Annotated in this window: 98 protein-coding genes and 1 pseudogene (2 of these 99 cut by a window edge); 56 read left to right on the forward strand and 43 right to left on the reverse strand. The window is 69.4% G+C overall.

What is annotated here, in order from left to right:
* Positions 1 to 195 carry the final stretch of a M24 family metallopeptidase gene (locus KRR26_RS13755; protein ID WP_120210878.1) on the forward strand. Its footprint begins 1,242 nt before the window's first position, so the window shows 195 of its 1,437 coding nt (coding positions 1,243-1,437); its start codon lies beyond the left edge, outside the window; it ends in the stop codon at positions 193 to 195.
* A gap of 10 nt (positions 196 to 205) precedes the next feature.
* Here KRR26_RS13755 and KRR26_RS13760 read toward each other — a convergent pair whose 3' ends face one another.
* Positions 206 to 1,393 (reverse strand): cytochrome-c peroxidase, encoded by a 1,188-nt coding sequence (locus KRR26_RS13760; RefSeq protein WP_120210877.1) that lies wholly within the window; start codon positions 1,391 to 1,393, stop codon positions 206 to 208.
* Between the two features lie 182 nt (positions 1,394 to 1,575).
* Positions 1,576 to 1,986, reverse strand: coding sequence for a hypothetical protein (locus KRR26_RS13765; protein ID WP_120210876.1), 411 nt, complete (start codon positions 1,984 to 1,986; stop codon positions 1,576 to 1,578).
* Positions 1,987 to 2,338: 352 nt separating this feature from the next.
* Here KRR26_RS13765 and KRR26_RS13770 point away from each other — a divergent pair, with 352 nt between their 5' ends.
* Complete coding sequence (locus tag KRR26_RS13770; RefSeq protein ID WP_321202815.1) at positions 2,339 to 2,890, forward strand: DUF2267 domain-containing protein; 552 nt, start codon at positions 2,339 to 2,341, stop codon at positions 2,888 to 2,890.
* Between the two features lie 53 nt (positions 2,891 to 2,943).
* Here KRR26_RS13770 and KRR26_RS13775 read toward each other — a convergent pair whose 3' ends face one another.
* Together KRR26_RS13775 and KRR26_RS37630 are read right to left on the reverse strand one after the other, a co-directional pair.
* On the reverse strand, positions 2,944 to 3,612 hold the full coding sequence (locus KRR26_RS13775) for an outer membrane protein (RefSeq protein ID WP_120210926.1): 669 nt from the start codon (positions 3,610 to 3,612) through the stop codon (positions 2,944 to 2,946).
* Positions 3,613 to 3,775: 163 nt separating this feature from the next.
* A complete protein-coding gene (locus KRR26_RS37630) occupies positions 3,776 to 5,542 on the reverse strand; it encodes a S8 family serine peptidase (RefSeq protein ID WP_120210875.1) in 1,767 nt (588 codons plus the stop codon).
* A gap of 474 nt (positions 5,543 to 6,016) precedes the next feature.
* Here KRR26_RS37630 and KRR26_RS13785 point away from each other — a divergent pair, with 474 nt between their 5' ends.
* Positions 6,017 to 8,416, forward strand: a complete 2,400-nt coding sequence (locus KRR26_RS13785; protein ID WP_217080024.1) for a serine/threonine protein kinase — start codon at positions 6,017 to 6,019, stop codon at positions 8,414 to 8,416.
* 51 nt (positions 8,417 to 8,467) lie between these two features.
* Here the strand turns inward: KRR26_RS13785 and KRR26_RS13790 are convergent, their stop codons facing one another.
* The gene (locus KRR26_RS13790; RefSeq protein ID WP_120210873.1) at positions 8,468 to 9,139 is read right to left on the reverse strand and encodes an RDD family protein; all 672 of its coding nucleotides are present in this window, start codon (positions 9,137 to 9,139) and stop codon (positions 8,468 to 8,470) included.
* Positions 9,140 to 9,331: 192 nt separating this feature from the next.
* Here KRR26_RS13790 and KRR26_RS13795 point away from each other — a divergent pair, with 192 nt between their 5' ends.
* Together KRR26_RS13795 and KRR26_RS13800 are read left to right on the forward strand one after the other, a co-directional pair.
* A complete protein-coding gene (locus tag KRR26_RS13795; protein ID WP_120210872.1) occupies positions 9,332 to 9,775 on the forward strand; it encodes a hypothetical protein in 444 nt (147 codons plus the stop codon).
* 332 nt (positions 9,776 to 10,107) lie between these two features.
* A complete protein-coding gene (locus KRR26_RS13800; protein WP_217080025.1) occupies positions 10,108 to 13,764 on the forward strand; it encodes a two-component regulator propeller domain-containing protein in 3,657 nt (1,218 codons plus the stop codon).
* A 12-nt stretch (positions 13,765 to 13,776) separates the two neighbouring features.
* Here KRR26_RS13800 and KRR26_RS13805 read toward each other — a convergent pair whose 3' ends face one another.
* The gene (locus tag KRR26_RS13805) at positions 13,777 to 14,751 is read right to left on the reverse strand and encodes a PDR/VanB family oxidoreductase (protein ID WP_120210870.1); all 975 of its coding nucleotides are present in this window, start codon (positions 14,749 to 14,751) and stop codon (positions 13,777 to 13,779) included.
* Between the two features lie 256 nt (positions 14,752 to 15,007).
* Here KRR26_RS13805 and KRR26_RS37410 point away from each other — a divergent pair, with 256 nt between their 5' ends.
* Complete coding sequence (locus KRR26_RS37410) at positions 15,008 to 15,673, forward strand: hemerythrin domain-containing protein (RefSeq protein ID WP_217080026.1); 666 nt, start codon at positions 15,008 to 15,010, stop codon at positions 15,671 to 15,673.
* Positions 15,674 to 15,803: 130 nt separating this feature from the next.
* Positions 15,804 to 16,559, forward strand: a complete 756-nt coding sequence (locus tag KRR26_RS13815) for an SIMPL domain-containing protein (protein WP_233577545.1) — start codon at positions 15,804 to 15,806, stop codon at positions 16,557 to 16,559.
* A gap of 17 nt (positions 16,560 to 16,576) precedes the next feature.
* Here the strand turns inward: KRR26_RS13815 and KRR26_RS13820 are convergent.
* Positions 16,577 to 17,644: pseudogene (locus KRR26_RS13820) on the reverse strand (tyrosine-type recombinase/integrase); the annotation flags it as partial.
* A 333-nt stretch (positions 17,645 to 17,977) separates the two neighbouring features.
* On the opposite strand from KRR26_RS13820, the gene KRR26_RS13825 reads away from it, so the two are divergent.
* The 8 genes from KRR26_RS13825 to KRR26_RS13860 all read left to right on the forward strand — a co-directional run bounded on the left by KRR26_RS13825 (position 17,978) and on the right by KRR26_RS13860 (position 27,302).
* Entirely contained in the window at positions 17,978 to 18,832 is an 855-nt protein-coding gene (locus KRR26_RS13825; RefSeq protein ID WP_217080027.1) for a DUF2381 family protein, read from the forward strand.
* 11 nt (positions 18,833 to 18,843) lie between these two features.
* Complete coding sequence (locus KRR26_RS13830; RefSeq protein ID WP_233577544.1) at positions 18,844 to 20,670, forward strand: serine/threonine protein kinase; 1,827 nt, start codon at positions 18,844 to 18,846, stop codon at positions 20,668 to 20,670.
* A 190-nt stretch (positions 20,671 to 20,860) separates the two neighbouring features.
* Positions 20,861 to 22,087, forward strand: a complete 1,227-nt coding sequence (locus KRR26_RS13835) for a serine/threonine protein kinase (RefSeq protein WP_217080028.1) — start codon at positions 20,861 to 20,863, stop codon at positions 22,085 to 22,087.
* Between the two features lie 184 nt (positions 22,088 to 22,271).
* Positions 22,272 to 23,615 (forward strand): hypothetical protein, encoded by a 1,344-nt coding sequence (locus KRR26_RS13840; RefSeq protein ID WP_217080029.1) that lies wholly within the window; start codon positions 22,272 to 22,274, stop codon positions 23,613 to 23,615.
* A 319-nt stretch (positions 23,616 to 23,934) separates the two neighbouring features.
* Positions 23,935 to 25,125 carry a DUF2380 domain-containing protein gene (locus KRR26_RS13845; protein ID WP_328707124.1) on the forward strand — a complete coding sequence of 397 codons (1,191 nt, stop codon included), beginning with the start codon at positions 23,935 to 23,937 and terminating at the stop codon, positions 25,123 to 25,125.
* Positions 25,122 to 25,592: an NUDIX hydrolase gene (locus KRR26_RS36795; RefSeq protein ID WP_236068586.1), complete on the forward strand. Its 471-nt coding sequence runs from the start codon at positions 25,122 to 25,124 to the stop codon at positions 25,590 to 25,592. Before KRR26_RS13845 ends, KRR26_RS36795 begins: the two co-directional genes overlap by 4 nt.
* Positions 25,593 to 25,629: 37 nt before the next feature.
* On the forward strand, positions 25,630 to 26,388 hold the full coding sequence (locus tag KRR26_RS37635; RefSeq protein WP_217080031.1) for an immunity 52 family protein: 759 nt from the start codon (positions 25,630 to 25,632) through the stop codon (positions 26,386 to 26,388).
* A gap of 404 nt (positions 26,389 to 26,792) precedes the next feature.
* Positions 26,793 to 27,302, forward strand: coding sequence for a hypothetical protein (locus KRR26_RS13860; protein WP_120206442.1), 510 nt, complete (start codon positions 26,793 to 26,795; stop codon positions 27,300 to 27,302).
* A 13-nt stretch (positions 27,303 to 27,315) separates the two neighbouring features.
* On the opposite strand, the gene KRR26_RS13865 is transcribed toward KRR26_RS13860, so the two are convergent.
* The 4 genes from KRR26_RS13865 to KRR26_RS13880 all read right to left on the reverse strand — a co-directional run bounded on the left by KRR26_RS13865 (position 27,316) and on the right by KRR26_RS13880 (position 37,431).
* Complete coding sequence (locus KRR26_RS13865; protein WP_217080032.1) at positions 27,316 to 30,891, reverse strand: putative Ig domain-containing protein; 3,576 nt, start codon at positions 30,889 to 30,891, stop codon at positions 27,316 to 27,318.
* A gap of 180 nt (positions 30,892 to 31,071) precedes the next feature.
* Positions 31,072 to 34,395, reverse strand: a complete 3,324-nt coding sequence (locus KRR26_RS13870; protein ID WP_217080033.1) for an Ig-like domain-containing protein — start codon at positions 34,393 to 34,395, stop codon at positions 31,072 to 31,074.
* Positions 34,396 to 34,514: 119 nt separating this feature from the next.
* Positions 34,515 to 35,933, reverse strand: a complete 1,419-nt coding sequence (locus KRR26_RS13875) for an IgA Peptidase M64 (protein WP_120206439.1) — start codon at positions 35,931 to 35,933, stop codon at positions 34,515 to 34,517.
* A gap of 49 nt (positions 35,934 to 35,982) precedes the next feature.
* Positions 35,983 to 37,431 carry a PEGA domain-containing protein gene (locus KRR26_RS13880; protein WP_233576941.1) on the reverse strand — a complete coding sequence of 483 codons (1,449 nt, stop codon included), beginning with the start codon at positions 37,429 to 37,431 and terminating at the stop codon, positions 35,983 to 35,985.
* Between the two features lie 598 nt (positions 37,432 to 38,029).
* Between KRR26_RS13880 and KRR26_RS13885 the strand changes: the two genes are divergently transcribed.
* The 9 genes from KRR26_RS13885 to KRR26_RS13925 all read left to right on the forward strand — a co-directional run bounded on the left by KRR26_RS13885 (position 38,030) and on the right by KRR26_RS13925 (position 47,498).
* On the forward strand, positions 38,030 to 39,034 hold the full coding sequence (locus tag KRR26_RS13885; RefSeq protein WP_120206437.1) for a diacylglycerol/lipid kinase family protein: 1,005 nt from the start codon (positions 38,030 to 38,032) through the stop codon (positions 39,032 to 39,034).
* An 83-nt stretch (positions 39,035 to 39,117) separates the two neighbouring features.
* A complete protein-coding gene (locus tag KRR26_RS13890) occupies positions 39,118 to 39,807 on the forward strand; it encodes an NUDIX hydrolase (protein WP_120206473.1) in 690 nt (229 codons plus the stop codon).
* Between the two features lie 266 nt (positions 39,808 to 40,073).
* A complete protein-coding gene (locus tag KRR26_RS13895) occupies positions 40,074 to 40,877 on the forward strand; it encodes a protein phosphatase 2C domain-containing protein (RefSeq protein WP_120206436.1) in 804 nt (267 codons plus the stop codon).
* A 4-nt stretch (positions 40,878 to 40,881) separates the two neighbouring features.
* Positions 40,882 to 42,750 carry a hypothetical protein gene (locus KRR26_RS13900; RefSeq protein WP_217080034.1) on the forward strand — a complete coding sequence of 623 codons (1,869 nt, stop codon included), beginning with the start codon at positions 40,882 to 40,884 and terminating at the stop codon, positions 42,748 to 42,750.
* 56 nt (positions 42,751 to 42,806) lie between these two features.
* Positions 42,807 to 43,871, forward strand: a complete 1,065-nt coding sequence (locus KRR26_RS13905; protein ID WP_120206434.1) for a cysteine hydrolase family protein — start codon at positions 42,807 to 42,809, stop codon at positions 43,869 to 43,871.
* Between the two features lie 19 nt (positions 43,872 to 43,890).
* Positions 43,891 to 44,673 (forward strand): hypothetical protein, encoded by a 783-nt coding sequence (locus KRR26_RS13910; protein WP_217080035.1) that lies wholly within the window; start codon positions 43,891 to 43,893, stop codon positions 44,671 to 44,673.
* 85 nt (positions 44,674 to 44,758) lie between these two features.
* Positions 44,759 to 45,811: a LysR family transcriptional regulator gene (locus tag KRR26_RS13915; protein ID WP_217080036.1), complete on the forward strand. Its 1,053-nt coding sequence runs from the start codon at positions 44,759 to 44,761 to the stop codon at positions 45,809 to 45,811.
* A gap of 62 nt (positions 45,812 to 45,873) precedes the next feature.
* Positions 45,874 to 46,689 (forward strand): SDR family NAD(P)-dependent oxidoreductase, encoded by an 816-nt coding sequence (locus tag KRR26_RS13920; RefSeq protein ID WP_217080037.1) that lies wholly within the window; start codon positions 45,874 to 45,876, stop codon positions 46,687 to 46,689.
* Positions 46,690 to 46,754: 65 nt separating this feature from the next.
* The gene (locus KRR26_RS13925) at positions 46,755 to 47,498 is read left to right on the forward strand and encodes a hypothetical protein (protein ID WP_217080038.1); all 744 of its coding nucleotides are present in this window, start codon (positions 46,755 to 46,757) and stop codon (positions 47,496 to 47,498) included.
* Here KRR26_RS13925 and KRR26_RS13930 read toward each other — a convergent pair.
* Positions 47,455 to 48,162, reverse strand: a complete 708-nt coding sequence (locus KRR26_RS13930; RefSeq protein ID WP_217080039.1) for a TetR/AcrR family transcriptional regulator — start codon at positions 48,160 to 48,162, stop codon at positions 47,455 to 47,457. The genes KRR26_RS13925 and KRR26_RS13930 overlap by 44 nt on opposite strands.
* A gap of 70 nt (positions 48,163 to 48,232) precedes the next feature.
* Here KRR26_RS13930 and KRR26_RS13935 point away from each other — a divergent pair, with 70 nt between their 5' ends.
* Positions 48,233 to 49,108: an SDR family NAD(P)-dependent oxidoreductase gene (locus KRR26_RS13935; RefSeq protein ID WP_217080040.1), complete on the forward strand. Its 876-nt coding sequence runs from the start codon at positions 48,233 to 48,235 to the stop codon at positions 49,106 to 49,108.
* Positions 49,109 to 49,124: 16 nt separating this feature from the next.
* Here the strand turns inward: KRR26_RS13935 and KRR26_RS13940 are convergent, their stop codons facing one another.
* The 9 genes from KRR26_RS13940 to KRR26_RS13980 all read right to left on the reverse strand — a co-directional run bounded on the left by KRR26_RS13940 (position 49,125) and on the right by KRR26_RS13980 (position 58,908).
* Complete coding sequence (locus KRR26_RS13940; protein WP_328707125.1) at positions 49,125 to 49,946, reverse strand: DUF5953 family protein; 822 nt, start codon at positions 49,944 to 49,946, stop codon at positions 49,125 to 49,127.
* Positions 49,903 to 50,511, reverse strand: coding sequence for a DUF6310 domain-containing protein (locus KRR26_RS13945; RefSeq protein WP_328707126.1), 609 nt, complete (start codon positions 50,509 to 50,511; stop codon positions 49,903 to 49,905). Before KRR26_RS13945 ends, KRR26_RS13940 begins: the two co-directional genes overlap by 44 nt.
* Positions 50,512 to 50,903: 392 nt before the next feature.
* Positions 50,904 to 51,674 (reverse strand): alpha/beta hydrolase, encoded by a 771-nt coding sequence (locus KRR26_RS13950; RefSeq protein WP_120206425.1) that lies wholly within the window; start codon positions 51,672 to 51,674, stop codon positions 50,904 to 50,906.
* Positions 51,675 to 51,784: 110 nt separating this feature from the next.
* Positions 51,785 to 53,170 carry an ATP-dependent RNA helicase DbpA gene (gene dbpA / locus KRR26_RS13955; protein ID WP_120206424.1) on the reverse strand — a complete coding sequence of 462 codons (1,386 nt, stop codon included), beginning with the start codon at positions 53,168 to 53,170 and terminating at the stop codon, positions 51,785 to 51,787.
* A gap of 82 nt (positions 53,171 to 53,252) precedes the next feature.
* Positions 53,253 to 54,827 carry an SDR family NAD(P)-dependent oxidoreductase gene (locus KRR26_RS13960; protein ID WP_120206423.1) on the reverse strand — a complete coding sequence of 525 codons (1,575 nt, stop codon included), beginning with the start codon at positions 54,825 to 54,827 and terminating at the stop codon, positions 53,253 to 53,255.
* A gap of 156 nt (positions 54,828 to 54,983) precedes the next feature.
* Positions 54,984 to 55,799 carry an SDR family NAD(P)-dependent oxidoreductase gene (locus KRR26_RS13965; RefSeq protein WP_217080043.1) on the reverse strand — a complete coding sequence of 272 codons (816 nt, stop codon included), beginning with the start codon at positions 55,797 to 55,799 and terminating at the stop codon, positions 54,984 to 54,986.
* Between the two features lie 185 nt (positions 55,800 to 55,984).
* A complete protein-coding gene (locus tag KRR26_RS13970; protein ID WP_217080044.1) occupies positions 55,985 to 56,806 on the reverse strand; it encodes a mechanosensitive ion channel family protein in 822 nt (273 codons plus the stop codon).
* Positions 56,807 to 57,000: 194 nt separating this feature from the next.
* Positions 57,001 to 57,984, reverse strand: coding sequence for a cyclase family protein (locus KRR26_RS13975; protein WP_120206420.1), 984 nt, complete (start codon positions 57,982 to 57,984; stop codon positions 57,001 to 57,003).
* Positions 57,985 to 58,158: 174 nt separating this feature from the next.
* Entirely contained in the window at positions 58,159 to 58,908 is a 750-nt protein-coding gene (locus KRR26_RS13980) for a hypothetical protein (protein ID WP_147422968.1), read from the reverse strand.
* A gap of 303 nt (positions 58,909 to 59,211) precedes the next feature.
* On the opposite strand from KRR26_RS13980, the gene KRR26_RS13985 reads away from it, so the two are divergent.
* A complete protein-coding gene (locus KRR26_RS13985) occupies positions 59,212 to 59,994 on the forward strand; it encodes a LolA family protein (RefSeq protein ID WP_120206418.1) in 783 nt (260 codons plus the stop codon).
* Between the two features lie 14 nt (positions 59,995 to 60,008).
* Here KRR26_RS13985 and KRR26_RS13990 read toward each other — a convergent pair whose 3' ends face one another.
* Both KRR26_RS13990 and KRR26_RS13995 read right to left on the reverse strand, forming a co-directional pair.
* The gene (locus KRR26_RS13990) at positions 60,009 to 61,124 is read right to left on the reverse strand and encodes a DsbA family protein (RefSeq protein ID WP_217080045.1); all 1,116 of its coding nucleotides are present in this window, start codon (positions 61,122 to 61,124) and stop codon (positions 60,009 to 60,011) included.
* A gap of 59 nt (positions 61,125 to 61,183) precedes the next feature.
* Positions 61,184 to 61,912 carry a DUF2238 domain-containing protein gene (locus KRR26_RS13995; protein ID WP_120206416.1) on the reverse strand — a complete coding sequence of 243 codons (729 nt, stop codon included), beginning with the start codon at positions 61,910 to 61,912 and terminating at the stop codon, positions 61,184 to 61,186.
* A gap of 100 nt (positions 61,913 to 62,012) precedes the next feature.
* Here KRR26_RS13995 and KRR26_RS14000 point away from each other — a divergent pair, with 100 nt between their 5' ends.
* Positions 62,013 to 63,206, forward strand: coding sequence for a glycosyltransferase (locus KRR26_RS14000; RefSeq protein ID WP_217080046.1), 1,194 nt, complete (start codon positions 62,013 to 62,015; stop codon positions 63,204 to 63,206).
* Here KRR26_RS14000 and KRR26_RS37640 read toward each other — a convergent pair.
* Positions 63,137 to 64,363: a glycosyltransferase family 4 protein gene (locus KRR26_RS37640; protein ID WP_217080047.1), complete on the reverse strand. Its 1,227-nt coding sequence runs from the start codon at positions 64,361 to 64,363 to the stop codon at positions 63,137 to 63,139. The two genes, KRR26_RS14000 and KRR26_RS37640, sit on opposite strands and share 70 nt — an antisense overlap.
* Positions 64,364 to 64,481: 118 nt before the next feature.
* Between KRR26_RS37640 and KRR26_RS14010 the strand changes: the two genes are divergently transcribed.
* The 4 genes from KRR26_RS14010 to KRR26_RS14025 are packed head-to-tail and all read left to right on the forward strand — an operon-like array spanning position 64,482 to position 67,425.
* Positions 64,482 to 65,369 carry a hypothetical protein gene (locus KRR26_RS14010; RefSeq protein ID WP_217080048.1) on the forward strand — a complete coding sequence of 296 codons (888 nt, stop codon included), beginning with the start codon at positions 64,482 to 64,484 and terminating at the stop codon, positions 65,367 to 65,369.
* Entirely contained in the window at positions 65,369 to 66,043 is a 675-nt protein-coding gene (locus KRR26_RS14015; RefSeq protein WP_236068587.1) for a hypothetical protein, read from the forward strand. Before KRR26_RS14010 ends, KRR26_RS14015 begins: the two co-directional genes overlap by 1 nt.
* An 8-nt stretch (positions 66,044 to 66,051) precedes the next feature.
* A complete protein-coding gene (locus KRR26_RS14020; protein WP_120206412.1) occupies positions 66,052 to 66,417 on the forward strand; it encodes a hypothetical protein in 366 nt (121 codons plus the stop codon).
* Between the two features lie 3 nt (positions 66,418 to 66,420).
* The gene (locus KRR26_RS14025) at positions 66,421 to 67,425 is read left to right on the forward strand and encodes a hypothetical protein (protein WP_217080049.1); all 1,005 of its coding nucleotides are present in this window, start codon (positions 66,421 to 66,423) and stop codon (positions 67,423 to 67,425) included.
* On the opposite strand, the gene KRR26_RS14030 is transcribed toward KRR26_RS14025, so the two are convergent.
* Positions 67,415 to 67,798, reverse strand: a complete 384-nt coding sequence (locus KRR26_RS14030) for a serine/threonine protein kinase (RefSeq protein WP_120206471.1) — start codon at positions 67,796 to 67,798, stop codon at positions 67,415 to 67,417. The two genes, KRR26_RS14025 and KRR26_RS14030, sit on opposite strands and share 11 nt — an antisense overlap.
* Positions 67,799 to 68,058: 260 nt before the next feature.
* On the opposite strand from KRR26_RS14030, the gene KRR26_RS14035 reads away from it, so the two are divergent.
* Complete coding sequence (locus KRR26_RS14035) at positions 68,059 to 69,528, forward strand: sensor histidine kinase (RefSeq protein WP_120206410.1); 1,470 nt, start codon at positions 68,059 to 68,061, stop codon at positions 69,526 to 69,528.
* 102 nt (positions 69,529 to 69,630) lie between these two features.
* The gene (locus tag KRR26_RS14040; protein WP_236068588.1) at positions 69,631 to 70,227 is read left to right on the forward strand and encodes a hypothetical protein; all 597 of its coding nucleotides are present in this window, start codon (positions 69,631 to 69,633) and stop codon (positions 70,225 to 70,227) included.
* On the opposite strand, the gene KRR26_RS14045 is transcribed toward KRR26_RS14040, so the two are convergent.
* Entirely contained in the window at positions 70,175 to 70,693 is a 519-nt protein-coding gene (locus KRR26_RS14045; RefSeq protein ID WP_217080050.1) for a LamG domain-containing protein, read from the reverse strand. The two genes, KRR26_RS14040 and KRR26_RS14045, sit on opposite strands and share 53 nt — an antisense overlap.
* Positions 70,694 to 71,542: 849 nt before the next feature.
* On the opposite strand from KRR26_RS14045, the gene KRR26_RS14050 reads away from it, so the two are divergent.
* Both KRR26_RS14050 and KRR26_RS14055 read left to right on the forward strand, forming a co-directional pair.
* Entirely contained in the window at positions 71,543 to 72,814 is a 1,272-nt protein-coding gene (locus tag KRR26_RS14050; RefSeq protein WP_236068589.1) for a GDSL-type esterase/lipase family protein, read from the forward strand.
* Positions 72,811 to 74,988, forward strand: coding sequence for a serine hydrolase domain-containing protein (locus KRR26_RS14055; protein ID WP_217080052.1), 2,178 nt, complete (start codon positions 72,811 to 72,813; stop codon positions 74,986 to 74,988). The genes KRR26_RS14050 and KRR26_RS14055 overlap by 4 nt, the downstream gene beginning before the upstream one ends.
* Positions 74,989 to 75,033: 45 nt before the next feature.
* Here the strand turns inward: KRR26_RS14055 and KRR26_RS14060 are convergent, their stop codons facing one another.
* Both KRR26_RS14060 and KRR26_RS14065 read right to left on the reverse strand, forming a co-directional pair.
* A complete protein-coding gene (locus KRR26_RS14060; RefSeq protein WP_217080053.1) occupies positions 75,034 to 77,271 on the reverse strand; it encodes a S41 family peptidase in 2,238 nt (745 codons plus the stop codon).
* A 378-nt stretch (positions 77,272 to 77,649) separates the two neighbouring features.
* Complete coding sequence (locus KRR26_RS14065) at positions 77,650 to 79,029, reverse strand: hypothetical protein (RefSeq protein WP_217080054.1); 1,380 nt, start codon at positions 79,027 to 79,029, stop codon at positions 77,650 to 77,652.
* A 242-nt stretch (positions 79,030 to 79,271) separates the two neighbouring features.
* Between KRR26_RS14065 and KRR26_RS14070 the strand changes: the two genes are divergently transcribed.
* Positions 79,272 to 80,102 carry a YIP1 family protein gene (locus KRR26_RS14070; protein ID WP_233576936.1) on the forward strand — a complete coding sequence of 277 codons (831 nt, stop codon included), beginning with the start codon at positions 79,272 to 79,274 and terminating at the stop codon, positions 80,100 to 80,102.
* 12 nt (positions 80,103 to 80,114) lie between these two features.
* On the opposite strand, the gene KRR26_RS36805 is transcribed toward KRR26_RS14070, so the two are convergent.
* Positions 80,115 to 80,300, reverse strand: a complete 186-nt coding sequence (locus KRR26_RS36805; protein ID WP_236068590.1) for a hypothetical protein — start codon at positions 80,298 to 80,300, stop codon at positions 80,115 to 80,117.
* On the opposite strand from KRR26_RS36805, the gene KRR26_RS36810 reads away from it, so the two are divergent.
* The 11 genes from KRR26_RS36810 (at position 80,295) to KRR26_RS14125 (ending at position 89,294) form a co-directional block, all read left to right on the forward strand.
* Positions 80,295 to 80,402: a zinc-binding dehydrogenase gene (locus tag KRR26_RS36810; protein WP_328707127.1), complete on the forward strand. Its 108-nt coding sequence runs from the start codon at positions 80,295 to 80,297 to the stop codon at positions 80,400 to 80,402. The two genes, KRR26_RS36805 and KRR26_RS36810, sit on opposite strands and share 6 nt — an antisense overlap.
* Positions 80,403 to 80,499: 97 nt before the next feature.
* On the forward strand, positions 80,500 to 81,069 hold the full coding sequence (locus KRR26_RS14080) for a PH domain-containing protein (protein WP_217080056.1): 570 nt from the start codon (positions 80,500 to 80,502) through the stop codon (positions 81,067 to 81,069).
* The gene (locus tag KRR26_RS14085) at positions 81,062 to 81,823 is read left to right on the forward strand and encodes a PH domain-containing protein (protein WP_120206402.1); all 762 of its coding nucleotides are present in this window, start codon (positions 81,062 to 81,064) and stop codon (positions 81,821 to 81,823) included. The genes KRR26_RS14080 and KRR26_RS14085 overlap by 8 nt, the downstream gene beginning before the upstream one ends.
* 63 nt (positions 81,824 to 81,886) lie before the next feature.
* A complete protein-coding gene (locus KRR26_RS14090) occupies positions 81,887 to 82,381 on the forward strand; it encodes a hypothetical protein (protein ID WP_236068591.1) in 495 nt (164 codons plus the stop codon).
* 117 nt (positions 82,382 to 82,498) lie between these two features.
* Entirely contained in the window at positions 82,499 to 83,320 is an 822-nt protein-coding gene (locus KRR26_RS14095) for a hypothetical protein (RefSeq protein WP_120206401.1), read from the forward strand.
* Positions 83,321 to 83,331: 11 nt separating this feature from the next.
* Positions 83,332 to 83,787, forward strand: coding sequence for a hypothetical protein (locus tag KRR26_RS14100; RefSeq protein WP_217080057.1), 456 nt, complete (start codon positions 83,332 to 83,334; stop codon positions 83,785 to 83,787).
* 31 nt (positions 83,788 to 83,818) lie between these two features.
* A complete protein-coding gene (locus tag KRR26_RS14105; RefSeq protein ID WP_158611476.1) occupies positions 83,819 to 84,067 on the forward strand; it encodes a hypothetical protein in 249 nt (82 codons plus the stop codon).
* Positions 84,068 to 84,099: 32 nt separating this feature from the next.
* Positions 84,100 to 84,267: a hypothetical protein gene (locus tag KRR26_RS14110; protein ID WP_158611475.1), complete on the forward strand. Its 168-nt coding sequence runs from the start codon at positions 84,100 to 84,102 to the stop codon at positions 84,265 to 84,267.
* A gap of 430 nt (positions 84,268 to 84,697) precedes the next feature.
* Positions 84,698 to 85,600 carry a LysR family transcriptional regulator gene (locus tag KRR26_RS14115; protein WP_217080058.1) on the forward strand — a complete coding sequence of 301 codons (903 nt, stop codon included), beginning with the start codon at positions 84,698 to 84,700 and terminating at the stop codon, positions 85,598 to 85,600.
* Positions 85,601 to 85,728: 128 nt separating this feature from the next.
* Positions 85,729 to 86,163, forward strand: coding sequence for a DoxX family protein (locus KRR26_RS14120; RefSeq protein ID WP_217080059.1), 435 nt, complete (start codon positions 85,729 to 85,731; stop codon positions 86,161 to 86,163).
* A 389-nt stretch (positions 86,164 to 86,552) separates the two neighbouring features.
* The gene (locus KRR26_RS14125; protein ID WP_236068593.1) at positions 86,553 to 89,294 is read left to right on the forward strand and encodes an SBBP repeat-containing protein; all 2,742 of its coding nucleotides are present in this window, start codon (positions 86,553 to 86,555) and stop codon (positions 89,292 to 89,294) included.
* 242 nt (positions 89,295 to 89,536) lie between these two features.
* Here KRR26_RS14125 and KRR26_RS14130 read toward each other — a convergent pair whose 3' ends face one another.
* The 3 genes from KRR26_RS14130 to KRR26_RS14140 are packed head-to-tail and all read right to left on the reverse strand — an operon-like array spanning position 89,537 to position 92,054.
* Complete coding sequence (locus KRR26_RS14130; protein WP_217080060.1) at positions 89,537 to 90,202, reverse strand: phosphoribosyltransferase; 666 nt, start codon at positions 90,200 to 90,202, stop codon at positions 89,537 to 89,539.
* Between the two features lie 51 nt (positions 90,203 to 90,253).
* On the reverse strand, positions 90,254 to 91,594 hold the full coding sequence (locus KRR26_RS14135) for a nicotinate phosphoribosyltransferase (protein ID WP_120206396.1): 1,341 nt from the start codon (positions 91,592 to 91,594) through the stop codon (positions 90,254 to 90,256).
* Positions 91,595 to 91,604: 10 nt separating this feature from the next.
* Entirely contained in the window at positions 91,605 to 92,054 is a 450-nt protein-coding gene (locus KRR26_RS14140; RefSeq protein WP_199723785.1) for a thioredoxin family protein, read from the reverse strand.
* A 244-nt stretch (positions 92,055 to 92,298) separates the two neighbouring features.
* On the opposite strand from KRR26_RS14140, the gene KRR26_RS14145 reads away from it, so the two are divergent.
* A complete protein-coding gene (locus KRR26_RS14145) occupies positions 92,299 to 93,327 on the forward strand; it encodes a 2-hydroxyacid dehydrogenase (RefSeq protein ID WP_217080061.1) in 1,029 nt (342 codons plus the stop codon).
* Positions 93,328 to 93,383: 56 nt separating this feature from the next.
* A complete protein-coding gene (locus tag KRR26_RS14150; protein ID WP_217080062.1) occupies positions 93,384 to 94,682 on the forward strand; it encodes a universal stress protein in 1,299 nt (432 codons plus the stop codon).
* 2 nt (positions 94,683 to 94,684) lie between these two features.
* On the opposite strand, the gene KRR26_RS14155 is transcribed toward KRR26_RS14150, so the two are convergent.
* The 4 genes from KRR26_RS14155 to KRR26_RS14170 form a co-directional block, all read right to left on the reverse strand.
* Entirely contained in the window at positions 94,685 to 95,332 is a 648-nt protein-coding gene (locus KRR26_RS14155; protein ID WP_120206393.1) for an SMI1/KNR4 family protein, read from the reverse strand.
* A gap of 2 nt (positions 95,333 to 95,334) precedes the next feature.
* A complete protein-coding gene (locus KRR26_RS14160; protein WP_120206392.1) occupies positions 95,335 to 95,997 on the reverse strand; it encodes a metallophosphoesterase in 663 nt (220 codons plus the stop codon).
* A gap of 71 nt (positions 95,998 to 96,068) precedes the next feature.
* Positions 96,069 to 99,032: a tetratricopeptide repeat protein gene (locus tag KRR26_RS14165; RefSeq protein WP_233576931.1), complete on the reverse strand. Its 2,964-nt coding sequence runs from the start codon at positions 99,030 to 99,032 to the stop codon at positions 96,069 to 96,071.
* 42 nt (positions 99,033 to 99,074) lie between these two features.
* A complete protein-coding gene (locus tag KRR26_RS14170; RefSeq protein ID WP_328707129.1) occupies positions 99,075 to 99,971 on the reverse strand; it encodes a transcriptional regulator in 897 nt (298 codons plus the stop codon).
* A gap of 184 nt (positions 99,972 to 100,155) precedes the next feature.
* Between KRR26_RS14170 and alr the strand changes: the two genes are divergently transcribed.
* Positions 100,156 to 101,376: an alanine racemase gene (alr, locus tag KRR26_RS14175; protein WP_120206465.1), complete on the forward strand. Its 1,221-nt coding sequence runs from the start codon at positions 100,156 to 100,158 to the stop codon at positions 101,374 to 101,376.
* Positions 101,377 to 101,383: 7 nt separating this feature from the next.
* On the opposite strand, the gene KRR26_RS14180 is transcribed toward alr, so the two are convergent.
* Entirely contained in the window at positions 101,384 to 102,397 is a 1,014-nt protein-coding gene (locus tag KRR26_RS14180) for a lysophospholipid acyltransferase family protein (RefSeq protein ID WP_407931719.1), read from the reverse strand.
* 96 nt (positions 102,398 to 102,493) lie between these two features.
* Here KRR26_RS14180 and KRR26_RS14185 point away from each other — a divergent pair, with 96 nt between their 5' ends.
* Positions 102,494 to 105,247 (forward strand): M1 family metallopeptidase, encoded by a 2,754-nt coding sequence (locus KRR26_RS14185; protein WP_120206388.1) that lies wholly within the window; start codon positions 102,494 to 102,496, stop codon positions 105,245 to 105,247.
* A 62-nt stretch (positions 105,248 to 105,309) separates the two neighbouring features.
* Here the strand turns inward: KRR26_RS14185 and KRR26_RS14190 are convergent, their stop codons facing one another.
* The gene (locus KRR26_RS14190; protein ID WP_120206387.1) at positions 105,310 to 106,062 is read right to left on the reverse strand and encodes an enoyl-CoA hydratase; all 753 of its coding nucleotides are present in this window, start codon (positions 106,060 to 106,062) and stop codon (positions 105,310 to 105,312) included.
* Positions 106,063 to 106,146: 84 nt separating this feature from the next.
* Between KRR26_RS14190 and KRR26_RS14195 the strand changes: the two genes are divergently transcribed.
* Positions 106,147 to 106,851 carry a pentapeptide repeat-containing protein gene (locus tag KRR26_RS14195; protein WP_233576929.1) on the forward strand — a complete coding sequence of 235 codons (705 nt, stop codon included), beginning with the start codon at positions 106,147 to 106,149 and terminating at the stop codon, positions 106,849 to 106,851.
* Between the two features lie 13 nt (positions 106,852 to 106,864).
* Here KRR26_RS14195 and KRR26_RS14200 read toward each other — a convergent pair whose 3' ends face one another.
* The 4 genes from KRR26_RS14200 to KRR26_RS14215 all read right to left on the reverse strand — a co-directional run bounded on the left by KRR26_RS14200 (position 106,865) and on the right by KRR26_RS14215 (position 110,097).
* The gene (locus tag KRR26_RS14200; protein WP_217080064.1) at positions 106,865 to 107,053 is read right to left on the reverse strand and encodes a hypothetical protein; all 189 of its coding nucleotides are present in this window, start codon (positions 107,051 to 107,053) and stop codon (positions 106,865 to 106,867) included.
* Positions 107,054 to 107,252: 199 nt separating this feature from the next.
* Complete coding sequence (locus tag KRR26_RS14205; protein WP_217080065.1) at positions 107,253 to 107,627, reverse strand: hypothetical protein; 375 nt, start codon at positions 107,625 to 107,627, stop codon at positions 107,253 to 107,255.
* Positions 107,628 to 107,683: 56 nt separating this feature from the next.
* A complete protein-coding gene (locus tag KRR26_RS14210; protein ID WP_217080066.1) occupies positions 107,684 to 109,003 on the reverse strand; it encodes a deaminase in 1,320 nt (439 codons plus the stop codon).
* Entirely contained in the window at positions 109,000 to 110,097 is a 1,098-nt protein-coding gene (locus KRR26_RS14215; protein WP_217080067.1) for a transglutaminase-like domain-containing protein, read from the reverse strand. Before KRR26_RS14215 ends, KRR26_RS14210 begins: the two co-directional genes overlap by 4 nt.
* A gap of 432 nt (positions 110,098 to 110,529) precedes the next feature.
* Here KRR26_RS14215 and KRR26_RS14220 point away from each other — a divergent pair, with 432 nt between their 5' ends.
* Positions 110,530 to 111,516 carry a TolB-like translocation protein gene (locus KRR26_RS14220; protein WP_217080068.1) on the forward strand — a complete coding sequence of 329 codons (987 nt, stop codon included), beginning with the start codon at positions 110,530 to 110,532 and terminating at the stop codon, positions 111,514 to 111,516.
* On the opposite strand, the gene KRR26_RS14225 is transcribed toward KRR26_RS14220, so the two are convergent.
* A complete protein-coding gene (locus KRR26_RS14225; protein WP_120206382.1) occupies positions 111,410 to 112,309 on the reverse strand; it encodes a ribose-phosphate diphosphokinase in 900 nt (299 codons plus the stop codon). The genes KRR26_RS14220 and KRR26_RS14225 overlap by 107 nt on opposite strands.
* A gap of 151 nt (positions 112,310 to 112,460) precedes the next feature.
* Between KRR26_RS14225 and KRR26_RS14230 the strand changes: the two genes are divergently transcribed.
* The 3 genes in view from KRR26_RS14230 to KRR26_RS14240 are tightly spaced (at most 54 nt apart) and all read left to right on the forward strand, a layout consistent with a single transcriptional unit that may run on beyond the window.
* Complete coding sequence (locus KRR26_RS14230) at positions 112,461 to 113,144, forward strand: phosphoribosyltransferase (RefSeq protein WP_120206381.1); 684 nt, start codon at positions 112,461 to 112,463, stop codon at positions 113,142 to 113,144.
* 9 nt (positions 113,145 to 113,153) lie between these two features.
* Positions 113,154 to 113,603 carry an archease gene (locus tag KRR26_RS14235; protein WP_120206380.1) on the forward strand — a complete coding sequence of 150 codons (450 nt, stop codon included), beginning with the start codon at positions 113,154 to 113,156 and terminating at the stop codon, positions 113,601 to 113,603.
* A 54-nt stretch (positions 113,604 to 113,657) separates the two neighbouring features.
* Positions 113,658 to 113,684 carry the 5' end (the start) of a bifunctional alpha/beta hydrolase/OsmC family protein gene (locus KRR26_RS14240; RefSeq protein WP_217080069.1) on the forward strand. 1,179 nt of this gene lie beyond the right edge of the window, so only the first 27 of its 1,206 coding nucleotides appear in the window; the start codon lies at positions 113,658 to 113,660; its stop codon lies beyond the right edge, outside the window.

Consider the following 113,684-nt stretch of genomic DNA (forward strand, 5'->3'; position numbering starts at 1 on the left):
GGGGTGCCCGGCAACGGCGACCACACCGTCATCCCCAACCAGTGGTTCTCCATCGAGTTGCAGGCCACCAGCCCCGTGCCGGAGTGGGGCGGGCAGCAGGTGCGCTCGGCGCAGGAGGAGGACGTCACCGTGGATGCGTCCGGCACCCTGCGCTGGGCGTGGCAGCGCCAGACGCGCTTCCACCTGGTGCGCTAACCGCCGCGCCTTACTGCGGAGGCGCCGCGCCCGTGAGTGACCGGAGCAGGCCCACCAGGGCCTGCTTCTCCTCCGAGTCCAGCCCCAGCTTCTTGATGGACTCGGAGCGCTTCCCCGGGAAGGTGCCCTCGGGGTCGCCGCCCTTGTCGTAGAAGTCCACGACGTCCTCCAGCGTGCGCAGCGAGCCGTTGTGCATGTACGGCGCCGTCAGCGCCACGTTGCGCAGCGTCGGTGTGCGGAAGGCGCCCTCCAGCTCCTCGCGCTTCGTCACCAGGTCCGTGCGCAGCCGCTGGAGCCGCTTGGCGTCTTCGCCATCGGGGGCGTCGCTGTAGGGGCCCGCGGCGTTGAAGGTCCAGTCCAGCAGCCCGTCCGCCACCGCGCCGCGCCCGCGCTGGCTCTCCGCCGCGTCGTCGCGCAGGCCCAGGTTGTGGAACGCGCCGTTGTCGCTGAGCGTGGCGCCCTTGTGACACAGGATGCACTGGCCCTTGCGGAGGAACGTCTTGAGGCCCAGGTACGCGGGGTCCTTCGTCTGGGTGCCGGCCTCCACCGCCGCGAGGAAGCGCTTCACGTCCTCGTCGAAGGGCGCCGCCGTGCGGTTCACCCCGGCCTCGTAGGCGGCCAGCATCTTGCCCACGTTGGCCAGCAGGCGGTTGCCGTCGGACTCGTCCGCCGGCGCTCGGTTGAAGAACTTCTGGTAGCTCTGCCGGTAGTCCGCGTCGCCATCCAGGTGCGTGCGCACGATGTCGGCGTTGGAGTTCATCTCCACCGGGTTCGTCAGCGGGAGCACGGCCTGGGACCACAGCTCGTCCGCGCGGCCGTCCCACATGTACCAGGTGTTGAAGCCCGCGTTGATGATGGTGGGCGGGTTGCGCACCGTCCGCTGACCGTCGCAGCCCTCGGCGGTGGGCGTGTCCACGGTGCGGCCCTCGCCATCGTGACAGCTCTGGCACGACACCGTCTTGCAGCGCGACAGCCCGGGGTCATGGAACAGCCGGTTGCCCACCCGGAAGGCCTCGGGGTTGCCCTCTATCCGGTTGGTGGCATCGCGCGGCAGCGGGGTGCTGCCCAGCGGCGACAGGTTCCGCAGGTCGTCGAGCTCGTCCTCGGAAGGGAAGGGGGCTTCGGACTCGCACGCCACGCCCAACAGCCCCGTCAGGGCCAAGGCGAGGGCCTTGCTACGCACAGAGAATGCTCTCATCGCCGGGGGTTCCTTCGTCCATGGCCCCCCGTGCCGGCCGCTGCGCCCCGGGAACGAGCCACCGAGCGAGCTTGCCGCCCCCACCCCAGTGATGCAATCCGGAATTCCCCGCCGACCCCACCCGCGCCAACCCGAAGACAGGCGGCGCGAGGGTGGGGACTACGGGCCCGCCACGCGCCGAATCAGGACGCGCAGGTGAGCTGGAAGTCGCGAAGCGCCGTCTGGTACTTCTGCATCTTCAGCGGGGCCTCGCCCGGGGTGGCGGTGGGGGCCGTGCCGTTGGTGCACTTGACGTCCGCGCCCACGACCAGGTCGATCTTCAGGTCCGTCTCGTGCGGCAGGCCCGACACGGTGTACTGGCAGCGGTCACCGCGTTGGGTCAGCTTGATCATCCCGTTGCCCAGGGCCGCGCCCGGAGCCGCGTCGGAGGAGACGACCACGCGAACGCTGTCGCACGGGTTGCCCTGCAGGCCGCCCTTCGGCAGCGAGACCACGCCGCTGACCGTGGACGTGCCGCCCGGCCCGCCAACGCTCCCCGTGGTGGCGCAACCCGTGGCGGCCAGAATCAGTGCGGCAACAGCAATGCGAGACATGGAGTCCTTCTTTCAGAAGAAGAGAAAAGTGAGTGGTGGCGGCGGGCTGCCGTCCAGGCAACCTACGTCGCGCGCCACATACAATTGCTTCGGGAATTCATTCCACGTTGGTGATGCGCCCCGGAATGGGGAACTGGCAGGGAATCCCGGGCGAGACCGCACTCCGCGTCGGGACAGAGAGGGACCGGAGGTCTCGGGGATGAGCGCGGTTGATGCGTCGAATCAATGACAGACATACCCACTCTCGGGACAAATCCATCCATTCCCAAAGATGAACATTCGTCCCGCCTCTGGGAATGCCTGTCAGGTCGCGCGACAGGGGTGGCTTGAGAGGGCGAGCCCGATCGCCCGCGTGCCCCGACATGCGACCGTGACGCTGCTCGCCTGCCTGCTGCCGTCGGCTGCGCCCGCGCCCACGGTGAAGGGGCAGGGAGAGGAGACGCTCATGTCGATGCAGAGGCAGGACGAGACGCTGTCGTGGTCGGGGCTGGGCGTGGGGACGGACCGCCCATCCTTCCTGGCGAAGGTGCGCGAGCAGCTCCCGGACTACGAGCCGGAGCAGGCCTCGGAGGCGGTGTGCTGCGGGCTGTCGGCGTTGTTGCCAGAGGGGCTGGTGGCGCAGATCCGCCAGCAGCTCCCCGAGGATTCCCGCTCGTTGATGGAGGGCTGCGAGCGCCAGCCGGGCGCGGACGCGGGCCGGATGGACCGGGATGACTTCTACCTGCACGTGGCCAACCACCTGAACGCCGAGCCGGAGAACGTGCGGCTCGTGCTCCACGGCGTCTTCGCCGCGCTCCAGACGCAAATCACGGAGGCGGAGGCCCGGAAGATTGAAGGGCAGCTGCCGCGCTGGCTGGCGGGGACGTGGGCGGCGGCGCGGCTGGGGATTGACCGGCCGTCGTAAGCGGACGCGGCGCCTCGGGGCTCGCGTTGGGGCCCCGGGCGCCGCTCGAGCCGTCAGTACGTGCCGCCCAGGGACAGCGTGGCCTGGTAGCGCCCGCTGCCGGCGTCGTTGCCCGGGGTGGGCGCGAAGTCCTGGCCCAGGAGGAAGTCGTAGTTCACGCGCGCGTCCGCGGTGAACACCTTGCCCATCTGGTAGCGCAGGCCCACGCCCACCGGCGCGTACGCGCTCGTGTCGTCCTTGAAGCCCAGCTGCGCGCCCTGGACGTCGTTGCGGATGTTGAAGTGCTCGAAGCCGATGCCGCCCAGCACGTAGGGCTGGAGCCGCGTGTCGGTGAGGTCCGCCACCAGCGCCGCCTGCCCGCCGTTGCGCACGATGTCCGGCCCGTCCGTGATGCCGCCGTGCGTGCGGCCCCGGGTGTCGATGTCCGAGAGGCCGCCGCTGTAGCCCAGCTCCAGCCCGAGCATGGGCACCGGCCGGTAGCCCACCACCGCTCCATATGAGGCGCCGGGTTGCAGCTCGGGCGCGAGCTTGCCCGTGTAGCCCTCCATGCCGCCGCCGATGAGGGCATAGAGGCCCGTGCTCGCCTGCTTGCTCTCGCGTTTGACGGTGACCGTCTCGGTGGAGGTGTACGTCTGGCGCGTCGACCGGTAGTCGTCCTCGGCCAGCGCCACGCTCGCTCCCAGCGCCGCCGCGCATGCGCCCACGCGAATGATGGTCCTCATGATGTCCCGGACTCCTTTCGTTCGTTCGAAGCGCAACGTGGAGTGCACGCGACTCAAGGGCAACGGGATGGGCCGGAAGGGCCTTCCTCGTTCACCCGGTGGGCACGCGCTGGGCGCACCGGGTGAACGCCGCTCCCCACCCTGGGCGGGGTGGGGACACGCCTCAGGGCAGCCGAGCCAGCGCGGCCCTGGCCTGCACCAGCCCGTGGCCATAGCCGGAGTCCCGGCCCGGCGGGCCCAGGTCGCGGGCGGAGGACTCCAGCGCCTCGCGGACCTGCAGCGGCGTCAGCTCGGGATGGGCGCTCCACACCAGCGCGGCCACCCCGCTGACATAGGGCGTGGCCATGGACGTGCCGGACGAGTAGGCGTAGTCGACCGGCCGCAGCGAGAGGTGCACGTCGTGGCCCACCATGCGCCGCAGCAGCACGGTGCTGGACGCCTGGCTGATGGTGACCGCGGGCGCCCAGTGCCCCTCGCGAGGCAGCGCGGCGATGTCCACCGTCCCCCCTGCCCGCGAGTCATCCGGCCCGAACACGACGGCGCGCGCGCCCTGCCGCATCACCGTGGCCGTGGCGTCATCGACGGACACCAGTCCCGGCCGCACGTACGCGATGAAGCCGTCGCACGTGCTGCCCAGGCAGGAGCCGAGCGAGTCCCCCTCGCCGCAATCCACCAACTGCCCCACCGCGTCGCCCGCCGGCGCGTACATCAACGAACGCGACACCGGGTGCATGCCCTCCACCTCCAACTCGGAGAAGGCGCCCAGCCCCCGCGGAAAGGTGGACAGCACGTCCACGCCCGGCGCCACCAGGCTCAGCTCCGGCCCGCCGGACGAGAACGAGGCGCGGCGCGCCTGCGAGTCCACCGCGCCCACCGCGAGCACGGACGGATCCGCCGCCGGGTACAGCACGGGGCCGCCCCCCTGGTTCCCCGCCGCGGCCACCACGAGCATCCCGTGGTCCAGCGCGGCCTTGAACGCCTCCTCCGACAGCCGCGTGCCCGAGCCGCCGCCCAGCGACAGCGACGCGACGCGCGCGCCCTGCTGCTCGCACCACTCGAGCGCCTCGAAGACGTAGCTCATCTGCGTGCGCCCGTGCGTGTCGAGCACGCGGGCGATGAGCAGCTCCGCCTCGGGCGCCACGCCCACCACGCCATCCGGTCCCAGCACCGGCGCGCCCTGGCCCCCTTGTCCGTGCCGCGCCGCGAGGATGCCCGCCACGTGCGTGCCGTGGCCCTCGCCCCACACGCCGCCCTCGCTGTCGCTCGGGTCGTCATCGCCGTAGAGGAAGTCCTTGCTGGCGACGATGGCGCCCCGGAACTCCGGGTGCTGCACGTCCAGCCCGCTGTCGATGACGCACACGCGCACGCCTCGGCCCGTGGGCGCGCCCGGGTCCAACTGGCCATCGCCGTCCGCGTCCCACACGTCCGAGGCCTGCACCATCCTCAGGCCCTCCATCTGCTCGGACGGCCAGGCGCCCAGCGCGGTCGCCGTGGCGGCCCCCAGCGCGGCGGCGTGGGGCAGCGCCTGGCTGAGCCACACCTGATCCGTCTCGATGCTGTCCACGCGAGGGTCCGCCGCCAGCCGCGCCCGCTCCTCCGGACTGACCCGCGCCGCCACGGCCGGGATGTTCCGGTAGACGATGTTCACCTTCTCGCCCGCCACCGCCGCGGCGCTCACGTGGCGCCGCTCGCGGTAGCGGATGAGCACCGGCTCCCGTCCATCCTCGTCCACCTGCCCCGGCTCGATGACCGGCGCTGACCGCAGCCCCTGCCGCGCCTGACCCGGACGCGGGAGCACCTGGGTCGTCTGGCCTGGACGCATGCCCGCGATGACACCTGGGCACACCTGGCCCTGGGCCTGGGTGGAGGTCGACACATCCAACGCACACGCCGAAATCGTCAGGAGTCCGATGAGTCCCCATCGCCGCATGACCCGCTCCTTCTCTTCACGTCGCCGGTGGACTGCGGGGGTTCACGGCCGAAACGATTCCGGCCACACCGGGCTCGCGTGCTCTTGAGGAAGTGCATCGCGCTCCGGCCCGGCAACGGCTCGGGGGGCCGTCTGGCCCTGGGGGTGTGCCGGTTCACATGGCATGTGTTGCCGTGATGACCTGCTTTCCGCGTTATCGGCGGGGCTTGGCGGTCCCCGCGCAACCCGCTGAAAAGTGGACCGCGTGGAGGTGGGCACACCTCCGCCGTTCGGAGGCGGTCCGCGACCTTCGTGCAACGCCGCATTCGGCTCTGCGTATTGGTCCGTTGCACGGACAGTTGTGCCTGGAGGGTCTGACATGGCCCCCCAGGGTCGGGCCTGTCACTTCCGAGCGACCGCGGTGTTTGAGCGGGGGAGCGTCCTCGGGGCGGCTTGATTCCGCATGTGCCCCGTGGTGCGCTCGGGACCGAAGCCATGAGCACCGCACCGACAGAGTCGCCCCGATTTCTGGGGCGTTACGAGCTCGTCCACCTCTTGGGGCAGGGAGGGATGGGCGAGGTGTACCTCGCGAAGCTCTCGGGGGCGGCCGGCTTCGAGAAGCCCTGCATCGTCAAGACCATCCTCCCGGCGTTGCTGAAGGACCGGCAGTTCCTGGACCGGTTCCACCACGAGGCCAAGGTGCTGGTGCACCTGGTCCACTCCTCCATTGCCCAGGTGTACGACATGGGGGAGGCGGACGGGACGTACTTCATGGCGTTGGAGTACGTGGCCGGGGTGGACCTGGCGTACCTGCTGGAGCAGGCGCGCGCCCAGGGCCGGGCGGTGCCGCTGCCGGTGGCCCTCTATGTGGGCCAGAAGATGGCCGAGGGCCTGGGCTACGCGCACCGCAAGGTGGGCCCGGACGGCGAGGCCCTGGGAATCGTCCACCGCGACGTGTCCCCGCACAACGCGATGGTGTCGTACGAGGGCGAGGTGAAGGTCATCGACTTCGGCCTCGCCAAGTCCGCGGCGCGCAGCAAGTACACGCTGCCGTCCACGGTGATGGGGAAGCTGGGGTACATGTCCCCGGAGCAGGTGCGCGCCGAGCCCCTGGACCACCGCAGCGACATCTACTCGTGCGCGGTGGTGCTCTGGGAGATGCTCGCCGGCCGCACGCTCATCCCCCACGGCACCGTGGGCGAGATGATGGCGGCCATGTCCCAGCCGGTGGTGCCCTCGCTGCAAGGGCTGCGGCCGGACGTGGACGCCGGGCTGGATGCGGTGGTGCGGCGCGCCCTGACGGCCTCTCCCGCGGACCGCTATGCGCGCGCGGATGACTTCGCCCGAGCCCTGAACGCGGAGCTGCTGCGCGTGGGCACGCCCCTGGGCGCCGAGGAGGTGGGCCAGTTCGTCCGCGCCCTGTGCCCGGACGCCTTCGCCGCGCAGCGGAAGCTGATCGCCAAGGTGTCGAGCAATCCCGGCGGGGTGGCGCGCACGCCTCCGCCCGGCGCGGGCGCCTACGGGACGGGCCTCTACGGCGTGAGCCCCGCGCCCGGCATGACCGACGTCTCCGGCACGGGGCCCACGGTGGTGCGTCCTCGCGATGCGTCCGCGCCCGGTGCGAGCCCGGGCTCGGGTGGCGTGGCCCGCGAGGGAGAGCAGGTGGACGCCGCGGCGCTGGGCGCCACCACGGTGCGTCCGCCCAGCGGGCCCACCGCGCCGCTGCCCTCCGCCAACGCCGTGACGCCGGCTCCGCTCGCGGCGCCCGTCGCCGCGATGCCCACGGTGGCCGAGCCGCCGCGGCGTCGCGCTCGGGGGCTTGGGGTGGCGCTGGCCGCGCTGCTGCTCGTGGGCTCCACCGCCGCCACCACCGCGTACTTCATGAAGGAGCGACTCCAGCCGAGCGAGGCGGGCGGGCCCGTGGCCCTGGCCGAGCCCGGGCCTCGACCTCCGCCGCCTGGACCTCCTCCGCATTCCCGTCCGCCTCCGCCGCGTCCGGGTGAGGCCGGTCCTCCTCCGCCGGGCGAGGAGCCTCGCGAGCCACCCCCCGTGGACGAGCAGGGCCGGCCCATCTTCGGCCGACCGGAGCCGGTTGCGCCGGGCGCCGAGGTGGCCGAGGCCGCTGCCCCGAGCGCGTCCTCCGACGCGGGCGCGGCGGTGCCCCACGCCGCGGAGCCGGCGAGCGCGGAGGCGATGCCCGCCGTGGGGACGGGCCCGACGGCGGTGCCCGAGGTGAAGCCCGCGTCGGTGACGCGTCCCCGCAAGGCCGGGGTCTACGTCGCGGCGAAGTCCGTGGCGGAGGTGAAGGCCGTCCGAGGCGAGTTCGTCATCCCGGGCGCGGAGGGCCCCGGGCTCGACGCGAGCACGTCGCTCCAGGTGGTGGGGCTTCCTGTGAAGGCGAAGGGCGGCAAGCGGCGCCTGCTGGGCTGGGCCACGGTGGAGCGGTTCCGGCCGAGGCTCGGCATGGTGCAGCTGCGCTTGGATGACGACGCGTTCGCGGCGGAGGAGCCCCGCTTCGTGGTGCTGCCCGACCAGGTCGCGCCGGCGCCCGTCGCGGAGGCCCCCGCGGCCGTGACGCCTCCTCCCTCTGCCGAGCCCCAGAAGCCCGTGGGCATCAAGCTGGAGGGCCGCGTGGTGGTGCAGAGCCTGGGCGGACTGGGCCTCCTCAACCGCCGCTACGTGGTGCACAACGCGAGCAGCGTGCCGTGGACGGACTGCAAGATCATGCGCGCCGCGCAGGAGAGCGCCCGCATCCCCCGCGTGTTGCCCGGCCGCCCCATGTCCGTCGCGTTCGGCGACTTCAAGTGGGACGACGACGTACCCTACTTCCAGCAGGAGAACCGGCTGGTCATCCAGTGCCTGGAAGGCTCGGGCGAGTTCTACGTGAGCCGCTGACGCAGGGCCGCCCGGGATGGGCGGCCCTCGCGCCCCGAAGCACGTCGCGAATCACTTCGGGAGTCGCTCCGAGGCCACGGGGCACGCGGCGACCACCTGGCTGACCTCCGGGTCACCTCGGCGTGCATCGCGCACCGCGCGCGACAGCGACGTCTTGCACTCCCACGTCACGTCCCGCGTCCCGTGACAGCAGTGCCAGCCCGTCAGCGTGCGGCCCAGGTACTTCACCAGCTCCTGCTTCGTGGGCATGACGATGAACCACGCCGCGGCGGCCAGCAGGGCCACCCAGGGGAGCTGGGGCAGCAGCGCCTTCAGCCACGCCACGACGCCGGGCCGCAGCGTCTCTGCGTGCACACCCTGCGCCTCGTCCAAGGGCCGGCGCTGAAGCACCGGTTGCATGGGCAGCTCCAGCGGCGCGGTGAACGCGCGCGCCAGTCCGCGCCCCAAGCCGGGAGGTTGACCGTCGCGCACCAGCCGGATGCCCAAGAGCTGCCGTCCCAGCGTGCGCCCCGTCAGCCCGCCCACCGCGCACACGAGCAGCCAGGCGAGGCCGATGGCCACCGCGAGCGCCGCGTGCGTGCGGTCATGCTCCAGGGCGCGCAGGGCACCCCACCCCCAGAGCCCGGCGGACACGAGGTCCAGCAGGTCCGCCACCCACACGCGCCACTGGAGGCGAGCCGCCTCCGACACCGTATCCGTCGAGAACAACGTCCCGTGAGTCATCTGCCTCTCTCGCGGCGCCACCATAGTCCGTCGCGCGCCGAAGGGCCCGGACGTTCGCCGGGGGACTCGGTCCGCCTCGTGACACTCGTCCTTTCCAGTGCTGAGCGCTGGCCCGGCCGGATGACGGCCGGGGAACACCGTGCGTGGCGGACAGTCCTCGGTGTCGGACAGGGCCTGTAGCCTTCAGCGGGCGTGATTTCGCTGGATGACAGCCTGTGGCCCCTGCTCATCGCCCGCTTCGAGGGGCCACACTCGCCCGATGAGTTCGAGGCCTACCTCGACCGGGCCGCTGGCTACTTCCGCCGCCGCGAACCCATGGTGATGCTGGTGGACGCCCGGGACGCGGTGGGCATGCCGCCCGCGCAGCGCCAGCGGCAGGCGGAGTGGCAGCGCCAGCACGAGTCCGTGCTGCGGCACTTCAACCAGGGCACCGCGTTCGTCATCACCTCGCCGGCCGTGCGGTTGTCCCTGAACGTCATCCTCGCGCTGCGCCCGCTGGTGGCGCCGCACGTCGTGGTGCCCACGCTGCGGCAGGCGATTGGCTGGGCGGCGGACCGCTTCGAGGAGACGGGACATCGTTTCCCCGCGCTCCGGCTGCGCACGGCGCTGTTGGGCTCCCGGCGGGGCAGCGGCTAGCGCGGGCCCGCGCGTCCCGGGGCACCCGGCGGCGGCCCGAGGCGCGGAGGTTGGTCGGTCACGACCGGGGGGCGTGGCGGCTGTCCGTTTCCGGCAGTGGCGCGCCGTGCCACGGGCTCCCATCTTCCCTCCAGCGCGGTGCGGCGAGCCCGTGGCGGGCCTCGGTGCGCGCGCGAAGGCCATGACCCCGGAAGCGGGGGGATGGTGGGCGGAGGCGGCAGCGGCGGGGGGATGTCGGGGAGCGGCGGGGAGGTCGCGGGTCCCTCGCCGCTGTCGCCAAGGTCTCGCCTCCCTCTTGGAGCGGGCGAGGTTCTGCCGGACACTGCGCCCCCATGCACTCGCGGGTCGGGCGCCAGGCGGGATGGCGCCACCTCATCCACTGCTGCTTCCTCGTGGTCCTCCTCCTGGGGGCGCCCGGACTGACGCTCGATGCGCACCGGCGCGTCACGCAGTACGTCCACGACGTGTGGCAGAGCGAGGATGGGCTCCCGCAGAACACCATCTTCTCCATGGCCCAGACGCGGGATGGCTACGTCTGGCTGGGCACCTTCGAGGGGCTGGTGCGCTTCGACGGCGCGCGCTTCACCGTCTTCGACCGGCGCAACACGCCCGAACTGCGCAGCCACGCGGTCTCGGCGCTCCTCGAGGACGCGTCGGGCACGCTCTGGGTGGGCACCGAGCGCGGGCTGCTCGCGTACGGGCACGGCGGCTTCGTGCGAGCCCATGGCGCGGCGAGCCCGCTGGCTGACGTGAAGGTGACGGTGCTCGCCCTCAGCGACGGCGTGCTGTGGGTGGGCACGCGCGAGGGGCTATGGCAGGTGCCGCTCACGGAGGGCGCCACGGCGCAGCGGTACACCGAGGCGCAGGGCCTGCCCTCCAACATCATCCACGCGCTGGCGTCCGACGCGGCGGGCGGCCTGTGGGTGGGCACCGACGCGGGCCTGGCGCGCCTGGTGGGCGGACGCGTGGAGCCGGCGCCCTTCCCCTTCCCGGGCCAGGAGGCCGCGCCCCCGTCCATCTCGGCACTGCGCGAGGACGCGGCGGGCGTGCTCTGGATGGGCACCGCCGTGGGCCTCTTCTCCTGGGCGGAGGGCCGGGTCACCCGCTACACCGAGGCCGAGGGGCTCCCGGCGGGCCCCATCGGCGCGCTGCTGACGGACCGGCACGGCAACCTGTGGGTGGGCACGCGGCGCGGGGGGCTGGTGCGCTACGGCGCGGGCACCTTCGAGCGCCAGGGGACCGGCGAGGCCCTGGCCAGCGTCTCCGTGCTGTCCTTGCTGGAGGACAGCGAGGGCAGCCTGTGGGTGGGGACCTTCGCGGGCCTGCACCGCCTGCGCGATGGCGCCTTCGCGACCTTCGGCCGGCCCGAGGGGCTGGGGCACGAGACCGCGAGCGCGGTGCTGGAGTCCCGCGACGGCGTGCTGTGGCTGGGCACCATGGGCGGCGGCCTGTTCCGCCTGGAGGAGGGGCACATCCTCCCCGTGACGGTCGCGGACGGCATGCCCGAGGAGACGGTGCTCGCGCTGGCGGAGACCCCGGACGGCGCGCTGTGGGTGGGGACGATGGGCGGCGTGTACCGCTCGGATGGTCGTCACCACTTCACGCGCGTGTTGTCGCGGGCGCAGGGCTTGCCGGATGACACGGTGACGGCGCTGCTGCCCGTGTCCGGCGGAGACCTGTGGGTGGGCATGCAGCACGGGCTGGCGCGCGTGCACGGCGGCGCGGTGACGGTGTACGGGGCGAAGCAGGGCGTGCCCACGGACGCGGTGGCCGTGATGCTGGAGGACCCGCTGGGCGGCGTGTGGTTCGGCTCGGACGCGGGGCTCATGCGCTGGGATGGCAAGGGCTTCACGCGCTACACCATGAAGGACGGCCTGCCCGGCGACGCGGTGCTCGCGCTGCTGGCGGATCCGGACGGCACGCTGTGGGTGGGCACGGAGACGGGGCTCGCGCGGCGCAAGGATGGCCGCTGGACGCGCTACACCACGGATCAGGGACTCTACGACGACGCGGTCTTCAGCCTGGTGCCGGACGGCGAAGGCTTCCTGTGGATGAGCAGCAACAAGGGCGTCTCCCGCGTGTCCCGCCGCGACCTGGAGGAGGTGGCCGAGGGGCTGCACCGGCGCGTGGAGGCGGTGGGCTTCGACGCGCGCGACGGCATGCGCAGCGGCGAGTGCAATGGCAACACGCAGCCCTCGGGCTTCCGGGGCCGGGACGGCCGGCTGTGGTTCACCACCATCCGCGGCATGGTGGCGGTGGACCCCGCGCGCGTGCGGCCCGGCCTGCGCCCTCCGGACGTGCGCATGGAGGAGATTCGGGTGCAGGGGCAGCCGGTGCCGCTGGAGTCGCGGCTGGAGCTGCCTCCGGGCACCACGCGGCTGGAGCTGCGCTTCACCGCCTTCGCGCCGGGGGACACCTCGCGCCTGCCGTTCCGGTATCGGCTGGCGGGCCATGACGAGGGCTGGGTGGACGCGGACGGGCGGCGGACCGCCACGTACACGAACCTGCGCCCGGGGCGATATCGCTTCGAGGTGACGGCCCGAGGGCGCGACGGCGCGTGGTCCGAGCCCGCGTCCCTGGAGGTCGTGCTGGTGCCCCGGCCGTGGCAGCGCACCGGCTTCTGGGCGCTGTTCGTGCTGGGCGTGGGCCTGTTGGGCACGGCGGTGTACCTGCTGCGCGTGGGGCGGCTGAAGGCGCGTGAGCGCTGGCTGGAGGCGCGCGTGCAGGAGCGCACCGCCGAGCTGGAGCTGGCCAACCGCGAGTTGGAGGACAACATGCGCGCGCTGCGGGACACGCAGGCGCAGCTGCTCCAGGCGGGGAAGATGGCGGCGGTGGGGACGCTCGCGGCCGGCGTGGGACACGAAATCAACAACCCGCTGGCGTACATCGTGTCCAACCTGGAGCACGCGTGCACGGAGGCGGAGTCGCTCGCCACGCTGCCGGCGGACGCGGGGCCTCGGCTGCGGGACCTGAGCCAGGCGCTGCGCGAGGCGCTGCACGGCGCGGACCGGGTGCGCCGCATCGTCCGGGACCTGAAGACGTTCTCGCGCCGCGACGACGAGGCGCTGGGGCCGGTGGACCTGACGTCCGTGCTGGAGTCCGCGGCGAAGATGGCGTCGAGCGAGCTGCGCCACCGCGCGCGGGTGATTCGCGAGTACGGCGAGGTCCCCAAGGTGGAGGGCAACGAGGCGCGGCTGGTGCAGGTGTTCCTCAACCTGCTCATCAACGCCGCGCAGGCGCTGCCCGAGGGCCGGGCCGAGGTGAACTCGGTGCGGCTGGTGATTCGCACGGGCGCGGTGGGCGAGGTCGTGGCCGAGGTGCGCGACACGGGCTCGGGCATGGCGCCGGAGATGGTGGGGCGCATCTTCGACCCGTTCTTCACCACCAAGCCGGTGGGCGTGGGCACGGGGCTGGGGCTGTCGCTGTGCCATGCGTACGTGACGGGCATGGGCGGACAGATCTCCGTGGAGAGCGAGCTGGGCAAGGGCTCGGTGTTCCGCGTGACGCTGCGCGCGGCCCGTGCGCCGGGCGAGGGGCCGGTGGCGGCCCGCGAGGACGCGGCGAGCCGGGTGGCCGAGGTGGCCGCGCCCGTGCGAGGCAAGGTGCTGGTGGTGGACGACGAGCCCATGGTGAGCGGCGCCATCCGCCGCACGCTCGCGCGCGAGCATGACGTGGAGGTGATGGTGAGCTCGCGGCAGGCGCTGGAGCGGCTGCGCGCGCCCGACGCGAGCTTCGACGTCATCCTCTGCGACCTGATGATGCCGGAGCTGACCGGCATGGAGCTGCACGACGCGCTGGAGGAGAGCACGCCGCAGCTGGCGGCCCGCATGGTGTTCATCACGGGCGGCGCGTTCACCTCGGCGGCGCGCACGTTCCTGGAGCGCGTGCGCAACCCGCGCGTGGAGAAGCCCTTCGAGCCGGAGGAGCTGCGCGAGGTGGTGCGCTCCGGCGTGGCGCGGGCGCGCGGGACCTCCAGCCGCGCGGCCTGAGCGCCGACGGCCTTACAGGTCCAGCACCAACCGCCGCGAGCGCGCGCGCGACACGCACACGAGCATGCGCGAGTCATCCGCGGACATGCCCCCGAAGAAGGTGTCGCGGTGCTCGGGGGTGCCCTCGCAGACGCGGGTGAGGCAGGTGCCGCACGAGCCGGCTTCGCAGTCGCTGGGCACCGTGAGTCCATGCGCGCGCAGCACGTTGAGCACGCTCTGCCCCGCGGGCACGCGCACGACCTGGCCCGTGCTGCGGATGACCACCTCGAAGTCCTGCTCCTCGTGGCCGCTCGCGGCGCCGATGCCCTCGGCGGTGAAGGACTCGAAGTGGACCTTCTCCCACGGCCACTTGTGCAGGGTGGCCGCCTCGCGCGCGGCCTTCATCAACCCCACGGGACCGCAGCAGTACAGCCGCGTGCCCGGGCCGCGCGTGGCCAGCACGTCGCACACCGGCAGGCCCTGGCTGGGGTCACCGCCGTCGTGGTGCACGTGCACGTTGCCGGCGAACGACGGAGAGGACAGCAGCTCGAGGAACGCGGTGCGCTCGGGCGAGCGCGTGCAGTAGTGCATCAGCCACTGCGCGCCGGTGCGCTGGAGCGCGCGCGCCATGGAGAGCAGCGGCGTGACGCCGATGCCGCCCGCGATGAGCACGTAGCTCTTGGCGAAGAGCAGCGGGAAGTCGTTGCGCGGCTCGCTCACCTCGAGCGTGTCGCCTTCGTGCACGCGCTCGTGCATCGCCCGCGAGCCGCCGCGCCCGACGTCGTCGCGCTGCACGGCGATGACGTAGCGATGGGTCTCCGCGGGGTCGTTGCACAGCGAGTAGGGCCGCAGCGCTGCCTCCATGCCTGGCACCGTGACGTCCACGTGCGCTCCCGCTTCGAAGGCGGGCAGGGCGCCCCCGTCCGCCGCGACGAGCTCGTAGGATTGGATGCCCTCCGCTTCACGGGTGATACGCGCGACGCGGACTCGCAAGGTGATTCCCGTCATGGCTTCCCCCCTCTTTCCGGAGCGCTCCCCACCTGTCACGGCGGGAGGTCCCGGTGCGTGGGGTTGACAGTGCTCAGTCCCTGGCGTGCCGGTGAGTACCTTGGGGGGCAGGCGGGCTGATGGCGAGTGGACGCTCGTCCGAATGTTTGTCCTGCACGCAGCCGAGGGGCCTTCGGCGGGGTCGGCAGGCATCCGCCATCCGCCATCCCCACCATTCCGAGCGGGTTGTCTCGTGCCCCGGAGGGAGGCGTTGCTCATGGATGCCCTGGCGTTGCTGAAAGCGGACCACAAGACGGTGGAGCAGCTCTTCCGCAAGTTCGAGAAAGCGGGAGACCACGCGCGCACGCAGAAGCGCAAGCTGGTGGACGAGCTGGTGCGCGCGCTGTCCATCCACGCCGCCATCGAGGAGCAGGTGTTCTATCCGGCGGTGCGCGCGCGGGGGGACATGCTCGTCAGCGACGTGCTGCGCTCGCTGGAGGAGCACCACGTCCTGAAGCTGCTCCTGGCGGAGTTGGACGGCATGTCACCGGAGGCCGAGCGCTTCGACGCGAAGGTCCAGGTGCTGATGGAGGCCACGCGGGCGCACGTCGTGGAGGAGGAGCAGTACCTCTTCCCCGAGGTGCGCAAGCTCTTCCGCCCGCAGGAGCTGCGGAGCCTGGGGATGCAACTGGAGCAGGCGAAGGGCTCGGCGCCCACGCATCCGCACCCGAGCGCGCCGGACACGCCCCCCGCCAACCTGGTGGCGGGCGCGGTGACGGCGGTGATGGACCTGGGCCGGGATGCGTTGCGCGCCGCGCGCCGCAAGGCGGGCCTCAAGGTGCGCGAGGCCCGGGACGCCACGTTGTCCCGCCAGCGGACCGCGCGCCAGCGCGAGACGGCCCGGGCCTCGTTCGAGGTGGACCAGGGCCCGGCGCTTCACTAAGGGGGCGGGGAACTTCCACCGGCGCGCTCGAGGCGCGCGGGGGCGTTGAATGCCCCGCGCGCCGCGCCGTCCGAGCTTCGCAAGAGGGCGCCGCGATGTCCGCGGCGCTGGAACCCCGTGAGGAGACACCTTGAAGTCCTTCCGACCTGTCCTGATGGCGGCGGTGATGTCCCTGAGCCTGTCCGCGATGGCGCAGCCCCAGCCGATGAGCGCTCCCCCTCCTCCTCCGCACGCGGACATCTCGGTCCGCACGATTCGCGTGGAGGGCACCGGCGAGGTGAAGGCGCAGCCGGATGAGGCGTACCTCGACCTGGCGGTGGAGACCGAGGGCGCCAACGTGAAGGCGGCGAGCGAGGAGAACGCGCGGCGGATGGAGAAGGTGCTCGCCGCGTTGAGCAGCGCGGGCCTGACGAAGCGCGACCTCCAGACGCGCAACTACAACGTGTACCCCACCTACACCCCGCCCACGCCCGATGGCGCCGAGCCGAAGGTGAAGGGGTACCGGGTCAGCAACATGGTGACCGCGCATGTCACGGACCTGTCGAAGGTGGGGAGCCTGCTCGACAAGGCGCTGACGGCGGGGGCGAACCGGGTGGACTCGGTGCGCTTCGGGCTGACGCGGGAGGAGGCGGCGCAGGGCGAGGCGCTTCGGCAGGCGGTGGCGCGGGCGCGGCAGTCGGCGCAGGTGCTCGCGGCGGCGCTGAACGTGAAGCTGGGCGCCGTGCTGGATGCGAGCACGGTGACGGAGCCGCCGCGCTTCTTCCCCATGAACCGCGCGTACGAGATGGCGGCGGACTCGCGCGCCGCGGCGACGCCCATCGTCCCCGAGGAGCAGACGCTCCAGGCGAAGGTGACGCTGGTGTTCGCCATCGAGTCCGGGCGGTAGTCAGCAGCCCAGTTGTTTCAGAGGCTTACTGGGGTGCTCCATGTCCGTGATGCGGGCATGTGCCCCCAGTGTGCCCCTTCGGTGAAGTGACCCGAAGCGGCCGGTTGGATGGGACTGGGGCGGTCGAGCTGCTGCACCGCGCTCTCTCGGGTCTCCGGGGAGAGATGGGCATACCGCATCGTCATTTCGATGTTGGCATGACCCATCCGCTCCTGGATGACCTTCAACGGGACTCCTCGCATGGCGAGGTGGCTACCGTAGGTGTGGCGCAGATCGTGCCAGCTAATGTGCCCCTGCTCTCGGTGGATAGTTGCCAAGCGCAAGCAGCGCTCCAGCGGGCGCCGGATCAAGCCCGAGGTGAGTGGCTTCCCGTCCTCCTGGCAGAACACGTAGGGCCCGCGAAGGTGGCGGAGCCCCTTGAGGGCTTCGATTGCTGACTGGGGGATGTCCACAGTCCGCTCGCGTCCGCCTTTAGGTAGGCCCGCAATCCCCTTCCAGAGACTCCGCTGGACTTGGATTTTGCCCCGGCGCAAGTCCAGGTCGCTCCACTGGAGCCCCATCAGCTCTCCCTGTCGAAGCCCCGCTTTGAGAGCGACGAGGAGAATCGTCCTCCACTCTGGCTCAGCCTCTGCGACGAGCCGCTCGGCCTCCTCGAAGGTGAGGAAGTCGTAGGCGGTCCTCCCCAGCTTGAAGAGCTTCACACGGGGGACGTGGGCGATGACGCCCTGTTCCTGTGCCATCGCGAGCACCTTGTGAAGCACGCTCAGCGTGTTGTTGATGTACCTGAAGCTCATGAGCGGCGGACCGGATCCCTTGCGCATGCGAAGGGCTGCTGGCGAGGCCGAGTCCTTCCGAGCACGAGCGCCTGAGCGTTTCTTGCGCATGCTCGCCTTGAAGTTCTCGATCTGCTCAAGACCGATGGCAGCCAGAGGCATGCGCCCGAAGAAAGGGAGGATGTGACGGGCCAGGACGTTGCGCTTGCTCGCGATGGTGGAGCCTTTGTTGTTGTTCTCGCTGTAGGTGACGAAGCGCGGGACGAAGTCCTCGAACGTGAGGTTGCGCTTCTCAGGTGTCTTCTCCTTTCCGTCCGACGCGGCCCCCCTCGGGATGGTGCTCGGAGGTCATGACCGCTGAGAAAACCCCAAGAAAATCGTAGGGCCTCCGAGCGGTGAAGTGTTCGGCGTGGGCACTTGGTTTTGAGCACTTGAAGCCAGAGTCCGCACCCCGAGCGCGGGAGTTTTGATGGGCGCGAGGGCATAGGGAGATCGCGATTGCTCTCTTCGGGAGAACCAGAGAGCGGAGGGAAGTCATGTGCTTCCTGGTACGGTGCCGCCATGTCCCTTGGAGGTTGCCTGCGCGTGGCCCCTTCGTTTGCCCGGCTTGCCTTGCCCCTTGCTCTGCTGGTGGGACTTACGGCCATGGCGCAGCCGCAGGAGGGCCTACGCGGGCGGGAGCTGAAGCGTCGTCGTGTGGCTCTCACAGGGAGCACGACCGACAAGCCTGTAGAGCTGCATGTCGCGCCTGACTACCTCACGACGCTGGAGTTTGACTCCCCAGTGAAGCGTGACGCGGTGGTGCTCAGTGCTCCTGCGGATCGACTCGCGCTGTTCGAGATCACCTCGCGGGCCATCGTGCTCAAGCCTTCGATGGACCTGGGGGCCGGTCGTAGCGTGGAGTTGACCGTTCCGTTCGCGGACGGCGCAGCCCCCACTCGCGTCGTGTTCTCGCTCGTCACGCACCCATCTGAGGTGGACGCTCAAGTGATGGTGTCGCGTCTGCCGCGTACCGCAGAGGCGATTCAGGCCGAGTTGGAGGAGCTTCGTGCGAGCTGTGCCGCCAAGGATGCTGAGTTGGAAGCGCTCCGGGCGCGCAGCGTGGCGAGCGGCCCGGCTGGAATGATTCTCGCCGGTCTTCTGGGGACAGGGGGCGTCCGGGTGGGCAAGGTTGATGCTCTTGGTTCTGGTGAAGGACTCAAGCCTCAAGAGGCTGTGACGTACTCTGCGAGGGGCTGGGCGGCTATTGCCGTGGAGGTGCGCAACACCGGCTCTCAACTCTGGACCCCAACGGATGCGCGGCTCTCCATCGTCGCAAGTGGAGAGCGAATCAACGTGCTCGCGGTGCGGATGAAGGAGCAGCAGATTCGCCCGGGAGGGACCGAGTTGGTGGTGGTGGAGACGGGTGCTCCCAACTGGTCGGAAGGGGCGCTACTTCGGCTGGAGCTGCGCGACAGTGAGGGCACCCGTCGGCTTCTCATTCCGCGATTCACGTTCTAGAGCCGCGCCCCATGTTGATCGGGATGAGCCCGTCACACCTGCAAGCCGGGCAAACGGTGGACGGCTGGCGCGTGGTGAAGCCCCTGGGGGCTGGGACCTTCGGGGCCGTCTATCTCGTGGAGAAGGAAGGCCAGCGCTTCGCGATGAAGCTGGCCATGCACCGCGCCAGCAGTGGGGATGCGGAGCAGGCCGACGCGCGATTGGTGCGAGAGCTGGTGTGCCTTGTCCAAGTCAGCGGGCACCCCAACGTTGTGCGGGTCCACGCGCATGGACGCTGGCCCGATGCGACGCGAGGTTGGCTCTACGTCGTCCTCGACTATGTGGAGGGCTACACCCTGGGCGAGTGGGTGGAGAGAACGCACCCCACGGCGCATGAAGTGGCTCGGGTATTCGGCAAGCTCGCAGGGGCGTTGGCCCACCTGCATTCGCGCGGCGTCTTTCACCGAGACTTGAAGCTCGGAAACATCCTGGTGAGGGCCTCGGATGGCGCGCCCTTCATCCTGGATTTCAGTGCGGGGGACTACACGAACGCCCCGGAGTTGACGGACGCGCCGCTGCCACCTGGGACGCGCCGTTACCGTTCCCCCGAGGCATCGCGATTCCTCCGCGAGCACGGGGACGAGCACGACGCGCGCTACGAGTTCAAAGCGACCGATGATGTCTACGCGCTGGGCGTCTGCCTCTATGACGTTCTGACGAATCCAAAGCCCGCGAGCGAGGCGCCGCGAGTCCTGGTGGGTGCCCAGTGGCCTCCCCCCGCAGCGCATGCGTTGAACCCCCGTGTACCCGGCTCGCTGAGTGCCGCGGCCATGCACTGCATTGACCGTCAGCCCGAGAAGCGCGCTCCGACGGCGGAAGTCATGAAGAGGGAGCTGGAGGCCCTGCTGATGGAAGAGGGCGAAGCCTGGACTGTGCCTCTGCATGTCCCCACTCCACACCTTCAGGTCGCATCGGAGGCGCCGCAGACTGCTGTGCCGCAGGACGAAGCGCCGAATCCGTTCCAGCGCCGCCGCTGGATGGGGGCTGGAGTCGCTGTGGCCCTCACGGCGACCTTGCTGGCGGGCTTCGTGCTGCTACGCCCCGCTTCCCCCATGCCGCGCACAGAGCGGGCCGTAGCTCCTGTCGCTGCTGCTGTCCGGGATGCTGCCCCTTCGGCCTCTGGTGCCGTTGGTGTTCCACCAGCGCCCGTCACGTTGTCCCCTGGGGTAGCGTTGCCCCCTCCCGCTCCCGTCGAGAAGGAAAGTCCGCCCGTGAAGCGCGCACCCGTCCCAATGCTCAACCCCGCTGAGTCCACCTCCAGGACGCCGAAGGCTCTGGCCTCTCGTCCGAGCTGGCCCCCATCTCAGTGGGCCGGGTTCCTCAAGACGTGTGTGGGCGCAAGCGCTACCGCAGCGATTGCCCTGGGGTGCCCTGGTGCGCAGGTCCGCCCCGAGCCTTCCGATTGCCCCTCTGCGGCTCGCGACGCGATGTTCAGTCGGACGAGCAAGAATGGCCTGCACATGCAGCCGGGCGAGTCGGTGATCCTCACGTTGGACATCCGTCAACCCGGGTACATGGGCGACGGAGGATTCTATTCCGACGGCCCCGTCACGGGCGCGGTGCAAATTAGCCACGAGCCCGGACTTCCCGTTGGGACACTGCTGTCAGGCTACCTCTGGACGGGTGGGGAGGTTGCAGTGGGGCGCTACACGGAAGCCAAGCTTCCAGATGGACGAATTGTTCCGGTGTGTATGGTGCTTGGTCAGCGGGGCTATCTCGAAAAAGGGCCTAACTCCAAGCCGGGGGCGGCTGAGCTGAACATGTCGGCCAATGCGTTCCTTGTAGATCGATGGCCCTAGTTATCTCGCGGAGTTACGCGGGCGAATGTAACAAAACGATACGTTCCAGGGCTTCGAGGTCGCACTCGGAGTGAATGGTATTTCGAGGTTTTTGTACCTATCACGTCGTTCCGCTTGGACTGGGCTGCCGGTACCTTGAGCTTGCCGTTGCGCGAATCCCTCTCGCGCAGGCCCGTGGAGTTCCCTGCCCATGTCCAATTCGTCTGACTCTCGGCCTGCCGGGAGGGTTGTCCTATTCACGAATGGCGACACCTCCTACGAGTTCTTCCGCGACTTGGGAGAGGGGCGCGTCGGTGAGCGCATTCTCCTGGCCCAGACGCGCACGCCGAAGGGCCTCGGTGACTGCGTGGTGCTCAAGTGCCTGCCTTTGCCGAAGGAGGCGGACACGACGGAGAAGCATCAGCGCGCCCGTGCCCGGCTGGAGGAAGAAGTCAGGTTGGCGCAGTACCTCCAGCACCCGAGCATTGCCCGCGTGTATGGCCTCTTCGCGCTGGAGAATGGCCTGTGCGTGGCGATGGAGAGCGTGGAAGGGCTGTCGCTCAACACGCTGCTGGCTGTCGCCCAGGCGCGGGGGCGCTACTTCTCCGAGGCGTTCATCCTGTACGTGGGCGCGGAGGCCGCTGCGGCCCTCTCCTACGTGCATACGTGCACGGACGACGCGGGCCTCCCGCTGGGTATCGTCAACCGCGACATCAACCCCACGCGCATTCGCCTGGGGCCTCACGGAGAGGTGCGGCTGACGGACTTCGGAGTGGCCCTCTCGCGCCTCTCGGGGCGACTGGCCACCTCCCTGCCTCGCCCCCAAGGCGAAGTCCTCTACTCCGCTCCCGAGGTGCTGCTGGGCGAGGGGGTGGACGCTCGTGCGGACTTGTTCTCCCTGGGCCTCACGCTGCTGGAGTTCGCGACGGGACGCCACCTCTACGACCCGAGCCACCTTCGAATCGAGGAAGTGGAAGCGCGCCTCTCGACAGAGGAGCGAGAGCGCGTGCTCGCGGCCTCGGTGGCGTCACTGGTGACGGAGCTGCCTCCGTTTGCGGAAGACGCCATCTGGTGTGCCATGGCCTATCGCTCAGGGGACATCGAGCACTCCGCGCGCGGACTCGCGGTTCCGCTCCGGGACATTCTTCACACGCTCCTGTGCCGAGACCCCTCCGAAAGATTCGGCACGGCGAGGGAGTTGGAACTCGTCATGCGCGCGAGGCTGTCTGCGCTGGGGCCATACACGGGGGCGGATGCGCTGAAGGAAGTGCAGACTGCCCTCGGGGATGTCGGTGACGGGTTGTGGGACTTCGAGTTGCCGAGCGATGAAGGAGGAATCACTCCACCCGTGTCCGAAGCGAATGGGGCCGATGCGGTCTCCACCGCATCCGGCACCCCGAGCGCGGGCGGGCGGGCGGCGGTCGAAGCTGTCGGATGACACGCCGACGGAGCCCGGTGTCCCCCCGCGCAATCGCAGACTGACGAAGCAGCCGACCGCGTAGCGACGGCACCTCTTTCCCCTCACCACCGCTGATTCACCACCGGAGCGGCGCGAGCTGCCGAGCCGACCGGGAGACGTGCGTTTCGTGTGCCTCATGTCGGGGCACGCACAGGAGGCGTGTATGCAGAGAGTGCGAAGCCGGCTGTCCACGTTGCTGCTGTTGCTGTTGCCCCTGTCGGGAAGGGCCTCGGAACTTCCCGCGCCCGAGGAGTCGCCCATTCCCTCGGACTCACCTGCAAGCCCGTGGGCGTACCTCGCACGCGTCGAGGCGGCGACATGGACACTCCTGCCGCGCGCCGGCTCGGGAGTGGAAGAGGGCTTCGCGCAGGTGGAGCCCACCTTCATTCTCGACGGTGGGCCGGAGTTCGGCGTCAACGTGGGCGCTCCCGTGCGCTTTCGCATGTGGGGCGGCGGTGAGGGGACGGGCCTCGTGCGCCGTGAGGATTGGGACACGCTGTCGGATTGGGGGCAGGTGATTCGCGGCCTCAAGTTCGGCTCGGACAACGCGCCGCTGGGCGTGTGGTTCGGTGCCTTGGAGAGTTACAGCCTTCTGTCCGCGCATCTGGTGCGCCGCTACTCCAACCGGATGAATCCGGACTACCACCCGGCAGGCGGCTTCCTCACCGGCACACTGGGGCCGCTCTACACGGAAGCCTTCGTGTCGGATGTGCTGGGCGCTCGGTTGATGGGGGCGGAGTTCTCGCTGGACGTGGAGCACCTCCTCTTCGGCAAGCCGGAGAATCGAGGTTGCTACACGCTGGCGCTCTCCGCGGTGCACGACTGGGGACGGGCAGGAGGACGCGCGCCCTCGGTGACGCTGGCGCACCTGGACGCCACGGCGATTGCGGTGGTGCGGCCGGGCTTCGAGGCCCTCGTGATTGCCGGGTGGGGTGGCAGGCCCGGAGAGGGCGGCGCCTGGGGCGCGGTGCTGGGCGTGGGCGTCGACGCGGTGACGCCGACGCTGGACATGACATTGCGGCTGGAGGTGCGCAGGCAGCACGGCGGCTTCCGTCAGGGCTTCTTCGGCCCGGACTATGAGCTGGCGCGATTCCGTGTGGAGGGTCCTGACGGCGTGCCGCTCGCGGAGTCTCCTTTCCCGAGCGGCTACTCACTCTATGGCGAGGCGGTGGTGGGCTGGGATGCCGTCCACTACGGCGGCCTCTCCAAGCACCTGAAGCTGACGGTGGGCGCGGAAGCCTTTACCTGGGGCCGCTTCGACGTGGATGGGCGCGTAGCGGTGCAGCTCTTCGAGCGCAGCTTGGAAGTGGCGCTGAAGGGCCTGGGCGTGGGCATGGGCCAGTCCGGAGCGCGCTATCTGGGCGGGGCCGAAGTGCGCTGGCGCTTCCTCAACGGGAAGCTCTACGCGATGGGCACAGCGGGCACGTTGCTGTTCCCCACGGCGGAAGGCTCGCTGCGACCGGGGGCCTTCGCCTCGGTGGGCCTGGGGGTGGACAGTGCGCGCTGACGCTTCGTGGTGGGGCATTGCCCTGGTGGTGACGAGCTTCGTGGCCGTGACGCCAGCGCACGCACGAGGGCGGAACCTGAACTCCTTGCCGCGCGCTGCCGAAGTGCCCGCGTTGGTTCCTCAATCAGACAGCGAGAGTCCTCGCGACTTCGCGCCTCGACTGCCGGTGTTTGCTGAGCCCGACGCGAAGGAGAGGCTGACGCGCCGCCGTGAGACCCGAGAGAACCAAACGGAAGCAAGCGCTGTGGGGGGTGGCCTCACGAGTGCCAATCGGACGCGGCAAGCCGTTCTCGGCGCCATCGACGAAGTGAAGGGCTCGATGGGCACCATCTCCCTCGCGCTCTCCAAGCTTGCGGCTCGCCAGGAGGGCATCGGCGGGGCCAACGGTGTGTTCACCCGCTACGTCGACTATGGCACCCAGCAACTGCCGTGGCTCAACGGAGCCCTGGCGGGCTCCACTTCGCTGACAGATGCCGCAGCGGAGGTCGCAGACGATGACATGGAGCTGGGCATCCTCCGGATGACGGGCCCGAGGGTTCAGGCCGCGATGTTCGGCGCCATGCTGCTGGCGTCGTGGACCGACTTCCTTCGTCTCGCGGACCTCTCGCTCCAGCAGTTCCCGAGCTACAGCACCGAGCGACTCTTCATGGACATGGACCGCGTGCAGCGACTGCTGGCGCCCACCATGACCGCGCTCGCATCTGGGGACCCGGAACAAGTCGAGGCGGCGGCGACCGCGATGCCCGAGTTGATGGGCAAACTGACGCGCGAGTTCGACGCCATCCGCGAAGGGATGCGCAAGTCGGCGGAGCGCTATGGGCAGGTCATGGCGGTGGTGCAGGTCATCGACTTGGTGACGATGCTCTCGACGCTGAAGATGTCGCTTCCGCGCCTCCCTCCGCCACCCGCTGCACCTGTCACGCTCGGCGTGGCCCTCGTGATGGGAGCCAACGGGGTGATGACGGGCTCACAGATTGTGGTCTCCGCCGAGTGGGTGGAGATGATTCGGCGGCTCGTGCAGGCGGGCGTCATCTCCATCCCGGCCGTGAGTGCGGCGGTCCGCATTCACGCGGGCCAAGTGATGATGGCGCAGGGGAACGGAGAGCTGCCGCAGGGCGTGCGTGACGCGCTGGGGGACAGCCCCGAAGTTCGCGGGATGCGCGTGACGGGCAAGGCAGGGGCGGGCATGTCCGAGGCTCCGAAGCACCACGTCCTACCCAACGAACACCGCGAGTGGTTCGAGCAGCGCGGCTTCAAGGGCGCCATGGACATCGACCAGTTCTGCGTGAAGCTGGAGCAGGCCCATCACGAGGCGATTCACGGTGGCGGCAACTGGCGCTTGGGCCGCACGTGGCCCGGCGAGTGGAACCGGATGATCATGGATGTCTTGCACGAAGCTGAGAGCGCGGCTGGACGGCCATTGGCGAGGAATACGATCCTACGGCTCGTCGCAAAGGAGATGACGCGCTATAGCATCCCCGCGAACTTCACTTCCTGGAGTGGGGGATGAACGAGGGACGATCTTGGCGTGGCAATTGGCCGGCTCGGCTCTATGAGCGGGTCCGCGACTTTGGCTACGACTCCCTTACTGCCTTCGCTGAGGCACGCCCTACTGCATCGTTGGTGGAGCTGGCCGAAATGTTGGGCAAGGAGGATGTCGCAGGGGTTCAAGTATTTCGAGGGCTGGTTGAGGAGGCAGAACGGGCCCATCAAGTCACTCGGCTAGTGCGCAGCCAGTTCGTTCGTGAGCTGTCCGAGGGGCTTCCCAGCGGCTGGCCGGCAGTTCTGGACGATGAATCCCGTATAGAGGTCGCCATGGTCCTTGGGTCCTGGTTTGGCTTCACGCCCATTACCCACCAAGAGCGCGTTCGCCAGGTCAATGCGACGCTGCTCGCCCATCCACCTCCACCTGGTTGGCGACCTCTCGGACCCGACGACGAGCTTCTCCAAACGCTCCTTCCCGATGAGGAAGTCTGAACGGAAGGGTACTCCTGGAAGTTGAGGGTGGTTGCCAGTGACAGCTACTTCCGCACCAGAGACCTATCCCGAGACCTACTATGCAGGGGCCTATTGGGGTGCTCGGAGGGAGTCACCCGAGGATTGTGCCCAACGTACTGCGCACTTTCTCGGGCTCCTGGCCGCCTGCGACCCATTCCTCGCTCATTGGCATAAGCCTGCGAAGACCCGTAAGGACGCGCGACAGCTCGCTCTGATGCCGCCCGATGTGCTCACCCTTGCCGAATTGTTCCGGCACGGGGTGACCCGCGAGCCTGGAGGGCCAGCCCTCGAAGAGTTGGGCTTCCGTTGCTCATTCGATAACGGTGGGGCGTCGGGAGATTGCGCAACGATGCGCATCAACGGCGGTGTGTACTCGGACGCGGTCCCCAACCACTGTGTTCTGTCCGTGCCTTGGCGTGGGCCAAATGCGGACAGGCTTCTCACGGTCTCGGTGCTCCTGAACGTCGTGCGTGCCACGGTGCTGTCGTGGGACCCCGATTGGGCGGTTGCCATGTCGACTGCTTACGAGAGGCGTTTTCGCGAGCCCCACTCAGCACCGTTCGCGCTGGGGTGGATCACGTACCTTTCGAATCGATTGGGGCGTGTGCCACCGCTTCCGGCCCCCGTACACATCGAGCCCGTGGAGGACAGGGGGACACTCATCGTCCTTACATCTCAGCGCTTCACGGCGGCAAACCCTGAGCATGTGGCGCTGGCGCGCCGTGTTCGCGAACTGATGACCGGGGCCGGACTCATGCCGCCCATTGCCCCCTGACAGGCCCGCCAGCCCGAGCACGAGAGCATGCAGCCATGTGCCCCCAGTGTGCCCCTCCAGCGTGGAGCAAGGGTGCACACAAGGGGCTGAGCTGGGACGACATGGGATGGCGCTTCCGAGTGAAGCCAGGGCGACAGGTGGGTAACCGCGCGTCCTGCGTGAGGTTTCCTGTCGCCCTGGCGAAGGTGACGCTGGTGTTCGCCATCGAGTCCGGGCGCTGATGCCTCCGGCTCGCTGCCTCGAGCCAGGGTAGGCGGGGGAGCGAGCCCGTGAGCGAGTTTCCTGGCGCGAACAGCCCGGTTTGCGGCTGCCCGCGCCAGTCGCATGTTTCCTCGGAAGGGTGCGCGTGGCCCAGGGCAAGCCCGGGGCCAGGGGCTCCCTCTCCAACGCGGGAGACGGATGACATGCGACGCACGCGCGCGTGGGCGGCCTGGATGCTCGCCCTCGCGGGGCTCGGGCTGGGCTGCGGGCGAGGTCCCGAGGGCCCCTCGGCGAGGGACCGCGAGGGCCGCTCCAGGGTTCTCAACAACTTCCTCGCCGCCCGGCAGAAGGTGGACGCGGATGCGCTGCGGGCCGCGGGCCCCGCGCTGATGGGCCAGGACGCCGGCTCGTGCGAGGCCGAGGACTCGCCCGCTCCCTCGGAAGAGCTGCACGGCCGGGTGACGTGGGTGGGGGACGACGAGCTGCTCTTCCGCGACGCGACCGGGGTCGAGCACGAGGTGCTCGTGGAGCCGCGCACGCGCATCCACCGGCGCAACCGGCCCGTGCTGCTGCGCGAACTCTCGGAGGGGCAGGAGGTCCGCGTCGCCTTCCACGTCACGTCCGGTGGCTGGATGGCGCGCGAGGTGGAGATTGTTCCCGCGAGCCTGCCTCCCGCCTCCGGTGAGCCGGAGCCCCCGATATCCCGGCCCTGAAGCTCCAGCCGCGTCAGAACACGCCGCCGTCCGCGCGCAGCCCCGCGGATGAGGTGCGCCCAGGCGACAGCAGGTTGTGGCGGATGAAGCCGCCGTCCGGATTCGCGTCGGGGGAGCGGTTGACGGACACGTTGTCCACGGTGCTCGTGTAGCTCATCTCATCTTCGATGCCGGAATCGGGCCGCTTCAGCCGCACGCTGTCACTGCTGTTGTTGAGGGCCAGCGTGCCGGTGGAGGCCGCGACGGTGTTCGGCGTCCCCGCAGGGAACGCGGAGGCGCCGCCGTAGATGACGAAGGCGCGCCCGGGCGCCACGGTGGTGCCAGGGGCGAAGACATGGCGCGCGCTGAGGCTGTCCCAGAGCGTCCAGCCGGACAGGTCGGCGCTGACGGAGCCCGCGTTCACCAGCTCGACGAACTCGTAGGCCGTGTCTCCCGCGCCGCCATCGAACGAGGGTTCGTCGGCGAGGACCTCGTTGATGAACACATGGGGGAGATCCCGGGTGAGCACCAGGGGCGAGTCATGGGAGGCGGCGTTGGACACGTTGCTGGTGTCCACCACGCGGACGCGCACGGTGTTGCTCACCGAGTCCGGCAGGGTCCACGCGTAGGCTCCGAGCGCCGCGCTGACCGTGGGCGCAATCAGCTGCCAGTGCTCGCCGTTGTCGAGCGAGAACTCCAACCGCAGCGTGGCGATGCCCGTGGCTCGCCAGGAGATGGAGAGCGTGCTGCCCGCCAGGTACGTGCCCCCCTGCGGCGACAGCAGGCGCAGCGTGGGGCCGCCGGTGCTGCGGAAGTCATAGCGGCTCTGAACGGGATAGTGGTCGCTGACAGTGTTGCCGTAGTCGGGCAGCCACGCGTCGGGCCGCAGGACCTGGACCGAGCCGGGCACGTAGTCCGCGGCGACTTCGTCCGTGACCATCGTGTGGTCGATGACGTCGCGGTAGTTCACCGTGGTTCGCTCTCCCGCGAGCGACAGGGCCTGCGTGATGAAGATGTAGTGGGCCGTGTCCTCGACGAACGGCAGATAGGGTGAGGGCAGGTTGGTGCCCGCGTCGTCCTTGCTGATGGACTGATCCACGTCGTCGTTCCAGTCGCCCATGACGAGCACGCGCTCGGTGGGCAGCTCCGTGTCCAGATACGCCTTCAGCGCCGCGCCCGCGCGCTGCCGCTGCCCGTAGGACACCAGGTCATCGAAGGCCTTCATGTGGACGACGATGACGACCAGGTTGGCGGTGCCGCCGTGCAGGGCCGTGGTGAAGTTCACGCGCAAGGGCGGGCGGCCGCCGAAGTCCGCGGCCTTGGCGGTGAGGATGACCTGGGCGCTCTGGAAGGTGACCGAGTCGTCGTAGAGGATGCCGGGCTTCTGCTGGCCCACCGAGTAGGACGAAGCGCCGCTGGAGACGAAGGCCGTGTTGTTGGCGAGGAAGCCGCGGTAGCCCGGGAGCTGGGCCTTGAGGGTGTCGAAGTCAGCGGTGTCGACCATCTCGACGAGCCCCCACACGTTGACGCCCGCGTCGCGGATGACGTCGCGCGCGTAGGCAATCTGGAGATCATCCGTCAGGCCGCCATCCGAGGTGGAGTGCGGCGGGCCCTGGTTGGGCGCGCCGAACCATTCCAGGTTCCAGTGCGCCACGGTGAAGGGCACCGCGGGAGTCTTCACCGCGAGGGACAGCGTGCGCGAGTCACTGAGGTTGTTCGCGTCGCGCACGATGACCAGGAACGATGCCTGCCCTTGCACGGAGGGCGTGCCGGAGAGGACCCCGTCCGGTGACAGCGACAGCCCGACGGGCAGCGCGCCGCTGAAGCTCCACGTCCGCGGGAGGCGTCCGCCCGAGGCCGCGAGCGTGACGCTGTAGGGCTGGCCCACCGTCGCATCCGCGAGCGTGGTGGTCGTCACCGAGAGCGGGCTCGTCAGCGTCAGCGTCAGCGCCCGCGAAGCCGTGTGGCCGTTCGCATCGGTCACGGTGAACGTCGCGGAGAAGGTCGCGGCGTCACTGGTGGGCGTACCGCTGAGGACGCCGGAGGAGGACAGCGAGAGGCCCACCGGCAAACCGCCCGATGTCACCGCCCACGAGAGCCCGGTCTTGCCGCCCGACGCGGTGAGGGTGGCGGAGTACGGCTGGCCCAGGACGGCGATGGGCAGCGACGCCGAGGTGACAGTGGGAGCCGTGTAGATGGACAGGGCCACCGTGCGCGAGGCGGTGCGGCCGTTCGCATCCGTGACGGTGAGGGCCACGCTGAGTCCTGTGCCCGAGGTGGAGGGCACACCGGACAAGGAGCCCTCACTCGACAAGCTCAACCCGGAGGGGAGCGCGCCCGTGACCGTGAAGGTCCGAGGGGCCTTGCCATCCACGGCGGTGACGACGTGCGTGTAGGGCTCAAAGAGGTACGCATCCGGCAGCGGCGTGGCGCTGGTGATGGCGGGGGGGCGATACAGCGAGACGGACACCGCGCGCGCATCCGAGAACCCGTCCGCATCGGTGACGCGCAGGACGAACGAAGCCGTGCCTGCCGCGGTGGGCGCCCCTTCGAGTGAGCCCGTATCCACGAGGCTCAGCCCCGCGGGCAGCGCGCCACTGCTCAGCCCCCAGTGATAGGGACCGCGACCTCCCGCGGCGGAGAGCGGCTGACGGTAGGTGGTGTCGGTGTAGCCATCGGGCAGCACGGTGGAGGTGAGGGTGATGACGCCACGCACGTCGAGGCCGAACGATGCCGTGGCGGTGTGCCCGTTGGCGTCGGAGACCTCGAGCGTGAAGGTCGCGCTGGTCGTGGTGGCGGGCGTCCCGACGAGCGTGGCGCCTTCCAGTCGGAGCCCGTCGGGCAGTGCGCCCGAGACCAGGCGATACGACAGCGGGCCCTTGCCGCCCGTGCCGGGCACCGACGCCGAGTAGGCCGTACCGACCACCGCGGGCGGCAGGTTGGACGCGGTGAACGCCGGCGGCGCGTAGACCGTGAGGAGGAACGGATGCGCGGCGGACCTCCCCTCCGCGTCTCGCACGCCCGCGCTGAAGGCCCAGGGCCCCACCGCGATGGCGGTGCCCGTGAGCTGACCGTCGGCGGACAGCGTGAGGCCCGTCGGCAGTGCGCCCTGCGCGAGCGCCCACGTGAGGGGCGCGACGCCGCCCGTCGCGTCGAGCCGCAGCGCGTAGGTCTCTCCGAGATAGGCATCGGCGAGCACGGCGTCTGGGATGGCCAGCCCCGCGCGAACTTCGAGCGAGAGCTCCGCGCGCGTCGTCGTCCCGTGCGCGTCCTGGACCTCCACGGTGAAGCGCGTGGTGCCGGCGGCGCTCGGCGTCCCGCTCACCTCGCCCTGGGCCGAGAGAGACAGGCCCGCGGGCAGCGCGCCCGCGCTGAGGCGCCAGGCATGCGGGGCGACGCCTCCGGATGCGGTGAGCCGCGCGCTGTAGGCCACCTCGACCGTGGCGGGGAGAAGCCCCGGGGTGGTGATGGCCAAAGGCTCATCATGTCCGCCATCCGTGACGTGTGAGCCGCCATCCGTCTTTGGTGGCTCTGGATCCAAGGGCTTGTTGCCGGGACAAGCGGTCAGCAGCAGGACGAGCAGCGGCACGAGGGCGCGGTGAGACGACATGACCCACTCCGAGCCGAGGAGACACGCGGCTCACGAGAAGAAAGGCTTCACTCTAGTGGGTGATGGTGTATCGCGCCTCCGAGTCGCCTCGGACCCGAGAAACAGCAAGGGCCGCGACTCCGTGAGAGGAATCGCGGCCCTTGGATGTTTCAACCGTGAGCCGGAAGGCTCAGCGGTGCATTACGGGTTCGCGGCGCCGAAGCTCGGCGCGCCGGACACCCAGTCCGAGGCCTGGTGCGTGTTGGCCTTGCGCTGGATGCTGGTGCCCGCCTGGGTGCTGCCAGCGGCCTTCCAGTCCGCGGAGACCGTGACGGCATTGGCTCCGGCCGTGTCGTAGACACACGCGGCGCCGCCGCAATCCGCCGGGAGCCAGAGCCCCTCGGCCTGGAGCGCGGTCAGCTTGGCCGGGTAGCCACCCGGACGACCATTGGCCGCCAGGTCGCTCTTCACGAAGGCCACCGCGTCCATCGTGGACCCCGAGGCGCTCTTGAGACGCACCACCTGGTTGGAGAACGTCAGGTTGGTCGCGCCGGCGACGAAGTCCCACGCGGTGGGGAAGTTCGTCGTGGCGGTGTTCTCGTTCTTGCTCACCGTCTCGGACGTCGTGGCGTCACCCTGGGCCGCGGTCGGCGTCAGGTGGAGCACGATGTAGTCGCCCGTCGCCACGGCCACATCCGGCAGCGTCGCCAGGGTGGTCACGGCCGTGGACTCCTGGACGAGCGTGATGCCGTCCGTCGTGCCGCCGCTCACCACGATGAACTCGATGAGGTCACGCGCGCTGCCCACGTTCGGGTTGAGCTCGTTGATCATCAGCACGGCCGGCACGCGGTAGCCCTTGAACGTCGCCGTTCCAGGAGCCGCGGTGGCGCCGCCCAGCACGTCCTTCACCGAGCTGGCGACCGTCACCGTGTAGCTGGTGCCGCCCACCTGCGTGCCCGTCTTCACCGTGACGTCCTTGCCGGACACCGTGGCGCTGATGGCCTGGAGGCCGTTGTTGAAGGTGAACTGGGTCGCCGCGTTGGTGATGCTCGCCGCGTCGATGGGTCGCTCGAACGTCACCTTCACCTCCGTGGTGGAGACCGCGCTGGCGCTGACCACCTTCGAGGCCGGGCAGGTGATGTCCGTCAGCTCCGAGCGGAAGTAGGCGGACGGCTGCACCGTGGTCGTCGTGACCGGAGGCGTGCCCGTCGTGCTGCTGAACTTCCACAGCGGGCCGGAGGTCAGGGTGACCGTGCAGCCATCGGCGAAGCCGATGTTCGACGCCACGGTGTCCGCGACGCGCAGCTTCAGCAGGGCGTTGTTGTTGATGCCAGCCGTCGTGAGGGTGAACGCCACGTGACCGCCGCCGCTGGCGGCCGTCGCGCCGCTCTCGGTGCCCTTCAGGCGAACCAGCGTGCCGAAGTAGGTGCCCACCTTGTCCAGCAGCTCGGTCGTCGGGTTGGCGGAGCGATCCACCGTGAGGCCCGCCGGAGCCGCCGTGTTGAGGTTGCGCACCGGGTGACCCTGGCTGACGACGGTCAGGCCCGTGATGGTGGCGCCGGCCTTGATGTCACCACTGAGGACGTTCACGCCGCCCACCTTGAGGTTGATGCGGTCGCCCACCGCCAGCGTGCCCGGATCCGCCGCGACGAAGATCGCGGGGCCCGTGGCCTCGGCCTGGAGGAAGTAGCCCGTCACATCCGAGCCGAGCGCCGGCTTGATGTACGAGACGTAGGCGCCATCGATGGACATCGGCTGCGCGAACGCCGCGCTCGCCGTGGCGTCCTTCGTCGCATCCTTGAACGCCTGGATCTGCGCGCTGGTCGAGGCCGCCGCCGGGCCCGACGCGACGCAAGCCTTCGTGGTGCCATCGCACGTCAGGCCCACGGCGCAGTCCGCGTTGTCGCGGCACACGCACGCCTTGTTGTCACACACCGGCCTGTTCGGGTCCGTGCACTGCGTGTTGCTGAGGCAGACCTCGCACTGGCCACGACCGTTGTTCGCGGTGGTGTCGCAGGTGCGGCGAGCGCTGCCCGCCGCGTTGCACTGGCTGTCGTCGGCGCAGCCGCAGAGGTTGTTGTTGCACGCGGGCTTGCTCGCGTCGCACTTGACGGTGTCCGCCGTGGTGCACTCGACGCACTGCGAAGGCGTCGCGCCCGTGTTGCAGACCGGGGTGTTGGGGTTGTTCGCGGCGCACGAGGCGTTGTCGACACAGCCCTCGCACGCGGTACCGGCCGCGTTGCACGTCTGGGGCTGCGTGCAGCCCTCGGCGCCAAGGCACACCTTGCACACGCCAAAGCCGTCGTTCGCGGCCGTGTCGCAGATGGCGGACGGGGAGACGCAGCCCAGATCCTGACCCGTGGCCGACGTATCCATGCAGACCTTGCACATCCCGAGACCGTTGTTGGCCGCCGCGTCGCACACCGCGGCCGAGTTCGAGCAACCGATGGACGGGCTGCTCGCGGAGTCGAAGCACACCTTGCACACGCCCGCGCCACCGTTGGCGTTCGTGTCGCAGATCGGCGCGTCCACGCCGCAGCCCTGGTCCTGGCCGTTGCCCGCGGCGGAGTCGACGCACGCCTTGCACACGCCCGCGCCGCCGTTGCCCGTCACGTCGCACATCGGCGCCGCCGCGCTGCAGCCGTTGTCCTGGCCCGTGCCCGTGGCGGAGTCCACGCACGCCTTGCACACGCCCGCGCCGCCGTTGGCCGTCGTGTCACAGACCGGCGCCTGAACGCCACAGCCCGTGTCCTGGCCATTGCCCGTGGCGGAGTCCACGCACGCCTTGCACGCGCCCACGCCGTTCTTGGCGGTCGGGTCGCACACCGGAGCGGCCGCCGTGCAGCCCATGTCCTGGGCGTTACCCGAGGCGGAGTCCTGGCACGCCTTGCAGGCGCCCACGCCGTTGTTGGCCGTCGCGTCGCAGATGGGCGCGGTCGCCGAGCAGCCCGTGTCCTGGGCGTTGCCCGAGGCGGAGTCCTGGCACGCCTTGCAGGCGCCCACGCCGCCGTTGGCCGCGGGGTCGCACACCGGAGCGGCCGCGGAGCAGCCCGTGTCCTGGCCGTTGCCCGTCGCCGAGTCCTGGCACGCCGTGCAGACACCCTTGCCGCTGCCACCCGTCACGTTGCAGATGGGGGCCGTCGCGCTGCAGCCGTTGTCCTGGCCGTTGCCCGTGGCGGAGTCCGTGCAGGTCTTGCACACGCCGTGGCCGGAGCTGATGTCGCAGACCTCGCCCGTGGCGCAGGCCGGCGAGCACGTCACGCCCGCGTCGGTGCCGGCATCCGTGCCCGCGTCAGGCTTCGTTCCAGCATCCACGCCCGCGTCAGTGCCCGCGTCCTCCTCGGGAGGAGTCGTGGAAATAGCCTTCGCTTCGCACTTGTTCTCGACGCAAGTCCAAACCTTGTTCGCGCCAGGGGAGCCCTTGTCGCGACAGTCGAACTCATCCACGCACTCGTTTCCACAGCCCGTAACCACCGTGACAAACACGGCGGTCAAGAGAGCCGGAAACAGACTCCGTCTCAGCATGTAATCCCCTCCCGGGATAGCGGTAGCGGCTCCCCTTACACCCAATCCCAAAGGGGCGTCCAATCGCCAGCGGACATGGCACGGCCATGTCACGCGGGCTTGAGTGGAAGACGGGTTATTCAGGGGGATTGGCGCGCTGCTTGCGGAGCGGGGCGCGAATAGAGGTCGATGACCTCCGAGATGCCTCGCTGACACACCGCGCAGAACGGAACGCGGTCCCGCGTGAACATCACGCAGTCGAGCTGGGGTCGGTAATACCCACGTGATTCATACATCGCGCCCTCGAAGGCACCGACCTTGCCGGAGAACTTCTGAGAAGAGAGGAATTTCTCCTCCCAATCGCGCTGCGCGAGGAACAGCGCGTCCATCTCGCTCTCGGGGCGCTGGTCGGCCCGAATCTTCCGGCGCTGCTGCTGGACCTGGTTGGCGTGGCTGTCATACGCCTCTTTGTTCCAGGGGGTCGGCGTGGCCGTTCCTGCGCTCACGAGGTCTTTCCACTTCAGCTTCGCGGGGTCCTTCAGCGCGGTGACGTTCTTCTCCCAGGGCTCCAGCCGGTCCCCGTCCGCGGGGCCGTAGACGGACTCGGAGGTGTAGTACTCGTCGGCCAGTCCGGCGAAGTGGTGGCCGAACTCGTGGACGAAGACATAGGGTGACCACAGGCTGTCGGCGGCCACGGTGCTGTAGAGGTTGTGGATGCCGCCTCCGCCGTAGGTGTTTCCGTTGACGAGGATTTCCACGAACTCGTAGGGGGCGAAGGCCGCCGTGTCGCGGAAGGCCTGATTGTCGAAGGTGAGGACGTAGCGCTCGCTGCCGAAGGCGTCATACGTGGCGCCCACGGGGGAGCGCTTGTGGATGCCCGTGGAGGGCCGGGAGATTCCGGACTGCGCCGCGGCGGGCATCAACCCCCACACGTTGAAGTCCGTCTTGCGCTCCTTGAAGGGCGAGTAGGTGAAGAGGATGTCCATCAGCCGGCGCGCGTCCTTCTCGAACTTGCCGCGCTCCGCCTCGGTGTAGCCGTCCCCCAGGATGAGGAAGTCCACCTTGCTCGCCGAGGGCCCGTTCTCCATCAGCTTCAGCAGCGGGCCCGGCGCGGGAGGCGCCGAGGGGTCGACGAACATGCTCTTCGGATCCACGTCGAGCGACCACACCTCGCGGAACGCGTTGCGTGCGTCGCGCTTCTTCAGGATGACCTGCACGGGGCGCTCCGGCGTGGGGAAGCGCAAGGACTCGCCGAAGGTGCGGTGGAGCTGGTGCGCCTCGGGGGTGCTCTCCCACTCCCCGAAGATGGAGGCGAAGCCGCGCGAGTACAGCAGGCGGTTCGTGTCCCGGTCCCTCACCTCGAAGAGGTACTTGCCGAGGTTCGACTCATCGATGGGCTGCTCCGGGTTGCCGGGCCAGGGTAGCGGCTCGATGACGAGCCGGTCGAGGCTGAAGCGCTCCTCGGTGGCGTTGCCCGTGTGGAAGTAGTCGACGCGGAAGGTGCGGGGCGCCGCCGCCGCGGTGCTCGCGGCCAGCAGCAAGACAATGAATGCGCGCATGCGGCCACTCTACGCGGCGGCCCGTGTCCTCGCTGGCGGGAATGTCATGTCAGAACGCGCCTGACATTGTTGCCCACCCCCCAGTGTCATCCGCGCCCAGGCTCACGGTGAGCGGCGGTGGAGCACCCGGAGTGGGAGCGAGCAGGAACAGGGCCGCGCCCGCCGCGGCCGTGACGCCACCGCCGATGAGCAACCCGGTGAGAAGCTGGTTCTTCTTCACCAATCCCTCGCGCAGTCGCACCGCCTCGGCGTCATCCGAGGTCAGCACGCCACCGTTCTGGCGCTGGCGCTCCTTCAGCGCATTCAGGTCCTTCTGCGCCATCCAGCGCACGACGCCCGCGCCTCCCAGCGCTGCCACGCCCACGCCCAGCGTCGCGTAGGACGCGCCCCGCATCCTGGAGGCGGTGGGGGACGGCGTGGTCCGCGACAGGCCCTCGGTGGCGGGGGCCACGGGCGCATCCGGGGTCAGGGTCGCCGAGGGGGCGGCGGGCTGCTCCCAGGGCGCCTTGCCGCTGGCGTTCATCACCACGAGGTTGGAGGGCGAGCGTCCCGTGGTGACGAAGTCCACCAGCGCGGACAGGGCCTCGGCCGGAGCGTCCAGCCCCTGGGTCTTGAAGCCCCCCTCGCGCAGCCGCTGTCCTCCCTCCACGTGGAGCACCGTGGCGGCGAACCACTTGGGGCCGCTGCTCGGGTGCTCCAGGCGCGCGAGGATGACCTCCTCCACGCCCAGCGCTCCGCCCAGTCGGACCGCGTGGGCCAGGGTCCGCTCATCGCTCGGGTCCGATGATGCGAGGCATGGGAAAGGGCTGCCGGACACGGCGCCCTCGAACGCGAGGTCCACGAGGAGCGGCAGGTCCGTGCCCTGCACCTGCACCTGCCGGGAGAAGCTGTGCGCCCCGGCCTTCACGAGGGCCAGGTCGTAGGTGCCCGCGGGGAGGTCGAGCTGCAGGGGCGTCTGCCCCACACGGAGCCCGTCCAGATACACCTCGGAGGCGGGGAGGGTGGACTTCACCGCCACCTTCACCTTGCGCGTCCGCGCCAGCTCTCGCCGCACCTTGTCGAACGCCTGACGCACCGAGGGCGCATAGAGGTCAGGGTCGAGCGGGTATTGTGGCTGGAGCCTCAGCACCTGGAGGAACGCGGCATCGCTGTCCTTCGCCTTGCCCTGGGCACGCAGGTTGAGGGCGAGGAGGAGCTGCGCGTCCGCATGGAGGCGCCAGCGGGCCTCGCCCACGGGCAGGTGGGCGATGTCATGCAGGGCGTCCTCCACGAGCTGCCCGGACCTGGCGTTGCGGCCCTCGTAGAAGTGGTCTCTCGCGGCGTCGAGCTGGCGGCGAAGCTCCTCGAAGGAGCGCGCGGCCTGGGGGAAGAGTCGCTCGCTCAGCTCCGTGGCGCCCAGGGTCTCCGTCTCCGCGCGGGCCCGCAGCGCGTCGGCGAAGGACTTGGCCTGGCTGCTCAGCTCCGCGTCCGCGCAGTCCGCCCCGCTGGAGAGGACCATCCTTCGGGGGCTGCCCCATGCGGACGCACCCGAGACGAGGAGGACCGCGAGGACACCGGAGGCCAGCCGGGGGCGCATCCAGCAGAGGAGGGGCAGGGGTCGCAGGAGGGTCATCGCAGGGGCCGTTTGCAGGGCGCATTCCGTCCGCCCGCTTGTCCGCCGCGCGCACATAGCAGCGGGCGGCTCCTCCGCCAAACCCACCTCCGTCGCGCAGGGAGGCGGGCAGCCGTGGCGCCCAAGGGAGCAGGCGCCTCGGAATGTGTGGGAGGCGGCACCCAGCGTCCCGATGTGAGACGCCCATCCCACCGGATGTCGGATCGACGAAGGGAGGACCGACCGCCTGGTGCCAGCCGTTGCGTCCTTCCCCAGGTTCCTGGCACGGCGCACCCGGTTCAATCCCGCCGGCTCAATCCCGGGCTCAATCCGATGGTGGGACAGGAAGGGTCTTCCCTCGGGCGGAAGGTCAGGGCAGGGTGCGCTGTTTCCTGCTGGGAGTGGAGGGGCCCGCAGCTCAACGGTTCCACGTCCAGGTCGCAAAGCGCCTCGCCATGGTTCCGTGACCGGGCCATGACATATCCCGGAGAAGAGTCCCCCCGCCATGAACATCGCCGTCCTCGTCAATCTCCGCGCGCGCAAGGGCACCGAGGGAATCGGAGGCCTGGTCCGGCGTCTGCTTCCTCGCGCCCGCGTGGCGCTCACTCGCTCCGTCGATGAGGCGCGCGATTGGATCTCCGACCACCTGCGGCATGATCCGCCCAACCTGCTGCTCGCGGGAGGGGGGGATGGCACCATCACCGGGCTCCTCAACGAGCTGCGCATGCAGGGCGTGGCCCTCCCCGCGATCGGCGTGCTGCCGCTGGGCACGGGCAACGCGTGGGCGCGTGTCACGGGCGCGCCGCGTCCCTCCGTCGCGCTGAAGCAGATCGCCGCGTTGGGCGAGCGGCTGCCGCCCCTGCGCCCCTTCTCCCTCGTGCGCGTGGACGGCAAGGTGGCGCCCTTCGCGGGCACCGGCTGGGACGCGGAGATGATTCAGGACTTCAAGAACCAGCTCGCCGCGGCGGGGCCGCTGAAGAGCCAGCAAGCCGGCCTGCGTGGCTACCTCACCGCCATGTTCACGCGCACGGTGCCGCGCCACTTGTTCGGCGAGGGCAACCCGCAGGTGTCTGTCTATAACGTGGGGGAACCCGCGCTCACCATGGACGCGCACGGCGCGGTGCAGCCCATTCCTCACGGGGGGCCGGGCGCGCTGCTGTATCGCGGGCCAGCGGGCGTCGCGGGCGCCGCGACCACGCCCGAGTGGGGCTTTGGCTTCAAGGCCTTCCCCTTCGCGCAGGCCGTGCCGCATCGCTTGTCGGTGCGCGTGTACGGCGCTGGCGTGATGGAGGCCACGCGCAACATGTTCCGCCTGTGGCGTGGCGAGCATCCGCTCCCGCACATGCATGACTTCTTCGTCCAGCGCCTGCGCATGGACTTCGACCGCGAGGTCCCCTTCCAGATGGGGGGCGACGTCCTGGGCATGCGCCGCTCCATCGAGTTCGACCTCGCCGAGGAGAACGTCCAGCTCGTCGACTGGCACCGCGTCTCCCGCATGGTCGCGGTGTAGTGCCGCCGGCCGGGCGGGTGGTTGACAGGGTGTTCGCCGGACACTATGGCGGACAGCTCCCACCCGCTCGAACGGACGGTGACGTGAGCCACACCTACGACTACCCACGGCCCGCCGTGACGGTGGACTGTGTCGTGTTCGGAATGGACGACGAGGACCTGAAGGTCCTCCTCATCCGCCGAGGCGTGGAGCCCTTCTCCGGGCGCTGGGCGCTGCCCGGCGGCTTCGTGCGCATGGACGAGGCGCTGGACGATGCCGCGCGCCGCGAGCTGGAGGAGGAGTCCGGCATCCGCCCCAGCCACCTGGAGCAGCTCTACACCTTCGGCGCTCCGGACCGAGACCCCCGAGGACGCGTCATCACCGTGGCGTACTTCGCGCTGGTGAAGCTCAGCGCCCACCACCTGCACGCCTCCACCGACGCGCGCGAGGCCGCGTGGTTCTCCGTCTGGGATACGCCGAAGCTCGCGTTCGACCACGCGGAAGTCCTCGGCACCGCGCTGCAACGCCTGAAGGGCAAGGTGCGCTACCAGCCCATCGGCTTCGAGCTGCTGCCGCCCAAGTTCACCCTCTCCCAACTGCAGCGGCTGTACGAGGTCGTCCTGGAGCGCGAGCTCGACAAGCGGAACTTCCGAAAGAAGATTCTCGCCATGGACCTGCTGGAGGAGCTGGACGAGGTGGAGCAGGACGTCTCCCACCGCGCCGCTCGCCTCTATCGGTTCGACCACAAGAAGTACCGGCAGTTGGAGAAGGCCGGCTTCAACTTCGAGCTCTAAGCCACTCTCAACACGGACACGTGGGCGTGGGTGCGAGGACGTGCCTCGCCGCGCGCCTCCGCACGTTGAGTTGACTTCGTGTCTTGTGGACACTATGTTTGTGTCATATATACACGAACGAGACACGCAGCCTCCGCGAGTGGAGAGGAGGCCGAGTCGAATTCGTGCAGGAGGCGGCCACCTCGCGGGTCGTGTGTCGCGAGCCCGGCACCTCCTGAGTTCTCGATGCCGTGTCGCACAAGCCCGAACAGGGCCACGGGAGAGCCATGTCCTCGCTGCCATTCGACATCGCCGCGGGTTCTGTGTTGGGGCGGGAGCACGCGCGCTCGGGTCGCAACAACCAGGATGCCTACTGCGTGCGCGAGGGCGCGAAGGGGCTCGTGGCGGTGGTGGCGGACGGCTGTGGCAGCCAACCCGCCAGCGAGCTGGGGGCGAGGCTGGGGGCGAGGCGCTTGGTGAGAGCGGCGCTCCAGCGGCTCGAGGCGGGTGAGGCCGCGGACACCGAGGGCTTCCTCCCCGGGCTGCGTGGCGACGTGCTGGCGATGCTGGAGGCCCTGCCCGAGGCGCTCGGGCGTGAGGCCCTCGCGGACTGTCTCTTCACGCTCGTGGGCGCGGTGGTGACGCCGGAGCACACGCTCGTCTTCAGCGCGGGAGACGGGGTGTGGATGCTCAATGGCGAGGTGCACGTCCTGGGGCCGTTCCCGGGCAATGCGCCGCCGTACCTGGCCTACGCGGTGATGGGAGGCGATGACGTGCCCCTCATCCGACAGGCGCTGGTGCGCACCGAGGACGTTCATGCCTTGCTGTTGGGCACGGATGGCGTCGAGGACTTGAAGCGGCTCACCCTGGCGCGTGTGCCGGAGCGCGATGAGCCCGTGGGCCCGCTCTCTCAGTTCTGGACCGAGGACCGCTACTTCTCCAACCCCGAGGCCGTGAACCGCCGGCTCGCGCAGCTCAACCGGGAGTCGACGCGCGCGGACTTCGTCGCCCATCGGTTGGTGAGGACGCCGGGGCTCCTTCCGGACGACACCACATTGGTGGTGCTGCGCCGGCGAATGGAGCGGGTGTGACGCCATGGACATCTGGCTGGAGGGACACAAGGTCGCGCTGAGTCCGAAGCAGGCGCTCGGCAAGGGGGGCGAGGCGGATGTCTTCGACCTCGGAGATGGACGGGCGCTCAAGGTGTTCAAGACGCCCTCGCATCCGGACTACGCGGGCCTGCCGCACGAGCAGGCCGCGGCGAAGGCTCGGCTCGATGAGCATCAACGCAAGCTGCGCGTGTTCCCTTCAGGACTGCCGGGACGCGTGGTGACACCGCAGGCGCTGGCCACTGACGCTCGCGGGCAGGAGGTGCTCGGCTATGCGATGCGCAAGTTGGAGGGCGTGGAGCCGCTGCGCCGCTGGGGTGAGCCTGCGTTCCGTCGCGCGGGAGGGTGTGTCGGCGACGGGGTGACGGTGTTGCGTGGGCTGCACCAGACGCTCGGCGCGGTGCATGCGAGCCGCGTCATCGTGGGGGACTTCAACGACCTCAACGTGTTGGTGGCGGGGACGGACGCGTACCTCATCGACGCGGACAGCTTCCAGTTCGGTGCGTACCGCTGCGCCGTGTTCACGGAGCGCTTCTTGGACCCGCTGCGCCTGCCGGCGGGTGCGACAGCGCTCACGCCTGTGCAGCCCGCGTCGGTGGACAGTGATTGGTTTGCCTTCACGGTCATGGTGATGCAGTCGCTGCTCGGCGTGGGGCCCTATGGTGGCATCCATCGACCGAAGGCTGGCGGCGCTCGGCTTGGGAGCGCGCCGCGCATGCTCCAGCGCGTCACGGTGTTTCATCCGGAGGTCCAGTACCCGAAGCCCGCGTTCGCGTTGGCCTCGCTCCCGGACGATGTCTTGCACCACCTGCACCGCGTGTTCGTGGAGGACCAGCGCGGCGCCTTCCCCCGGCCGCTGCTGGAGGGGTTGCGCTTCCAACGCTGTCCGGGATGCGGCGTGGAGCACGCTCGGACGAGCTGCCCTGCCTGTCAGCCGCACGCGAGTGCTGCGGCAACCCCTGTCGCCTCGGTGCGAGGTCAGGTGGTGGCGACGCGGAAGTTCTCCACGCGCGGGGTGCTGGTGCATGCGTGCGCGGAAGGGGGCGTAGCGCGCTGGCTCTACCACGCGGAGGGGCTGTACCGCCGCGAGGACGGCCGTGTCGTCCTGGAGTCGCCGCTGAATCCCTCGCTGCGGTGGGCCCTGTGCCAAGAGGCCACGCTGATGGGCGCGGGCGGACAGGTGACGGTGTTCGAGCCCGGTCGGTCTCCGCAAGTGCTCGGCGCGGACGTGTGTGAGCAGCGCCCGGTGTTCGCGGCCAACGCGCGCTTTCACTACTGGGCCGCGCAGGGCGCGCTGTGGCGCAACGGGCTCTATGGGCCGGAGCGTCTGGGTGACGTGCTGGAGGGACAAACGCGCGTGTTCGTCGGGCCGCGCTTCGGCCTGGGCTTTCATCGCGCGGGCGGATTGCGCGGCGCCTTCCTCTTCGACGCCGAGCGCAAGGGGTTGCGCGATGGGCTCACGCTGCCCTGGCCGCAGGGACCCTGGGTGGATGCGGAGGCCCTGTTCGACGGCGACGCGGTGTGGCTCTTCCTCGCCGAGGAGTCCGGTGGGCGCACGGTGCATCACTGCATCGTCGTGGGCGTGGACGGCGCGGTGCGCGCGCGCGGCGTGGCGGACGCGGGAGATGGCTCGTGGTTGGGCGCGCTGCGCGGCAAGTGCGCCATGGGGCAGGCGCTGTTCTGCGCGACGGATGCGGGGCTGGTGCGCGTGGAGGCTCGACACGGTCAGCTCACGGCCGCGCGCGAGTTCCCCGACACGGAGCCCTTCGTGGATTCAGGAAGTCAGCTCCTCCTCACGCGCGAGGGGCTGCTGGTGGTGGGCACGCGGGACCTCACCGCGCTGCGAATGACGTGACGACGTTCCCCGCGCGGAGCCTCGGGTCTTCCGCGCACACACGCAGGAGGATGGACATGAAGAAGACGCTGAAGGAGTTGCCGCTACCGACCTTCTACCGGGCGGCGAACGCCGCGGAGTACGGCTACGGAGCGAGCGCCGGGAAGTTGCAGACCGAGGCCGCCGCGTGGCGCGCCTCGCACGGGCTGAGCCCCTCCGCCACGGATACGTTCAACCTGCACCTGCTGCTCATCGACGTGCAGAAGGACTTCTGCTTCCCCGAGGGCTCGCTCTACGTGGCGGGGCGGAGCGGGCGCGGCGCCATCGATGACAGCCGCCGCATCTCCGAGTTCCTCTATCGGAACCTCGGCGCGGTGACGAACGTGACGGCGACGCTCGACACGCACTTCGCCTACCAGATTTTCTTCCCGTCCTTCTGGGTGGACCAGGACGACCAGCCCCTCACGCCCTACCGCGAGGTGACGCGCGAGCAGATTGAGCGCGGCCACGCGCGCCCCAACCCCGCGATGGCCAGGTGGCTGTGCGGTGGCAACTACCCGTGGCTGCTCAAGCAGGTGAAGTTCTACTGCGACGAACTGGAGCGCGCGGGCAAGTACACGCTGTACCTGTGGCCGCCGCACTGCTTGCTCGGCGCAGATGGGCACGCGCTCGCGGGGGTGGTGCAGGAGGCGCGCATGTTCCACTCCTACGCGCGAGGCATGCAGTCGTGGGTGGAGGTGAAGGGCGGCAATCCGCTGACGGAGAACTACTCGGTGATGCGGCCGGAGGTGCTGAGCCGACACGACGGCCAGCCCCTGGCCCAGCGCAACACGCAGTTCCTCAAGACGCTGCTGACCGCGGACGCGGTGGTCATCGCAGGACAGGCCGCGAGCCACTGCGTGAAGAGCTCCATCGATGACCTGTTGGGGGAGATCGTGGCGCAGGACGCGGCGCTCGCGCGCAAGGTGTACCTGCTGACGGATTGCATGTCGGCGGTGACGGTGCCCGACGGCAAGGGGGGCTTCGCGGCGGACTTCACCCCGCAGGCGGACGCGGCCCTGAAGCGCTTCGCCGACGCGGGCATGCACCTGGTCAAGTCCACGGATCCGCTCGCGAGCTGGCCGGACCTGCACATCGCTTGAGACACGAGGGGAGACCGTCATGAGTGCGAACACGCAGAAGCTCTTCGAGGATGCGCACGCGGAAGGAACGCTGAGCCCCGCGAGCTTGCAGGCGCTGACCGTGGTGGACCTGGGCGCGCAGATTCAAGCGGGACTGGGCATCCATGTGGACGACGTGCAGGCGAGCGAGGTGGTGCTCGTGACGGTGATGCCGGATGACTCGGCGAGCATCGACTACTCGCGGCACACGCGGACGGTGTGCGACGGGCACAACCAGGTGTTGGATGCGCTGCTGGGGAGCAAGCAGAAGGACGGCATCCTCTTCCACACGCGGTACCTGAACGGCCACGTGCTCAATCCCTATCGTCCTCTGGAGGACGTGGTGCGGATGCACACGGGCAACTACCAGGCGGACAAGGGCACGCCGCTCTACGACCAGGCGATGGTGATGCTGGGCACGGTGTTGGCGAAGTCGCAGGAGTTCAGCGGCAACGGGGTGCCCGTGCGCACGGTGACGCTGCTCATCACGGATGGCGCGGACCAGGGCTCTCGCAATGCTCGGGCGAGGGATGTGGCGACGGTGGTGAAGGACCTGCTTCGGATGGAGAACCACATCGTCGCGGCCATGGGCATCCATGATGGGAGCACGGACTTCCGGCGCGTGTTTCGCGAGATGGGTATCGAGGACCGGTGGATTCTCACGCCCGGTCAGAGCGAGCAGGAGATCCGCAGCGCCTTCCAGGTCTTCAGCCAGTCCGCGGTGCGGGTGAGCCAGGGGGCGGCGAGCTTCAGCCGCACGGCGCTGGGCGGCTTCGGGCAGTGAGGCGAGCGGGTGAGGCGCACCCGCGTTATCAAACGTCCCTCGCCCTCGTCCGGCCCTCCCCGCGGACGAGCGCGACGGAGCCCCGATGCAGATTGACCATGCGCACCTCGCTCGCCTCGACCTCAACCTGCTGGTGGCCTTCGATGCCTTGATGCGCGAGCGGCACGTCACGCGCGCCGCCGCGCGGATTGGCATCGGGCAGTCCGCCATGAGTCATCACCTGGGACGCTTGCGAGCGCTGCTCGGGGATGAGCTGTTCACCCGCCGGCCGGGGGGCGTCGAGCCGACGCCGCATGCTCGGTCGCTCGCGGAGGCGGTGCAGGACGCGCTGGCGCGAATCCAGACGTTGGTCGTGGCGGAGCGGCGCTTTCATCCCGCGACGGACGCCCGCGAGTTCCGCGTGGGCATCACGGATGGACTGGAGATCTCCCTGATGCCTCGGCTCATGGCGCGCGCCGCGGCGGAGGCGCCGGGGGGCTCCCTCGCGCTGAGTCCGTTGAGCGAGGCGCAGGGGCCGCGCCTGTTGGACGAAGGAGCGTTGGACCTGTTGCTCGGGCCCATCGAGGACGCGAGCGCGGCCCACAAGCACCTGCCGTTCTGCGCCGAGGGTTATGTCTGTCTCTTCAACCCGGAGCTGGTTCAAGTGGGGACTCCGCTGTCGTTGGAGGACTTCCTGCGCATCCCCCACGTGCGGGTGAGTCGGAGGGCGGACGCGTCCGATGTGGTCGATGATGCCCTGGCGAAGCTGCGTCAGCGGAGGCGCGTGGCGCTGCACACGGCGCAGACCCTGAGCGTGCCGTACATCCTGAAGCAGTCTCCCTTCCTGGGAATTCTCCCGCGTCGCTCGGCGGTGACCACCGCGGCGGCGTTCGGGTTGGCAGTGAGTCCCTCGCCCATTCCGTTGCCGGAGCGGCGCATCGCCATGCGCTGGCATGCCTCGCGAGACCCGGATGAGGCGCACCGCTGGTTGCGCGAGGCGCTCTATCGCATCGCGGTCGATATCAAGCATGAGGACGAGGCGCGCGCCGCGGAGATGGCGGCCCTTTCCGCTCCACCGCGAGGGGAGCGTCGGCGCGCGGAGGTCTCGGCGCGACGCGCGCCGCGGAAGCGCCCGCGCACGGGGAAGCGCACACCATGACGTTGACGAGACGGTCCGGTTCGAAATAATAGTGGAACGGTTCGTCTCGATATGGAGGGGTGATGAGTTCCTGGCAGGGCAAGCGGGTGCTGGTGACGGGCGCGACGGATGGCATCGGGCTGTTGACGGCGAAGCGGCTGGCGGCGGCGGGGGCTCGGGTGTGGGTGCACGGCCGTCAGGCGGCGCGGCTGGAGCGCGCGCTGAAGGAGGTTCCTGGGGCCGGTGCGTACCGAGCGGACTTCTCCTCGCTCCATGAGGTGCGGACGCTGGCGGAGACGCTGCTTCGGGAGCCTCCCCTGGATCTTCTCATCCACAACGCCGCGTTGGGCGCGGGGGCTCGGGGCGCGGCCCGCGAGGTGAGCGCGGATGGCTTCGAGCTGCGGTGGGCGGTGAACCTGCTGGCGCCGTTCGCGTTGACGGAGTGGTTGTTGGCGGAGGGGGTTGCGCCTCGCGCGGTGGTCAACGTGGCCTCGCTGGGACAGGCGCCGTTGGACTTCGCGGACCTGCAACTGGAGCGCCGCTATGACGGCTTCCAGGCGTACATGCGGAGCAAGCTCGCGATGATCGTGTGGACCACGGAGCTGGCGGCACGCCGTCCGGACTTGCTCATCAATTCATTGCATCCCGGGACGTTCCTCGCGACGAAGATGGTGGCGGAGTCTGGGATTGCGCCCATGGGGACGGTGGACTCGGGCGCGGTTGCCGTCGTCGGCGTCTCGGAGACGACCCTGGCCGGACGCGAGCGGGGTGAGTTCTTCGATGTGCAGCGCAAGTCGCGTGCGCTCGACCAGGCCTATGACGTGAAGGCGCAGCAACGGCTGCGTCAGGCCGCGCTGGACATGCTGCGCGCGGCCGGCGTCCCAGCCCCTGGGGCGTGAGTCGGGCGGGCCCCTGCTCGCGCGAGGTCTCGGAATCATGCGAGCTTTGGGGCGAGGAGGCGACCATGGCGCGCCCAGACTCGCAGACGCTCTTTGCTCGAACAGCGCAGGGACAGACGCTCACCCTGGGGCGCGAGGAGGGCGAGGGGACGGTGGAGTACAGGCTCAGGTGCTTCGATGGTTATGAGTCCGTCTCCGAGGCGGAGCTCCGACAGAACCCTTTGCCTGTCGGGTGTCCGGATGCTTTCGGAACGCTTCAAGAGGCGATGCGCGCCGTGACGCATTGCTGGGGCGCTGGCGCTGCCTCATTCGAGGATGTTCGCCTCGGGCGCGGACTGGAGCTCGACTTCATCGCCGCGCTCCGCGAGGGCTCGTTGGAGCCACTGCGGCCCCGCATGAGCGCCTCTCAGATGGTCGAGCTGCTCGGGCTGCCCGAGTTCGCTCAAACCACGATGGCGGGCGTGTGCTGGTTCTACGGCTCGGTTCAGATCCACTGGATGGATGGGACCTTGTTCGGCCTGGAGATCGACGCGGGCGCGAGTGACTTCACCAGCCTCCGATTGGGTGGCTATTTCCTCCAGCCCGATATGGCCCGCGCGGATGTCGAGGCCCATTTGGTGAGGGCAGGGGTGCGGTTCTCGACCGTGACCTGGGCGGGGCTCCCGGTCATCCGCGTTCCTTTGGCGCGTGACCCCAGGCAGGTCATCAGCATCGACTTCATGCCGGAGGATGAGCAACTCCACGCGATGTACTGGCACCCGGACGTCAGCGTGCTGGGGCCGCGCGCTCCTGCCGCCTCGCTGGACTGAGACGGCGCGGCTCACTGCGTCCGCGACGCCGTGGGGTGCTCGTGGCCTCGGGGCGAAGGTAGCCGAGCACCAGCGCGCACAGCTCCTCCGCGAAGGTGTCGTCTTCGAGGTAGTCCGGCCGCTGGGAGACCGCGGCGTGGCAGAGCGCATCCACCGTGTGCACCATGATGAAGACGGCCATGTCCAGGTTGGCGGGGCGGATGTCATGGGCCCTCGGCAGGAGGAAGGCACGCACCATCCGGATGAGCCGTTGTTCGAAGGTGTCGACCGTTCCCCACTCGCGCAGGCGCGGCAACAGCTCATGCAGCACCTGATGCAGTCGAGGGTTGTCCACCTTGGACGCGATGACCTGCCCGATGAGCGCGCGGAGGGCCACGGGCAGCGGCTGGCTGGCGAGCTGGGTCAGCCCTGCTTCGAACTCGGCGAGTGACTGGGTGCGATGGCGCTCCATCACCGCGACCACCAGCCCTTCCTTGCTCGGGAAGTACTGGTACAGCGAGCCGATGCTCACGCCGGCTTCCTTCGCGATGCGGTTCGTGCTCGCGGCGTCGTAGCCATCTTTGACGAGAACGCGAGCCGTGGCGGTGAGGATGGCGTCGCAGGTGGCCTGGGAGCGCGACTGCCGAGGGTTTCTCCGACGGGGTTGGGACGCGGAGCGAGGCATGTGGACTCCTGGCGGAATGTGAGCGCCAAGGCGAGTTGAGAACGTGAGCGGTCGCTCACATTCTTAGCACATGAACTCCTTGTCGACGTCGTCGCCCGCCTCGCGCTTCTCGTCCGTTCGTCCCGCTCCCATCACCGGTCCCTTCACGTACCCAGGGCGCCGCGCGCTCATCACCGGGGCGTCGTCCGGTATCGGAGAGTCCTTCGCGCGAGTCCTCGCCGCGCGCGGAATGAATCTGATTCTGGTGGCTCGCGCGGAGGACAAGCTGCGCGCACTGGCGACGGAGCTGTCCGCGAGCCACGGCATCCACGCGGAGGTCATGCCCACGGACTTGGGCCAAGACGGCGCGGCCCGCGCGCTGTGGGGGCGATGCGAGGCGCGAGGGCTGGAGGTGGATCTGCTCATCAACAACGCGGGGTTCGCGACGTACGCGCCCTTCGAGTCCTCGCCGCTCGCGCGTGAGCACGAGCAGGTGATGCTCAACGTCACCGCGTTGATGGACCTGAGCCACCTGGCCCTGCCGGGAATGCTGGCGCGGGGCGAGGGCGGCATCATCAACGTCGCGTCGACGGCGGGTTATCAGCCCGTGCCGTACATGGCGGTGTACGGCGCGACGAAGGCCTTCGTGTTGTCCTTCACCGAGGCGCTGTGGGCGGAGAATCGAGAGCGCGGGGTGCGGGTGCTCGCGCTCTGCCCGGGGCCGGTGGAGACGCCGTTCTTCGACGTGGTGGGGACGCGGAGTGTCGCGGTGGGCGTGATGATGACTTCGGAGCAGGTGGTGCTCGCGGGGCTGCGGGGCCTGGAGCAGGGGCGGCCCTCGCTCGTGGCGGGGTGGCGCAACTGGCTCCAGGCGAACCTCGCGCGCCTGTCGCCGCGAGCGCTCACCGTGAAGATCGCCGCGGGGATGATGAAGCCGCGCCGCCCGCTGCAACTCGCGGGGAGCTGAGGCTCGCGCGGAGTGATTACCCGGGGCCGCTCGTGCCGAAGGCCGTGCGGCCGCCGATCTCCGGGAAGCGCTCATAGGCTCGCAGCAGCGCGCCCAGGTGGGCGGGGTTGTCGAGATCGAGCGGTGTATCGGTGAGCGGAACAATCCATCCGCCCGCCGCGGTACGCCGAGCCCGGGTGAGCAGCTCCACGTCGAGAGATGGGTTCGGGAACCCGAGGCGCCGTGCGGTGGCCGCCGACCAATAGTTCAGCCACCCCAGTCGGTGTGGCGTCTCGGGCGAGGGAAGGTCCCAAGGCAGCTTGAGCGCTGGCAATCCACGAGGGGGGCTCGGTGGTCCCGCCAGGGTGGGGCTCGTCTGCTCCGCAATGTCTCCTGCGGCGCGCTTGGGCGTGGCGTGCGCCCAGAATGCGTGTGCGGCTTCTGCGATGCGTTCGAGTGCCTCTGCAGCTGCGGAGATACCCGCCACATCCAAGGGCCATCTGGCGTGAACCTCGAGCTGCGGCCGTCCTCCTGGATTCTGGCTCGCAGGTGTCTCCCTGCGCGCGAGCGTCACGAAGTGGCGCTCATCTCCATTGCAGAGCAACGGCAACAGTCCACGGGATGTCTTGGCTGTGGCGCGTGAGTCGAGTGTTGGTGCCGGGATGAAGCGACCGTCGTCCGAGAGGGTCCAGGACAGCTTCAAGCCGGGAATCGCGCGTTCCATCTCATGGACCACGGCCATGGGGCGAGTGTCCTCGCGGCTGAGCGCGGGCGCATAGGCGACGAGGAGACATGTGGCGTGAGCGGTGGCCATGTCAGCACCAGTCCATGACGACGATGGTGAGGGAGGGGTCGGCATCGCGCAGGGCTTGTCGGTGCGCGCTGCTGCGCACGCCCATCGCGAAGCTGTATCCGCATGCCCTCGCGAGGTCACGCTCTCGCTGCGCTTCCAGGACCTGTTTCTCGATGACGCTCTCCTGGAGCGCGACTGTGAACGTCTCGAAGTTGTCCGTCTTGATCTCCCACAGCACCTGGGTCCGGAGCTGAAGGGCGTCGAAGCGCTTCCCGTTGACGAGCACATCCGTTCCGATGAACGAGTTCTGTGGAACCCGGTCGGCGCACCGGTTGTGCAGGGCATCGCCGCCCAGGTGTGGGACGGGGCGTGGTGTGCAATCAAGGCTGCGCTCTTGGGTCTCGGTCCTGGGGGGCACCGGAGGTAACCCGTCTTGCCCCGCGGGCTCAGGCTTGAGCCTTCTAGACGTGGCGAGCCCTGGCTGGGGAGGCTTTGTCGTGAGCGTGGGTTCTCTTCCCGTGGGGGAGTTCCCCTTCAGGTCGTACGCCTCCAGGGCTTCTTGGATGGCGAACCCCACCACCACCGCGCCCGCGATGACGACCGCGCCGACCACCAGTTCAGGCGCGGCCAAGACACACACTCCAATGCCCAGGGCGACCGTATCCGCCGAGGCAACCGCGCATCTTCCCGTGGGGTCGTTGAAGCGAAGCCGGTCGTGGTCGAGGAACGAGAAGCACTCTTCCACGAGGGCAGGCCAGGGGTGCGATGCCTCGTGAACCGCGCAGCGCCCTTCGTCGCGCCAGGGCAGCGTCGCTGCTCGCTGGAGATTGGCCACCCTCGGGTCCCTGGGGCCTTGCTTCACCGCGCGTGGCGTGGGGGATGTCGCGCATGCCATGAGCAGGAGCAGCACTGCAATGCAGGTGCAGAGGCGCATGGCGGCATCCCTTCGCTTCGCGGCCTTGTTCGTGTCCGCTCGTGAGAATGGCAACACCCATTCTCAGCGGGCGGGCGCGGTTCTTGGGGTCAGGAGTCGCTGGTGAGGAAGGCGAAGCCCGCGGCCGCGATGTCGGGCGGCAGCTCGTGCTTGCCGTCGAAGGCGTGGAACTCGACCGAGTACTTCTCGTTCGTGAGCTGGTACTCGATGTACTTGCCGCACGTGTCGAATGACAGCACGGTGTCTCGCGTTCCGTGTGACATGTACACGCGCGGCTTGCCCACCAACACCGACGGCGCCACGAAGCCCGCCGAGAACGCCGCGATGTGCTGGAACACATCCCCGTTCGACAGCCCCAACGACAACGCATAGGTGGCCCCGTCCGAGAACCCGCCGATGCCCACGCGGGCCGGGTCCACCGAGAACCGGCTGAACACCTGCTTCAATTTCTCATCGATGAAGTCGCGGTCCGGACCGTACTTCCCGAGGAGCATGTCCCACGAGTCGTCCTGGGACTTCGGAATCAGGAGCAGCGCTCCCGCTGTGTCGGCGGAGGCTCGGAAGCGCTGGAGCATGTCCGCGGGCAGCTCCCCCGCGCCGTGCAGCAGCACGAGCAGTGGCGCGGGAGTCCCCGCTTGATAGGACTCCGGGACATACAGCAGGCCGGTCAGCCCCGAGTCGGTGAGCGGAATCACGCCCTTCGCCGTGCTCAACGCCTCCGTCGCCGCGGGCCGGACGCTCAGGCGCGAAGACCCGAACGCCGTGTTGACCAGGGAGCTGTCCTCGTCGTGACAGCTCGACGCGAGGACGACCAGGGCCGCCAGGAACCCATTCACGCACCACGACGCAGACCGCTTCATCCGTTCGTTCCTCCGTGCTCTCGCATCGCGAACGAAACGACTTCGCCGGCTCGGTATATCGAGGCCGGAGGGGGCAGACGAGGTGTCCTGGGTGACGCGCCTGCCAGCGCCTACCGCACGCGCTCGATGCGCTGGCGCCGCCCCTTGATGCGTCCTTCGCTCAGGCACTGGAACGCGACGCGGGACACGTTCCGCGCGACCGCGACATAGGCCACGCGGTCTTGGATCTCGATCTTCCCCACGTCGCTGGCGTTCAGCCCCCCCGCCTCGCCCGTCAACGCGCCGAGGATGTCTCCCGGCCGCATCTTGTCCTTGCGCCCGGCCAGGATGCACAGCGTGTCCCACGGCGAGCCGAGCCCCGTCACGCCGGTCGCTCCCACCACAGGCAGCGCCTCCGGGTTCGCGCGCTCCAGCCGCACGCCCGTGGCGGACTCGATGGTCTCCACCTTCCGCGTGTCCTGCTGCGTGACGAGCGAGACCGCCAACCCCGTCCGCCCCGCGCGCCCCGTCCGCCCGATGCGGTGCACATACGGCTCGGGCTGCGCGGGCACGTCGAAGTTGATGACGGCGTCCAGCGCCTCCACGTCGATGCCTCGCCCCGCGACGTCCGTGGCCACCAGCACGCGGGTGCTGTGATTGCGGAACTTCGCCATCACGCGGTCGCGCTCCTCCTGCTCCAGGTCGCCTTGCAAGCCATCCGCGCTCACGCCGGCTCGGCTGAGCCCGCGCGCCACCTCGGCCACCGTCACCTTGAGGTTGCAGAACACGATGGCCGAGCCCGGCTGGTGATGCTGGAGGATGCGCAGCAGGAGCGCGGACTTCTCCTCGGGCTTGCACGCGTAGGACAGCTGTTGGATGGCCGGCGCGGTGTCCGTCGTCTCCACCGTCACGCGCGTGGGCTCGCGCTGGAACGCGCGGCTCATCGCCTCGATGGTGTCCGGGAACGTGGCGGAGAAGAGCACCGTCTGCCGCGTGCGCGGCGTCTCGGCGAGGATGCGCTCCATGTCCTCGCGGAAGCCCATGTCGAGCATCCGGTCCGCTTCGTCGAGCACCACGGTGGCCATGCTTCGCGTGTCGAGCGCCTCGCGCTGAAGCAGGTCCAACACGCGCCCCGGCGTCCCCACCGCCACGTGCGCGCCCTTCTCCAGCGCGTTCACCTGCGGGCGGATGGGCTGACCGCCCGCCAACGCCAACACCTGAAGGCCCGGCAGCCGGCGCCCCAGTCGGCGCAGCTCGCCCGCCACCTGCGCGCAGAGCTCCCGCGTGGGGCACAGCACGAGCGCCTGGATGTGGCGCCGCGACAGGTTCACCTTCTGGAGCAGCGGCAGGGCGAAGGCCGCGGTCTTCCCGCTGCCCGTGCGGGCCTGCCCCACGAGGTCCTTCCCCGCGAGCAGCACGGGGATGCTCTGCGCCTGGATGGGCGTGGCGGTCTGGAACTCCAACTCCTGGAGGACCTGGAGCAAGGGGGGCGCGAGCGCGAGGGCAGCGAATTCCATGGGAGCCTCAAAGAAGGCAGAGGCGCGGGAAGGTGCCTCGGGTTGTTTCACGCGCCCCGGGTCTCGAGGCGCGTGCGCGCGGTTACCACGCCGTGTGACGGTAATCCTTGAAGAAGTTGCCCCAGACGAACTCTCCGGTGTTCTCCGAGGTCATCACGGGGTCCACCACGCGCGCCGCGCCGTCCACGATGTCCAGCGGCGGCTGGAAGTCCAACTCCTTCACCTTGCGCTCGGCGTGCAGGAGGGGGTCCTCGTCGGTGACCCAGCCCGTGTCCACCGCGTTCATGAAGATGTTGTCCTTCGCGTAATCCGGCGCGGAGGTCAGCGTCATCATGTTCAGCGCGGCCTTCGCCATGTTCGTGTGCGGGTGCCGGTCCGTCTTCGTCCCGCGCGAGAAGCTGCCCTCCATGGCGGACACGTTCACGATGTGCCCGGGCTTGTTGCGGTCCTTCATCATCAAGGGCTTGAGCTTGCCGCAGAGGATGAACGGCGCCACCGCGTTCACCAGGTGCACCTCCAGCATCTCGGCCGTGGGCACCTCCGCCAGCTTCATCCGCCAGGAGTTCACCTCGCGCAGGTCCACCTGCTGGAGGTCCGCGTCCAACCGTCCCTGCGGGAAGAGCGCCTGCGTGTCGCCCTCCTGCTCCAGGTGGTACGGCTGGAGCGACAGCGCCGCCGACGAGTGGATGCCGAGCGCGGGGTCGCTGCTGCGCCACGACGCCGCGATGGCTGACGGGTCCTGCCCGCCCGCGCCGAGCGAGGGCTGGAGCGCCGTGACGCACTCCTCATGGCCCGCGAGCAACGCGCGCGCCGCGTCCGGGAGCGTGTCGAAGGCGCGCTGCTCGCCGTCCAGCAGGTGCGCGTAGAAGCCGGGCGGACGGCGCACCGTCTGCGCCGCGTTGTTGATGAGGATGTCCAGCCGCTGGTGTGTCTGCTCGATGTGCCGCGCGAACAGCTCCACGCTGGGCGCGTGGCGCAGGTCCAGGCCGTGGATGTGCAGCCGGTGCGACCAACTGGAGAAGTCCGGCTCCTGCATGTACCGGCCCGCCGCGTCCTTGGGGAAGCGCGTGGTGGCAATCACGCGCGCGCCCGAGCGCAGCAGCATGAGCGACGCCTGATAGCCAATCTTCACGCGGGCGCCGGTGATGAGCGCGACCTTGCCGGTCAGCGGCGCGCGCTGCGTGCGCTTGGCGTAGTTGAAGTCCGCGCAGTCGATGCACAGCGTGTCGTAGAAGAAGTGCAGCTTGCGGTACTCCGCCTTGCACACGTAGCAGCGGCGCGGGTTCTCCAGGATGCGCTCGGCCTGCTCGGTGGGCGGCGGCGGTGGCAGCGCGGGTACGGTGAACACGGGGGAGCGGCGCAGCGAGCGAATCTCGGTGGTCGCGCGAATCTCGCGGTCATGCGCGCGCTTCGTCTCCTTGCGGTCGCGGCGCAGCGCCTTGGCGAAGCGAGACTTCGCGGTCCGGTCCGGGTGCACCATGCGGCCCGCCGCCGCGAGCAACTCGATGCGGTCCTCCTCCGGCAGTCTCGCCAGCAGGAAGCGGTTCTCGCTCACCGCCTGGAGCACCCGCGTGCACGCGCGGACCTCGTCCAGCGACAGGGTGACCGGGGGCAGCGCTTCGTGCGGGGGCGGAGAAGTCGTCTCGTCGTTGCTCATCCCACCGGTGCATACCTCCCAGCGCGACGCGAGGAAAGGGCGCTGGTGGAGGCCGCCCGGCGGGGTGGTGGGAGTGCGGGCGACCGGGCCGTCCGGGTGTCATCCCGGCTCTGGATGGGCACCAGCCCCGGCTCTGGATGGGCACCAGCCGCCGGCTCAGGACGGGGGCTTCAACCCCCCGGCGTACATGCTGCCGGACCGCGAGATGATGACCCCGTGGGGCAACAGCTTCATGGACAGGGCGAGCAGCCGGTTGAGCAGGCCAGGGACGTACAGCTCCTTGCGCCGGACGAAGGCGCCCACCGCGAGCCGGGCGCACTCCTCGGCGGACATGATGCCCAGGTCGCCCGCCTTGAACTTCCGGTCCAGTCCGGACAGCTCCAGCATCTCGGTGGCGATGCCGCCGGGTGTGAACACCGTCACGGACACGCCCGTCTTGCGCAGCTCATAGGCGAGCCCGCGTCCATAGCTGATGACGAAGGACTTCGTGGCCGCGTAGGCCGTCTGGTAGGGCAGCGGCGAGAAGCCGGCCATGGAGGCCACCAGCATGAGGCCGCTCGGCGTGCCCTGCTGGAGGAAGTGCGTGGAGAAGCGCTGGGAGAGGTCCACGAGGCTGGTGATGTTCGTGGCCACCATGGACTCGAAGGCCGCGGGGGCTAGCTCCAGCGCGCGGCCGAAGAACGTCACGCCCGCGTTGAGGACCGCGCCGGCCACGTCGCGCCCGGCGATGGCGGACTCGCAGAGGCGCTGAGGTTCGCCCGTGCGCGAGAGGTCCGCCGCGAGCGGTGCCACCTTCACGCCGTGCTTGGACTCGAGCTCCGCTTGCAGGGCGCTCAGCCGGTCCGCGCGGCGGGCCACGGCGATGATGTTCGCGCCGTGCTGGCTCGCGAGCACGCGCGCCATCTCCAGCCCCAGCCCCGACGATGCGCCGGTGACGAGCACCCAGCGATTCTTCAGCTCCAACCTGGCCATGACGCGCTCCACTACCCCAGCCGCGCGTCGCGCGCGACCCCTGTGCGCTTGCCTGGCTCGGCGGGCACGAGGCCCCGCGAAGTTGCAGGGCCCCGGAGGAGGGGCTCCGGGGCCCTTGCCGTGCGTCGACTGCGGGATGGGGGGAAGGCCCGGGTGGGGGTTCTCCGGGCACGCTGGCCGAGGGGTCAGCCAGCCTTGGGGAGCACCGCCATGGGGGGCGGCGCGGGGACGACGTAGGCCGCGGCGACGAGGGCGTCCGCCAGGGCCTGGTGGAGGGCGGCTTGCACCGCGTCTCCGTTCGAGGGGGTGCACCAGACGGTCACGGAGAGGATGGGGCCCGCGGCGGTGAACTCCGCGATGCCCACGCCCACGCCCGGGGTCGTCAGCACGTCGGGAACGGCCGCCGCGACGCTGGCGAAGGCCTCCTGCATCGCGCGCACGTTCGTGCCGTGGACCAGCGGCACCTTCGCGACGATGCGCCGGTGCGGGTGCGAGTGGAAGTTGACGATGTTGTCGCCCAGCAGCCGGCTGTTGCCGACGAAGATGCGCACGTTGTCCGGCGTATCAATCGTGGTGACGAAGAGACCAATCTCCTGCACCGCGCCGCTGATGCCACCGCCGCTGATCTCCTCGCCCACGCGGAAGGGGCGCAGCACCAGCAGGAACACGCCGGCCGCGAAGTTGGAGAGCAGGCCGGACCAGGCCGAGCCGATGGCGATGCCGGCGGCGGCCAGCAGGGCGGCGAAGGACGTGGTCTCGACGCCCATCACTCCCAGCAGCGAGAGCAGCAGGAGGATGGTGAGGAAGCCGCTGAAGAGTGACTCGACGTAGCGGATGAGCGTGGCGTCGAACTTGCGCTTCTGCAGCGCGAGGTGGAGCACCTTCTGAAACCCACCGATGGCGGTGCGCCCCAGGAACCACAGCACGATGACGGCGGCCAACTTCAAGAAGAAGGGCAGCGCGTCCGTCAATGCCAGGGTCTTCAGTTGATTGATGAGTGATTCCACGTGTGCCGCCGACCTTTGCTGGGTGCTGGGATGTTCCAGGCGAGCGCGGACTGTACAGCAATCACAGTGCCAGTCCGGGGCAGGTGCGTGGGGGGGCTCGCCCGCGAGGGGACGCGCCGTTTCCCAGCCGACACGGGCCGGGGCCCTGACGTGTCAGGGTGGGTCTCTGACATGTCAGGGCAGGAATTGACCCGTCAGAAGGTGGCGATGGGATTGGCGGGCGAGCCGGTGCCCCCGTCCACGGCGAGCGGCGCGAGGGTGAAGAGGAAGTCGTAGCGGCGGCGCTCGGCGGCGGCGCGGCTCAGGGCCTCGGGGTCGGCGTTGTCGATGAGGTAGACGCCGAGCGTGTGGATGAGCATCCGGTGGATGGGCATCACGACGCCGTCGACGCCCGAGGGCATCACGTCCGCGCCGACGTCGGTGGCGACCACGGCGACGCCGCGCTGCCGGAACCACTCCGCGGTGGAGGCATGCAGGCCCGGCGAGTGCTGGGACACGTCCCAGGGCCCCACGGCGGCGCGACGGGCCCAGCGGCCGGTGCGGACGATGACGGCGTCACCCGGCGTCACGCGCACCTGGGTCTTCTTCTCCCAGGCGTCCAGGTCCTTGGCGGTGATGGGCGTGCCTGGCTCCAGATAGGGCACGCCGAGGAGGGCTGGCATGTCGATGAGCACGCCGCGCGTGAGGAGTCCATCGCGCAAGGCGTTGATGGACAGCACCGCGCAGCCCTGGGCGTTCACGCGCCCCTGGGGGTAGCCGTTGTACATCTGGCCCTCCGCGAAGATGTGGCAGAGCGCGTCGATGTGCGTGTGCGACCAGCCGTGGTAGCCGATGCTCAACCGGTCCGAGCTGTACGTGGAGCTGTCGGGCTCACCGGAGGTGAGCATGTCGTGCTCCAGCGGCGAGGGCACGTCCGCGGCCTTCTGCGTCTCCACGGTGTGCGCGATGGAGACGGAGACACCGTCTCGTACGAGCTTCGCCGCCTGCTTGCGCTTGTCTCGGGTGATGAGGTTGGCGGCGCCGAGCTGGTCCTCCGCGCCCCAGCGGCGCCAGTTCGTGTGCCTGGCTTTCCACGCCTGGATGTCCTGCGCGGTGGAGAGCGAGGGCGCGTCCTCGGCGCTCACGGGGAGGGCGCCGAGCAGCAGGCCGGTCGCGAGCACGGTTCGAAGCAAGGTCATGGAAGGGGACTCCGCGCGCCATCGCCAGGGGTGGCGAGGCGGCCACCGCGCGGTGCCGGTGGCGCTCCCTTCCGTAGTGACGCGGCGGGGTGAAGCCCAATCCACCGCATCGATGATGCTCAGGGATGCGGCGCATGGGCGGCGGCCCAGCGCGCCGCCGCGCGGGGCTCCGGGTCAGAAGCGGAGGTTCGTGTAGTTGGACGGCATCCGCGGCGCCGCCGCGCGGCCTTGCTTCACGGCGACATCGGCCTTGAGGTTTCGCAAGCGGGTCTGCGCTTGCGCGACGACCTGATCCAACAGGTAGGCGCCCGCCATCACGTCTCGGAGGATCTCCGCCAGCGTGGCCTCGGTCATCTGCGTGATTCGCTCGGCGACCACGACCGTGTAGGCGGTGGGCAGTCCCTCGAACTTGGAGGCGGGCACGCCCGCGAGCGCGCCCACCGCGACGGAGGGGAACGAGAGGTCGTTGTCGATGGCGCGGACCTTGAGAGGCCGCGCCACGCTGATCATGTAGTTCTCCACGTGCCGGTCGACGTTGCCGATGAGGTAGTCGAAGGCTTGGAGGTCCGCGAGCTGCGGCTTGATGCTCCGCAGGATGTCCGCGTTCAGCTGCAACTCGGCATGTTCGTAGTCGACGCTCTCGACGGCCATGCTCCCCTGCACGTGCTCCATGAAGACGCCGCGCCGCATGCCTCGCTTGGCGAGCTCGGATTGGACGGCGAGGTGCGGAATCAGGATGCTGGCGACCAGGGAGGCCGCGACCTCGCGCTCGGGCAGGAAGGCCTGTGCCTCGGTGCTCTGCGCCGAGCCGCCCACCATCATTCCCATGCCGCGGACCTTGTCGATGTTGTTGAGCTTGCGGTCCGCGGGTTTGAACCACCCCTCGCGTCCATCCGCGAGCCGATACTTTTGAATCCCTTTCACGGGCGCCCCCTGCGCTACGGGGCCATTCGCATCGAGCTCGAGGACATCCGCCATGAAGTCACCAGGGTGTGGGCGTTTATTGAGGATTCCCGGGAATGATGATTGGGGCGTGCGTCAGGTGTGTCAACGACACCCGCAGTTGGGTGCTGTCTCGGGCGATGAGGGGCTGGGGGGGCGGCCATGAAGAAACAGGCGGTCGTCCGGTTCCCCAGGGGTCGCGCGGTTCATCCCGCCATGGGAGCATCCGCGGTCCGTGGCCTCCCGCTGTCCTCTCGCATCCCTTTACGAGGCATCATTTCGCTCATGCACTCCGCTCGCTTCCGTCAGGGCCTGTCTGGCTTCGTTGCCTCCACGCTGCTGCTGGCCACGCCCGCTTTCGCTGATTGGGTGGGTGACCTGCGCGTGAAGAGCGCGCCGCTTCCTGGTCAGAAGGGCCCCGCTCCGGAGACGGCCGGGAAGATGTATGGCCGCGCGGACAAGCTGCGCATGGACATGGACACCCCGCAGATTCCCGGAGGAATGACCATCCTCTTCGATTGGGAGAAGCGCACGGGCGTCATCCTCTTCCACGAGCGCAAGACCGCCATGGTGCGCAACCTGGATGACCTGCCCGTGCAGATTCCCAGCGCGTGCATCGGCAAGGGACAGGACCTCGACGCGTGCTTCACCTCGCAGGGGTACAAGAAGGTCGGCACGGAGAAGGTGAACGGCCACCCCGCCGTCGTCTACGAGGGGCTCCCGCCCGGCGCGGAGGAGAGCATGAAGCGGCAGAAGGTGTGGCGCCCCACGGACCTGCCGGAGGTCGCCTACGTGCGCAGCCAGACGTTCGATCCGCAGAACAAGCTCCGGGCGGAGATCAACGTCACGAACATCCAGGTGGGCGCGCAGCCGGACTCGCGCTTCGGCATCCCCGAGGGCTACCAGACGCAGGATGCCCTGCGCCCCGTGCCCACGTCGATGAGCACCTTCAAGGCCGAGGACCTCCAGGGAAAGACCCCGGAGCAGATTCAGGAGATGATCCGCCAGCGCATGAGCCAGCAGAGCGCGCCCGCTACTCCGCCCGCGCCGAAGACGCCGGCGAAGTAACCGGGCGACTTGCGTCAGTCCTGGGCGGAGAGCTCCACGGTGAGATTTCGGTAGTTGAGTGCGCCCTCCTTGCAGGGCGGTGGGGGCGTGAGGCGCGTCCACTCGCTGCACTCGTTCTCATCGCCCTCCGACAGCTTCGTGGTGACCTGCTTCGTGGGGCTCTGGCAGGTCGTGGAGGCGCCGCCCTCCATGGACTCGGTCTCGCCGCAACCCAGGCTCTTTCGCAGGCCCAGGAGCTGGTCCGCGCTGCCCCAGGTGAAGACCTCGGAGCCCACCTTCAAGCCCTTCCGGGAAAGGTTCATCGAGTAATCAATGCGGTGAACCTTGCCTGCCACGATGCGCAGGCGATAGACGCACAGGTCGCTGCCTTCATCAGTGGCCACGCACATCCACCCCAACGTGTCGGGCCCACGGCTGCGCAGCCCGAGCTTCTGGACGCTCGCCAGGGATTGGCCCAGGGAGAAGGGCCCAATGCCCTTGCCGGGCACGAAGGCGGGTGGGGTGACCTTGCCGCGTGAATCATTGACGGCCTTCTGGACGCTCTGCATCACCTGCTTGGAGAGGAAGCCGGCCTTGAGGTCCACGCCATTGAGGAACCAGGTGGGGGAGGCGCTGATGCCCAGCTTCGCGATGTCCGCGCGACTCGCCTGAAGGCTGTCTTCCCAGGCCCCCGCGCTCAGCAGCTTCTCGAAGGTGCCCGAGGGGCCCGCGCCGACTTCCTGCGCGGCGGACGACAGGGACGCGACATCGCGGAGGGTCTTGTCGCGACTGACGTGGCTGACGAACTTCAGATAGGCGGACGCATTCGTGCGCAGGTAGACGCCGTGGGCCGCCATGGCCACCAGCCTGGCGCCCCCGTGGTATTCCATGGGGAAGTCGCGAACGACGAGACGGACATCGTCGGGCCAGGTGCTCGCGATGGTCTCGATCATCCCCGCCATCTCCTCGTAATGGAGGTGGTGGTACTCCAGATAGGCCACGAGGGTGACGGGGGCGCTCGGACGCCCGAGCACGATGTCGTTGGGGCGCTCGGCGAGGACCCCGGCGGTCGAACCCGTGGGGCCCTCGGCGTGGGCCGCCGAGCCCACGCACAGCACGGCCAACAACCCCAGGATGGAATACTTCCTCATGACTGCATCTCCCATGGCGTGAATGACGGGGCGCGCGGACGCACGCGCGGTCCGTCTATTCAATTTCCCGGGATGCGCCCAGCGGGTTTCGCGCGGGCCATCAGGCGCTCCACGCTCTTCAGGTGGGCGCGGCCGAACACGGCCATGGCCAGCGCGGCGCCGCAGAGCGCGAGGAACATGTCCCATTGCGCATCCCAGATGTCTCCCTGGGAGCCGAGGAACGTGTCGCCCCCGGCGGGGTCCAACACCAGCGCGGTCCACCACTCGAGCAGCTCGTAGCCCGCGCTGATGGCGAAGGCCACCGAGCCGGTGAGGAAGTTGAGCCACCCGCCGCGCCGCAGCGGCGTGGCGCGCAGCAAAACCTCGCGGATGATGAACGCGGGGAAGAAGCCCTGCGCGAGGTGGCCCAAGCGGTCGTATGGGTTTCGCGACAGGTGGAAGGCCGCGCGGGCGAAGTCCCCCAGCGGCGTGAGGGCATACGAGTAATAGCCCCCGTAGGTCAGCACCAGGATGTGCAGGAAGACGCAGACATAGACCCAGCGAGACATGGGGAAGCGGCGGAACGTCGTGGCGAGCACGACGATGCCGATGAGCCCGGGCCCGACTTCGAGCAACCAGTTGAGGCGACCGGCCGGACAGAAGATGAGCGTGAGCGCGAGGATGGGCGTCAGCACGCCCGCGAGGAGCAGGGGCACCCGGGCCTCCTCTCGCGTGCCGGGCACGGCGGGGAAGCTGGGCGCAATGGCATCCAAGGACGGTGCGGAGGACGTCGGAAGCGCGGACTGCATGGGGACCCCCAGTGAAGGGCACGAGGATAGTGGAGCCCTCGCGACGGGCTCACCGTTTCCTGTGTCGCCCTCGGGGGACTTGGCCAAGAATCCGCGGACTATGTCTTCTGATTCGCGTGTCCTCCTCGTGGCCGAGCGCTTCCCTCCCGACATTGGAGGGCTGGCGCGCAGTGGGGCTCGGACCGCGGGCGCGTTGGTGAAGCTGGGCGCGCAGGTGGATGTGCTGGCGTGGACGCGGACCGCGGCCCCTGGCGCGCTGGAGACCGTGGAGGACGCGGGCGAGGTGTCTCCGTTCGCGCGCGGCGTCACCTTGCATCGGCTGGGGTTGTTCGGCAGCGCGGACCTGTCCATGCAACATACGCTCGACGTGCTCAATCACTTGCATGCGAAGCGGCGCTACACGCTGGTCTGGGGGCACTACCTGTATCCGCCCGGGTTCCTCGCGGTGGTGTTCGCGGAGTCGCAGGGACTGGCCTCGGTGCTCAGCGCGCGGGGCAATGACGTGGATCAGCTCATGTTCCCGCCGGGCGACTTCGCGCGCCTGTTGTGGACGCTGGGGCGCGCGAAGGTGCTCACGGCCGCGTCGCGCGACCTGGGCCGGAAGATGGCGCTGCTGCTGGGGCGCGACCCGGGCGTGGAGGTGATTCCCAACGCCGTGGACACCGCGCTGTTCTCTCCCGGGGCGCCGGACCCCGCGCTGCGCGCGCGGCTGGGGATTGCTCCGGACGAGGCGGTGCTCGGCTTCTCCGGCGAGCTGCGCCACAAGAAGGGCTTGCCGTTCCTCCTCTCCGCGTTGACCGAGGTGCGTCGCGCGCGGCCCGCGTGCCTGCTGGTGATTGGCGAGGTGCGCGCCCGCGACGCCGAGCACCTGGTGGCCTACCGCGCCGAGCACCCCGAGGACGCCGCCCGCATCGTCGTATCCGGCCGGCTCGATACGCCCGAGGCCATCGCTGCGCACCTGCGGCTGTGTGATGTCTATCTTCAGCCCTCGCTCTGGGAGGGCATGCCCAATGCCTTGCTGGAGGCCATGGCGTGCGAGCGCCCGGTCATCGCCAGCGACGCGGGAGGCATCCCCGAGGCCGTGGACTCCGACCACAACGGCTTCGTCATTCCCAAGGCCCTGCTCAACCACCTGGGGCAGGCGTGTCTGGACGTGCTGGCTTTGCCTCCGGAGCGGCGGGCCGCGCTCGGAGCCGCCGCGCGCCGCCGCATCGAGGAGCGCTTTCAGGCCGACGCGGAGGCGGACGTGCTGCGCCGCGTGCTCGCGCGGGCCATGCCGAACGCATCCTCGTAGGTCGCCACCAGCGCCTCCTGCGCGCGGCTCCAGGAGAAGTCCCGCTCCACGCGGGCCCGCGCGCTCGTGCTCAACGCGGCTGCTCGGAGGGGCTCGTCGCGCAACGCGCGCACCGCGTCGACGATGGCCTTGGGCGACCCGGGCTTCACCAGCAGGGCCTCGGTGGAGTCCTGGGCCAGCGCGCGCACCACGGGCAGGTCGCTGGCCACCACGGGCGTTCCGGAGGCCATGGCCTCCAACAGCTTCAGCGGACAGCAGCCCTGCACGCAGTTGCGGTCGTTCATGGGCAGCGGCACCAGCACGACGTCGCAGGCGTGGTGCAGCGCGGCCAGCGCTGCTTGAGGCAGGGGCTCGCGCAGCTCCACCGCGCCTTCGAGCAGCAGGTCTCCGCACCGGTCCAGCAGCGCGCGGCGCTGGTGTCTCCTGAGCGGGCCCACCAGGGTGAGGACGACGGGGAACTCGCGCCGGAGCAAGCGGCACGCCTCAAGGGCGTGGTGCACGCCCTGCCACGCGGACATCGTCCCGCTGTAGAGCAGGCGCAAGGGCCGCTCGGGTGGGCGCTCACGCGGGGGCATGTGGCGGAAGAGGTCCAGGTCCACGCCGTTGGGAATCACGCGGATCCGCGATGCGTCCGCGCCCCGTGACTTCAGGTGCTCGGCGGTCACCGCGCTCGGCGTCAGCAGGAGGTCCGCGCGCTGGATGCAGGTGTTCTCCTGCGCCTCCAGCTTGAGCAGCAGCTCGCGGTCATCGGCCACGTCTGGGTAGTGGTACTTCAACTCGATGGACGGCAGCCCGTTCACCTCGAACACCAGCGCGTCCGTGACGGCGTCCTTGCGGCGGGCGAGCGGGTAGCCCTCGAAGATGGAGCGCACGTGCACCACCCGCGCGCGGGGGCGCCCGCGCCACCAATCCCCGAGCCGCGCGCGGAAGTTGAGCGCCTGGGCCATCAGGTCCCGACCGCGAGCCTCCAGTGGGTGGAACGTGACGCCAGGGCTCCAGGGCCGAGTGCTCGAACCGGGCTCCGCGCCGATGGCCAGCAGGTCCACCTGTCCGAACGCGGTGCCCAGCGCTTCGACGAAGGCTTGGATGTGCACCGCCGCGCCCTTGGGGGAAGGGAAGCGGTCGAACGAGGCGTAGACGATGCCAGAGGTGGACACGGGGCCGTGCTACCGCGCCCTGTGTGTTCGAGCAAACGCGAGGGTTTGACCCATCCCGAGGCGCCTCCTACGCTGCGGAGTCCCGCCCGGTCGGCGGCCCAGAGGGAAGGCTCGAACCGTGGCGCTCGATGTCCATCGCTTTCGCGAGGAGTTGGTCTACCGCGCCTCCGCGCCCGCGGCGGAGGTGCTGGAGGACATCGCCGCCATCGAGGCCTTTGACCGGAGCGTCGAAGCACGACGGAGCACGCAGGGCCGGCTCGCGTGGGCGTGTGGCTTGCTGAGCATGGTCGTCATGGCGGTCTTCTTCATCCTCCAAGGGGCGTCGAGCGCGGCCTTCGTCCTGTTGCTCGTGTCGGGGCTGGGGCTGCTGGGCATCGCGGTGTATTTCTTCTCCGAGCGCTCGGCGTCGCGGCGCTTCGACTTGAGCGACCGGCGCTACCTGTTGATTCGCACGATGCTCGACCGGCTGCGCCCAGACCTGTCGCCCGATGAGCCCGTGTCGCTGACGCTCGACCTGTCGCCGGTGGACGACGCGAGCAAGCTGCGCGGCAAGGGGCCCCGGGGGCGCTGGCAGACCGAGGAGTTCCTCGACCCGTGGCTCGACCTGGAGGCGCGGCTGGCGGACGGGACGTACTGGCGGCTGGGGATGACGGACCGCCTGCGCAAGTCTCGGCGCACGTCGCGCAGCGCCAGCGGGCGCACGAAGGTGAAGACGCGCGAGACGGGCGTGACGGTGGCGGAGGTCCAGCTTCGCGTGAAGCCCGAGCGGCACCCCGCGCTGGCGGGGCTGGAGCGCGAGGCGCGTGCGTCCGTGCGGCTGCCACCCGGTGTGGAGCTGGCGCGACTCCAGGTGTCCGAGGATCGCCTGCTGATGCGCGCGCGCACGGGGTATGGCGAGTGGGCGGGAGACGTGCCCCAAATCGCAACCATGATGATGCTGAGCCTCTACCAGGTGCTCAACTACTCCACGTCCCTGCGCAAGCGCGGCGACGCGAGGTCGGCCTGATGACGTCGCGCGGGTGCTGGCTCGGGATGGTGGTGCTCGTGGGCGCGGTGGCGTGCTCGCGCGGCTCGACCTCGGAGGCTCCGGTTCCTTCGACCCGTGCCGCGGCGGCAGAGGGCTCGGAAGCCGCGGGCGCGGACGCCACGGGGCTCGTGGAGAAGCTCAAGTTCAAGGACGACGAGGACCGCGAGGTTCTCTCCCTCAAGCCCAAGCCGGATGGGGCCAAGCTCATCGACGGCGAAGGCCGCGAGGTCGCGCGCTACAAGTGGAAGGGCGCGGACCTGGAAGTGTCGGGCCCGGACGACGCGGTGCTCGCGCGTGTCTCTCGCGAGGGCGATGGGTTCGTGGTGCGCGACGCACGCTCGGGTCCGGTTCGCTTCTCGCTGGTGCGTGACGGCGCGGGGTGGCGACTCCTGGATGGCGCGGGGGCGCCGCGCTACGCGGTGGTGGCTGATGGCTCGGGCTTCCGCGTGAGCGAGCCCTCCGGCGAGGAGCGCCTGCGCGTGCACGTGCGCGAGGGGAAGGTGTCCCTGCGCGAACCGTCCGGGCGCACGCGCTTCGCCACGAAGTCTCCCGTGCGCCCCGTGGCGGTCGCCTGCCTCGGCTTCGAGTCCCTGGACCTCCCGCTGCGGGGAGCCCTTCTCTTCCTTCTTCAGGACCCGGCGTCCTCGCGCTGAGCCGCCCCATGCCCTCTTCCTTCGAATTCCTCGGCCAGTGCATGGAGACCGCGGGGTTTCTCTTCTCCCGGCCTTGCTCCCGCGATGCGGTGGAGCAGTGCACGTATTGCCAGAAGGCCATCTGTGAAGCGCACGCGCGCCCGCGCGAGACGGGGACGCTGTGCACGTCCTGCGCGCGGCTCATGCCCGTGTCCCAAGGCAGCGGGAGCAGCACGGACGACCCGAGCTACTACTACGACAGCTACGGCTACTACGGCTCCAGCTCGTGGGGACACGGTTCGTCGCGAGACCCTCACGACTTCACCGAGGCGGATGGCGAGAGCCTGCGCCAGGAGGACGACGCCTCCTTCGAGGAGGACATGGGCGGGAGCTGACGCGTGCGCGCGTCGTCGCGTTGGCTCGTCTATGCGTTGGGCGGTGGGTTGGGGCACCTGACCCGAGCCGCCGCGCTCGCCCGCGTGGCCGCGCGCCGCGGGCACCTCGTGTCGCTGGTGACCAACAGTCCGTTCGCGCCGGGCCTGCCCCTGGAGCCCCTGCTCGGGCCGGGCGTCACGGTGCACCGGCTGGACGCCGCATGGGGCAAGCCCGCGGTGGTGGCGGAGGTGACGCGGCTGTGGACCGCCGCGCCGTGGGACGTGCTCGTGGTGGACACCTTTCCCCGAGGGCTCGCCGGGGAGCTGCCGCCGCTGCTCGCCTCGACGCGCGCGCTTTCGGTGCTGGTGCACCGTGACTTGAATCCCGAGTACGTCGCACGCTTCCCGTTGGCGCAGGCCGTGGATGCTTTCGCGTTGCTCCTGGTGCCAGGGGAGCCCGCGCCGTTCGCCGCGCATCCTCGCGCGGTGCGCACCGCGCCCTGGTTGTTGTTGGAGCGCGAGGCCCTGCTCTCACGCGAGGCCGCGCGGCGCGAGCTGGGCGCGGAGGGGGACGCACGCCCCCTGGTGGTGGTGGCGGGCTGCGGTCGCGTGGAGGAGGTGGAGGAGATGGGGCGGATCGCCGCGCGGCTGGAGGCGGGGCTCGGCGCGCGGGCGCGGGTGCGGTGGGTGGTGCCGCCGGGCTTCACGTCGCACGGGGCGGCCCTGCCCGTGTGGCCCTTGTTGGCGCTGCTGCCGGGGGTGGACGTGCTGGTGGGCGCGGGGGGCTACAACACGGTGCGAGAGGCGCGGGCCACGGGAACGCCGCTGGTCGCGCTCGCGCGGGCCCGGCGCTACGACCGGCAGGCCGCGCGGTTGCGGCCGGAGGAGCGGGTGGCGGACGCCGAGGCGGTGTGGGCCCGGGTCCAGGAGCTGCTGCCACCTCGCTCGCGTCTCCCGGCGGAAGCGGACGCCTTTCGGGGCGCCCACACCGCCGTGGAGCACATTGAACGCGCGCTGCTCAGTGCTTGAAGCCCTGGTGCCCCGCGGCCGGCTCCATGCCGTGGGCCATGATGAAGTGGTAGATGACCTGCGGGTCTTCCTTGGGACCGCCGAACAGCTCGACGAGGAAGTGGCCCTCGCTGCCCGTCTCCGGGTCCGCGCTGAGGGTGACCTCGGTGACCTCGCGACCCGCCATCACCATCTCCGCCACCAAGGACTTGCCCTTGAGGACCTGCACCACGTGCTGGCGCTCCTCCTCCATCAGCACCCAGTGGAAGTCATCGTGGTCGAACAACGTGGTGTCCGCCGAGCCACATCGGAGAATGCAGTTGGTGTGCTCCTGGAGCCAGCGCCAGAAGGCGTCGAAGTTCAGGGTCCGGGTGGGTTGCGAAAGCGTGTCCATGGTGACCTCGCGCGCGCCCGAGTGCACTGTGCGCTCCGGGCCACGTCCGCCCTGACTAGCACGGCCGGGGCACTCGCGGGGCGGGCACTTCCCTGCTCACCCGCCCTCGGACCCGCGGGCTGCCGGGCGCCGTGAATCCCCCACCCTCAGAGGGTGTTGCTCGATGCGGGACGAGGGCACCCCCCTCGGGAGGATTCCAGGGTGGACCGGTGGACGCGCGAAGGACCCGCGAGGGCGGCCGCATCACCCCAGGAGGTTGCATGAGCCTGCGTGCCTTCTTCTCCGTGACGCTCGGAGCGCTGACGGTCATCACGTTGCTGGCCGCCGCCTCGCTCGTCGGGTTGACGACGGTGCTGGCGCGCACGGCCGGCACGCTCGGCGACTCCCTGGAGGGCGTGCGGCTGGCCGAGGAGCTGGAGGTGGACTTGCTCTCCCATGCGCGGATGAGCACCACCCCCACCGCGCGCGACCCGAGCGAAGGCGAGGAGCACGACCGCTCGCTTCAAGAGCTGGAGGCGGAGTTCCCTCGACAGCTCGCTGGCCTGGCCGCGACCGCGACCACCGACGCGGAGAAGCACCTGCTGGAAGAGGTGGGCGTGCACATCGACACGTACCTGGCCGCGCAGCGCGCGCCGCACCTGCGCTCGTCCACGGGCGACCCTCGCGTGGAGCCCTCGCTGGACTCCGCGCTGGAGTCGCTGGAGCGGTTGATCCAACTCAACGTGAACGAGGCGCAGGCCGCGCGCGACCAGGCCGCGCAGTGGGACGCCACGGCCAACATCGCGGGCCTGAGCCTGAGCGCGCTGATGCTCGTGTCGCTGGTGGGCGTCATCCTCTGGCTGCGTCGCTTCGCGCTGCGCCCCGTGGCGGACATCAGTCACGCCATCCGGCGCTTCAGCTCCGACCGGAAGAACACCCGCGCGCCCGAGTCCGGCCCCACCGAGCTGCGCGAGATGGCGCGCACGTTCAACGAGATGGCCAATCACCTGACGCATCAGCAGGAGCAGCAGCTCGCCTTCCTCGCGGGCGTGGCCCACGAGCTGCGCAATCCGTTGTCCGCGCTCAAGCTGTCCACCGCCATCGCGGATCCAGGCCGGGCACCGCTGACGCCCGAGCGGATGCAGCGCACGCTGGCCCTGGTGCGCCGGCAGGTGGCGCGACTGGACCGGATGGTGGGGGACCTGCTGGACGCCACGCGCATCGAGGCGGGCCGGCTGGAGCTTCAGCCCGAGGTGCGCGACGCGCGCGAGCTGGCTCGCGCCGTGGTGGAGCTGTACCAGTCCGGAGACCCGGGCCACGTGCTGCGCCTGTCGGTGCCGGAGGAGCCGGTGCTCGTGCGCGCGGATCCCTCCCGGCTGGAGCAGGTGCTGCACAACCTGGTCAGCAACGCGCTGAAGTACTCGCCCTCGGGCAGCAGGGTGGACGTCTCCGTGTTGAGTCAGGGCGAGGAGGCCATCCTCGCGGTGGCGGACCAGGGCATCGGCATCCCCGTCGAGGAGCGGCGCCAGCTCTTCACGCCCTTCCAGCGCGCGGGCAATGCGCGGCAGCGCGCTCCGGGCGTGGGGCTGGGGTTGTCCGTGGCCCGTCGCATCGTCGAGGCGCACGGCGGTCGCATCGACGTGGAGAGCGAGCCCGGGCAGGGCTCCACGTTCCGCGTCCACCTGGCGCTCTTGTCCCCCACCGAGGCCCGTTCGCCGAGGACGGAGGCGCCTCCCGTTCCCGTGCACTGACCGGGGGGAATCGTTGCGTGTCGCGCGGAGGGGCCTCGGGAGGGGTGCGTCCGGGCGTCCGCCGGCATACCTTGCGGCCACACCGACTGGAGAGCCGCCTGGATGATGATGACCCTGCGCCGAGTCATGCCGCTGGCCGCCGTGCTGGCCTTGGGAGGTTGTGCTGGCGCCTCGAAGTCCGCGCCCTCCGGCGAGGTGCATGCCCCGCCCGCTGCCTCCGTCATCCAGTCCCACGAGGGGGGCTTCTCCGTGGCCTTCCCAGCGCCCCCCGCCGAGGAGCGGCGCACGCAGAGCACCGAGGTGGGCGAGGTGACGCTGCACACGTTCATCGCCTCGCGGCCCGACGCGGACGCGGCCTACTACGTCTCGTACACGGACTTCCCGCCCGGCGCGGTGTCGCAGGCGGATCCGCGTGACGTGGTGTCGCGCGCCAGCCACGGCGCGCTGGAGGCGCTGGGGGCGCAGGACATCTCCGCGCACCCGCTCACCATGGAGGGCGGCTTCCCAGGACAAGAGGTCGGAGGCCGCGCGGGGCCGCGACGGCTGCGCGGGCGCTTCTTCATGGTGGGCACGCGCCTGTACCAGCAACTCCTGCTGCACCCCGAGGGACGGCCGCCCTCGGACGCGGACCGCTTCTTCGATTCGTTCAAGCTCGACCCGCGGGTCGCGGCCGAGCTGACCCGCAATCGCGGCTCGTGAGACGCGCGCCCCCCACGCGCGCGTCGTCCAGCGAGCCGTAGGCCCCGAGCCGCGGCGGCGCGGAGCCGGGGACCAGCGGGCCCGTGAAGGCGTTGCCCGAGGCGTACTGGCCATGGAGATAGAGCGCGACCTGCTGGCCGTTCCAGGTGAGCGCCAGGTGCGACCACTCCTGCTCCGGCACGGAGGGGCCGGTGAAGAGGCCCGCGTCCTGGAACGCGCCGCCGTTCCCCAGATAGGCGCACACGCGCCCGTTCGCGAGGAACAGCCCGAAGCCGTACGCGCTGGGGTAGGTGTGCTGGGTGATGTGGCCCTGCCACGGGGCCGCGTTGCGCGGGCGAACCCAGCACTCGACGGAGAAGGCGCTCAGGGCCTGGGTCGCGGGGAGCCCGTTCTCCACGTGGACGGAGGAGCCCGGTGTGATGGGCTGGACGTTGGCGGGTGAGAGGGGAAAGTCATACAGCCGCACATCGAGCGCGGTGCTGTTGGGATTCGCCCCCCAGCCTCACGATGGACACTGGATGGGGTTGATCGCTGCTGACGCGCAGGTGGAGGGATGTTCCCGCGGTGACACTCCGCTCGGCGTGCGCGTGCGCTCCGGTTGGACGGAGGGCGACTGAGGGCTGTTGAGGCGTGGCGGGGCACGCTAGCCCACGGGCCAGACACGATGTCCGCCAGGTGATGAAGGCCCGCGCACCCAGCGCGGACGCGGATGCGCCCGGACCGTTCCGAAGGGCACTGAATCCGAGTGTGGCGGGACATTCCCTCGGAGTGAGGAGGCAGGCGGTGGGTTGGGAACATGCGCGATCAGGACCTTTCGTCTAGGCTCACCGTCCGCATGACGGTTCCGGATGTCTCATGGGGTGGGCGACATGCTCGGCTCCTGCTCCTCGTGAGCGGCTTGCTGTCGGGGTGCGACGCCGGAGCGCCCCTCCATCGCATCCCTCCACCCGAGGTTCCTCCCCGCGCGACCGCGCCGAGTCCCGACCCGGGCGACGCATCCGCGCGGTACCCCGGCGAAGCGGGCAGCGAGGCCACCCCTCCGCCAGCTCCGCGCACCGTCGGACCGGAGCCGCAGACGGAAGCACCCCCGCGCGAGCTCGAACCCGGACCTGAAGGGGCATCGAAGCCCGAGGTCGCCGAGCCCAGCCAAGGCTCCGCGTCGCGCGACCTCGCAGGAGCAACCGGCGCGACGACTGAGTCGTCGGCCGTCGCGTCCGCGCAACCCCATGCCGAGCCCTCCGTCGCGCCGAGCGATGCGCACGTCACCGCGGACCCGAGTGCTCCCCATCGCGCGCTTCCTCCACCGACCGCGCGAATGAAGTCGCTCCATGCGCTCGCGGCGCAGCTCCAGGCGCCCGGCGGCGCGATTGAAGATCCGTGCCTGCTCCCGGAAGGGAAGGGCTGTGCTCGCACGGCCCTGTCGCCGTTCTTCGTGTCCATGGACTCGCTGGCGCGGGGCACGACCACTCGGCCCACGGTCATCACGGCGTTTGGCAACTCGTTGATCGCCGGCGACCGCATCGTGGACATCCTGCGCTTGGAGCTGGGCGACATGCTCGGCGCGGCGGGCCGGGGCGTCCTGCTGGTGGACCGCATGGCCCCCTACGGAGGCCGCGAGCGCACCACCGCCACGAGCACGGGCTGGGAGCCGCGCACGCTGGGCGAGCTGCGCGCGCCGCCGCTCCCCTTCGGCATCACCGGCGTCTATCACGTGGCCACCGAGTCAGGCGCCCGGGGCCGCTTCAAGTTGGAGGGTGAGCCGCACGGCACCTTGTGGTGGCAGGACGTCCCGGGCGGTGGCGCGCTCACCGTGACGAGCCAGGGGCAGGTGCTCGCGCGCACGAAGCCCGAGGGCACCAATCAGGGGCAGTCCACGCGCTTCGACATCCCCGCGGACGCGAAGTGGCTGGACGTCTCCGTCGAGGGAAAGGACGCGGTGGTCCAGGGCGTGGTGCTGGAGCACGCGCGCCCCGGCATCGTGTTGGACATGCTCGGCGTTCCCTCCTCGGATGCGCGGCTGTTCGGCCGCTTGGGTGACGGCCTCCTGCGCACGCAGCTCACCGAGCGCGCCCCGCGCCTGCTCCTCTTCTTTCTCGGAGGCAATGAGCGTAAGCGGCTGGAGTGGAAGCGCACCACGCCCGAGGTCGTGCGCTCGGACCTGTCCGCCCTGCTGCGCCGCGTGCGCGCCGTCGCGCCGGACAGCGCGTGCATGGTGGTGGGGCCCATCGACGCGGTGCGGACGGATTCGCCCACGGGGCCGGGCAAGGACCCGCGGCCGTTCCTCGACGCGGTCATCGCGGCGGAGCGCGAGGTGGCGACGCGCGAGGGCTGCGCCTTCTTCGACCTCTTCTCTGCCATGGGCGGAACGGGCTCGCTGATGCGTTTCCACGCGGCGGGCTTCGTCCATGACGACCTCGTGCACCCGCGAGGCAAGGGATTGGATGTGTTGGGTCAGCTCGTCACGGACGCGCTCTTGCGCGCGTGGGTGGAAGGAGACGCGATGGTGCCTGCACTGACTTCGGATCGCGATGGCGCTCCCGAGCCGTCCCCCACGTCGTCGGCGCAAGTCTCGGAGACCATTCCATGAGGGGATGCCTCGTTGCGGTGCTGCTCCTCGTGGGGCGCGTGGCGGGCTCGGCGCAGGAGTCGGCCGCCCCGCGCGTGGAGACCCCCGCCGCTCCGCCCGCGTCCGCGGTCACCGAGTTCCCGCCCGAGACGCAGCGGGTGTTCGAGGCCATCGTCCGCACGGACCTGGAGGAGGGCCCCATGGCGGGGCTCTCCGTGGGCGTGATGCAGGGGACTCGGCACTGGTCGCGCGGCTTCGGCTACCGCGACCTGGGCCGCAAGCTGCCCGCCACCGCGCGCACCACGTATCGGATGGCCTCCATCACCAAGTCGTTCACGGCGGTGGCCGTTCTCCAACTCGTGGAGCAGGGCAAGCTGGACCTGGACGCGGACATCCGCACGCTGGTGCCGGACTATCCCGTGAAGCAGTGGCCTGTCACGGTGCGGCAGCTCCTGGGGCACCTGAGCGGCGTGCCCTCCTATGACAGCCCCAAGGCGGGCGAGAACACGCGGCCCGTCACCACGCGCGAGGCCATCGCGATGTTCTCGCAGAAGCCGCTCGTGTTCGAGCCGGGCACGCGCTACCTGTATTCGACGTGGGGCTTCAACCTGCTCGGCGCGGCGGTGGAGACGGCCTCCGGGCAGTCGTATCGCGACTACCTGCGCGCGCATGTCTTTGGGCCCGCGGGGATGGTGCACGCGGACCTGGATGAGATGCGCACGCGCGACGAGCACCAGGCTGTGGGCTACCGCGTGGTGGGCTCGACGCTGAAGCCCTCGCACTTCCTCGACGTGACGAGCCGCTTCGGCGGCGGCGGCACGCGCGCCACGGTGGATGATCTCCTCGGCTTCGCGCGGGCGGTGCTGGATGACCGGCTGGTGTCGCGCGCGACGATGGGACGGATGCAGACGTCCATGGCGACGAAGGATGGGCACCTCACCGACTACGGCATGGGGTTGGCCACGTATCCGTTCCGAGGCCACTACGTCGTCGCGCACGCGGGGGGCCAGCCGGAGACGACCACGCTGCTCATCATCCTGCCGGCGGAGGACACGGCCATCGCGCTCGCCACCAACGTGGAGAACGAGGCGAAGCGCCTGCGCCGACTCTCCATCCGCTTGATGGAGCAGGTGGTGGACGGGGGCGAGGCGCGCCGTGACGTGCACTTCAACGACCCCGTGGATGGCGTGGTGTATTCGGGCATGGGCCGCCTCGCCACCTACGGGCTGGCGTATGACGCGTGGGTGACGCGCGGCCCGGGGACGCTCCCTCCGGATCCAAACCTCGCGGGGGCCTTCGCGCGAGTCTCCACGCTGCTGGACCGCAATGTGATTGCGCGCGAGCCCGCCGCGGCGCTGTCTCGTATCCAGGCCGCCCATGAGCCGCGCGGGGACTCGGTCTTCATCCGAGTGGGCACGCGAATGGCGCGCACGGTGGCGCAAGCCTTTGGCCCCGAGCGCCTCAATGACTATCGAGCACTGGGTGCCCTGGCTTTCTTCGCGGACTACCTGGCCGCGTGCGAGAAAGTGTCTTGCCCCGAATCCGAGCGCTTCCGTGACCCGCTGCGCGCGGACATCCAGCGCTTCCTCGCGAGTTGGAAGCGCGCGGACGTGCCAGCGCTGCGGCGCACGCACTTGGATGAAATCAAGGACCCCGAGCCCTTCTGGCCCGTGCTGAAGGAAGCCGTGTCCAAGGCTCCGGAGGTCCACGCGGACTACTCGGAGGAGATGGTGCACGTGGCCGAGCGGACTCCGGCCAAGGACGCCGAGACGCGTCTGCGCTGGATGTCGCGAGCCGTGGAGTTGCATCCGAAGTCCACGGAGGCGCGGCTGACGCTGGGGCAAGAGCTGCTGGCCGCGCGAGAGGAAGAAGAGGGCATGGCCCACGTGCGCGAGGCGGCGACCACGCCCGAAGGGACGCTCATGCTGACGCCCTCGGGGTTCCTCAAGAAGGCCAAGATGGCGAAGGGAACGCGGATCGCACGAGGACTCCTGCGGGTGGGAGTCCGTCTGCATCCCAGCGCGCCGGAGTTGTGGGAGGCGCTCGCGAAGAAGGAACGAGCGCTCGGAGACGCCAGCGCGGCGAAGGCGGCGCTCCAGCAGGCCAGGGCCGCACGTGCCACGCAGAAGGCGCTCGGGGTCACGGGCGCGGCGGCTGGTGACCCCATGGAACTCGGGACCGTTCCGTCACCCTGAGCGGTGTGACACGCGCTGCTCCAGCCCCAGCCGCTCCGTGTCCGGTCAGTGGCCTGTGCGCAGGACCTCGATGGCGCGCAGCAGCTCCGCATCCCTCCCGGCGGCGAGGTCCTCGGCCGTGGGGCCTGCCTCGAAGTCCGGGACGATGCCCACGCCGTGGAAGCGTGAGCGGTCTGGAAAGAGGAGCTCCATGCCGGTGAGTCTCGGGGTCACGCGCCCGGGCAAGAGCATGTAGGTCACGTTCCCGTTCGTCCCCGCGCTCTGTCGGCCCACGACCGTCACTCGGTGGGCGGCGGTCAGCATCATCGCGAAGTTCTCCGCCGCGGAAATCGTATTGGGGCCCACCAGGAGGACGATGGGGCCTCCATAGGAAGGGCTCGACAGCGGCTCCAGCGGATACACCTCGTCTTGCCAGCCGAACTCTTCGGGGCCATTCCATAGCGGCGTCCGGAAGATGGGCGTGAAGAACTCAGTCGGGATGAGGCGACTGGCCACCTCGTAGCAATTGATGCCCGGGTAGCCGCGCATGTCTATCACCAGACCGCTGGCACCTTGCGCGGCGGCGAGGACCGTCCGGAACTCCGCGATCGTGCCGGTCACCTGGTTGGCCAGATTGATGTACTGGAGCTCCGGCGCGCCGAGGTCCGCGAGGCTGCCTGAGGCTCTCCACGATGGAGGGCCCAGCACCTGCTGCGGCTGGGGCTGGATGCGCACGAAGCGAGTGTTCCCATCGACGTCGCGCACCCCGAAGGTCCTGGGGCCGTTCATGCTCAGCAGCCGTCGTGAGGCGGCTTCTCGCTTCCAGCCCGGCGTCGCGGCCGAGACGGTCGCCATCTCCGTGTCCAACCACTCGGACATGGGCTGACCGTCGATGCTCGTCAACGTGTCTCCCGGGTGGAGGTCCTCCTGTACGGAGCGGCGGATGACCAGCTCGCCAGCCACATGCTCCAGCATGACGCCGAAGTAGCCGGCCGGAATCGGGCGCTCCAATGGGTAGACGAATGCGTGGCCGTCGTGGAGGACCTCCGAGAAGCGCTGGAGCAGTCGGACAATCTGGCCGAGCTGCGTGACGGGCGCGGCGTCCACCGTGGCCAGCGTCTCCAGCAGGCGTCCATCAATGCCATCTCCCACGGTGCTGAAGTAGGGGAAGAACAACCGCGCCGCGCCGTGCATGATGACCAGGTCCGCCCTCGCAATGCCCGGCGAAGCTCCCGGTGGCGGCATGACCTCGAGAGGCATCCGCTCGAGCGGGGCTCCGCGCGCGACTGGCGCGGTGCGGTCCACCGGCGGCGGGGCTCCGAGGAGCGTGGCGGCTTGGAGCGCTGGCGACGAGGAGAGGGATTCGAGGTGGGCCGCTCCGGGCCCGAAGAGGGAGAGGGGCAGGTCGGCCGGAATGACGTCAGGAACCGCCCCCGCCGAATCCTCCAATCGCGAGGTGCGCACGAACAGTCCCTTCGCTCCCACGGGCATCCACTTCGACTCCGCGACCTCCGTGTGGACAGGGGCGCCCACGAGCCATGCACGCCGGGCCATCCGCAGGTCCACGGCGAACTGGGCGGCGGCGGGGGCCAGCTTGGGGCCCGCGAGCAGCACGACGGGAAGCTCCGCCTGACCTGTCGCGGCATACGGCTCGCGGGGGTGCAGGTCCACGTAGTTGGTGTAGGCGCGGTAGTCGTTTTCGGGAGTCAGCTCGTCCGTCATCCCCACGTTGAAGCGAACGCGCTCGGAGAGTCGCGCGACGGGCGTGGTGCTGACCGCACCGATGGCACGGGCCAGGGCTTCGTCGAGGCCGGGGGCCGCCGGCAAGTCGCTCAGGTCGATGATGGCCGCGCGGGCATGCCGGGGCAGATGAAGCGCACCCGTGCCAGGGCGGATGACCGCGAGCGCGCCGATGGAGAGGACCTGGGCGGGGCGCAGTGTCTTGAGAGACACGTCCAATGCACAGACGCCTTCCACGGTGTCTGCGTAGCGAACCGTGGCGGCGTCCCAGTTCACGGGGCCGCCCTCCAGCGCGCTGACCAGGGCCAGGTCCACCTCGGTGTCGCTGCGACCCATGCCAAAGAAGCGCACCTGGCCATGGGCGGCGGACATCGCGACGGGGGCCGGAAGCGTGGTGGCGGGTCCCGCGCGTCCAAAGTCACACCAGGGCTCGGGGGATGTCTGGGATTGTCCCCAGGCACCTCCCCCAAGCAGGGTGAGCAGCACGGTGGTGAGTCGATGATGCCTCGGGCCGCGACGCGCCAAGACGGCGCCGCGAAGAGCGTGGCGACGGGAACTCGACATGAGTGGGTGCCTCCAAGGGGTGCTGGCAGGGTGCATCAGACCGGTGACGCAATGAAAGCCCTGCGCGGCCCGCTGGCTGCTTGGCTGGAATTGAGGCTCGTTCAGCAACGACTTTCAAACGGGAGCCGGTGGAACAGCCAGAACTCGTCCGTCAATCCGTACGGATTCTGAAGCGCCTTTGGGGCGCCTTTTCACAACCCTTTTCGCCGAGGCGCCGCGCGTCATTGCCCGGGCGGCGTGACAGGACATTCCCTGCCGCATGACGGCCCCGCGAGGTGATTCCCTCCTGACTGTCCCCAGGGGCCGCGGGTCGGGACAGTGCGGTCGCGCGATGCTCGAAGGGGCGCGTCACCCCGGCCGGGCTGTCTGCGGCGCACGTCACCGACTGCAGAGTGTTCCCGCCGTCGTGTTGCCGACGCAGCCGCCGAAGTATTGATTGGGTGTGGCGGTCAGGTAGCCGCAGTTCTGCCAGTTGCAGGCGTTGCCTTCGGTGTCACTCCCGAGCGGCGTGCACACTCGCATGGGCGAGTTCGCCCCGCAGTCCGTTCCGGTCGTTGGTGACGCAATGCATGCGTAGGCGGTGCCGACGTAGCGCAGGTTGTCCGCGGTCCAGTAGTTGTGCGTGGGAATGGCGATTCCAGGGCGGTTGACCCATTGGCTCGCGGTGCTCGCCGTCCAGCCGGAGGCGCAGAGGGTGCTGCGCTGGTCCCAAGTCACCTTGCCGGCGCAGCCCACGAGGTTGTCGGCGAAGACCTGCTCGTTGGTGCCATCGGCGCAGCCTGAATCGGGAATGCAGAGCGCGCCCGCCGTGAGGTTCCCCGCACAGCCGCCGAAGTATTGGTCCGGCGGGGGCAGGGAGTTGAAGCCGCAGTGGGCCCAGCTACAGGTGTTGCCTTCGGGGTCCGCTCCCGCCGCCTTGCAGACATGCATGGATTGTCCCGTACGGCAGCTCGTGCCAGTGGTGGTGCTCACGGCGCAGGCGGACTCGGTGCCGATGTACTTGAGGTTGTCCTGGGTCCAGTAGTGGTGCGTGGGCGCGGTGGTGCCTCGCAGATGGACCCACTCCGCCGCCGTCGCCAGTCGATACCCCTGGGCGCACAAGAAGGCCCGATTCGCCCAGGCGGCCTTGCCCGCACAGCCGACCATTCCACCGGAGAAGGTCTGCTCGATGGAGCCGTCCGCGCAGCCCTTGGCGATGCACAGCGTTCCGGCGGTCACGTTGCCCACACAGCCGCCGTAGTACCGGTTGGGTGAGATGGTTCCGTAACCACAGTTTCTCCAGTTGCAGGCGTTGCCTTCCGGATCGCTCGCAGCCGCGGTGCACACCCTCATGGGGGTGTTCGGGCCGCAGCTCGTTCCGGCCGTCGCCGAGACGGCGCATGCGGTGGCGTCGCCGCTGTAGCGCAGGTGGTCGTCGGTCCAGTAGTCGTGGGTCGGCGCCGTGCCGTTGGAGCGCGTGTTCCAGTCCGCTGCGGTCGCCGGCACATAGCCCGAGCCGCAGAGGGAGGCGCGCTGGTCCCAGGTCACCCTGCCCGCGCAGCCGACCATGCCGTTGGAGAAGGTCTGCTCCGGGGTGCCATCGGCGCACGGACCGCTGGGGGCCGCGGTGGATTCTTGCGCGACGTCCTCGGGGCCGGACCAAGCCTCTCCCATCCGCCCTTCGGGTTCGAAGGGCAGGGGGACGTTGCATGCGACGGTGACCAACCCCGCGCCCATCGCGAGCTGCTTCGCCAATGACCTGAACCCCGCGCGCGTCATCAACCACCACCCCTGTGCGACAGCCCGCTTCGATGCGAGAAGGCAGGCGACTTGCCTTGAGTTGTGTCGATGCACCAGCGCCCTGAGAGCGGTGTCAAAGGTCGGATAGGTTATGGTCGCGGCTTCAGGATTCCTCCGCGTCAGAGGCTCTCTCCGAGCCACGGCGCGCCTGTCGTGCAAGGGTGGTCGCCTCGATGGTCCTCTCCTGTCCCCAGTGTCAGTCCCCGTTCAAACCGGGGGCCTTGTCCTGTTCCTCATGTGGCGCGTCCTTCTCGCGGCCCGCCTCGCCCGAGTCCGATGCGCCTGTCTGCGCCATCCACCCTGAGTTGCAGGGGCTGAGGGCGTGCTCGCGCTGTGGGTCCTTCGCGTGCGCCCAGTGTCTGCGCGCGGCCCCGTCCGGTGCCGTGCTGTGCGTGCAGTGCCATGAGCGCGTGCCCTCGGGGCTGCTGCCGTGGGACCGCCGCGCCGAGCTGGGGACGCTGAAGGCCTACTGGCAGACGTGTCTGGGCATGCTCATGCGGCCCATGGCGACGCTCGACAACGCGCGGCCCTCGGGGGCCATCTCGGACTCTCTCCTGTTCATGGTGTTCAGCGTGGTGTCGGGCACGCTCTCCACGGGACTGCTCACGGTCGTGGTCATGGCCATCTTTCCGTCGGTCTCCTTGGACCCCTCCGTCAATGCGGGCTCATCGCGTGACGTGCTGGCGGGCATCTCCGTGCTCATGCTGGTGGGCGTGCCGCTGTTCACCCTGCTGATCCAGGTCGTCAATGCGTGCCAGGACCACCTGCTCTTGAAGTTTGCGGGAACGAAGCAGCCCCTGGCGGTGACGATTCGCGCGCATGCGCTGTCCCAGGCTCCCTACATCGCGGGCGTGATTCCCTTCATTGGCTCGTACTCGGCGCCCGTCTGGGCCATCGGGTTGCGCGTGGTGACGTACCGCAAGCTGCATGGGGTGAGCTGGGGCTCGGCTGCCGTGGGAGCACTGGCCGTCCCCGCGCTGTGGTGCTGTCTCTTCGGCGGGGGGTATCTGGCCGCGATCTTCGCGGTGGGGTTCATGGCGAACCACCACTGACGCTCGCGCAGGTCAGCGCGGCGGCGCGAGCACCTCGGCCAGCCACTCGAGCACCACACCTCCGCGCGCGGCGTGGCGCAGGTCCTGGTGGGTGACGCCCCATACCTCGCGGATGGGCAGGCCCGCCGCGCAGGCCGCCAGGAGCACCAGGGGGTTGCTGCAACACACGGCGACGCGCACGCCGAGCAGCGCGTGCACCCGGTGGTGGACCGCGTGTTCCCGTTCGAGGAGGTCGTCGCGGCGTTCCGTCACCTGGAGGCCGGGACGCAGGTCGGCAAGGCGGTCATTCGCATCCCCTGAAGGGAAGCGCACGACCCTGTCCCCCGCTTCCCTACGTAGAGGGCCGCAATGGGAGGCGTCGTGTGACGTAGGCTGGCGGGGAGGACGCGCTCCGCTCATGCCCTTGCATCCCGTTCCTGTTGCTTCGACTCCCGCCCCCGTTCCCTCCGGTCTCCGACTTCCGGCGGTGCTCCGGCCCCATTCGAGCCTGTTCACGTACTACGTGCTCTCGGCGCTGCTCTCGGGACCGGCGTTCCCCCTGATGCTGGCGTACCTGTACTTCCGCTTCCACACGCTCCGCTACGAGCTCGACGAAGAGGGGCTCACCATGCGCTGGGGCATCCTCTTCCGGCGTGAGGTGTCCCTCACCTACGCGCGCCTCCAGGACATCCACCTGACGAGCAACGTGGTGGAGCGCTGGCTCGGGCTGGGGCGCGTGCAACTCCAGACGGCGAGCGGCAGTTCCGAGGCGGAGGTGACCATCGAGGGGCTGCGCGAGTTCGAGGCGATGCGCGACTTTCTCTATGGCCGCATGCGCGGCGCGAAGGAGCACGTGCTCCCTGCCGCGGAGCCCTTGGCGCTGACGGACAGCGCGCGACTCGCGGAGGCGCTGCGAGAGGTGGCCGCCGAGGTGCGGGCCCTGCGCGCGGAACTCGATGCTCGGGCGAAGGGAGGCCGCGATGTCTGAGACGACACGCTCCTGGCTCATGCGGGTGCTGAAGGTCCCGCCCACGCCGCAGCCCCCGGGAGGAGCGCCGGACTCGCTGCGCATCTTCCGCGCGGCGCGCCCCTTCTATCGCTACAAGTGTTTCCTTTGGACCGCGCGACAGCTCGCCTCGGCGGTGGGTCTGTGCGTGGGCTTCATCTTCGTGGAGATGGTGCTGGCGCGCCTCACGTATGCGCCCGCGGCGTGGGTGCTCAGGCTGGTCGAGACCTTCGTGTGGGTGGCCTACTTCGTCCAGGTCCCCGTCACCCTCGCGGTGCTGCGGCTCGACTTCGAGCTGCGTTGGTACATGGTGACCGACCGCAGCCTCCGCGTGCGCGAGGGAATCCTGCACCTGCGTGAGAAGACGATGACCTTCGCCAACATCCAGGAGGTCGCCATCTCGCAAGGGCCTGTCCAGCGCATGCTCGGCATCGCGGACGTGCGCGTGAGGTCCGCCGGCGGCGGTTCCCGAGGCCCCGCGCACGAGTCCGGGGGCGCCACGGAGAGCGCGCACGAGGCCTACTTCCGAGGCGTCTCTGACGCAGCCGCCATTCGCGATGTCATCCGCGACCGGGTGCGCCAATACCGAGACACGGGACTTGGAGATCCCGACGCTCCGGCCCCCGCCGTGCTGGCGCCTCGGGTGGAGGCTGGCTCCTCCCCGCTGGATGCCGCCCATGTGCTGTTGACCGAGGTGCGCGGGCTCCGCCAATCCCTCACACCGCCCCGAGGCTGAGCGACGGCGCGGGGTGGCTCGTGTCCGCTGCGTGGGAGGTGCGATGCTGGTGGACCTTCCGCCATGATGACCACCCCGCGCCCCGTCCCGACCGAGCCCCCCGCCGCGTCCGTCTTCCCTTCCTTCGGTGTGCCGCTGCCCGCCGCGCGCCTCATGGCGCACGCTGGCGCGTGGCTCATGCTGCTGGGGTTGCTCACCGGCGGCTATGTGTCCTCCGCCATGACGGGCAAGGTGCCCGCGGATCCCCACATGGCCCTGGCCGCGCACCTCAACGCGCTGATGGGGACCTTCTTCCTGTTGGGCGTGGCGTGGACGCTGCCCATGCTGCGCTACGGCGCTCGCGGCCAGCACCGGCTCGCCTGGGCTGTCATCGTGGCCAACTTCTCCAACTGGGCGGTCACCTGCGTGAAGGCCTGGCTCCGCGTATCCGGAGTCGACCTCGTCGGACAGCCCGCCAACGACGCCATCTTTCTCCTGCTCACTGTCAGCGTGGTGCTGCCGGCGCTGCTCGCCGCCGGGGCGTGGGTCTATGGCTTTCGACGCGCAAGTGTTGGGTAGTGAAATGTTCGGCTTTATCTGATTTTTAAGATATTTCTAGTTCAAGTATGTCCATGGCCCTCTCCAACCCGTTGCCGGAGCTCGGCCCGCGGTGCGAGCCCACGACAGAGGTGCCTCATGGTGACTGTCGAGCTGGACATCTTCTCGGGACGTCCCAATCCCCGCTGGACGCTGTCTCGGAAGGAAGCCAACGCGCTGGCCGAGCGTGTGCGGGCGGACCCGTCGCTGTTGTTGCCGATGGACGCGGACACGGGGGGATTGGGTTATCGCGGCTTCATCCTCACGGTGCAGGACACGCCGGCCGCGGAAGGGTGGATGCGCGCGGGGTTGCCGTCGCGGGTGCGGCTGGGTGGGCGATTCCAGCCGGGGGCCATGGAGAGCTCCGCGTTCCTGCTGCACACGGCTGAGCACTCGCGGTTGGACTTGAGGGACCCGGGCGAGGTGTTGGGCGTGGCCGAGGAGGGCATCACGATGTCGTCGGAGGTGCAGGGGCTCTACGCGGCCTGCGCGACGTCCTATTACACCACCGACACGGACTTCTCGTTCTGGAACGCGTCGGCCTATCTGACCTACAACAACTGTTACAACTACGCGAGCAACAGCCGCACCAACACCTTCGCGCAGCCGGGGCGCGCGTCGGGTTCGATGTACAGCGCCATGACGTGCGCGAACGTCGGGGCGGCGGCGACGCGAGATGGTTGGCAGACGGCGTGTCGCGCGGACAACAACCTCAATGTCTGTCTGGTCATCTGGCCGAACACGGACTACCACTGGTATCGGCTGGCTGTGAATGGGCACTGGTGCCACAAGCCGGGGCAGACGGCCGCGCGCAACTACGACAACAGCTTGAATTGGATCACCAACCCCGAGACGTGTGACCGCGGTGGCTACACGACGTTCTGCGGCTACTACCGTGGCTTCAACCTCACGGTGTCGTGAGGAGGGGACTCGTGGCGCGCGCGCTGTGGCTGGTGCTCTGCGGAGCGGGAGTCTGGGGCTGTGCGGCGGGGGGCACGCAGGACGCGCCCACGCCGGCGCGGTCGGAACGGAGCGAGGTCATGTCGCCGGGGCGCGTGAGCGTGGACATGTTCAGCGGTCGGGAGCCTCCCGCCTGGGCGCTGACGACGGACGAGGCCCAGGCGGCGCGGGAGTTGGTGAAGTCGTTGCCGGTGGGGACCCATCGGATACCGGACGTGGGGCTGGGCTACCGTGGCTTCGACGTGGCGTGGGCGGATGGCGCGCACGCGAAGGTGTACCGCGACGTGGTGGTGCTCTCGCAGGGCGAGCGCACGGTGTTGTACCAGGACGCGGGGCGGAAGATGGAGCAGTGGCTGCTGACCGGAGCGAGGTCGCACCTGGCGCCGGAGTTGTTCGTGGCCTTGGAGTCACAGGTTCAGTCGCCGTAGCAACGCAAGCGTTCATCCGCAGGAGGAACCCATGGTTGGAGACTCGTCGAACCGCCGTACGTTCCTGAAGGCGATGGGCCTCACCGCCGCCTCCTCGCTGCTGCCGGTCGGGCTGGGCGCGAGCGTGGCTGGAGCCGCCTCGGTGCCCAGTGGATTGGGCTCGCTGGAGGCGTGGCTCCTGGACACGGGCATCGCCTCGATGGAGGCGGGCGTGTACGTGGCCGCGCGCCAGGAGTTGGGGGCCCTGCTCTCGGCTCGCGGTGAGGCACTGCCGTACTGAGGTGAGTTTCACGGAGGAGCACGGAGTGGGTCATGCTGCTCGCGCTTCAGGATGGCGCCATCGTCGCTGATGGCGTAGCTGGCGCCGACGTCCAGGGCGGCGGGGCGAGCCCGCAGCGCGTGTCCTCCTTGGGGGTGAAGTGGATGAAGGTCATCGCTTCGCCACGCTGGACCCAGGCGTCAAAGCTCTCGATGCGGTAGAGGCATTGAGTGACTGCGTCCGCTGAGCTGGGTGCATTGCTGCCGGGCGGGCGAAAGTCATCCATGGCGATGCGCAGCGCGGCCAGAGCAGGCCCCTCAACGGTGTTTGTGGGCTCGGACGACCACTTTGGGACCTCGTGCCTGGTCGTGACTTCGGGTGGGGCCTTGGGGGGCTCTTGATGAATGTGGCCACAGCCCCATGCGCTCCAGAGGACTGCGAGAGAGAGCCAGGAGGCGCGCCGTGTCATCAGGACCTCGCTCCTTGCTCAGCAAGTCGTTCGTGATGCGTTGGAGTGGATGACATTCTGGGGCGACAGGAAAGGGCCTTCACTCAGTGGGGGCTCATTCCGCGTGAAAGTGCGGCTCACTGGACGGTGGGCCTTGTCGAGAGGCGTGGGCAGGTTGCTTGGGACATGGCAGCGTGCGTGGCGTGAGTGAGCCCCTGTTCGATGATCTCCTGGGACTGGCCTGCTTCGCGCGCGTCGTCGAGCATCGCTCGTTCTCTCGCGCGGCCTCGGTGCTGGGCGTGTCCAAGTCCGTGGTCAGCAGTCGCGTGTCTCGCCTGGAGTCTCGCGTGGGTGAGCGCTTGCTCATCCGTACCACTCGCAAGCTGAGCGTCACCGATGTGGGCCTGAAGGTGTACTCGCATGTCTCGCGCATGCTTCAGGAGGCGGGCGCGGCCACGCGGGGTGCATCGGATGTGGAGCGAGGTACGCTCCGGCTCAACGCGCCCGTCAGCTTCGCGCAAATGTATCTGGCTGCGCCGCTGGCCCGCTTTCTTGCCGCTCATCCGCACACCACTGTCGAAATCTCGCTGAGTGATCGCCTCGTGGATCTCGTGGAGGAACGCGTGGACGTGGCGCTGCGCATCTCGCGGCTCCGAGACTCCAGCCTCGTGGCGCGCCGGCTCGCGAGCACGGCGCTGCACGTCTGCGCGTCCCCCGCGTATCTGAGGCGACGGGGAACTCCCGAGCGCCCCGAGGACCTGCTCCATCATGACTGTCTTCGCTACTCACACCTGCGCATGCAGGACGAGTGGCGCTTCTATGGCCCGGAGGGACGCATCCCCATTCCCGTGGCGGGTCCGCTCGTCGCGGGCAATGGCTCGATGCTTCGGGAGGCGGTCGCGGAAGGTGTGGGCCTCGCCGTGCTTCCGCGCTTCATGGTCGCTGAGGACTTACGCAGCGGACGACTCGTCACGGTGCTCGATGCCTTCGCGCCACGCCCTGTGAGCATCTATGCCGTGCATGCCTCTGGCCGGGCTCCCGCGCCTCGGGTTCGCGCGCTCCTGGATGTCCTGGCCGCGGAGTTCCGCGTCGCTCCCTGGACCTGAAGGCCGCTGATTGTTCTTTCCCCAGAACAATTCGTTCGCCACACACGCCTTCCGAAGTCGCGGTGTCCGGCACATGTCCTGTCGTGAGGGAGAGGCCGTCTCTCCCACCCACTTCAGGAGCCCACGACATGAGCCGCACCGATTCCTTCCTTGCCCCCGCCGCCGCCGCCACGTTGCTGCGGTGGGCGCTGGGCGCCGTGTTCCTCGCGCACGCCTACGCCAAGCTGTTCCTGTTCACCCTGCCGGGCACCGCGCAGTTCTTCGAGGCGCACGGCTTCCCGGGCTGGACTGCTTACCCCGTGTTCATCGTGGAGCTGCTCGGCGGGCTCGCGCTGCTCACGGGCTTTCGCTCGCGGTGGGTCTCGCTCGGACTGATTCCGGTGATGTTGGGGGCCCTGAAGCCGCACCTCGGCAATGGCTGGATGTTCTCCAGCGCGGGCGGAGGCTGGGAGTACGTCGCCTTCCTCATCGCCGCGCTCGCTGCGCAAGCGCTGCTCGGAAGCGGCCTGTACTCGCTCGATGAGGTGACTGGAAAGAGTTCCGGTGCGCCGCGCTCGGCGTGAGCGTCCGCGGTGATTGCAGCCTCTAACGAAAGCCAGGACGGGGTTGGGGTTGAGGGGCTGATGTGTGAACTTGGCCTCGACGCCTTCTGGCGGTGTGTGGCTCGCTTGCCACCTCCTCTGTTAGAGGTTGCAGCGCGGCAGCGTGGCCCCGGCCCTGAGATGAAGCCGAGGCCAATCGCGCCTGGGCCGATGTCTGCTGGTGGACAGTTCGCAGCGAGATGAGCCGCACGGAGAAATCGCAAGCAGCCCCGTCGGCCGCCCTCTGCCAGGCTGGGCCCACGTCTCTGGCGCTGAAGGCAGTTCATCTGGCGCTGGCCGTTCTGGTACCACGCTCACCCGTCTTGACGCGCTGTTGTTCGGGTCGTGAGTGTTGCCTGCCGGGGGGCTTCATGCGTGCATTGTGGATGCTGTTGTGCTTCGTGGTGGTAGCTAGGGCAGACGCGGAAGCGAAGCCACCGCCCCAGCTCAAACAGGAGCTGGTTCCGACGGGAGTCGGTGGGACGCTGGATTGGATTTGCCAGCTCGGGACGCCCGATGATGAGAAGGGGCAGGCGGTCGCTACGACGCGGGAAGGTGTCTACTCGACGGGGTATTCCACTGGCACCTTCGACTCCAACGTTCCCGTCGGCGCGTCTGACGTGGTCGCCGTGAAGCACCTGCCGACGGGGGCGAAGGTCTGGTCCAAGCAGTACGGGACTGCCGTTCAGGATGTCGCCACGGCCATTGCAACCTACGACGTGGTGCACGCCACGCCCGAGATCTACATCACAGGCTATACATTGGGGAGCTGGGGCGCCCCCAGTGCGGGAGGCTTCGACCCCTTCCTCCTCAAGGTCGATCCGACCACTGGCGCCACTGTCTGGGTTCGCCAGTTCGGCTCCGGAGCGTCCGACCAGGCCTTCGGCGTGGCCACGGACCCGACGGGCGCCGTCTATGTGGCAGGGCATACCGCTGGCAACCTTGCGGCGCCCACCAAGGGCGGCAGCGACCTTTTCGTAGCCAAGTACAGCGCCACAGGCGCGCAGGTATGGATTCGTCAGCTCGGCTCGTCGGGGGACGAGTTTGTCAAGGGCGTGGCCACGGACGCCGAGAACAATGTCTATGTCGCAGGGCAGACCTCGGGTTCATTGGGGAGTGCGTCGAGTGGCTCCACTGATCTGTTCCTGGTCAAGTACGACTCTGCCGGGAACCTCCAGTGGATCAGGCAGATGGGGACCCCCGGTGCGGAGTCCGTCTTCGGCGTGGCGACCTCCCGGCGACTCAGTGGCGCCGTCGATGTCTATGTTGTGGGCTACACCGGTGGCGCGTTCGACGGACATGCCTTCGTGGGGGGCTACGACGCCATCGTGGTCAGCTTCGCGAGCAATGGCGAAAAACAGTGGTCGGACCAGTTTGGGACGCTGGGGAGTGATCTCGCGTTGGCCATCGCCTCCGACGGTGGTGCGAACGTCTATGTCACGGGGCGCACCAACTACGATCTCGACACCAATGCTGCGGATTCGAGCGACAACATTTTCATGCTCAAATACGCGGTCGGTGGCGGTCCTCTGCTATTCAAGCGCCAACTCGGCTCGGTCAACGCCGCTGACCCCAGTGTGCAGAACGACAGCGGGCTGGGGGTGGCCGCGGACATCAATGACAGTGTCTATGTGACGGGCTACACCCAGGGTGGGTTCACCAATCCTGCGACGACGAATGCGGGCTCCAATGACTATGTCCTGCTGCGCTTCACGGATGGTTGCCAGATCAATACTCCTGGCCAGTGCGGCATCGGTTATGGCTGGGGTGACCCACACCTCGTGACCTTCGACGGTCGCGCTTATGACTTCCAGGGGGCCGGAGAGTTCATCCTGGTCGAGAGCACCACGACAACCCCGCTCACCGTCCAGGCTCGGATGCGTCCGTGGGGGACGAGCAGGGTGGTGAGTGTGATGACTGCATTGGCGACGCGGCTGGGCACGAACCGCGTAGGCATCTACTTGGGGGCCGGTGGGGCAGAGGTGAGGGTGGATGGCCTCTTGCTCCCCATTGCCACGGGCAGCATCGTTCCGCTGCCGGGTGGTGGCCGCATCCTCCATCGGGACGAGAACTCCTACGTGCTTTACTACCCGGGCCAGGACCGGTTGATTGTCACTGTCAATGGCACCTACCTGGACGCCAACTTTTCGCTGCCAACCACACGCCGAGGAAAGATTCGTGGGTTGTTGGGGAACTACGACGGTTCCATCCTGAACGACCTTGCCCTGCGCAATGGAACCTTCTTCACCTCGCCCCTGACCTTCGCGCAGCTCTACACCGGCGCTCAGAACATGGCGTCGAGCTGGCGCATTACCGCGCAGGAGTCACTGTTTGACTACGGCCCGAACGAGTCCACCGAGTTCTTCACCGATGTGAACTTCCCGGAGGTTCCGACGTCTGTCTCGGGTTTGTCAGCCGCGCAGCGGGACGCCGCCAGGACGATCTGCATGCAGGCCGGTATCCAGGGCGCGGCCATTCTCGATAACTGCGTCTTGGACGTCGCGTTGACGCAGAACAGCGCCTTCGCCACGGCAGCTGCCCTGCTCGAGCGGCAGGTTCAGGTCCAGGGCGGAGGGACGCTTCCAGTCCCGACCTCGGCCGGACAGCGGGTCTATTTCTCCAACTTCCAGAACGGCGTGGGCCAGGAATGGAGCTCGACGGCGGTGAGCACCACACCGCAGCAGGGCCGGACTTTTCTTGGGGAGTTCAAGTCGCAGGCCGTCTACTTGAGTCTGCAACAGCTCCCTGCTCACGCCTCCGTCACGGTGAGCTTTGACCTGCTCATTCTCCGGGATTGGGCCGGAGAGGGCTCACCCGCAGGCGGTTCCTGGGGCAACAACTGGGGAATGGTCCTCAATGGGCAGTCCGTCCTGGAGACCACGTTCTCCAACGTCAGCTACCTCCAGTCGTACCCTGCGTTGCACAGCTCTCCGCGCTCCGGCTCCGAGGCCAACAACACGTTGGGCTACCCGTGGGGGGACTCTCTCTATCGATTGAAACTCAAGGTGAGTTCGACGTCGCCAGGGCTGCTGCTGGAGTTCCACGGCCAGGGATTGGATGGCGCGAACAACAAGGCCTGGGGACTGGACAACGTCGAAGTCTTGGTCGAGTAGCTTCCGCCCTGCTCATGGGAAGCCTCGCTCACAGGGACCCAGGGGGCGTGAACTGACACCCGGCGCCTTCTGGCGGAGTTGGGGTCCCTTGCTGTCGCCGACTCGCCCCAGGAAGAAGCTGGGGCGCCAGAGCGGGTGCCCTGAGCTGCCGACGTCCGACAGGTGATGAATGCAGGGACGGGATGCACTTCGGCTCCCACGTCATGCAGCCGCGCTGGCTGTGCTTGTAAGGTGTCTGAGGTTCACGGCGCGGAGGGCTCGGTGGCGGGTTGCGCCTGATGGGCGCGGTCGAGCAGCAAGGACACCTCCTCGTCGCTCACCGGCCGGAAGTCGTTGTACCAGGCGCCAATGGCCCACAGGTTCGTGGGCTCTCGTACGCTGACGACGGCGTCCACCTCCGAGCGCAGCTCCGCGGCGGTCTCCGCGGAAGCCACGGGCGTCGCCAGCACGAGCACTCGCGGACTCAGCCTTCGCAGGGCCTGGATGGCCGCCCTCGCGGTGCTCCCCGTGGCGAGCCCGTCATCCACCAGCAACACCGTGCGCCCGCGCACCTGGGGCAGCGTGCGCCCCTCTCGGTATCGCTGCACTCGGCGCTCCAGCTCGCGCTTCTCGCTCGCTGACACCTCGCGCACTTCGTCGGGTTGCACGTCGTTCATTTGAAGGACGTTTCGGTTGAGGTAGATGGCGCCACCCTCCGCGATGGCGCCCATGGCCAGCTCCGGCTGCCAGGGGACGCCCAGCTTGCGCACGCCGAGCACCTCCAGCGGGAGGCCCAGGGCTGTTGCTACCTCGTAGCCCACCACGACGCCGCCGCGTGGCAGGGCGAGCACCACTGTGTCCTCGTCCGCGAAGGCACCCAGTCTCCGCGCCAGGAGCTGGCCCGCTTCATGTCGGTCCTGGAATCGCATCGCCGTTCTCCTGTGGCCTCACGTCACGTGGCGCGTGGTGCCTCTCTTCAATCAGGGCGCGGCGGCCCAGTCGGCTTCCAGCCGCGCGAGGGCTTGGGCCAGTTCGGGTGCCACGTTCACCCGGTAGGGAGGGCTCGCTGGCGTCAGCTCCAAGAGTCGAGGTGGCAGCGTGGCGACCTCATGGCGCGCGTGCGCTTGGATATGGGGCAGCGGCGGGGAGGTCTCGGGCAGTCGCTTCCCCGCGCGCATCACGGGGCGCAGCAGCGGCCGTCCAGCCGCCTCGTGACCGCGGCGGGTGAGGGTGTCGTGCTTCGCGCTCCCGTCCTCTTCGCGGCGGAACACCTGCTTGCGGCCGGGATGGAGCACCTTCGCGGCGGACAGCTTGGTGCGGTCTCGGTCCGCGTAGGTCACCAGCTTGTAAGCCATGTCGAGCGCGGGCGCGTCCTTCGACACGCCCATCGCCGTGCCCACGCCGAAGGCGTTGATGGGCGCATCGCTCGCCACCAGCCGCGCCACGCTGTCCTCGTCCAATCCGCCACTCGCCACCAACTGGATGCGGGTCAGTCCCGCGTCGTCGAGGATGCGCCTTGCTTCGCGCGACAGCGTGAGGAGATCGCCTGAGTCCAAGCGCATGGCGCGCACGTGGAAGGACTCACGCTGCGCTTGGGCGAGGCGCACCACGCGCCGCACGCCGCGCAGGGTGTCGTAGGTGTCCACGAGCAACGTGGCCTCGGGGTAGCGCCGGGTGAAGGCTCGGAAGGCCTCGTCCTCGTCTTCGTGGGCTTGCACGTAGCTGTGCGCCAGGGTTCCGGAGAGCGGGATGCCGTAGCGCCAGCCAGCCGCGACGTTGGAGGTCCCCGTCACGCCCGCGATGAAGGCCGCGCGCGCCACCTTCATGCCCGCGTCGATGCCGTGCATGCGCCGCAGTCCGAAGTCCACCACGGGTCTGCCCGCCGCGGCCTGCACCACGCGCGAGGCCTTCGAGGCCGCCATCGTCTGGAGATGAACCTGGTTGATCAGCACCGTCTCCACGAGCTGGGCCATGGGAAGCGGCGCCGTGACTTCCAGCAGCGGCTCCTCCGCGAAGACGGGCGTGCCCTCGGGCATCGCGTCCACGTCTCCGGTGAAGCGGAAGCGCTCCATCCAATCGAGGAGCCGCCGCGAGAACAGGCCGCGCGAGTCCAACCACTCCAGCGCCGCGCTCCCGAAGCGCAGGCTCTCCAGATAGTCGAGCGCGTCCTCGAGTCCCGCCGCCAGCAAGTAGTTGCGCTGTGGAGGCAGCACGCGGACGAAGAGGCTGAAGGTGGCGGATGCTTCCATTCCCTCGGCGAGGTAGGCGTCCGCCATCGTCAGTTCATACAGGTCCAGCAGCAGCGCGGTGTCTTCCTCCATGGTGACTCCTTCATGCGGTGGCTCCCGCCGCACTCCCTTGCGTCGCGGAGGCCACCCAGCGCTCCAGGTCCGGGCGAGGCAGCACGCCACTGCGCCGCGCCACCTCGCGCCCCCCCGCGTACACGATGAAGGTGGGGATGCCGCGCACGTTCAGCTCCGAGGCTGCGCGGGGATGCGCCTCCGTGTTGAGCTTGAGCACGAGCATCTTGCCGGGATTCGCCCGACCCACCTCGTCGAGGATGGGGCCTGCCACGCGACAGGGGCCACACCATGGGGCCCACAGGTCGAGCAACACCGGCACCGGTGAGGACGCCATGGCTCGGTGCAGCCCGTCTCCGTCCACTTCTTGCGGCGCTCCGGACAGGTCGAGCGGCCGCTGACAGCGGCCACACGTGGGAGCGCCTGGTGGGGGAGGCTCGGGGACGCGGTTGAACGCACCACAGGCGGCGCAGCGGAACATGGTCACCTCCGACACGGCCCTTCGCGGGTGAGGGGCTCTCGGGATTGAAGATAGGGCGTGCTCGGCCGAATGGCCTGTTGCCGCGTCCTCGGCGCGGGACGGCGCGGTGGTTCGGGGCCCCGCTCGGCGTCTCGCTTGGCGCGAGCGCGCTAGGGTGTGCAGGTTTTCCGCGCCCGGCCTGATGGGGTCGGCCCACGGGTCTTTCGCTGCACGGTCGCGGAGGTCGCCAGACAGGAGAGCGTGTATGCGATTGGCTGTCTTCGATACCCACCGCTTCGACAGGGCCGCGCTGGACGAGGCCAACGCGGGCTTTGGCCATGCGCTTACGTACCTCGAGCCCCGGTTGGAGCCACAGACCGCACGGCTGGCCGAGGGCTTCCCCGCGGTGTGCTCCTTCGTCAACGACAAGGTGAACGCGGACACGCTCGAGGTCTTGACGCAGGGCGGTGTCCGGCTCATCGCGACGCGCTCCGCGGGCTACAACCACATCGACCTTGTCGCGGCGGACCGACTGGGTATTCGCGTGGCGCGCGTGCCGGCGTACTCACCCAACGCGGTGGCGGAGTACGCCGTGGCCCTGGTGCTGTCGCTGGTGCGCCACATTCCCCGCGCGTCCGTGCGTGTGCGGGATTGGAACTTCTCGCTCGATGGGTTGGTGGGCGTCGACCTCCACGCGCGGACGGTGGGCGTGGTGGGGACGGGACGCATTGGTCGCGTGGCGGCGCGCATCTTCCGAGGCTTCGGCTGCCGGGTGCTCTGCTACGACGTGAATCCGGATCCGGAGTGGGAGCGCGAGCTGGGGGTGCGCTTCGCGCCGCTCGACACCGTCTTCGCGGAGTCGGACATCCTCAGCCTGCATGTGCCGCTGACGCCGAGCACCCTTCACATGGTGAACGCGGAGGCGCTGGCGCGGATGAAGCGCGGGGTGGTGCTCGTCAACACGGGGCGGGGGGCGCTCATCGACAGTCGCGCGCTGCTCAACGCGCTGAAGTCTGGCCATGTCGGCGCCGCGGGCCTGGATGTGTACGAGGAAGAAGAGGGCATCTTCTTCGAGGACCTCTCCGGGCAGGTGCTACAGGACGACGTGCTGGCGCGGCTGCTCACCTTCCCCAACGTCCTCGTCACCGCGCATCAAGCGTTCCTGACCCGCGAGGCGCTGAACAACATCGCGGCCACGACGCTCGGCAACGTGCGGGCCTTCGAGCGGGGGGAGCCGCTCGACAACGAGGTCCGCGCCGAGGAGGTCTTGCGCGCCGCATCCCCTGTGCGCTGAGGGGCTGACTTCTCGCGAGGCGGCCTGCTGCCTCGCTGTCTCGAACTGGAGGCGTCATGTCGCTGGTCTGTGCCACCAACTTCTCCAACACCGCCGTGCGCGCGTCCACCGCCGCGGCGGAGCTGGCCCGGCGGATGGGCGAGCCGATGCAGCTCGTGCATGTGCTCAACCCGGACTCGGCCCGTGCCTTCGGTCGTCCCTTCTTCGAGGCGGCGGAGGGCGCGCTGGCGGGCGAGGTGAAGCGCCTGCGCGCGCTGGGCGCGACGGTGGAGGGACAGTTGCTCACGGGAGAGCCGGCGGCGGTGCTGGATGCCCACGCGCGTGAGCAGCAGGCGTCGTTGGTGGTGACCTCGGGGCCCAGCAAGGAGGCCCCGTTCCTGGGCGTGGGCGGGACGGTGGATCGGTTGGCGCAGACGCTGAGTGTGCCGTTGCTCGTGGTGCGCGACGCCGCGCCGTTCGAGGCATGGGTACGCGGTGAGCGTCCGCTGCGCATCATGTTGGGCGTGGACCGCTCGCTGCCCTTCGAGGCCGCGCGAGACTGGGTGCGCGGGCTGCGTCGGTGGGGGGCGGTGGAGGTCGTGGGCGGACGCGTGGCATGGGCGGATGAGGAGTACCAACGGCTGGGGCTGCCGCGCTCGCCTGTGTCTGGAGAGCTGACGCCCGAGCTGCGGCGCGCGCTGGAGCGGGAGACGGCCGCGTTGCTCGCGCCGTTGGGAGAGAGTGGGGCGCCTCCGCGTTTCGTGTTGGAGGAGGGGCTCGGGCGCATCGCGGACAGTCTGGTGGCGCTGGCGGAGCGGGAGAAGGTGGACCTGCTCGTGGTGGGCGCGCATCACCGCCGAGCGTTCGGGAGGTTGTGGAGCGTGTCGTTCCACGCGCTGCGGCTGGCGCCCATGTCGGTGGCGTGCGTGCCCACGCAGGCCACGACGGGGGCGATGGATGCGGCGCTGCCCGAGTTCCAAGAGGTGCTGGTGTCGACGGACTTCTCCGTGACGGGCAATCGCGCGGTCGCCTACGCCTGTGGACTGGCGAAGCCGGGGGGCACGGTGCGTCTGCTGCACGTCGCGGACAAGGCGCCCACGCCCGAGCAGGACGCCGCGCTGCGGAAGCAACTGCAGGCCCTGGTGCCGAGCACCACCGAGAGCAGCGGTCGGCGCGTCGTGGTGGAGGTGCTCACCGGCCGAGACGTGGCGGCCACGGTGCTTCAGGCCGCCGAGCGGTTCGGAGTGGACGCGGTGGTGCTGGGTTCACGAGGCCGTTCGGGGCTGAAGCGCGCGGTGCTCGGCTCGGTGACGCAACAGGTGATGCTGCACGCGACGCGGCCCGTTCTCGTCGTGAATCCACCCACGGGTGGATGAGGTCAGCGGTTCACGGGGAGGTTCACGCCCTTGAACTTGACCTTCGCTCCATCCGGCAGATGGGAGATCTGCCGGGCGACGTGCGCCAGGAAGCGCACGTGCTCCAGCGCGCTGATGGCGCGGATGCTGAGCGCAGCAGGGTCTGCTTTGGCCCAGAGTGGCGGGTAGCAGTTCAGGAGCTTCCCCGGCTCCAGCGTGTGCCCGTCCTTGCGGAAGCGGGTCAGCACCCATGCGTCGAAGAGTCCCTCCGGGGCCTGCGAGGTTCGCGCGAGGAACTCGAGGAGCCCAATCTCCAGAGGTTCGACCTTGCCCCAGTGCGCCGACAGGTGAAGCACCTTGCCGTCGCGCAGGAGGTACTGATTGCCCACGCTGTCCTGCCCGAAGGGGATGTCTCGCGCGTCGACGGCGGGGAACAGCTTCGCGATCGAGTGCTCACCCTTCCACGCGGCTTCCAGCGAGTGCCACTCGGGCACATTCCCCACACCGCGCAGGTGGAACGCACCATGGAACGCGATGAAGCCGTTCACCTGCGTGAGCCCGTTGCGAAGGTCCTCGGGCAGCTCGTTGAGGATCGCCGCGTCGTCCTGGACGGGCTCGCCCAGGTAGGTCAGGTCGGTGAGTTGGAGAACGGGGACTTCGTCTTCACTCATGCTCAGGAGTCTACGTCCACGTAGGAGTGCTTCGCGCGCACGGAATAGAAGCGGCCCTCGGGCAGCACGTAGGCCGTGAGCTTCCCGCCGTAGACGCACCCCGAGTCCAAGCCCAAGGCGTAGGGGTGCTTCTGGAGTCCGCGCAGCGCATCGTGCCCGAAGATGATCAGCTCAGGTCCCGGCCACCAGCTCGCCCAGGGCTCGCCGTCGTCCACGCGCTTCGAGGGCGTGCCGTCCTTCGCGATGCTGCGCAGGTTCAGCAAGCTCTCCTCGGGCTGCTTCTCCAGCGGGATGCCCGGCACCACGCCGCCATGCACGGCGATGACGTTCAGGTCCGGGAAGCGCCGGTAGGCGGGCAGGGACTCCAGATAGGCCCAGTCCTCGGCGCACAGCGTGTCCACCACTTGCTGGTGCTCGGGCTTGAGCTTCTTGCCCGGCACCACGCGGCCCGCGTGCCAGCGCAGCACGTGCGCATCGTGGTTGCCCTTCACCGCGAGGAAGCCGCCCTCACGCGCTCGTCGAATCACGCCGGCGGAGTCCGGGCCCTTGGCCACGAGGTCGCCCACCAGCACCACGCGGTCTCCCGGGCGCCAGTTGCACTCGGCCAGCAGGGCGTCCAGCTCCCGAGCACAGCCGTGGACATCTCCGATGAAGAGCGTTCGCATCGCGTCCCTCCCTTTAGTTCGCTCCGAGCCCCAGGAGGGAGGACTTCCTCGCGCTGTGACACATTCCCTACTCAACGCGCGGTGGGCGCGACCACTCGCGTCGGCCGAGGCTGCTTCGCCAGCCAGGCATCCGCGCGCTTCAAGCCCTCCTGTCCTCGGGAGCCAGCCTGCGCGAACACCGCGTGTGCCTCGGTGACCAGCCGCATCGCCCGCTCGCGGTCCATGTCGGTGACCCACAAGGCCTGTCCCAACAGGAAGCCCGCCCAGGCCCGTTGCAGCGGCGTCTGCGTGGAGTGCGGTCGGCCCGCCAGCGCCAGTTCGAACAGGGGCACCGCCTCGCGAGCGCGACCCAGGTGCTCCATGTACGCGAGCCCGAGGTCCAGCATGGTCGCCGTCCAGTAACCGTAGGGGTCATCCTCTCGCGCTTCCAAGATGCTCCGGGCACGTTGGAACTCGCGCAGCGCCTCCTGCGGATGCTTCAGGCGCAGCTGGAGCTGCGCGATGCTCCGGGTCGCCAGCGCGAGGTACGGATGGTGCGGTCCGAGCCGCCGCTCCATCGGCTCCAGGATGGCCTGGAGTCGCGCCAGGGCCGCCGCGGGCTGACCGCCTTGCGCGAGCAGGCTCGCCAGGTTGTTGACGAGCAGCAGGGTGGTGGAGTTGTCCGGCCCCTCGGACTTCAGCGCGATGGCCAGCGCGCGCTCCGTCATGCGCACCGCCTCTTCGTGACGCCCCAATCCCTGCCACGCCGCCGCGACGGAGTTCATCGCGAACGCCACCTCCACATGCTGGGGTCCCAGCGCTCGCTCCAACATCTCCAGCGCGCTCTTGGCCAGCTGCTCCGTCTGAGGGAACTCGCGCCGCCGCCAGTGCACCTCCGCCACCTCGAGCTGCGCGCGCGCCACGTCGGGATGATCCGGACCGAGCGCCTTCTCCCGGGTCGCGAGCACCTGATGAAAGAGTTGCAGCGCCTCGTCCATGCGAAGCTGCGCGATGCGCGTGGAGCCCAGGTCCAACCGCACGTCGGCGACCTCCAGGCTCTCCGGCCCGAAGGCGCGCTCCAGCCGCGCGAGCGCGGCCTCTTGTTGCTCGGCCGCTTCGGTGTACTGCCCTTGGGCGAAGAGCAGCAGCCCGACGTTGGCTTGCAGGTGCGCGCGCAGCACGTCGTCACCGCCCAGTCGCTCGATGGCCGCTTCGGCGCGGGCCTTCCAGCGATGCGCGAGGGCGTACTGCTCCAGCGATTCGCCCGTGACTCGCACCAGCCGCGTCCACGCGCGCGCCGCCGCCGCGTCGTTGCGGCTGGCCTCCGCCGCGCCCAGGGCCTCGAAGAGCGTGGTCTCCGCGCCGTGTGCGTCTCCGGCCTCCGCGCGCAGCTCGCCCAGGAGGAGCAGGGCGTCCGCGACGGCGTACTTGTCTCCCGTGTCGCGCGCTTCCTTCGCGACGGGCTCCAGCACGGTCAGCGCCTGGGCGTACTTGCCCGCGGCCTTGAGGGCTCGGACGTGGATGAGCTTGTGGCGCAGGGCCTCTTCTCTCGCGCGCGCCTGCGCATCCTCGGACAAGGGCTCACGGGCGAGCAGCGCGGTCAGGTCCGAGCAGCCCGAGATGGGCGGCAGCTCCTGCGACGCGCGCGCGGACAGCTCCACCATGTCCGCGTCCGCGCGGGCGAAGAGCTGTGTGAGCGCCGCCACCTCGGCCAAGCGGTTGTCCAGGCAGCGCATGCGTCGCGCCATCACCGCTTCGGATTGGTCGCCTCGGAGTCGCGTGGCCTCGCACGCGGTGGTGCGCGTCGTCACCCACGCGGCGGTGTAGGCGTCCAACTCGCGCTGCACGCGTCGCCACGCCGCCGCGGCGAAGGGCTTGTCCGTGGCGAGGAAGGCCTGCTCGATGGCCCGCTGCTGCGACGGCCCCCAGACGCTGGCGAGTTCCTCCGCCGCTCCCGCGCAGGCTCGCGCGCGCCAGGCATGCACGGAGTGGGTGATGCCCACGGCGATGACCACGAGCGCCACGCCGCCCAGCGCTTGAAGCGGCCGATGCCAGCGCGCGCCCGGGGACTGCTGGAGCGCGGCCAGCAGGGACTCCATCTGGGCGTAGCGGTCGGAGGGGCTCGCGGCCAGCCCGCGCGCCAGCACGCGCCGCACCCACGGCGGTACATGCGTCCCCTTGGGCGGTGGACGCAGACGCCCCGCGAGCGCCTCATCGGCCAGCTCGCGTGCGTCGTGGCCCGAGAAGGGCCGCTCGCCATGCAGGGCTTCGTAGAGCGCGACGCAGAAGGCGAACTCGTCGGTGCGCGCATCCGCGGGGACGCTGGGCGATTGCTGCTCCGGGGCCATGTACGCGGGCGTGCCTCCCGCGAAGGGCGTCGCATCCTTCGTCCGGCTGGAGAGCGAGCGCGCCAGCCCGAAGTCCGTCACGCGCACGCGCCCATCCGCGCCCACCAGCAGGTTCTCGGGCTTGAAGTCTCCGTGCACCAATCCCGCTGCGTGCGCCGCCGCGAGGCCTCGGCCCGCGTCCAGGAAGACGGAGAGCACCTGCCGCCACGAGCGCGGCGCGGCGGCCAGCCAGGCCCGCAGCGTGCGCGCCTCCTCCACGCGCTCCATGGCCAGGAAGATGCGATCGCCGAAGGTGCCCACGTCGTAGATGGGCACCACGTTGGGATGGGAGACGCGGGCCATGCTCTGCGCTTCCCGCAAGAGCAGCGCGCGACCCTTCTCCTCCTCCAACCCCAGCGCGCTGACGCGCAGGAGCTTCAGCGCCACGCGGCGATCCAACTCCGGGTCATAGGCGCTGTAGATGACGCCCATGGCCCCCGCGCCGAGCGGCTCCAGCACCAGATAGCGCCCCACCGCGGTGCCCTTGTCCAGCGTGGCATCCGCGCCGCGCGGACGAGGGGGGGCCTCGGCGGGCTGCGGAGACTCGGGCTCGGGGTGCTGCGCGCGCAGGGCCTCCGCGACGAGGCGGCGACACGCGGCGCAGGTGTCCAGGTGCTCATCCACCTCGGGGCGTCGCTCGGGCGGAAGCTCGCCGAGTAGCAGCGCCATGAAGGTGGTCTCGTCCAGGCAGCCCATCGCGCGCGTCCGCCCTCAGTCGAGCCGCGAGCGCAGCAAGCGACTCAAGTTGATGTCGAGCTGGCTGGAGATGAGCCGGAGCACGCTGTCGAGCTGCGAGCGGGAGAGGTTCAGCCGCTCGGCGAGCAACTGGCGCGTGCGCGCGAGCAGCTCCTCCTGCGCGCCCACCACCCACCGCGCCGCCGTGGAGCGATGCACGCCATACAGCGCGCCGAGCTGGTCGATGCTCAGCCCATCCAGGTACTTCAGCCGCAGGAAGTTGCGCTGCCTCGGGGCCAGCGCGCCGAGCGCGGCGCTGAACGAGGCCCCGAACTCCGCGCGATACGTCGTCTTGAGGTAGAGCAGCTCCGGGTCATCGCCGGGTGACACCAGCATGGACAGGTCGCCCTCTTCTGGCGGAGGCGTGCTGGCGTGCTGCCGCTGCCAATCCAGCGCGAGCCAGAGCGCCGCGGCGCGAACCCAGCCCCCCAGCGGTCCCGTGCCGGGGTACGCGGCCAGCCGCGCCGGGACGTCCGCGCTCCCCAGCAACATGCGCTGACGCAGCGACTGGCGCACCTCATCCAGACCGGGGGCGGGCAACCGCAGGCGCGCCACCGCGAGGCCCACCTCGGGGAGCAGGTGCTTCTCGAACGCGGCCAGCGCCGCGGGCACACCATCCGCGGCGGCGCGCGCGAGGTAGAGGTCCGACAGGTGCAACTTCTCCAGCCCCGGCTCCGCGGTGTCTCCCGGCAGCAAGCGCGCGAGGTGCGCGACGAAGCGGAGTGCGTCCTGCTCCACCTCGGGCCATGGCGAGCGCGCGGCGTCCCAGGCGCGGGCGAGCGCGACCTGGAGCGCGGACAGGACATGGGGAGCGGCGGTGCCTCCTCGGGCGGCGAGGAAGGCCTGGGCCAGATGCACGTCCGATGGGGACACGGCAGCGGACGATAGCACCGGCGCTTCACCCGGCGCCCACACCGCCTCGCGTCACACCGGCGGTGGCGTCCCACCTCTCCCTGGGGGTGCGAGGGGGCGCGTGCTCGGGACCCGGGCGGGCACGTGCGGGCGGGCGGCCACGCTCCCCCATGGCCCGCGCATTGCTGGTAAGGGTCGCCTCACCGTGGTGGAGGTCAACGTGGAGCAAGTGGGTGGTGGTCCGGGCGATGCGACACATGCCTCGTGGCTGGAGCTGAGCGCGTCCAATCTGCGGCACAACGTGTCGGTGTTTCGGAGCCTGGAGCGCGCGGGCGCCACGCCGCGCGCCGTGGGGGTGGTGCTCAAGGGCAACGCCTACGGGCACGGGCTCGCGCAGGTGCTGCCGGTGGTGCACGGCTCGGTGGATGTCCTCTACTTCATCGCTCCGCAGGACGCGCTCTTCGCCCGAGCGTACGAGCAGGCGAACGGGCTTGCGCCCCGTCAGATGCTGGTGCTGGGCGCGGTGGGGGCCGAGGAGTCGGTGGCGCTCGCTCGCGCGGGCGTGGACGCGGTGGTGGCCGACCACGGCTGGGTGGAGGCCGTGCCCCTGTTGCGCGCCGCGCGGCTGGAGCGCCCGCTGCGCGTGCACGTGCACATCGACACGGGCCTGGGGCGCGAGGGCTTCACGCTGGAGCAGCTCCCGCGCGAGGCGCACTTCCTGACCGAGTCGCGCGATGTCCTCCAGGTGGTGGGCGCGCTCAGCCACTTCGCCAACACGGAGGACGTGACGGAGCAGGGCTACGCGCTGGCGCAGCTCGACGCGTTCGAGACGGGGCTGGCCTTCCTCGCCGCGCAGCACGCCAGCGATGCGCCGTTGCAGCGGCACATCGCCGCGAGCGCCGCCACGCTGGTGCTGCCCCAGGCGCGCTACGAGGCCGTGCGCGTGGGCATCGCGCTGTATGGGTTCTGGCCTTCGCCGGAGACGCGGCTGTCGGCGCGGCTGGTGCTGGGCGAGCTGCCGGTGCTCAAGCCCGTGCTGTCCTGGCGCTGCCGCAGTCAGGTGGTGAAGTGGCTGCCGGCGGGCAGCTACGTGGGCTACGGCTGCACGTACCGCTGCCCCGAGCCCACGCGCATCGCGGTGCTGCCGGTGGGCTACTACGACGGCTATCCCCGGCTCGCCTCGGGCAAGGCGCACGTGCTGGTGAACGGCCGCCGCTGCCCGGTGCTGGGGCGCGTGATGATGAACCACCTCATCGTGGACGTGACGCGCGCCACCTCGGACGAGCGGCCGGTGACGGCCACGCTGCTCGGGCGGGACGGCGAGGAGTCCGTGTCCGCCGAGTCGCTCGCGGGCTGGGCGCAGACCCTCCACTACGAGTTGGTCACCCGCCTGGGCGCGCACCTGCGGCGGGTGGTGGTGGAGTAGCCCCGCGCTACGGCGTCGCGGGCGGCGACACGGCGGCGACCGGCGGCTGCACCTTCCAGCGCCGGTGCAGCCACAGCCACTGCTCGGGGTACTTGCGGATGCAGCGCTCCAGCGCGGCCGTCACGCGCGCGGTGTGCTCGGTGATGGGGTCGGCCACCTCGCCGGGCCGAGGCGGGAGGATGGGGCCCTCCACCTCCAGGCGGAACTTCGCGCCGGGGCCTCCCGGGCGCACGCCCATCACCACGAAGACGGGCGCGCCGGTGCGCTCGGCCGCGACGGCCATGGCGGGCGTGGTGGAGGCCAGCGTCCCGAAGAAGGGGACGAACACCGCGGACTTCGCGGGCAGCGCCTGGTCCAGCAGCATGTACGCGGACTCGCCTCGGTCCACCGCGTCGACAATCTCCTGGATGGCGCCGCGCGGATAGATGAGGCCCGCGCCCGCCGTCAGCCGGTTCTCGGCGATGCGCGTGTTGAGCGCGCCCTTCAGCGGACGCACCAGCGCGTTGAGGGGCACGCCCCAGCGGATGAGCATCTGCCCCGCCAGCTCCCAGTTGCCGAAGTGCGCCGTCACCAGCATCGCGCCCTTGCCCGTGGCCGCGCGGGCCTGGAGCGCCGCGAACGCTTCTTCCCCCACGATGCCCTGCTGGTCCCAGTCCGGCGTCAGCCGGTCTCCGCTGGGCAGTGACTCCACCACCACGCGCGCCATGTTGATGTACGCGCCGCGCGCGATGGCGAGCCGCTCCGCCTCGCTCTTCTCGGGCATCGCCATGGCCAGGTTCTCCATCGCCACGCGCCGACGGATGCGCAGGTGGAACGCCAGCGAACCAAGGAAGCGAGCGAGCGCATCACGCGCTCCGGGGGACAGGGCCGTGAGTAGCGCCCAGATGCCCTTTGTCAGAAAGGCGACAATCGCGCCGGGCGGCGTCCCGATGATGCGCCGCAGGTGCTCGGGCGGCGCCTTGTGACGATCGACCGCGTTCGTTTCTGGGACGGCTGGAGAGATTTTCGCGAGAGCAGGCACGGCGCGCACTCCATCGCGAAGCGGGCGTGACGGCAAGGCCACCCTCTTCCGTGCGGCGCTACCCTGCTCGCCCGGTCTGCGCCACACTGCCGCGCCATGCCCAACCTCTTCCGTCGCACGGCGCTCGCCGCCGTCACCCTGCTCGCTGCGTGCAGTGGCTCGCGGGCGCTCGCACCCGACGCGCCAACGTCCTCCCGCGAGGCCGCTGCTTCCGCGCCGAAGGCCACGCCCACCGCGCCCACGCTGCGCCTGCCAGAGGACGTGAAGCCCACGGGCTATCGCGTGGAGCTCGCGATGGATCCGAAGGCGCCCACCTTCCAGGGCTCCGTGGACATCGACCTCGCGGTGCTCAAGCCCACGTCGGTCGTGTGGCTCAACGGCACGGCGCTCGAGGTGAAGCAGGCCACGCTGGTGCAGGGCGGCAAGCCCGTGGGCGTGACGCCCGTGGTGGGCGGCAAGGACTTCCTGGGCTTCGTGCTGGAGGCGCCGCTCTCGATGGGCTCGGCGCACCTGCGCGTCGAGTACACGGGCACCGCGTCCGAGCGCGAGGTGAGCGGCGCCTTCCGCGTGAACGAGGATGGTGACTGGTACGTCTACACGCAGTTCGAGCCGCTGGGCGCGCGGCGCGCGTTCCCCACGTTCGACGAGCCGGGCTTCAAGGTGCCGTGGGAGCTGAGCCTCCGCGTGCCCGAGGGCAACGTGGCCGTCACCAACACGCCCGAGGTCTCTCGCGAGCCGGGGGCGGACCACACCGTCACCTTCCACTTCGCGCGCACGCAGCCCTTGCCCAGCTATCTCATCGCGTTTGGCGTGGGCCCCTTCGACTTCGCGCCCGCGGCGGACTCGGGCCAGAAGAAGGTGAAGACGCGCATCATCACGCCCAAGGGCCGCGCGGGCGAGGCCGCGTACGCCGCGGAGATGACGCCGCGAATCATCGAGCAGCTGGAGACGTACTTCGGCTCGCCCTACGCCTACGAGAAGCTGGACGTGATGGCGGTGCCGCTGATGGGCGGCGCGATGGAGAACCCGGGGCTCGTCACGTTCAACTCGCGGCTCATCCTGTCCAAGCCCGAGGAGGACACCATGCGCCGTCAGCGCAGCTTCGTGGGCGTGCAGGTCCACGAGCTGGCGCACCAGTGGTTCGGTGACCTCGTCACCATGGCGTGGTGGGACGACCTGTGGCTCAACGAGTCGTTCGCGTCGTGGATGGAGGCGCGCATCCTCGGCACCTGGCAGCCCACGTGGGACGAGACGGTGAAGCGGGTGGGGGAGCGCAGCTACGCGCTCAAGGAGGACGGCCTGCTGTCCGCGCGCCGCATCCGCCAGCCCATCGAGAGCAATGACGACGTGGTCAACGCGTTTGACGGCATCACCTACGGCAAGGGCTCGGCGGTGCTGGCGATGACGGAGGCGTGGCTGGGCGAGGACGTCTTCCGGCGCGGCATCCAGCGGCACCTGCGCGCGCACGCGGGCGGCAACGCCACCGCGAAGGACTTCCTGGCCGCGATGTCCGCCGAGGCGGGCAAGGACGTGGGCGCGGTGATGGACACCTTCCTGGACCAGGGCGGCGCGCCCACGGTGTCCGTCGAGCTGGAGTGCGGCGGGGGCCAGCCTCGCGTGCTCCTCTCCCAGAGCCGCTACCTGCCGCTGGGCTCGATGCGGCCGGCGCCGCAGCAGTGGAAGGTGCCGGTGTGCGTGAAGTACGCGGCGGGAGACAAGGTGGCCCGAGCGTGCACGGTGCTGGAGCAGGAGCACGCCGAGCTGGCGCTGCCCGAGTCCAAGGGCTGCCCCGCGTGGGTGTTCCCCAACGCGGAGGGCGCGGGCTACTTCCGCATGCAGCTCTCCCAGGACCTGCGCGCGAAGCTGATGAAGACCGGCTACGCCAGGCTGTCCCGCCTGGAGCGGGTGGCGCTCCTCGGTGACGCGCTCGCGCTGGTGGAGGCGGGCGCGCTGCCGGCCGCCGAGGCGCTGCCGTTGTTGGAGCAGGCCGCGAAGGATCCGGACCGCCAGATTTTCGAAGCGGGCCTGGAGCTGTTGTCCCTGGTGGAGCCGAGCCTGCTGGCCGACGGCCGGCGCGAGGATGTGCAGCGCTACATGCGCGACCTCTTCAGCGCGCGGGCGCGCAAGCTCGGCTTCACGCCGCGCGCCGGCGAGAGCGAGGACACGCGGCTGTTGCGGCCCATCGTGGTGCGGCTCGCGGGCTCCTCGGGCGCGGATGCACAGCTCGTGACCGAGGCGAGCGCCCTGGCAGCGAAGTGGCTGACGGACCGCCGGGCGGTGGCGCCCGAGATGGTGGAGCCCGCGCTCGACATCGCCGTGAAGCGCGGGACCGCGGCCTTCCACGCCCAGCTCCTCTCGGCGCTTCGTCAGGAGAAGGACCGCCGGAACCGGCAGGTCATGTTGGGCGCGCTGGGCCACACCGTTGACCCGGACCGCGTGCGCGCGAACCTGTCGCTCATCGTGGACAAGGAGCAGGACCCGCGCGAGACCATGTGGCTGCTCCTGGGGGCCTCGCGCGACACGCGCACGCAGGACCTGGCGTTCGACTTCGTGAAGACGCACTACGACGAGCTGGCGGGCGCCAACGGGAAGGCGGCGCTGCTTCCCGAGGAGTTCATCCCCCACCTCGTCTACATCGGCTCGTCGTACTGCGACGCGGGCAAGCGCGCGCAGTTCGCCCAGTTCTTCACCGAGCGCAACGCGAAGGTCTCGGGCGGCTCGCGCGAGCTGGCGAAGGTGCTGGAGTCGGTGGACCAGTGCATCGCGCTGAAGCAGGCCCAGGGCGCGAGCCTGGAGTCCTTCTTCGCCGGTCGCGCCGCGAAGGCGCCCAAGGCCCCGGTCGCGCGCTAGTCGCGGTCCGTGTGGTGTCCCCGGGCCAGCGTGGGCCCGGGGGCACGTAGCGTTCCGCGGGCCTACTTCCGGGCGCGGGACATGAACGACATGAAGGCCTCGCGGGCCTCGTCGGACTGGAGGCGCTGGACGAACTCGGCGCCCTCGCGCTTGAGGGCTTCCTCGACCTCGGCGCGGATGGGGCCGCGCACCAGGCGCTTGGTGACGCGCAGGGCCTCGGCGGGCCGCGCGGCGAAGGCGCGGGCGCGCTCCAGGGCGGTCTCGTGGAGGGTGGCCTCGGGGAGCACCTTGTTGATGAGCCCGGCGCGCAGCGCGGTGGCGGCGTCGAACGGCTCGCCCAGCATCAGCAGCTCGGACGCGAGCGCGAGCCCCGCGACGCGCGGCAGGAGCAGGCTGCTGGCGCCCTCCGCGCACAGCCCCAGGTTGACGAAGGGCATGTGGAAGCGCGTCTTCTCTCCCGCGAGCACGTAGTCGCAGTGCAGCAGCATCGTCGTGCCGATGCCCACCGCGGGGCCCTCGACGGCGGCGACGACGGGCTTGCTGAAGCGCACGAGCGCGCGCAGGAACTGGAACACGGCGCTGTCCTCGCCGGTGGGCGGGTGCTCCAGGAAGTCGCCGATGTCATTGCCGGCGGTGAAGATGCCGCCCGCGCCCTTGAGCAGCACCACGCGCACGTCGCCGTCGGCATCGGCCTGCTGGAGCGCCTGGGTGGCCGCCTCGTACATGTCATGCGTGAAGGCGTTCTTCTTCTCGGGGCGGTTCAGGGTGAGGGTGAGAATCCCCTCGGCCCGCTGCGTCAAGATGGTGTCGGACATGGCGGCGCAGCCTAGCCGAGTCCGGCGCGCGGCACGCGTCCGGGGTGACATTGACCGTGCCTATCCGACAGGGCGGGAGAGGGGTTGGCCGCTTGGTGTCCGGGGCGCTATGCCCGGGGCATGTCCACGCCTCCGGCTCGGCCCGCTTCGGACCCTCAGCGACTCCTCACGGAAGAGACGTTCGAGGGGGAGACCTTCACCAATCTGGACCTTGAGAGCGCGGACCTGCGTGGCAAGGAGTTCTTCCGGTGCTCGTTCCAGGACTCGCGCTTCCAGGGGAGCGTGTGGTCGAAGGCGAAGCTGGAGGAGTGTGTCTATTCGAGCTGTGACCTGACGCGCGCGCAGTTCTCGCAGACGGCGATGCGGGGGGTGCGCTTCGAGAACTCGAAGTTGATGGGCATTGATTGGTCGGTGGTGGCGCCCTTCCACGAGATGTCCTTCGAGGGGTGCAACCTGCGCTACGGCTCCTTCCTGGGGCTCATCTTGCGCAAGACGCGCATCGTCCAGTGCATCGCGCTGGAGACGAGCTTCACGGACATGGACCTCGCGGAGACGGACTTCGAAGGAACGGACCTCTCGGGCTGCACGTTCCACAACTGCAACCTCACGCGAGCGGACTTCCAGAACGCGATGGGCGTCTTCATCGACCCCGCGAGGAACCGCGTGAAAGAGACCCGGGTGCCCGTGGAGGCCGCGGTGCAACTGGCGAAGTCCCTGGGGCTGGTGGTGCCCGGTTACGGAGAGGGACCCAAGCTGGGGGCGGGAGGGGAGCGCAAGCGACGGCGCTGAGGTGGCGCGCGCGTCATGCCAAGACCGCGTGGGGCGCCGAGGCCGCCTTCGCGGGGACGAACTCTTCGGGCGGAGCCGAGAACCCGTTCCAGAACACCCAGAGCCGGCGGCACGGATGGCATTTGAGGAAGCTGCTCATCGACGAATAGACAGCCTCCGCATCCACCTGCCCCGAGAACCGGTCAAAGTCGAAGTCCGACATAAAGAGCCACTCGTCAGGACAGGGAATCTGGCCGTAGGGAATCTGCCGACCGCATGTACAATTCCAGCTTGGCATTCGTTTCCTCCCAAGAGTGATTCGGCTGCCGGCTCAGTCGCGCGAGCAGACTGTTGCTGGATGCTGGCCAGAAGCTCGCGAGCCTGACCTGCTTCACTCTCGCCAGTTCCTTTCCGTAGGACTTCTAGATCCTGTGAACTGGTTCTCCATCGGCCATGCGTCGGAGGCGCTCGTCTGATCGCCTCCAAGACGCAGAAGGAAGTCGTCCTCCTGTGGAGAAATAGTACTCGGCGGCAAGTACAGCCTGTTTGACGTCAACCAGGGCGTCGCGGGTGAGCGTTTGCATCCGTGTCCCAACGACACATTCGATCAGGTCAGCTGATTGGGTCGAATCAACAAGGTCGTATTCTTCAACCTCTCCGACAGCGCGAATAGAAATGAAAAGTCCAGAGGGTTTGCAGCGACTGATAATCATGAATTGATCGCTGGTTTCTGACTCGCCCATGGAGAGCGTGCATACTTCGCCAAGAGATAGGCGCTCAATCGCATCGAGTACCAAGCTCCACTCTGTGGACTCCTCATCACCATCGACTCCAACGTATTTTACGAAGCTCATCATTGCCCCAATGGGTAGACGCGCCCTTCCGGGTACTTAGGATCATGCACCTCTACCTCTTTCAGTCCCAGGATATGCCTCGCATTTGAGATTGATCGCAAGCAATAAGGACACAACTCCCTGTCAACGAAGAGCCGCGCTCTCTTGCCCTGCGCGTTATCCATGAATGCTCGATAGAAGACGGTCCCTTCGGCATGATCAACGAATGGGACAGTGGCGCCCCCATTTGCCCCATTCTCCAATGCCGCCTCCCTGACTAGCTCAAGAAAGGCCGGGCGATCTGATTTTGGAATCCCTGCCTCTTGTCCAAAGTATCGCCGACCGTCGATTTCCAGCATTGCCAGAGTTGACGTGTCCCCGCTCGAGCCTGCACGAGGAAGTCCTAGCTGCGCTCTCCGCTGCGCAAGGAGCATCGATGCTTGCCGATATTCCGCCGAACGGAAATTGATCCGTATGGGCGGAGGTATCCCTGGCACATTTGTCGCCAGCCCCTCGGCCTCAATATCGGAAAACATCCAGGTTGGCAGGTGCTCAACTGGGAGGCTCTGGCGAAGTTCGCCATAGCCATATTGGGCGCCAACTGCACCAAGCGCAACGAGCGATGCCCCATACACGCATCGCCCATAGTCTCCACTCGAAGATACTGCAACTTGCCCTGCGCCTTGCCCAATTGCCTGCCCGCTAAAATACAGCGCAACCCCGACAGCCGCCACTTTCCCCAGTCGCCCAGTCTTCCCTGTCAGCGCGAGGGCAGGCGGAACAGCGCACATGTCAATGCCGCGTTCGAGTGCCCCGAAATGGTCGATCTGATCTAGTGTGCGGACGTGGTTGGGGTCTTCATATGTCTGGGATGCGACATCCAGGGCGTAGCCGAGCGCCACTCCTGCTGCCAAGCCTTTTGGGCCGCCAGTGTAAAGTCCAATTGCGGCGGCTGTCGAGGTCATCTTTCCTCGGACTTCGCCTTGATTCATTGCGAGTGTGACGTTCTCTACCTGTCGCGAGTCTTGACAGAATTTGATTGTCAGGCCGGTAAGATCTGCAGCGCCACACATGAGCGCCAAGCCATTCCCGGGCGCCGAGGGCTCTAGTGATTGACGTCCATCCGGATCTGTATGGCGAAGCGGATTTGAGCTTGCATACAGCCAGGGCGTGAATTCAATGGGTTGGGGTAGGCGTTGCTGGGTCGCGAGGATGTCCCCCAGCAACGGGTCCTCGGATAGGAAGCGGCCCGTTCCTGCGTCGTACCATCGAGCTGATGCGGTGATGGGGAAAATAATCAAGAGCAGTAGGTATAGATGTTTTGAGAGTGCTCTTTTCATTGGGGCTCACCCATATCCAACGGGCTGAACTGAGCGCAGCGATTGCCAGGAGCGGGTCCGCAGAGTTGCGAGCAAACGCGCAGGACGCTCCCGGGTTCGTGCGATGCGCGATTGAAGACAATTGGGTCTACTGCCAAGGCAAACTGGATGGGCTTTCCGCCAGGTGTGAATAGCGTAGATAAATCAAACGCCGGGGGTTCTGGGCGCCTTGCTTCTGCCTCTGTTCCCCCTAGTGTAGATACCCTTTTCCAGTAGTCGCGAGCCAGCGGGCGGGGTGCCCCAAGCCGCGTCGTGATTTGTGCGTAGCTCAGAGCAAGTCGTGTTGCCTCCCTTGCTCGTGCAGCCTTGAGAGGCGGCCCATTCGTATCCGTTCCCCTCACTGATACCTGCATGGCCGCCAGATAGTTATGGGCAAGCGCGAGATTCCAATTGGCTGTCACGCTGCGCGGATGGACCGTGAGGGTGAGTTCCGAAAGGCGCGCAGCAAGCCCGATGTTCCAATCCTTCATGAGGCGGGCCGCAGCCTCTGCAATCAGTGCTCCCAGCAGTTCCCTTTTGGCGAGGGAGCGCATCATGGAGCCAGAAGACCGTGCCTCCTTGGGAACCTCCAAGTCTAGAATAATCCTCTCGTCATCCACCTCACCCCCACCAGAGGTTGCCTCGATGTTAGATCGATATTTCCCGTCTGAGTAGCGCAGGAAGAAATGGTGAGGGGCTTCTACCATGGCCACTGGGTAATTGAGGCGTTCAGCTACGGCGTACCAGAGCACCGGAAGAGAAACACAGTTGCCTTTCTTTGATTCAAGCAGTCGCCATAGGGAGGAAGCATCGACCCGCTCGCCTAGTGGGTCAGCCTTGTCGTAGGCATAGTTGTTCTCTCGATAGATCACTTGGTTGATGGCGCGAATCCTGTAATCAGGGTCTGTGCGTCCGCCCACCAGGGTGCGCACCTGGTCTGCAAGTAGGTTAATGCGACGCAGCCCTTCGCTGACGTTGGTGTCTGGATCCACGAATGAGCCCAAGCGCAAGGACGCTTCGCCGATGCTTAGGCGCTCCTCCGGGAGTGCTAGCAATTCCTTTGCAGCGCGCACCATGGGTGGTTCCTCTGTGGCCCGCGCAGGGGTTGGCCACCAGAGAAGTAGGGCGATGGCTGAGAGTAACCCTCTGAATGCGCTGCCGAGATTGGGTTGCAAGCTGACCATGGTTGTGCGGTGGTAGGGATACCATGCCCGGCTGACGCCGAGAATGCGGTATGTCACTACAGAGGTGCTTCTTGAGAAGCATCTCTGCGTGCCGTCCTTTTGCGCGTCGAGAGTTGTGCGCCGGGGCGCATGTCGGGTCCGCGGATGTAGAACAGTAGGGCGCTTGGGCGATATGACCTTGGCGTGTCCTTGCGTGCCGCGTCCTTGAGTGCCGTTGGCATCGCTGTCCGCTGCTTCTGCCCGTGCGCGGTGCCCCTCCCGGGCGGCGCTGCTCCTCCCTCCGAGCCCGCTCTGTTCAGCGAGGGCGTCAGCTCCACGGGGGACATGGAGTCGCATACCCAGCTCACTCCGGACGGCAAGACGCTCTATTTCCTCAAGGGCAACATCGCGTACACCACGTGGACCCTCCTGCAATCCAGTTACCGGGACGGAAAGTGGTCCACTCCCGAGGTCGCTCCGTTCTCCGGTGCCTATGCGGACGCCGACTCCTTCATCACCGCGGATGGTCACCGGTTCTTCTTCATCTCCAACCGCGCGCTGGATGGAAAAGGTCCTCTGCGCCCGGACCTGGATATCTGGATGATGGAGCGCCAGGGCTCCGGCTGGAGCGAGCCGCGTCACCTTCCCGAGCCCATCAACAGTGACCAGGATGAATGGTTCCCCACTGTCACGCGCGACGGCACGCTGTACTTCGGCTCGGAGCGTCTCGGTGGTCAGGGCGGTTCAGACATCTACCGCGCCGCTCGCGGCAGTGACGGCGCCTTCCTTGTCCCGGAGAACCTCGGTCGTCCGGTGAATACGCCGGGCTTCGAGTACGAGCCGCTCGTCTCTCCGGATGGGCGCTTCATGGTGCTCGCCGCCGCGCGTGAGGGCGGGATGGGCTCGCTGGACCTCTACCTCAGCTACCAGGACAAGGAGGGCAACTGGTCCGAGCCCAAGGGCCTGGAGCCTCGCTTCAACACGCGCGCCACGGACATTGGCGCGAAGTTCTCTCCCGACGGGCGCCTGTTCTTCTTCTCCCGCGTGCGTCAGCGCACGGCCTTGGCGGCGGCTCCGTTCCGCATTGGGTACTCGGAGCGGCTCAGGCGCTCGCATGCGCCGCAGAACGGACTGGGTGACCTGTACGTCGTGGACGCGCGGGCGCTCGGCATCGAGGGGGGCTCGGCCGAGGCCCTTCGCAGGGACGGCTGTAGAGAGTCGCGGGCTACGGCCGCAGGGCGCGGGCCACCAGCGGGGCCAGCGTCACCACCTGGTGCGGGAAGGGCAGCCCCTGCGGCGGCTCCACGCTGTCGCTGCTCACCAGCCGCTTGATAGGCATTGCACTCAATCGCTCGCGCGCGGCGCCCACCAGGAGCGCGTGCGTCGTCACCACGGTAAAGTCATCCGCGCAGCCCGCCGTGCGCAGCTCACTCGCGGCGGCGGCGAGCGTGCCTCCCGTGGACACCATGTCGTCCACGAGGATGGGGCGCTTGCCTCGCACGTCTCCGAGGAGGCCGTGTGTCTCCACCTCGCTGTCGCTCAAGCGCGCCTTGTGCACCACCGCCCAAGGCGTCCCGAGCAGCTTGGCCAGCGCCTCGGCGCGCTTCACCGCGCCCAGGTCCGGCGCCACCACCACGGACGTGCCAGTGACGTGCGGGCGCAGCGCCTCGGCGAGCACGGGCAGCGCGGAGAGGTTCTCCAGCGGCGCGCCGAAGCAGCCCTCCAGCGCGGGGTTGTGCAAGTCCACCGCGAGCAGCCGTTCGAAGCGCCCTCGCGCCATCAGGTCGGCCACGAGCCGCCCGCCCAGGGCCTCGCCGGGCCTGCCGCGCCGATCCTGTCGCGCATAGCCCACGTAGGGCACCACGGCCTCCATGCGCGCGGCCCCCGCGCGCCAGCACGCATCGGCGAGCAACAGCAGCTCCAGCAGGTGCTCACCCACGGGCGCGGACGCGGATTGCACCAGCACCACGGCGCGCCCGCGCACCATGTCGGCGGGCACCTCCACGTGCATCTCTCCGTCGGGGAATCGCTCCAACTTGCACGCGGCCGGCGCGACGCCGAGCGCCTGGGCGAGCGCTCGACCGAGGTGGGGACTGGCGCTGCCAATGACGAGGACGGGGTCCATGGGCCCGTACCCTAGCGCGCCTTCCCCTCGTTGCTTCCACCGGTCCCGCCCTCCTCGCGAGCACCCCGACGGGGGAGGCCCCGCTCGCGCCTCCGCCGCCAGTCGGCGCCACCGTGCTTTTCCTTTGGGAGAGCGATGGAGGTGGGAGCCGATGCGCTTTCGGGACCGAGCGGACGCGGGCAGGCGACTCGCGGGGTTGCTGTTGCCGTACCGGGGCGCGGACGTCCGCGTGCTGGGGCTGGCGCGAGGTGGAGTGCGCGTCGCCTTCGAGGTGGCGCGCGCGCTGGAGGCGCCCCTGGACATGTGGGTGGCTCGCCACCTGGGCAGTGCCTCCAACGCGCCGAACGTGGGCGCGGTGTCCGAAGGAGGTGGGCTCTACCTGGACTCGGAGGCGGCGCGGCTGTCGCTCGTCCCGGAGGTCGAGCTGCGAGCCCTGGCCACCGAGGAGCTCTCGGACATCGAGCGCCACGCGAGACAGCTCCGAGACCGCCCGCCGCCCGAGGTGCGCGGCTGCACGGTGCTGCTCGTGGACGACGGCATGGTGACGGGCTCCACGCTCTGCGCCTCCATCCGCGCGCTGCGGCAGTTGGGGCCGCGCCGGATTGTCGCGGGCGCGGGCGTGGCGACAGCGCGCGCGCTGGAGGTCGTGCGGGCCGAGGCCGACGCGGTGCTGTGCGTGGAGGTCTCTCCGGGGATGGGGGCGGTGTCGGAGGCCTATGACGACTTCCGCCCGGTGACGGACGTGGAAATGGAGCAGCTCCTGGAGGTGGCGCGACTCCCGGCGCCGTCGCACGCGGTGCTGGACTCGACGGACCTGGGTGGTCGCTGGATGTGAGGAGGACCCATGCAGGTGGAAGCCGAAGGACGAGCGGTGGTGCCCGCGCGCTGGGAGCGCTTCACCCGCGGCCCCGACGTGGGTATCCGAGGCATCGGGCGCTCCGTGGAGCAGTCCTTCGAGATGGCCGCGCTCGCGCTCAGCTCGCTCGTGGAGGACCCGCGCCGGGTGCAGGCCCGTGAGGAGATTGAGCTCGAGTGCGAGGCGCGCGCCACGGACCGGCTGCTGGCGGATTGGCTGCGCCACGTGGTGGGCGCCATGGTGTCGGGGCAGGTGCGCTTCCACTGCTTCGTCGTGCGCATCGACGGGCCTCGGCTGTTCGGCCATGGCTACGGCGAGCGGGTGGAGCCGACTCTCGAGCCTCGAACACCCGCGGTGACAGGCGCCACGCTGGCGGAGGTGTCGGTGCGCCAGGGCGCGGACGGACTGTGGACGGCCGAGTGCCTGGTCGAGCTCTGAGCTGAAGCGCGGAGGCGAGGCGGGCGGGTTCGGCCACGCGAGGAGGCGACGGACATGGGGACGCGGACGGTGTCCTTTTCG

The organism is Citreicoccus inhibens, assembly GCF_019039035.1.
In the GTDB taxonomy this organism is placed as follows: Bacteria; Myxococcota; Myxococcia; order Myxococcales; family Myxococcaceae; genus Citreicoccus; species Citreicoccus inhibens.

Bases quoted from the DNA above. Each gene is read 5' to 3' on its own strand.
- KRR26_RS13760 (WP_120210877.1), bottom strand. From the start codon at position 1,393: ATGAGAGCATTCTCTGTGCGTAGCAAGGCCCTCGCCTTGGCCCTGACG.
- KRR26_RS13765 (WP_120210876.1), bottom strand. From the start codon at position 1,986: ATGTCTCGCATTGCTGTTGCCGCACTGATTCTGGCCGCCACGGGTTGC.
- KRR26_RS13775 (WP_120210926.1), bottom strand. From the start codon at position 3,612: ATGAGGACCATCATTCGCGTGGGCGCATGCGCGGCGGCGCTGGGAGCG.
- KRR26_RS37630 (WP_120210875.1), bottom strand. From the start codon at position 5,542: ATGCGGCGATGGGGACTCATCGGACTCCTGACGATTTCGGCGTGTGCG.
- KRR26_RS13785 (WP_217080024.1), top strand. From the start codon at position 6,017: ATGAGCACCGCACCGACAGAGTCGCCCCGATTTCTGGGGCGTTACGAG.
- KRR26_RS13790 (WP_120210873.1), bottom strand. From the start codon at position 9,139: ATGACTCACGGGACGTTGTTCTCGACGGATACGGTGTCGGAGGCGGCT.
- KRR26_RS13800 (WP_217080025.1), top strand. From the start codon at position 10,108: ATGCACTCGCGGGTCGGGCGCCAGGCGGGATGGCGCCACCTCATCCAC.
- KRR26_RS13805 (WP_120210870.1), bottom strand. From the start codon at position 14,751: ATGACGGGAATCACCTTGCGAGTCCGCGTCGCGCGTATCACCCGTGAA.
- KRR26_RS37410 (WP_217080026.1), top strand. From the start codon at position 15,008: ATGGATGCCCTGGCGTTGCTGAAAGCGGACCACAAGACGGTGGAGCAG.
- KRR26_RS13825 (WP_217080027.1), top strand. From the start codon at position 17,978: ATGGCGCAGCCGCAGGAGGGCCTACGCGGGCGGGAGCTGAAGCGTCGT.
- KRR26_RS13830 (WP_233577544.1), top strand. From the start codon at position 18,844: ATGTTGATCGGGATGAGCCCGTCACACCTGCAAGCCGGGCAAACGGTG.
- KRR26_RS13835 (WP_217080028.1), top strand. From the start codon at position 20,861: ATGTCCAATTCGTCTGACTCTCGGCCTGCCGGGAGGGTTGTCCTATTC.
- KRR26_RS13840 (WP_217080029.1), top strand. From the start codon at position 22,272: ATGCAGAGAGTGCGAAGCCGGCTGTCCACGTTGCTGCTGTTGCTGTTG.
- KRR26_RS13845 (WP_328707124.1), top strand. From the start codon at position 23,935: ATGGGCACCATCTCCCTCGCGCTCTCCAAGCTTGCGGCTCGCCAGGAG.
- KRR26_RS36795 (WP_236068586.1), top strand. From the start codon at position 25,122: ATGAACGAGGGACGATCTTGGCGTGGCAATTGGCCGGCTCGGCTCTAT.
- KRR26_RS13860 (WP_120206442.1), top strand. From the start codon at position 26,793: ATGCGACGCACGCGCGCGTGGGCGGCCTGGATGCTCGCCCTCGCGGGG.
- KRR26_RS13865 (WP_217080032.1), bottom strand. From the start codon at position 30,891: ATGTCGTCTCACCGCGCCCTCGTGCCGCTGCTCGTCCTGCTGCTGACC.
- KRR26_RS13870 (WP_217080033.1), bottom strand. From the start codon at position 34,395: ATGCTGAGACGGAGTCTGTTTCCGGCTCTCTTGACCGCCGTGTTTGTC.
- KRR26_RS13875 (WP_120206439.1), bottom strand. From the start codon at position 35,933: ATGCGCGCATTCATTGTCTTGCTGCTGGCCGCGAGCACCGCGGCGGCG.
- KRR26_RS13880 (WP_233576941.1), bottom strand. From the start codon at position 37,431: ATGGTCCTCTCCAGCGGGGCGGACTGCGCGGACGCGGAGCTGAGCAGC.
- KRR26_RS13885 (WP_120206437.1), top strand. From the start codon at position 38,030: ATGAACATCGCCGTCCTCGTCAATCTCCGCGCGCGCAAGGGCACCGAG.
- KRR26_RS13895 (WP_120206436.1), top strand. From the start codon at position 40,074: ATGTCCTCGCTGCCATTCGACATCGCCGCGGGTTCTGTGTTGGGGCGG.
- KRR26_RS13900 (WP_217080034.1), top strand. From the start codon at position 40,882: ATGGACATCTGGCTGGAGGGACACAAGGTCGCGCTGAGTCCGAAGCAG.
- KRR26_RS13905 (WP_120206434.1), top strand. From the start codon at position 42,807: ATGAAGAAGACGCTGAAGGAGTTGCCGCTACCGACCTTCTACCGGGCG.
- KRR26_RS13910 (WP_217080035.1), top strand. From the start codon at position 43,891: ATGAGTGCGAACACGCAGAAGCTCTTCGAGGATGCGCACGCGGAAGGA.
- KRR26_RS13915 (WP_217080036.1), top strand. From the start codon at position 44,759: ATGCAGATTGACCATGCGCACCTCGCTCGCCTCGACCTCAACCTGCTG.
- KRR26_RS13920 (WP_217080037.1), top strand. From the start codon at position 45,874: ATGAGTTCCTGGCAGGGCAAGCGGGTGCTGGTGACGGGCGCGACGGAT.
- KRR26_RS13925 (WP_217080038.1), top strand. From the start codon at position 46,755: ATGGCGCGCCCAGACTCGCAGACGCTCTTTGCTCGAACAGCGCAGGGA.
- KRR26_RS13930 (WP_217080039.1), bottom strand. From the start codon at position 48,162: ATGCCTCGCTCCGCGTCCCAACCCCGTCGGAGAAACCCTCGGCAGTCG.
- KRR26_RS13935 (WP_217080040.1), top strand. From the start codon at position 48,233: ATGAACTCCTTGTCGACGTCGTCGCCCGCCTCGCGCTTCTCGTCCGTT.
- KRR26_RS13940 (WP_328707125.1), bottom strand. From the start codon at position 49,946: ATGCCGACCCCTCCCTCACCATCGTCGTCATGGACTGGTGCTGACATG.
- KRR26_RS13950 (WP_120206425.1), bottom strand. From the start codon at position 51,674: ATGAAGCGGTCTGCGTCGTGGTGCGTGAATGGGTTCCTGGCGGCCCTG.
- dbpA (WP_120206424.1), bottom strand. From the start codon at position 53,170: ATGGAATTCGCTGCCCTCGCGCTCGCGCCCCCCTTGCTCCAGGTCCTC.
- KRR26_RS13960 (WP_120206423.1), bottom strand. From the start codon at position 54,827: ATGAGCAACGACGAGACGACTTCTCCGCCCCCGCACGAAGCGCTGCCC.
- KRR26_RS13965 (WP_217080043.1), bottom strand. From the start codon at position 55,799: ATGGCCAGGTTGGAGCTGAAGAATCGCTGGGTGCTCGTCACCGGCGCA.
- KRR26_RS13975 (WP_120206420.1), bottom strand. From the start codon at position 57,984: ATGACCTTGCTTCGAACCGTGCTCGCGACCGGCCTGCTGCTCGGCGCC.
- KRR26_RS13985 (WP_120206418.1), top strand. From the start codon at position 59,212: ATGCACTCCGCTCGCTTCCGTCAGGGCCTGTCTGGCTTCGTTGCCTCC.
- KRR26_RS13990 (WP_217080045.1), bottom strand. From the start codon at position 61,124: ATGAGGAAGTATTCCATCCTGGGGTTGTTGGCCGTGCTGTGCGTGGGC.
- KRR26_RS13995 (WP_120206416.1), bottom strand. From the start codon at position 61,912: ATGCAGTCCGCGCTTCCGACGTCCTCCGCACCGTCCTTGGATGCCATT.
- KRR26_RS14000 (WP_217080046.1), top strand. From the start codon at position 62,013: ATGTCTTCTGATTCGCGTGTCCTCCTCGTGGCCGAGCGCTTCCCTCCC.
- KRR26_RS14015 (WP_236068587.1), top strand. From the start codon at position 65,369: ATGACGTCGCGCGGGTGCTGGCTCGGGATGGTGGTGCTCGTGGGCGCG.
- KRR26_RS14020 (WP_120206412.1), top strand. From the start codon at position 66,052: ATGCCCTCTTCCTTCGAATTCCTCGGCCAGTGCATGGAGACCGCGGGG.
- KRR26_RS14030 (WP_120206471.1), bottom strand. From the start codon at position 67,798: ATGGACACGCTTTCGCAACCCACCCGGACCCTGAACTTCGACGCCTTC.
- KRR26_RS14035 (WP_120206410.1), top strand. From the start codon at position 68,059: ATGAGCCTGCGTGCCTTCTTCTCCGTGACGCTCGGAGCGCTGACGGTC.
- KRR26_RS14040 (WP_236068588.1), top strand. From the start codon at position 69,631: ATGATGATGACCCTGCGCCGAGTCATGCCGCTGGCCGCCGTGCTGGCC.
- KRR26_RS14050 (WP_236068589.1), top strand. From the start codon at position 71,543: ATGAAGTCGCTCCATGCGCTCGCGGCGCAGCTCCAGGCGCCCGGCGGC.
- KRR26_RS14055 (WP_217080052.1), top strand. From the start codon at position 72,811: ATGAGGGGATGCCTCGTTGCGGTGCTGCTCCTCGTGGGGCGCGTGGCG.
- KRR26_RS14060 (WP_217080053.1), bottom strand. From the start codon at position 77,271: ATGTCGAGTTCCCGTCGCCACGCTCTTCGCGGCGCCGTCTTGGCGCGT.
- KRR26_RS14065 (WP_217080054.1), bottom strand. From the start codon at position 79,029: ATGACGCGCGCGGGGTTCAGGTCATTGGCGAAGCAGCTCGCGATGGGC.
- KRR26_RS14080 (WP_217080056.1), top strand. From the start codon at position 80,500: ATGCCCTTGCATCCCGTTCCTGTTGCTTCGACTCCCGCCCCCGTTCCC.
- KRR26_RS14085 (WP_120206402.1), top strand. From the start codon at position 81,062: ATGTCTGAGACGACACGCTCCTGGCTCATGCGGGTGCTGAAGGTCCCG.
- KRR26_RS14090 (WP_236068591.1), top strand. From the start codon at position 81,887: ATGATGACCACCCCGCGCCCCGTCCCGACCGAGCCCCCCGCCGCGTCC.
- KRR26_RS14095 (WP_120206401.1), top strand. From the start codon at position 82,499: ATGGTGACTGTCGAGCTGGACATCTTCTCGGGACGTCCCAATCCCCGC.
- KRR26_RS14105 (WP_158611476.1), top strand. From the start codon at position 83,819: ATGGTTGGAGACTCGTCGAACCGCCGTACGTTCCTGAAGGCGATGGGC.
- KRR26_RS14110 (WP_158611475.1), top strand. From the start codon at position 84,100: ATGCTGCTCGCGCTTCAGGATGGCGCCATCGTCGCTGATGGCGTAGCT.
- KRR26_RS14120 (WP_217080059.1), top strand. From the start codon at position 85,729: ATGAGCCGCACCGATTCCTTCCTTGCCCCCGCCGCCGCCGCCACGTTG.
- KRR26_RS14125 (WP_236068593.1), top strand. From the start codon at position 86,553: ATGCGTGCATTGTGGATGCTGTTGTGCTTCGTGGTGGTAGCTAGGGCA.
- KRR26_RS14130 (WP_217080060.1), bottom strand. From the start codon at position 90,202: ATGCGATTCCAGGACCGACATGAAGCGGGCCAGCTCCTGGCGCGGAGA.
- KRR26_RS14135 (WP_120206396.1), bottom strand. From the start codon at position 91,594: ATGGAGGAAGACACCGCGCTGCTGCTGGACCTGTATGAACTGACGATG.
- KRR26_RS14140 (WP_199723785.1), bottom strand. From the start codon at position 92,054: ATGTTCCGCTGCGCCGCCTGTGGTGCGTTCAACCGCGTCCCCGAGCCT.
- KRR26_RS14145 (WP_217080061.1), top strand. From the start codon at position 92,299: ATGCGATTGGCTGTCTTCGATACCCACCGCTTCGACAGGGCCGCGCTG.
- KRR26_RS14150 (WP_217080062.1), top strand. From the start codon at position 93,384: ATGTCGCTGGTCTGTGCCACCAACTTCTCCAACACCGCCGTGCGCGCG.
- KRR26_RS14155 (WP_120206393.1), bottom strand. From the start codon at position 95,332: ATGAGTGAAGACGAAGTCCCCGTTCTCCAACTCACCGACCTGACCTAC.
- KRR26_RS14160 (WP_120206392.1), bottom strand. From the start codon at position 95,997: ATGCGAACGCTCTTCATCGGAGATGTCCACGGCTGTGCTCGGGAGCTG.
- KRR26_RS14165 (WP_233576931.1), bottom strand. From the start codon at position 99,032: ATGGCGCTGCTACTCGGCGAGCTTCCGCCCGAGCGACGCCCCGAGGTG.
- KRR26_RS14185 (WP_120206388.1), top strand. From the start codon at position 102,494: ATGCCCAACCTCTTCCGTCGCACGGCGCTCGCCGCCGTCACCCTGCTC.
- KRR26_RS14190 (WP_120206387.1), bottom strand. From the start codon at position 106,062: ATGTCCGACACCATCTTGACGCAGCGGGCCGAGGGGATTCTCACCCTC.
- KRR26_RS14200 (WP_217080064.1), bottom strand. From the start codon at position 107,053: ATGTCGGACTTCGACTTTGACCGGTTCTCGGGGCAGGTGGATGCGGAG.
- KRR26_RS14210 (WP_217080066.1), bottom strand. From the start codon at position 109,003: ATGAAAAGAGCACTCTCAAAACATCTATACCTACTGCTCTTGATTATT.
- KRR26_RS14215 (WP_217080067.1), bottom strand. From the start codon at position 110,097: ATGGTGCGCGCTGCAAAGGAATTGCTAGCACTCCCGGAGGAGCGCCTA.
- KRR26_RS14220 (WP_217080068.1), top strand. From the start codon at position 110,530: ATGGAGTCGCATACCCAGCTCACTCCGGACGGCAAGACGCTCTATTTC.
- KRR26_RS14225 (WP_120206382.1), bottom strand. From the start codon at position 112,309: ATGGACCCCGTCCTCGTCATTGGCAGCGCCAGTCCCCACCTCGGTCGA.
- KRR26_RS14230 (WP_120206381.1), top strand. From the start codon at position 112,461: ATGCGCTTTCGGGACCGAGCGGACGCGGGCAGGCGACTCGCGGGGTTG.
- KRR26_RS14235 (WP_120206380.1), top strand. From the start codon at position 113,154: ATGCAGGTGGAAGCCGAAGGACGAGCGGTGGTGCCCGCGCGCTGGGAG.